The sequence below is a fragment of the Hymenobacter glacieicola genome, assembly GCF_014640315.1.
In the GTDB taxonomy this organism is placed as follows: domain Bacteria; phylum Bacteroidota; class Bacteroidia; order Cytophagales; family Hymenobacteraceae; genus Hymenobacter; species Hymenobacter glacieicola.
On the sequence record NZ_BMGS01000006.1, the window covers coordinates 168,465 to 283,807 of the forward strand.

Consider the following 115,343-nt stretch of genomic DNA (forward strand, 5'->3'; position numbering starts at 1 on the left):
CGTGCTGGGCCAGCGCATCCGGCCCTACGAGTTGACCGACAAGACACCTCCCGAGCTAACCCGCCCCGAGTATGAAGCTCTGTCGGGTCAGATTCGGGAACGGATGCAGACAGAACTGGACGCTGCCGTGCAGCAGTACGGGCAGCAGCCCTACCGTTGGGGTGAGTTGTGGCAGCGCATCAAGGAAAATTGGCGCTCTTTTCCGTTTTTCCTGCCCTGGGCCTGGCCGGCGCTGTTTCGGGAGTTTGAGCGCCAATACGTGCGCAATGGCCGCCGCGACTTTAACCTTGATTTGCAGAGCCCGGGCGCGTATTTGCGTATGCTGTGGCGCAACCCATTCACCCTCACCTTCTTTATTCCCGTATTAGGGTGGATTCCCATTGCTGTTCGCGGCTATAAAGGCCACCAGATTAAGAATTAGGAAGTGAGAAGTAACAATTAGTCGGGTGTAGACGTGAGCTAGTGGTAACTGACTGGCATTTATCAAGATAAGACTGTAATCAGTTAATAATCACATTACCACTTACTAATTGGCAATTACTAAGTAACTCAACATGCCCTCAGCGCAGCATTTGCTTTTAAAGCAGTTTTTAACTGCCGCCACGGGGCCGCTGGCCCGGCGCCGGCCTGGGCTGGCCGCCATGCGCCTAGCTCTGGAAGTGGCCTCGTTGGGTCAGCTTATGCCTTGGAACGTGTTTCTGGAGGATGCGGACGTGGACGGCATGGCGGCCGAATGGATTCAGCCGGCCGGCGCCACACCAGGACGGGTGCTACTGTACCTGCACGGCGGCGGTTACGTGCTGGGCTCCCTAAACACGCACCGGGCCCTGATTGGGGCTCTAGCCCGGCAGTGCGGAGTGAAAGCCTTGGCCATCAACTACCGTAAGGCCCCCGAATACCCATTCCCGGCAGCCCTCGACGATGCCCTGCTAGCCTACCGCTGGCTGCTGAAACAAGGCTACGCCGCTGCCGACATTATCGTGGCCGGCGACTCAGCCGGGGGCGGATTAACGCTGGCCTTGTTGCTGGCCTTGCGGACCAATGAGGAAGCCCTGCCGGCCGCCGCCGTCGGCCTGTCGCCTTGGACTGACCTAGTGCTACCGACTAGCGTGCTTCGGCGCGTTTGCCAGGAGGAAAGCCAAGTGTTAGAAGCGCTAGAAATCAGGGGGTGGGGGCCGCTCTACGCAGCCACCGAGTCCCTGGCGCATCCGTTGGTGTCGCCGGTGCGGGCCGAGCTGCACGGCTTACCCCCGCTGCTGATTCAGATTTCCGATGCGGAGGTGCTGGGCGACGACGTGCTCCGGTTTGTGCAAAAGGCGCGCGCTGCCGGTTCGCCCGTAACCTTACAAGTGTTTGAAGGGCTGGTGCATTGGTGGCATTTGTTCTGGCGCTTTCTGCCCGAGGCCCGTGTAGCCCTGCGCCGGGTAGCCGATTTCACGAATCAGGTATGGTCGGCACCCGAAGTGGCCAAGGCAGCGTAAAAACAACCTCAGGTGGTGACTCCTGCTGTAAGTCGGTCTTTTACTGGCTCTGCCGTTGCCTTTTGCATCGAGGTTAAGGCTAGCCGCTAGCTGAGCATTTCGATGCTCAGCAGCCTGTTTCGCGTATTTTCTTCATTCTCACCCTCATTTCCTAACCCCTTGTCCCATGGAAGATCTGTTTAAGAAGTTCATCAACGCTGGCGTGGGCCTAGTCTCGCTTACCAACGACCGGGTGCAGAGCACCATCGATAAGCTGGTGCAGGATAGCAAGCTCTCGGAGCAGGAGGGAGCCAAAATCATGGACGAGCTGAAGAAAAACACCGATACCAAGCGGCAGGAGCTGGAAAAGCAGTTCCAGGGACTCGCTTCCCGCCTGATGAAAACCGCCGGCATTGCCAGCAACGCCGATGTGGAAGAGCTGAAGCGCACGGTAAAAGGCGGCTCGAAATCCAAAATTACCGGTGCGTCTGACGAAGCTGAAGCTAGCTCGCCCGCGGCCGGTAAGGTTAGCTCTACCCCTGTAAAAGCCCACAGCTCAGCGGCTTCTACTGCTGCGGCCGTGAAGGTAGCCGGGGCCAAAAGCGGCAACACCACCGGTAAGCCCAAAAAGTCGAGCGCCCCGGAAAGCAAGGAAGAAAAGGCCAATAAAACGGCCGCTAAAAAAGCCATTTCGCCCAACGACAACACCTCAAGCAGCGGCAGCCAACTCTCCTAGCAGCATAGCTAAGTACTTACCTGAAAAACCCTGGCCATACTGCATGGCCAGGGTTTTTATCTTTCCTCGTCCCGGCCCGGCCATATCAACTCTCCGCCGTTAACCTAGTACTTTGGCGGTGGCAGCGGGCTGTGGTAGCTGCCGGGCTTGCTCACTCTGCGCTTCATGTTTAAAAACACCATTTCCAACCTCACGCGCATCCGGCAGGTAGCCGAGGTGCTGATTCGCTACGGTTTTGAGGATGTGGTAACCAGCACGGCCCTGCGGCGGCTAGTGCCGCCAAGTCGACGCCGCTCGTGGCAGGAAGGGGAGCAGGCCGTGTTTGAAACCACGCGCTGGCAGCGTATCCGCATGATTATCGAGGAGCTGGGGCCCACCTTCATCAAGCTGGCCCAGGCCCTGAGCAACCGCGCCGACTTGCTACCCCAGCCCCTTATCGATGAGTTTGAGAAACTGCAAAGCAACGTGCCGCCGTTTCCGGTAGCCCAGGCCCGCCGCATTATTGAGCAGGAGCTGGGCCGCCCCTTGGAGGAAGTGTTCACGGAGTTTGATGAGGTGCCGCTGGGCTCGGCCAGCATCGGGCAGGTGCACGGGGCCCGCTTGCTGTCCGGCGAGCGGGTAGTAGTGAAGGTGCAGCGCCCCGACGTGCAGGAAAAAGTACGCACTGATTTGAGTTTGCTCCACGAGTTGGTCCGTCTGACGGCCCCGTTTCTGCGCCGCCAGGGCTTGAATAACCCCCAGGACATCGTCGATGCCTTCGAGCGCAGCATGACCAAGGAGTTGGATTACACCTCCGAGGCCCGCAGTATGGAGCAGTTCCGCAAGCTCTACGAGGACTATGATACGTTCTACATCCCGCGCCCCTACCGGGAGCTAAGCACCAACCGCATCCTGGTAATTGAGTTCGTGAGCGGCTGCAAAATTACCGATAAGCCCCAACTGCTAGAGTGGGGCATGAGTCCGGAGAAAGTGGCCGAAACGGGTATGGACATCTACCTGACCCAGATTTTTGAATTTGGCGCTTTCCACGCCGATCCGCACCCCGGCAACGTACTGGTGCGCCCTGATGGTACGTTGGTACTCATCGACTTTGGCATGGTAGGCCGCCTGACCAAGCAGCAGAAATATGCTTTTGCGGGCGTGTTCATTGGCATGGCCCGCCAGGATCCGCGCAGCATGGCCCTAAACTTCCGCCGCTTAGCCCTGACTTCGGAAATACCCGACATGCGCGCCTTCGAGGCCGACCTAGCCCAGCTCATTGAGGACTTTGCTACCCTCGATGTCAAGGAAATGAGTATGTCGGACCTGGCTGACTCCCTGCAGGGCGTCATTTACCGCTACAAGCTGCAGGTACCGGGCGCTGTTTTCCTGATTCTGCGGGCCCTCGTGATTCTGGAAGGCATTGGTAAGGTGCTGCACCCGCGCTTTAACACTTTCGAGTTTGTGCGGCCCTACGGCACGCGCATCATCGCCGAACAGTACTCGGCCGAAAACATCCAGAACGAAGCCCTCTACACCGGTACGCAACTGCTGGCCCTGCTGCAAACCCTGCCGACCGATGTGCGCCAGATCATGCGCAAAATTTCCCGTGGCGACCTGCGGGTGCGCGTGGAGCTGAGCGGTTACCAACTGCTGCTGCGCAAAGCTGACCAGCTAGTAAGCCGGGGCATTCTGGCGGCCGTAGCCGTAGCCATGATTGTGTTTGCCGGCCTGAGTTTGCTGGGCCATTACCCTGCGTCCATGCCCTACCACCGCGGCCTGCCGGTGATTACCTGGTACAGCTTGGGGGTAGCGGCCTTCCTGCTGCTGATCCTATTTATCCTGGGCACCAAGAACGAGCGGCGTGGGGAGTAGGAGAGGAGGCAAGTTAGAATGCTAAGCCTATGTCAAAACGTAGCGCGGTGTACTGCGGGGTATAATACACATAATTACCATAGCGCATCCGGTCGTAGCGCACCTCTAGGCTTAGTTCGGGTAGGGAATTCCGCTTTATAACTGCGCCAACCCCAGCTGCTAAACCATAACCAGCATTTTGGGAAGTTACTATAGCCCTTCTTGTATTATTTGAAGGCATAGTCTTACTATCGTTGATTTCTACTGATCTATTCTTGAGATTCTTGCTGTAAAGGAAACCGCCGTTAACAAAAGGACGGATAACGCCATTTCCTGCTGTGTAACGCAGTAACAGTGGAATCTGGAGTTGGCTATAGTCTACCGACAAACTACGGGTGTTGCCGTAAAAGTCAGGCAGAGCGGTAGAGCGATACATGCTCTGCAAGGTTTGGTAGGTAGCCTCCAAAATTAATGAAGTCCTAGTTTTGTTGGATAGTTGCAAAAATATCCCGCCCTGATAGCCAACTGACTGCTCTTGCTTTTCAGGGTTGGGCTCAAACGAAAGAGAAAAGTCACCCGTATTCATGCCCGCTTTTATACCATAAGCCATCCGCAAACCCACAGCGCTTTTTACTAGACGACTGGGTTGCTCAGGTTTGGTACAGGCGTTGTAATCTAGAACTAGCTTTGTTAAGCCCTGATATTTAATGGGGTAGCGACGAATGGATTGGTTCGTGCCAAAAGCAATACTAGAGCAGCCTGAAAGCAACCTGTGAAAGGTAAGCTGAGCAGTTTGGGGAGGTATTTCCAACAAGTATGCAGTGTCAGGAACCTGAAGGAAAAAGCGTTTATCACCTTGAGCATTGACCCCTGAATACAAACTTACAGGGCCGGCCACTAGCGGGGTAACAAACTGTGGCTTGCCATGAGCACTAACTATTTGGCTCCGTCCAATTACCCCTTCCTTATCGCCGAAGCTACTAATTTCAGTTGGACCGAACGTACGGTTACTTCCGGCTTGGCGCAGTTTCACAGTTCTTTTGCTGGTAAGCAGCAAATTCCCACGTAGTGTGTCCCCGGCTGTTGTTACTACATAATCCTGAGGGTTATGCTGAGCTAAGACAGTGGTACTTGTAGCCAGTAAGGCTATTATCAAAGAGTAAAATTTCACGAAATAAGGAGCGGCTAAAGCTGAAGAAACTAGGAAATGTATATTGCTTAAAGAAGCTTGCTTTTGCGATTAGAATAAAAAATAGTTAGTAAAGCAGCAGATTGTCAGTGGCTTACTATTGATTCTGTGACAGCAAAAGATATAATCAAGAAGCAGAAATACGGGTTGCAAAAAGCCTGAGCTACATAACTCAGGCTTTTTGCACACAATACTACTTGAAGTCGAGCTTATTTCAGCTGCATATCATCAATAATGGCCTGGATTTTCTCGCCGGCGAGGCGGTTGGCCAGGTCAAAGTCGACGGCGGAGGCCAGGGGCTGGCGGACGCTGAAGTAGAACTTGATTTTGGGCTCGGTGCCGCTGGGGCGGGCCGAGATTTTGCTGCCGTCTTCCAGAATGAACTGGAGCACGTTGGAGCTTTCCAGGCCGGTTTCGGTTTCGAGGCCCGTGCGCAGGTCGCGGATGCGGCCGGTTTTGTAGTCGCGCAGCTCCACCACGGGCTGGCCGGCAATGGTGCGGGGCGGGTTGGCGCGCAGCCCGGCCATCATTTCCTGAATTTCCTCGGCTCCGCGCTGACCCTTCTTGGTCAGGGAAATCAGGTGCTCCTTGTAGAAGCCGTAGGTGACGTACATGTGCACCATCTCCTCATACAAGGTGTGGCCGTGGTCCTTGGCAACGGCAGCCATTTCCGCCAGCATAGCGCAGGCCGAAATAGCGTCCTTGTCGCGCACGAAGGAGCCAATCATGTAGCCGTAGCTTTCCTCGCCGCCCCCAATGTAGTTCTGCTGGCCTTCCAGGTCGCGGATGATGCCGGCAATGTACTTGAAGCCCGTCAGCGTCTGGTAGGCCTTCACGTTGTTGGCGCGGGCAATATCGCCCAGTACGTCGCTGGTCACAATGGTGTACACGATGAAGTCCTGCTCGGTCATCTTGCCGGCCTGTTTGCGGGCCGAGAGGAGGTAGTGCGTGAGCAGCGCGGCGGTTTGGTTGCCGTTCACCAGCACCCACTCGCCTTTGTTGTCCTTCACGGCAATGCCCACGCGGTCCGAGTCGGGGTCGGTAGCCAGCACGAGGTCGGCGTCGAGGGCTTTGGCCTGGTCCAGGGCCATCTGCATGGCTACTTTCTCTTCGGGGTTCGGCGACTGTACCGTGGGGAAGTTGCCGTCGGGCGTGGCCTGGGCCTCTACTACATGCACGTTGGTGAAGCCGAGCTGGGCCAAGCCCTTGGGCACCAGTGTGATACCCGTGCCGTGCAGGGGCGTGTATACAATCTTCAGATCATGCTGGCGCTGAATGGCGGCGGGGTTAATGCTCAGCTCCTTCACCTTGGCCAGGTAGGCGGCGTCTAGTTCGGCCCCAATCAGGTGAATGCGCGCGGGGTCGGGCTGGAAGCGCACCTCGCTTACCGACTGAATGGCTTCCACCTCCCGGATGATGTTCTTGTCGTGCGGGGCCACTACCTGGGCGCCGTCGTTCCAGTACACCTTGAAGCCGTTGTACTCCTTGGGATTGTGCGAGGCCGTCACCACGCAGCCGCTCTGGCAGCCCAACTGGCGGATGGCAAACGACAGCTCGGGGGTAGGGCGCAGGGCCTCGAACAGGTACACCGTAATGCCGTTGGCCGAGAAGATGTCGGCGGCAATGCGGGCAAACTCGGGGCTGTTGTTGCGCGAGTCGTGGGCAATGGCCACTTTAATTTCCTGGCCAGGGAAGCTCTGGAGCAGGTAGTTGCTCAGGCCCTGGGTCGCCATGCCCAGGGTGTAGCGGTTCATGCGGTTGGAGCCGGGCCCCATGATGCCGCGCAGGCCGCCGGTACCAAACTCCAGGTTGCGGTAGAACGCGTCGGAAAGGAAATCCTCCTGATTTTCCGCCAGCATCTGGCGAATGGCCGACTGGGTTTCGGTGTCGTAGCTACCCGTCAGCCAGGTATTGATTTTCTCGTGAATGTCAGGCGTCAGGGCCATACGCGGGGAGATTTGAACGGTAGGAAGTCGAATAACGGGAGTAAAGAAAACAGGTTTCCGGTGGTGTTGGGCATAGATAATCAAACTTCCCGCGGAAAGCACCCCGCAGCCAGTAGTTGGTTCCTGGCTAGAAATAGTTGAAAGCGAGCAAGTTAACAAACCAGGCTGCGCGCCGGCCCAGGGGTAGGAGCCCTAGCCGGAGCCTGCCACCAGCAGATTCCCTGCCCCTGCCGGAGGCGCCCGGCCCTCATCTTGCCCGGGAAAGCCGAAGAACTATCTTTGCCGCCGCTGCCCGTTTGGGAGTTGTTGCCGCATGATGCTAGCCGAGTTGCCTGGAAACCGCCCGTGTTGTCGCCCCCCCCGCGACTTGCTGACACCCCGTGCCCGCGGCTACCCGCCGCCCGTTTCCTTCCGCCTTCCTGCGCTGCTGCATGACTTCCTCTACTCTGGCTACCTCGCCCGCGGGCCTGGTGCGCGGCATTCGCCGCTGGGACTTTGTCGCCCTCATCATCAACATCACCATTGGGGCCGGCATTCTGGGGCTGCCCTCCAAGCTCTACGCCCTGGTAGGCGCCTACAGTTTGGTCGCCTACGGGGTGAGTGCGGCCATTGTCACGCTCATCATTCTGTGCTTTGCCGAGGTCAGCAGCCGGTTCAATGGCACGGGCGGGCCCTACCTCTACGCCCGCGAGGCCTTTGGGCCGCTCGTGGGGTTTGAGGTCGGGTGGCTGTTGTGGATTTCGCGGCTGGCCAGCTTTGCCTCCATTTGCAACCTGCTGGTGAGCTACGCGGCCTACTTCTGGCCGGCGGTGGGGGCGGGGCTACCTCGGTTTACCCTGATGGCCGGACTGATTGTAGGGCTTACCGCCATCAACTGGGTAGGCGTGCGCACGGCCTCGCTCGTGAACAACCTGTTTACCGTGAGCAAGCTGGTGGTGCTGGGCCTGTTTACGGGGGTAGGGCTATTCTTCGTCGATTGGCAGGCCTTCTCGTTTGCCGTGCCGCCTACCTACGTCAGCTTCTCCAGCGCGGCGCTGCTGCTCATCTTCACCTTTTCGGGGTTTGATGTGGCCGCCATTCCGGCCGGCGAGATTCAGCAGCCCCAGCGCACGGTGCCGTTTGCCTTGTTTACGGCCATTGCCACGGTCGCGGGCTTGTTTGGGCTGGTGCAGGTGGTGTGCATTGGTACGCTGCCGGGCCTGGCCTCCTCGGAGCGGCCCCTGGCCGATGCCAGCCAGCAGTTCCTCGGGCCGGCCGGCGGCGCTTTTATTGCGGTGGCTGCCCTGCTCACGGCCCTGGGCACCCTCAATGCCCTCATGCTGACGGGGCCGCGCCTCTTGTTTGCCTTGGCCGAGCAAGGGCAGATTCCGGCGGTGTTTGGCCGCCTGCACCCGCGCTACCACACGCCCTCCGTGGCCCTGCTGGTATCGGCGGCCCTGAAGCTGGTGCTGGCCGTGTCGGGCACGTTCATCTACGCCCTGACCTTGAGCACCATCATCCGCCTGGCCTATTTCGCCCTGACCTGCGCCGCCCTACCCGTGCTGCGCCGCCGAAACCCGGCGCAGCCCGCGCCCTTCCGGGTGTGGGGTGGGGTAGTGGTGGCCGGGCTCTGCGTGCTGCTCTGCCTCTGGCTGCTCTCCAACAGCGCCGCCACTGAAGCCCGCGACGTAGGCATTGCCGCGGTAGTCGGGCTGGGGTTATACTTTCTGTCCCGGAAAAGCAAAGCGTCGATTAGCTGATGGCACTGATAATCTTTGGTTTCAACAAAACCCGTTGTCATGCTTCATCTTGCGTCCGCGCAGCCGGAGGCGTAGTCGAAGCATCTCTACCTCTGGCTAATTAACCAGGGTAGCAACGACACTCGCTCCATAGCCCAGGGTTTAAACCCTGGGCTAGTGAACACGAAGCGGTAGAGATGCTTCGCAGGGCTCAGCATGACAACGAGTTTTACGGTTACTATCGGCTCCGCTTAACAACGGTTTATTATCCGACACCCCTCTTACACATCAGTCCTACCCACATAGAATGCCTCTTTCCCTTCCCATCACTACCGTACCCATCCGGACTCCGGAGCGAGTGGCGGAAATTTCCTGGTTTGATGACCTCTGCAGCGGCGACACCCAGTACCTGAGCGTACTTGATGGCGCTTACCGCAGCTCCTGGGCCCACTGCCGCGACATTGTGCTGAAATCGGAGCAGCTGGGTTACTCCAATATTCTGCTGCCTACCTCCTACACCGTGGGGCAGGATGTCATGACGTTTGCCGCGGGCATGGCGCCCCAAACCTCACGCATCAACCTGCTCACGGCCATCCGAACCGGCGAAATTCACCCGCCCATGCTGGCCCGGGCCCTGGCCTCCCTCGACCACATGCTGGAGGGCCGCCTGACCATCAACATCATCAACTCCGACCTGCCCGGCCTGCGCGAGGACCCGGCCCTGCGCTACCAGCGCTGCGCTGAAACCATCGAAATTCTGCGCCAGGCCTGGACCCAGGAGCGCATTGTGCACCGGGGCGAGCTGTACCAGTTCGATATGCCTTCCGACCCGGCCAAGCCCTACCAGCAAAACGGCGGCCCGCTGCTTTACTTCGGCGGCACCTCGGAGGGCGCCCGGGAGGTATGTGCCCAGTACTGCGACATGTTCCTGATGTGGCCCGAAACCGAGGAAATGCTCTATGAAACCATGCAGGATATGAGCGCCCGCGCCGCCCGCCACGGCCGCCAGATCGACTTTGGGTTGCGCATCCACGTCATCGTGCGCGAAACCGAGGATGAGGCCCGGGCTTACGCCAAAAAGCTCATGTCGAAGTTTGACCCGGTGAAAGGCGCCGAAATCAAGAGCCGCGCCCAGGATTCGTGGTCGTTGGGAGTGCACCGCCAAAACCAGCTGCGCGAGCACGCCGATATGGAAGGCTTCGTGGAGCCCCTGCTCTGGACCGACATCGGCAAGGCCCGCTCCGGGGCCGGCGGCGCCCTGGTCGGCAACCCCGACCAGATTGTAGAAAAGCTGCAGCGCTATATGGATATGGGCTTCCGGGCCTTCATCTTCTCCGGCTACCCCCTGCTGGATGAGGCCGACTACTTTGCCCGCTACGTGCTGCCGCGCCTGCCCAACATCAGCATGCCCGATTACCAGGGTCGCCGCCCCGCCACTACCCCCGTCACGCCCCTAACTACTGCGCCGCTGAAGTAGGGGTAGGAGGAAATGAAGATAAGAGAAAGGCCAGAATAAGGTAGAGACGCAAAATTTTGCGTCTCCCGTCAGCCCGATATCACCGGGTTAAACAACCTCAGCGAGCGACGAGACGCAAAATCTTGCGTCTCTACCCCCAACGTCAGCACGCGAGATGTCTCGACAAGCCCGACATGACGGCCTGGTACAAAGCAAAAGGCCCGACGCTGCTAGCAGCGTCGGGCCTTTTCTTTTACTCAAACCAGCGGGTTACAGGTTGCCGCGTAGGGCTTGTTCCCGCTCAATGGCTTCGAACAGAGCCTTGAAGTTGCCTTTGCCGAAGCTTTTAGCGCCTTTGCGCTGGATTATTTCGTAGAATACGGTGGGGCGGTCCTCCACGGGTTTGGTGAAGATTTGCAGCAGGTAGCCTTCCTCGTCGCGGTCCACGAGCAGGTTCAGGGCCTTGATGCTTTCCAGGTCTTCGTCGATGGCGCCGATACGGTCCAGCAGGTCCTCGTAGTAAGTAGCGGGCACGGTCAGGAACTCCACGCCGCGGCGGCGCAGCTCCGTAACGGTGGCCCGGATGTCGTTGGTGGCAATGGCAATGTGCTGGACCCCGGGCGAGTGGTAGTAGTCGAGGTACTCCTCAATCTGCGACTTTTTCTTGCCTTCGGCGGGCTCGTTGATGGGGAACTTCACGTAGCCGTTGCCATTGCTGACCACCTTGCTCATCAGGGCCGAATATTCCGTGCTGATGTCATCGTCGTCGAAGGTCAGCAGCAGCTTAAAGCCCATCACGTCCTCGTAGAACTTCACCCACTGGTTCATTTCGCCCCAGCCCACGTTGCCTACGCAGTGGTCCACGTGCAGCAAACCCACCGATTGGCCCTGCGGTACGGTGCCGGTTTTGGCCACGAAGCCGGGCATAAAGGCGCCGCGGTAGTTGCTGCGCTCCACGAAGGTGTGAATGGTTTCGCCGTAGGTGTAAATGCCCGCCAGCGTCACGGAGCCGTTTTCGTCCTCAATGGTATAGGGCTCGAAGGCGGGCTTGGCGCCGCGCTTGGTCGTTTCTTCGAAGGATTTGCGCGCATCATCTACCCACAGGGCCATGACCTTCACGCCGTCGCCGTGCTGGGCTACGTGGCGCGTGATGTCGGAGTCGGGCAGCAGGGAAGTAGTCAGCACGAAGCGGATTTTGTTTTGCTGCAGCACGTAGCTGGCCCGGTCGCGCACGCCGGTTTCGGGACCGGCGTAGGCCACCAGCTCAAAGCCAAACGCAGCCTGGTAGTAGTAGGCCGACTGCTTGGCATTGCCGACGTAGAACTCGACGTAATCGGTGCCGTTGAGGGGGAGGAAGTCCTGAGCGGGGTGGGCCTGAACGGCCGGGGAGGTCATCGTTTCCATGGGCGGAACGGATTGGGTAGCGGGTGGATGGGGTTACTTGGGTAAAAATACTGGTTTAGGTGAAATCATTCCCTTTCCGCCAAATACAGCGGGCAATGGCGCAGTAGGGGGCGCGGCGGCAAACGTTAAAACTCGGGTTTAGAGACGATGAGCTACATCCGGTTAGGACATTCTTCGTAGAATTGGGACGAAAGCCGGATTCCTTATACGAAACTGCCGAATCCTCTTCACCTTTGTAGCCTTAACCCATTGCTTTACCCTTATGAATTCGGAAGAGCTGAACCGCGCCCTCGTGGCCCTCATCGAGAAGAAAGCCGAGCTGCATAAGCTCACGTATGATGATGCCCGCTACGATGACGTAGAAGAAGAGCTGCATGATCTGGAAGACGACTTCAATGATGAATATGGCTCTTTCCTGGAAGCGGCCTTAGAAAAAGTACATACCGACCTAGGCTCCGACACCGATGTGCTGCTGCCTACCGCCTACCTGCCCGCCAACACCAGCGGCACGCCCTCGCCCAAGGAAGGCGTCTGGATTGACTCCGAGAAATACTCTGGTAAAGAAGCCCGCCTCACGCTGGTGCCGAACCCCACGCGCCTGGTTCTCACGGTAGGTAAAGCCGTGCAGCAGGAAGTCTGGAAAGCGTAATGGGCTCGAATTAAACACGAGGAATAAAAAATTGGCCGTTCTGTGCTCCCGTTAGGACTCTAGAACGGCCAATTTTTTATTCCTCATGTTTTAACTGATTACCCATGCTATACCGCATTGCCGAACCCGCCGATTGGCTGCAGGCCCAACAAACGGACTTTTTCGCCAGCCCTGACTTAGCAGCCGAAGGGTTTATCCATTGCTCAGAGCGCCACCAGATTCTGGCTACGGCCCGCCGCTACTACTCCGGCCGCACAGATGTATGGTTGCTGGAATGGGATGAGGCAGCCCTAGTGGCGGCAGGAGTACGCATAGAGCGAGAATGGGTAGCAAGCCGGCTGCAGCACTTCGCGCACGTGTTTGGGCCTGTGCCCCAAGCTGCACTGCGGCGGGTATGGGCGCTGCGGCCAGATGCGGCCGGCGCGTTTCAGCTCCCCCCGGAACTTCAGGAGTAAGAGTTGGAATTATTGTTGCTACTAGAAAATACTATATAGGAAGAAGGTGATTTTTGCTTTCGACTTTCCCTTATTCGCCTCCATGAGTCTACCTTTTTACTTCTATGCGTATTCCATCGTTATGTATCCGCTGCGGGCTACCCGCGCTGCTTAGCCTGCTACTCTTGGCCTGCGGCTCCACTTCCTTTCTGAGCGTAGCGCCCCGGCAGCCGAATGGCCCCTGGGTTAACGGGCATCCTACCAGCTTTATCCGCCACCCCGACAGCGTACAGGTGCGCACCGGCTTTATTCGCTCAGAGCCTACAGAGCTGGTATTTGAAACAGAAATTACCAATACTTCCGACCGGCCCGTGCTGGTCGCTCCCGAAACGTTTTACCTGCTGCTACTGCCCCCCGACTCAACGGCCGAGGCCGCTATGGCCAAAGGAATCTTTGCCAGCCGCGTGCCCGCTCTTGACCCCGAAGTGCAGCTGCAAGGGCTTCGGGCCAAGCTGGATAAAGAAGCTGATAAGGCTACGGGCGTCAGCTGGTTTGAAATTCTGACCAGCGCTACCCACATTGCCGAGGATGTAGCCAGCATCAACAAAAAGGAAACCGCCGAGCAGGCCGCCGAGCGCGACTACCGCCACCAGAGTGACGAGGCGTATTTTGATGAGCAGCGCGAGCACCACGCCCAGAAAGCCGACTACCTCTACAGCCAGCACGAAAACCTCTCGTCCGTGGTTCTGCGCAAAACCACCCTGGAGCCCGGACAGCGCGTGCGGGGCCACGTGTACTTCCCGCGTAAGGACTACGCCAAGCGGCTGCGGCTGGTCGTGTTCTTCGATGAGCGGCCCGTGCAGTTCGAGTACACCCAAACCATGCAGCAGCAGTAGTAAACATAGCTGAAGGTAGTGGCCCAGCGTGGCGGTAAGGGTGCCCGCAGCGGCTTGCCTGAGCAGGCAACCGGCGCGGCGTGCGGCTGGCGGCTGGTAACTACCTAAAAACAAACCGGACGGTAGCTCCTGTGGTTATGCTTGCCAAGAAGCGTCATTGCCAGAACATATTGCTGTTGAACTAACGTGCATTTCTTTTACCGCGTCACGGAAGCAGAGTGCTGGCTTGCTGCGCAGAAAACGGGTTTTTTTGTCAGCCCCGACCTTTTAGTTACCGGCTTTATTCATGCCTCACCCCAGCAGCAGGTGCTGACTACCGCGGGCCTGTACTTTGCCGCGGCGGCGGAGGTTCTGGCCCTGGAAATTGATATGGCGCTGCTACAGGCTGCTGCTGTTGAGGTAGCGCTTGTCTGGCGAGGGGAGCGGGAAGCGACGTTTGCGCACATTCACGGCCCTATTCCCGTCAGTGCCGTGCGGCGGGTACTTAAGTTGCAAAGCAATGCAACCGGGCAATTCAGTTTTTGCCCAGAGTCAGCGCCCTAAGCGTTGCGGCCCCGTTACCTCTCTCCGGCCCTAAAAACAAAGCCCCGCCTCTCGTTGAAGCGGGGCTTACGGGTTAACTGCTTACACGAACTCGGCTAGCTCCAGCCACCGCTCCCCTTTGCTGTCCAGGTCGGCGTCGGTGCGCTTGAGCTGGGCGGCCCAGTCGGCTAGCTCCTGGTGGGAGCCGGTGCCGGAGTTGAGCTTTTCAATGAGCTGCTGTTTAGTAACTTCCAGTTGCTCTAGCTCTTTTTCCAGCGTTTCGTATTCCTTTTTCTCGGCGAAGGTAGCCTTGCGCTTGGCGGCGGCCGGTGCCGCCACGGGCGCCGGCGGTGCGGCCACCGGTGCCGCCGACACCGTGCCTTTGGGCGGGCGGGCCGCCGTTTCGGCGTCCTGCTCTTTCTGCCATTCGCGGTAGTCGGTGTAGTTGCCAGGGAACTGCCGAATTTTTCCGCCCGGCTCCAGGGCAAACACCTGCTCCACCAGCGCATCCATGAAGTACCGGTCGTGCGAGACGATGATCAGGCAACCCTGGAAGTTGAGCAGAAAGTCTTCCAGAATGTTCAGGGTGATGATGTCTAGGTCGTTGGTCGGTTCGTCCAGAATCAGGAAGTTCGGATTCTTGATGAGCACGCGCAGCAGCTGCAAGCGGCGCTTTTCGCCCCCGCTGAGCTTGCTGACCAAGGTGTACTGCTGGGCCGGCGGAAACTGGAAGTGCTGCAGAAACTGCGAGGCCGTGACCTGGCTGCCGTCGGCCATTTCCACTACCTCGGCCACTTCCTTCACAATGTCAATGACCCGCTGCGAAGGGTCGAAGTCCAGCTCCGTTTGGGTGTAGTAGCCGAACACGGTCGTCTGGCCGGCATCGACTACCCCCGAGTCGGGCTGAAGCTGGCCGGTGAGCATGTTTAGCAAGGTTGACTTGCCGGCACCGTTGGGGCCTACCAAGCCAATCCGGTCCTTTTTCTTGAACACGTAGCTGAAATCATCCAGCACCACCTTGCCGCCGAACTGCTTGTGCAGGTGTTCCACCTCAATGATTTTGCCGCCCTGGCGGGTGGTTTTCACCGACAGCTCCATTTCCGGGCCTTTCACGCGGCCCTTGGCTTTTTCCTGAGTATCGTAGAAAGCGTCGATGCGGGCCTTTTGCTTGGTGCCGCGGGCCTGGGGTTGGCGGCGCATCCACTCCAGCTCCTTACGCAGCAGGTTGCGGGCCTTTTCCACCTCGGCGGTTTCCATCTGCTCCCGGTCGGCTTTTTTCTCCACGAAATAGGAGTAGTTGCCCTGGTAGCGGTGGGCGCGGCCCTGGTCCAGCTCCACAATTTCGTTGGCCACCTTGTCCAGGAAGTACCGGTCGTGAGTTACCATCAGCAGGGTGAGGGCAGGGGAGGCCAGCCGGTTTTCCAGCCACTCAATGGTCGCCAGGTCCAGGTGGTTGGTCGGCTCGTCGAGGATGAGCACATCGGGCTCCTCAATCAGTACGCGGGCCAGGGCCACGCGCTTGCGCTGCCCGCCCGAGAGCTTGCTGACGGGCCGCTCCAGCAAATCACCCAGGATGCCCAGGCGCCCCAGAATTTGCTTTACCTGCGCGTCGTAGTCCCAGGCGTTATACGTGTCCATCAGCTCCATAACCCGTTGCAGGTCGTTGGCGGAATGGTTGGGGTCGTTGACGACGTGCTCGTAGTCGCGGATGGCAGCCAGGGTATCGTTTTGGCTGGCAAAAATGGTTTGCTCCACGTTCAGCGACTCATCGAACACTGGCTGTTGCCCCAGAAAGGACACCCGAATGTCTTTGCGCACGCTCACCTCCCCCGTATCGGGAGGCTCCAGGCCGGCCAGAATACGCAGCAGGGTGGTTTTGCCCGAGCCATTGATGCCCACCAGCGCCACGCGTTGCCCCTGTTGCAACCCGAAGTTCAATTCCCGGAACAGCCACCGGTCGGCGTAATTTTTCGAAAGATTCTCAGCAGAAAGCAGATTCATAGCCGCAAAGGTACGACCGGTGAGGTGGTGAAATGGTGAAATTGTGAATTTGTAACTGAGTAAAGTCGTGTCATGGTGAGGAGCAGCCAAGGTCATCCGTCCTCTCCTTTGCTCGGAGCCTGATCAGGTGACAAGCCCTCAACGGATGGCAGGGTCCAGGGCTTGTCATACTTCAAAGGGCAGCACCGAGTAAAGGATGGACTCGATACGGGCATGATGCGCAACCTGTCCTCGCCACGACAACACGTCAACTCACGGCTTTACCGTATATATCTGGCAGCGAAAGTTGCATGCCTGTAATTGCGTGCGCATGGCGGGGGTAAACCCTTCGAACCCGTAGGCCGGCAGCGTTAGAAAGTGGGGCGCATCCAGCAGGCGGTAGTAGCTGGCCGGCACGGCCACGGGCTGGCAGCTGGAACTGAGCAGAGGATACAGGAAGGTGAAGTTGACAACGAGCAGCGTGTCAGGCCGGGTAGCAGGCGAGGGAGCAACGACCTGGGGGGGCACCTTATAGTTTAGCACTGGCCCAACGGCGCCTGCGTTGAGGTAGCGTAAGAAAGCAGTGGGCGGCAGGTGCTGAGCGGCCAGCACATCGCGCGGATAGGCCAGGGCCAAGTACGCCCGCCCAAAAAGCCCCAGGTTTACTAGGGTAGCTCCCACCAGCAGAACCATTGCCGCGTGGCGCAGCCAGTAGGGACGCAGCAAGTGCAGAGCAGTGCCGGCGTACAGCACCAGAAAGGGTAGGAAGAAATGAATGAGTCGGCCATAGAATACCAGCTGATGGGCAAAAAACACGAGGCCGGCGTGCCCTAGCCAGGCAGCCACTGGGGCCAGAGCCACCACCCGGGTAAGCGGGGTATTGTGCTTCGTGAGCAGGAGCCACAGGCCCGGTAGCACCGCCAGCAGCAGCAAGGCGCCCGTCAGCCCTTCTACCTGCCAGAGGTAGCGCGGCAGAAAGGAAAACCCTTCGCCAAAGTCGCCCTGATTCACCGTGGCGGGCAGGTGTTGTAGGGTGCGCAGGTAGGAAATGTGCCCTGCCCGAGTCAGAATTTCCAAGGGAATGACAACCAGCCCCGCGCCGGCCAGCCAGCCCAGCACCACTTGTTTGCATTGCGCCCGGGTAGTAGAAGCTAGTGCAAGAGCAGCCGGCAGCAGAGGGGCGAAATAATAGCCCGGGTACACGGCAAATGCCAGCAAGCCCAACGTGCCCGCCAGCAGGCCCTGGCGCCCTGGGCTGCGGGGCGCCGCCGCAGGGGAAGAAAGCAGCACCAACGCTAGCAGGACCAGGCCCAGAGACGTGTCATAAGGAAACAAGTGCCGCACGTAGAGCTGGCTGCTGGCCAGGGCTGCATACACCACCACAACCACGTCGGATGCGGAAACGGGCAGCCAGCGCCGGGCCAGCCGCCACAGCAGCACCATGTTCAGCGCCAGTACCAGCCAGCCGAAAAGCTGCGGCAGTACCAAGGAAGCCGGGGAGGTAGGCGGCAGGTGCCAGCAGTGCTGAAGCGCAACCTGCGCGGCGGCCACGGGCAGGCGCAGCAGGGCATCGGCGGGGCGACCCTGGGTGTTGGCCAGGTGCAGGCATGCCTGCTCAACATGGCCCGCCAGCAAGGCCTCTACCGCCTCCACTGATTTCAAATGCCGCTCCTCATCCGGGAATGCCAGCGCCCCACCGGCCGTCAGGGCCCAGAGCCGACCCGCTAATAGCAGCAGCAGGGGAAGCCCGGGCCAGAGCCACCGGCCCTTGGCTACCCGGCCCAGGGCAAATACGTTGGGCATAAGAACAGCATAGCGGCTGCCGGCAATAAGCAAAGCAGCCGCATCAGAAAAAATACGCCCGAAGCTAAAAGGTTCGCACGAAAGGCACGAGTCATTGGCTGGCCCAAGCAAGTAGGGGCCGGCTCGGGTAAGTGGCGCGGAGTTAAATCACCCGCACCCGGTCACGGTTGGTATCGTCGCGCAGGATTTCCAGGCCACGGTACGCCAGCGGGCGGCCCGTGTTGTGGGTGAGCGGACCGCCATCGGCGTGCAAATGCGCCACATCGAGCACCAGCTGAGTGTATTTTCGCTCCCCCAACTCAATGGCGACGGGGCGGCCTTGGCCGGAATCAAAGCCAGCCAGGGCTTGGTCAATTTCTTCCAGAACTTTACTCATAACTCAGGACGGCACGCGTGAAGGCAGGAAATATAGGAATTTGTCGGGATTGTGTGCTACATGCCCTGCATTGTCCTAAGCCAGCCGGCCTGCATGAACTCTCTTGCGGGTACCTACGCCGCCACCTCGCAACACCTCGTACCTTCGCCCAGCTATGGCATCACCTACCCCTGACTTAACTACGCGGCCCATCGGCGTTTTCGATAGTGGCATTGGCGGCCTCACGGTGGCCCGGGCCGTTAACCGCGTGCTACCCCACGAAAGACTCGTGTACTTCGGCGACACGGCCCACCTGCCCTACGGCGACAAAAGCACGGCGGCTATTCAGGCTTACTCCGTCAAAATCTGCGACTTACTGCTCAAGCAGCAGTGTAAAGTGATTCTGATTGCCTGCAACTCGGCTTCGGCCGCCGCCTACGAGCTGGTGCGCGAGTACGTGGGCTCCAAGGCGCGGGTGCTGAACGTAATCGACCCCATCGTGGCCCACGTGGGCCAACAGTACGCCGGCCGCACGGTTGGCCTCATTGGCACGAAGCAAACCGTGAACAGCAACGTGTACCGCAAAAAAATTGACGACCTGGATGCGGGCGTGCAGCTGCAGAGTTTGGCTACCCCGCTGCTGGTGCCCATGATTGAGGAAGGCTTTTTCGAGAATAATATCAGCGACAATATCATTCAGGCCTACCTAACCAACCCCGTGCTGGCGGGCATTGATGCCTTGGTGCTGGGCTGCACGCACTACCCCCTTATTAAGGAGCAGATTGCCGAGTTCTACCAGGGCCGGACGGAAGTGCTGGACGCCTCCGACGTGGTAGCAGCGCACGTGCAGCACTACCTGGCCGAAAATCACCTGGCGGCCCGCCCCGGCCCGGCAGCTCCCGCGCACCATTTCTACGTATCAGATTTTACCCGATCTTTCGAGGAAAGCACCCGTATCTTTTTCGGGCAGGAAGTACACCTGGAGCACTACCCGCTGTGGGAGTAACGCCCCTGGGTATTGCACTAGCCCGTTTTCTACCATTCTTCCTTTACCTTACCTCATATGAACAAGCCGTATTACCAACTCGGAGACTGGCGGCGGAACGTATTGCTGGTGGCCGCTGCCACTAGCCTGGGCCTGTTGCTACCTGCTTGTTCCGGCAACTCGTCTGATACGGAGCAAACCGCCCAGGGCAGCTGGGGCAATGAAAGCAACGGCAACGCTGACTCTTATTCCGAGGGCGTTATCACGGAGATGACTGAGGTGAAGCCCGGCGAGTGGAAAATTACCGCCGAGCGGCCCGCTGGCAAGGAGGAAGTAGCGGCCGTGCTTCATCATTTCGATGGCAAGGTTGATACCCTGCAGGGCCAGGCGCTGCAGCGGCAAATGCAGGAGTACACCCGCGTAAACCCCGAAAACCGCGTGGGCGGCACCAGCATGATGGACATTCTCATGTGGGGCGGCATCGGCTACATGGCCGGGCGCTTCCTCACGCCCAACGTGGGCGCCTACGCCAACCCCGGCCTGGTGCAGCAGAATAGCGGCTGGCGCGCCCGGGTAGCCAATGAGCGGGACCAGGGTCGGGGCTTCTTTGGCCGGGGCTTTTCCGGAAACCGCACGGCTACTTCTTCCGGCATTCGGCCCAGTTCCAGCGTTACGCGGAGTACGGGTTATGGGCGAAGCAGCATCCGCAGCAGCGCGCCTAGCTCCAGCCGCAGCTCCGGGTTTGGCAGCCGGGGCGGCAGCCGTGGGTTTGGGGGGTAGGAGTTCAATTGTCCTGGCTGCGCCGGGGCCTGCGTTGCTCTTTTCCTCTATGCTCTTTTGCCTTCCTTATGCCGAATACGATTCACTTATTAAGCTTAGCCGGTGACGTAGCGCCGGCCGTGCGGGCTCTGGGCTGGGAGTGGGCCGTGGAAGACGCCTGCCTGAACTACGTGGCCCGCGAGGCCGTGCAGCTGCCGGAAACCGCAGCCGATGACCTGCTCCAAGCCACGGATACGCTCTACGAGCTGCTCGTGCAAAGCATTCCGGATGAGCTGCCCGATACGTTTCTGCGGGAGCTGGCCATTCCCGAAAACCTTTGGGAAGCCGTGCGCCACTCCTGGCACGATGAGCGGCACTGGCACATCTACGGCCGCTTCGATCTGGCCCAAACGCCCGATGGTCCCAAGCTGCTGGAGTTCAACGCCGACACCGCCACCAGCCTGCCCGAAACCGCCGTAGTCCAGTGGGCCAGCCTTATGGCGGCCAACCTTGCCGAAGACGACCGCCAAGCCAACGGTCTTTTCGAAGGATTGCAGGCCCAGCTCGTCCACTGGCAGGAGCTGAACGCTGATCTGGAGCCTACCTTATTATTGCTGCACCTACCCGATAGCGCCGAAGATGCCACCAACTGCGCCATTGTAGCGGAGGCGGCGGCCGAAGCAGGCTTTACTCACGTGCATACCTGCTCCGTAGATAAAATGCAGGTAGCAGTGCACGGAGAGGAGCGGGGCGTGTGGGCCCAAACCGGCCCCGAGCAGTGGCAGCGCTTCGGCTTTGTGTTCAAGCTGGTGCCCTGGGAGCTGCTGGCTGCAGAGGAGCCCGACCTCACCCGCGACCTAACGGAGCTACTACGCAGCCGCGACGTAATCATTGCCAATCCGGCCTACTCGCTTCTGTTTCAGAGCAAGGGTATTCTGGCTTGGCTCTGGCAGTGTTTTCCGCACCATCCGCTTCTGTTGGAGGCGTCGCGCTCGGCCCTGAGTGGGCATCAGGTAAGCAAACCCGTGTTGGGCCGGGAGGGGCAAGACATTGCCGAGCTAGGCGCCGCCGCGGGCACCGCCAGTCCAGTAGCCGGCGACTACGCCGATCAGCCCGTTATCTACCAGCGCTTTGCAGAGTTGCCCGCCGATGCAAACGGCCGCTTGTACCAGGCGGGAGTCTTCTGGGCCGGGGGCGCGTGCGCCATTGGCTACCGCCGCGAGGTCGGCATTATCACAAACCTATCGGAGTTCGTGCCCCACGTACTGACGTAGATCTGCCGCTGAACTCCTAAAACAAGTGTGCCGCGCTCTTCGCCTGAAAAGGTGAGGAGCGCGGCACACTCGTTTCAGCACCAGGTGATATTATGCCAAGAATATATTTTACTAAATATAGTCAGTTACCACTTGCATTATTTTGTTAAATAATTACATTTATACCGTCGTGTTGGCGGCTACCGCCTGACCGGTTCCTTTCTCTTCTTTCCAGCTTCTCGCTTCGGGCTTGTTTTCTGGGGAGGCTACCCTGCTCACTTCTTACACTCTTGTGATGATGGCATCTGCATCGAAACCTAAGTCATCCAGTGTGGTTCCTGCTCCTATATTCTGGTGGCGGCCGTGGGTAATGGGGCTGAGCTGCTGGCTGCTATGCCTGCTTTCTGCCCAAACCCGGGCCCAGGCGCCGGCCAAGGCTGGCGCCAAACCCAAAGTCCCGAAAGAGTCGGAGGCTGCCCCGCTGTCGGCTAAGAAGTTGGAGGAAGCCCTGCAGTTGCTGCTCAAAGCCACCTCCGACTCGGCCCAGAACCGGCAGCGCCGCCAGTTCCGGCCCACGGAGATTGAAGGGCTAGTCATGGACCAGACCATTACCAAAGTTGGCCACGACTTCTACGACGAGTTCTTTACCAAGTGGGAAGCCCCCGCCGAAATCGGCGACTACACCATCGTCATTCGGGAAAAGCCAGCCCGGGGTACCAGCACCCTGATATCGGTTGAAGTAAACGACAACGAGCTGGTGGAGCTACCCCTGCAGCCCAAGGCCGAAGCCATCGAAGAAATGGCCGCCTACGCCCTGGAGGTCGCCGCCGGCTTTTTACAACAGACCCGCAACGAAAGCCGGCAGCTGGAGCGCGGCGGCCGCGCGGCGGTTGAAGTTTTTTAATCTGCTACCTCACCCACATTCTTTTCTATATGACTCAGTATCTACTACGAGTAGCTTTGGTAGTAACGCTGGCCCTGGGCGCCCACTGCGCCGTGGGCCAAGACCTGGTGTATGAGCCCAAAAACCCTTCCTTCGGGGGCGGCAACACGTTCAATTATGCCTGGCTGCTCAGCTCAGCGCAGGCCCAGAACACCATTGACGACCCGGCCGCTACCGTGAACAACCCTTTTCAGCAGGACCCGCTAAAGCAGTTTGAGCAAAACCTGAACCAACAGATACTAGGGCAGTTGGCCCAGCGCCTGATTGGCAACCAGTTCGGGAGCGGCAGCAACGGGCAGGGCCTGCAGGCCGGCAACTACACCGTGGGCTCCTACCAAATCAACGTGGTGCCCTCCAACGGGGGCTTCTCCATTCAGATTACCGATACGAGCACGGGTAATCAGACCACGGTAACTGTTCCTTACTTCTAAGCACCGCTTTCCGGTAGCCCTATGTTGCTCGTTGTATATCGTCGGTTGTTGGTTGTGTTGTTGCTATCCGGAGCCGTTACGGCTTGTGCTCCGTACTTTCATCAGCCCTTTAAAGTAGAGCAGGCCCGGCTCGGGGCCGAGGTGCAGGGTAGCCAACTGCTGCGGCAGCTGCCTGAGCCTAAAGAGCGGATTGTAGCCGCCGTGTACAAATTCCGGGACCAGACCGGGCAGTACAAGCCCAGCCAAAACGGAGCCAGCTTTTCTACGGCCATTACGCAAGGCAGCACCAGCATTCTGCTGCGGGCCCTGGAAGAGTCGCGGTGGTTTAACCCCATTGAGCGCGAAAACCTGGGCAACCTGCTGAATGAGCGGAAAATTATTCGCTCCAGCCGCGCCGAGTACCAGGAAATGACGGGTCAGCGCCAGCCAGCGCTGCCTTCCTTGCTGTTTGCCGGCATCATCCTCGAAGGCGGCATCATCTCCTACGATGCCAACGTCATTACCGGGGGCGCGGGCTTGCGCTACTTCGGGGCCGGGGCCTCGGGGCAGTATCGGCAGGACCGGGTGACGGTGTACCTGCGGGCCATCAGCACCAGCACGGGCGAGATTCTAAAGACGGTGTACACCTCCAAAACCATCCTGTCGCAGCAGGTAGACGCCAGCCTGTTTCGCTTCGTGAGCTTTAAGCGGCTACTGGAAACGGAAACTGGCTTTACGTATAATGAGCCCACGGAAATGGCCGTGAAGGAGGCCATTGAAAAGTCGGTGGAGGCGCTGGTGTACGAGGGAATTCAGGAGCAACTATGGGCCCCGCGTAATGAGGCCGACCGGAAGGGCCCGGCCCTGGCGGAATACCTGCAGGAAAAGCGGGAAAACGCCGACATCGACGTGCTGGGCCGCGTGCAGCGCGACCGGCGCGGCCGTATTGGCGTGGGCCTGAGCGGCGCTACCATCCGCTACAACGGCGACTTTAGCCGTCCGCAGGTGCGGGGCGGCGGCGAGCTGAACCTACGGTACCAGGCGGCTAACCCAAAATTCTCGGGGGGCATTAACATTGGCCGCTTCGAACTAGGTGCCGGCGACTTCTACCGGGAAACCTTCAACTACCTAGAGCTATGCGGGCAGTACCGCCTGTTTCCCCGCGACCGGTTCACTCCGTATCTAACTCTGGGGGGCGGCGTGACTACCCGCGCTGCCGGAGCCACTACCCAGGCCCCCCTAGGGCACATACTGGGCGGGGTGGGGCTGGAGGTACTACCGACTGACCGCCTGGGCATCAGCTTAAGCGTTGATAACCACTACTATCTAACTGATCAATTAGACCAATTGTCCCTCGGTAAATACAACGATTCTTACTGGGCCCTACGTGCCGGGCTTACGTTCTACTTAGGACGAAACAAGGGAAGAATCTCACCAGCTCCTTCCCGTTAGCCTTCACTACACATCAGATATATGAACTATTATATATTCATGAAAGTGTTATATAACTATATAAATAAAATTTGTAACAATATTTACTTATATATACTTGACTTTTAACTTTTATAATATAGATTTGTATCATTCCTCCGGAGGGAATAAAAAATAGTGATTTACTTCAAAATAAATTGCCTCCCATTCCCCAAACCTTCCCCACCATGAAAAAAATCTCGTTCCTCGCTGCATCCCTTCTAGTAGCCGGAGGTGCTTTCGCCCAGGGTAATACACAGTCTTCATCATCGACTGGCAATGACAACAGCGTTACTGTTACGCAAAGCGGAAGCTCTAGCTCAGCCGTTGGTACCCAAACAGGTAACAACAACGCCCTAACCCAGACCCAATCTGGTGGCTCCGGCAACTCAGCTACTTCTACCCAGCGTGGTGATTCTCAGCGCTCCTTCCAAACCCAAGTTGGCTCTTCAAACACGGCTACCATTGTACAGGGTGACGGTTTGCCCTTGGACAATGGCAATACGGCTACGCAGTCACAGATGGGCAACAACAACAGCGCTTTGGCTCGGCAGCTCAGCGGCGCGAACGTATCTACGCAAACGCAGTCGGGTACCGACCACGTAGCCGAAGTATTCCAGAGCGGCAGCGAAGGCAACACGGCTACCCAAACGCAGTCGGGTAGCTTCCAGAAAGGGTACATCACGCAGTTGGGTTCCGGCAATACGGCTACTCAAAACCAGCGTGGTTTCCAAGACCGGGCCACCATCACGCAGCTGGGATTGGGCAATACAGCCACCCAAGCACAGGGCGGCAACCCAACGGGCAGCTGGTACTCGGTTGCCTCCATTGAGCAGATTGGTAACAGCAACATTGCTTCCCAGACTCAGCAGCACGACTACCAAAACGCTACTATCGAGCAGTCCGGCAATGGTAGCACCGCCATTCAGAACCAAAGCGGCGTTGACTTTGTGGAGCCAGGCAACCGCGCCTACATCGACCAGGATGATATGGGTGGGCACTTCGCTCGGCAGACTCAGGTCGGTATCGGCAACCAAGCGGCTACTTACCAAGGCATGAGTGGCAACAGCAGCGACGTAATGCAGAGCGGCAACAACAACGTAAGTGTTGTAAAGCAGAACCACCCGTAGTCTCTACGCTTAAACGTCCTGCCTAACAGGTAGAAGTCAGGTAGCACCTCTTGGATCCACCGGTTGGTCCGGGGGTGCTACCTACACGTTTACGCTAATCTTTTAGGCTGGCTGGGTTAGCTCTTCCCTGTACATGTTCCGCTGGCCCTGCCACCTGGCACCTTACCCTAAAGCACCGTGCCTACCCTCCAGTGGCAGGGTGCTTTTAGTCTTTAGAAAGATTTTCACTATTTGTATTTTATTATTAAAAAATAAACCTATTTTTATAGCAGTCCTCTTTATCCCTTACTGGTTTACTTCTATAAAATCGGGTATCTACTTTCTTTTCATTGGTTTTCCCTTTTCACATATGAAACGTACTTCGGTGAAATATGTACCGCTGGCCTTACTGCTAAGCATTGGGGTCGCGCGGGCACAAGGCAACCGGGACCCGGACGGCGTAAGTACCGGGCAGCAACTTATTCAGGCGTTTGGCACAAGCCTGTTAGGCCCTGGCGAAGTGGCCGCTAGTGCTGTAGGCACCAACCAGGCTACGCTGGTTCAGCAGGGCAATGCCAACGTGAGCACCATTAACCAAACCCTACTTGGCGCCGGACAGGGTAACGTGGCGGCCGTGCTGCAAAATGGCAACAACAATGCTGCCGCCGCGCTGCAAAACGGTGTAAGCAACCGAACCATGATTACCCAAATCGGCAATAGCAACGTGGCTGTCAGTGAAATTACGGGTTACAACACTGAGTCTACTATTCTGCAGAACGGTAACCGTAACCAGGTGGAGCAGCAGCTTATCCGGGACGGTCAGCGCTATACCGTTGAGCAGCTGGGCAATAATAACAACTTGGTGCAGCGCGAAACCAGCGGCACTACCCCCGGCTACAACGTGACCATGAAGGGAAACGGAATTCAGATTATGATTGAACAGGGCCGGGTTTCGCGCTTACCCTAGCTCTGCGCGGAAGCAGGTCGGAGCTGCTCTCATGGCGCCGGCCTGCCTCCGCTGAGGCGTAGCAGCTTTGCCTTAAGCCCCCTCCTAGCGTTTCCATTGCCATGAAAAGATACCTACTTATTGCCGCTCTGCCCTTAACCACCTCTATGCTACAAGCTGTACCCTCCCAGCCAGGATCCGCGCCCTGCCAGGCCCGCTTAGCAATGCACCAAGAAGGCAATATGCTAACCTTAATAGGGGAGGGGCAGAACAATACGTCCCAGCCTATGCGCTTGCGCTATGAGCTTCTGACTAGCCGCCAGGGCAAGGCTGGTACGTCCCGTAATGCCCAGTCAGGTAACGTAACGCTGGCTCCCAATCAAAAAGCGGCTCTTTCCCAGACTTCAATTAACATCAGCCCCTCTGATCATTACCAGATTCATCTGCGCCTCTTTGATAGCCAGGACCATGTGGTAGCTCACGACTCCTTGCAGCAATAAGACTACCCCGCTTCCCCTGATTCTGGTACTCGCCGCCAGGATTGCGTCCCGTTCCGTCCTCCACCCATAGCCACTTTATGTTTTCGTTTTTACGCCTAGCAACCCGGCTGCTGCTGGTTCTGTTGCTTAGCCAAGGTTTGTTTGCTTGTGAAGATACTACCGTTGAGCCTGGGCAGAACGGTACGTTAGAAGGAGTTGTGCTGGATGGAGTCAACAATCAACCCGTTGCTAACGCCGCTATTACCACCAACCCCGCTACCTCCTCCTACACAACGGATGCCCAGGGTAGATTTTCTATTGCCAGCGTGCCGCTGGGTAAATATGCCCTAAGTATCCGCAAAACGGATTACAAGCAGGAAACAGTGAATGTGCAGGTAAATCAGAATACTCCCACAGAGGTAAAGATTATCCTGGAGCGTTCCACTGGCTCGAACAAGCGCCCAAATGTTCCTGCTTCCCCCACGCCCGCCGACCGGGCTACCAACCAGCCAACGTCGGTAACGCTCCGGTGGCGCTCCACTGACCCCGACGGTAAAAGTGACACACTCCGCAACGACGTAATTCTTTACGAAAGCGGCTCCACCGACCGTCGGCAGTTGCTCAGCAATTCCCGCGATACGACGGTAGTTGCCAACAACCTAAAATACAACACGACTTACTTCTGGCAGGTAACTGTGCGCGACAAGGCCGGTGAAACAGTAAAAGGAGACATTTGGAGCTTCCAAACCAGAGCCCAACCCGATAACCGCTTTCTGTTCGCCCGGGAGGAAAATGGGAATACCGACGTGTATTCTTCCGATGAGACAGGTGCGAATTTGCTACGACTCACCAGCTCGGCCTTTGTGGAAACCGCCCCGCAACTAAGTCCTAACCGCGACCGGGTGGCCTACACTTCCAACGCAACCGGGCAATTTCAGATTTACACCATGAATCGGGACGGCTCCGACGCGCGCCAGGTAACTCTGATACCAGTAGACGGCTACTTCAACCAAGGCATTGGTTACCGCTGGTCGCCAGATGGGGCCCAATTGCTGTACAGCAGTTACAACAAGCTTTACCGCATCAACCGCGACGGCACCGGCCTGACGCTGCTGGCCACCGCACCCCAGGACCGTCATTTCCGCGAATGCGACTGGACTGCGCAAGGGAACCGCATTATTGTGCAGACAGTAGGCGTAAGTGTATATGACTCCGAACTCTACCTGCTCAACGCGGATGGGTCCAACCGGACGCTACTTGTGAGCAACCTACCTGGCCGCCTCGACTCGCCTTCTTTTAGTATAGATGGGCGTCGGGTGCTGTATACTCGGGACCTGGATGGGTATGAAGATGCAACGGGCCGGCAACTGAACGCCCACATCTTCACCCAAAATCTGGATGGTAGCGGCCTAGTCGACGTATCGGCAGGCCCTGGCGGAACAACTACCACAAGCAAAGCCAATGGCTTTAATGATGTAGTGCCTCGTTACGCTCCTGATGGCTCAAAGATTATTTTCGCACAAGTCAACAACGTAAACCGATCTATTCCCGACATTTACACCGTGGACCTAGATGGCCGCAACCGCACCCGGTTGTTTCAAAATGCTACCCTCTCTGATTGGAAGTAACGAAGCGTAATATAAGAAGCAGGTTTAGGCGGAGTGAAGCGGGGAGCTTCACTCCGCTTTTTTGTGGGCGCTTTTCACAACAAAGTAACTGTATGATAGGGCCTGGTTTGAAGTAGTGGTAAAATCTCCTGAGCTAGGATAAGCGCTAGAATGGCTTGCTAATTATCTGCGTATGGCCCGTTGTGAACTATATATTATAATACAATTATCTATATAATAGATATTTAACCACCGTATTTTATTAGCCCTATATAAGTTACCTTTGCGCCGAGTCAATAAATTGTATGCAAGATTGCGCACAGAAACATGCATCTTTGCATTTAGCATAGAACCGAACAGAAGCTGAAGTACAGTTTAGATTTCCTCTCTACAAGAAAAGTCATATTTAAAGTAATAAGCTCCAAAATAGGATTACGTAAAGAGTTGATTGGCATGAATTATGATGTCTTGCGGCCGGAAAAATAGCAGAAGCGAAAATGTGAAATGTATTATATAACCCTAGAAAAATTCTAGTCTACGGATGGGCCTTCCGCGTATGTGAGCCTGAGTTGTCAACCCAAATTATGGGTAGGGTGACAGACAAAGCGTTTAATCCACAATACCCAGTTTTCTCTTGCAAACCTTCCCTTTCTATAACTCATGAAAAACAAGTACTTGAGTAACCACAAGCGAGGCCATTTAAGCCGCTTATGGGTCATTCTGGTAATGCTGCTGGCTCTGCCATTCATGGCGCAGGCACAGTCGCTTACCGTCAGCCCTACAACGTCAAGAACAGCTCCTGATGATTATGGGTCTGTAGCTATCGGCTCGTCTTCTACAAAGCAGTATCAAGTCACAGGTACTGATTTAGAGGGAGTTATTTCGGTTAATTTTAGTACTGCACCGTCCTTTGAAGGCAGTACCGACAACGTTACTTTCAGTAGCACTTCTGTCTCGTTGCCAGCAACTGGAGGAACGCTTTACGTCCGTTTCCGTCCTTCTGCAATAGGTACAACTTCTGTTAACGACCAGAATGGGCGCATTATTCTAACAGGCTCGGATGCGGACTTTAATAACTATTCCCGTAACATATTTGTCCGTGGCACTGGCACACCTGGTACTCCTACCATCAACGTCGATCCTACTGCTCTTGGTTTTGGTAACCAAGTAACCAACACTACCTCATCGCCGATGAGTGTAAACGTTACGGCTACTTCGTTAACGGATGGCATCACGGTTATGGCTCCCACTGGTTTCCAGGTGAGCACTACTGCCAATGGCACGTATTCGCAAACTCTGACGCTGCCCCAAACTGGTGGTGCTGTGAATGCAACGGTATATGTGGTTTTTACCCCAACTGCCGCTCAGAACTATGTTGACGTAGTAACCTTCGCTAGCGCTGGTGCTACGACTCGCAACGTAAGTGTTTCGGGCACAGGTGTTTTGCCTCCCGCTACTCTGGCGGTAAACCCGACTCAGCTATCCTTCGCTAGCACTCAGGCTGGGCAAGTTTCTGCTCCGCAAAACTTCACCGTTACGGGTTCTAACCTGACCAGCCCTGTTACGGTAACGGCCCCCACTGGCTTCCTGATTCGTCAGGGAACTTCGGGCAGCTTCGCTCAGACTGTAACGCTGACTCCCACTAATAACTCTGTTAATGCTACTCTGCAGGCCCAGTTTGCTCCTACGGCTGCTGGTACTTACAATGCTGCAATTACCGCTGCTACTACCGGCAACGGTGGAGCTACTGCTTCGGTAACGGTAACCGGAACGGCCACACCTGCGCCTACTGGCCCATTCATTGTTGTAGATCCTTCCTCGTTGGACTTTGGTACTGTAACCAGCAGCGGCTCATCTCAGACCCTGTCTTTCACCGTGAATGCTGGCAACCTGAGGTCCCCATTGGTACTGACGGCTTCTAATGCTAACATTGAATTCCGTGATGCTACCTCTGGTGGTGATTTCACGAAAGGCACTCTTTCCATTGCTCCAAGCAATAACACTGTATCTGCTCGTACTATTGAAGTAAGACTGGTTCAGACCATTGCTACTGGTCCTTTCACTGGTGACATCACCGCTTCAAGCACTGGTGCTACCTCACAGGTTGTGTCAATCACGGCAAACAACGTTACGGGCAGCAACTCCTCTATTAATACTTCCGGTACTCTTCAGCAATTCTCAACCGTACCGGGTGTGGCATCTGCTGTGCAATCTTACCGCGTATCGGGTACCAACTTGTTGCAAGATGTTCGGGTAGCTGCTCCAACTTACTTCCAAGTATCCTTGGACCCTACGTTTGCTGGTATCACGACCACCGGTAACTCTATCTCGATTGCTCGGGTAGGCAACGATGTTCCCGAAACCACGGTTTATGTTCGCTTCTTGCCGCCTGGCGCTTTGGCTACCACTTCGGTTATCCTCAACTCCAGCGAGCCAGCTATTACACAGGGTGTCTCAGTTGAAGGAACTAGCCGGCCATCTGTTGCGCTGAATAACGCCTTCCAGGAAGTTCGGAACATTGTAATCAATACTACTTCGCCTTCTCAGGCACTGGTTATCAATGCTCAGCGTGTACTTCAGCCAGTGATTATTAGCAAAGCACTGAGCAGCAACCCGTTGAACCCAAACAACATCGAGCAATTCGAGCTTTCGCTGGACAACGTAACCTTCACGAATTCATTGACGCTGACTCCTAACTCGTCAACGTATAGCATCAACCAGCCTATTTACGTGCGGTACAAGCCAACGTACTTGGGTAGCGGGCAGTCGACCCTCCAGTTCCAGAGCAACGACTTCGAAAATAAAGCAACTCAGTCTTTCGACCGTAACGCCTTGCTTTCTGGTCGCTCTATCGACGTGGAGCCTACCATGCGTACCGTTCCTTCAGTAGTGCGTGGTAGAACTACTGCAACAGTAACCTTCAATTTGCCCGCTGATTATATTGCTCAAGGCTATGGCGAAGGTCGTCTGATCGTAGCAAGCACTCAGTCGCAGTTCCCGGCGGATACGCGTCCAGCTGACGGCACTGGCTACCAGACTGGCAATCAGATCTATGGTGCTGGTGACCAAGTTGCTCCTGGCTTCTACGTAGTATATGCGGGTGCTAACCAGTCGGTAGTAGTAGAAGGGCTGGATGTAGGTACTACTTATTATTTCTACACGTTCGAGTTTAACAACATCAACCCGAACCCGGCCGTGCAGATTCAGGGTGCTGAAAACTATCTGTCTCCGCCAGTGCCGAACACCATTCCCGGTATCATTGCTCCTTCACCGCTGCCCGTTACGTTGGTTTCCTTCGACGCCAAAGTTCGGGGTAGCAAAGTGGCTCTGACCTGGGTTACTGCCTCGGAACTGAACAACAAAGGATTCGAAGTAGAGCGTAGCCGTGATGGCAAGACGTTTGAGTCGATTCTGTCGCGGGCAGGCAAAGGCACCACAAGCGCCAGCACTACATACACCGCCGCTGATGAGCAGCCGCTGAATGGTACCTCGTACTACCGTCTCAAGCAGATTGACTTCAACGGTACTACTAGCTTCAGCTCACCGGTAGTAGTTAACTTCCTCCGTTCGGCCGACATTACGATGTACCCGAACCCAGTAGAAGACCAACTCACCATCGAGTTGGGTGGAGCTACGGAAGGTGTAGTTGTTAGCATCACGGATGCCAGCGGCCGTATCGTTCGGACCCAGAAACTAGATGCTACTGGCAAGCTGAACATGAGCGACCTGAAAACCGGCACCTACTTGGTAACGGTAGGCGAAGGTGACGCGAAAGTGTCGCGTCGTATTGTGAAGAAGTAAGGCAACTAACTTCCTAGTAAATAACAAAGCGCCATCCTCGAGAGAGGATGGCGCTTTGTTATTTAACTCAAGTGTAAGACTTCAGGTTATCCTGACTTAGCGGCCTAGCCTATATAATGGTGGGTGGTCCGCAAGGTGCTCTTGTCGTTTTAGTAGCTCCTTGTAGTTCAAAAGCTAGATAGCTCTGCCAGTTAAAATTATATTGTACTGATTTCGGTCATTTCTTCTCAGAATCAGTATAAAGCCGAATAATCTCCCATCACCAAAACTTCACCTCCTATGAAAACTTCCCTGAAGTCACTTCTTGCTGTAGCAGCCTTCTTTGCCTTTGCTACCACCTCTTGCTCTGAGCAAACCCAGAAAAACGCGGAAGCCACCGCCGATAGCGCAGCTTCTGATGTTAGTAATGCTACGGATAAGGCCGCTGATGCAACAAGCAATGCTGCCGATAACGTGCAAGCCGATATGGCACCTGAAGCCGGTGATACGGCCGTGGTGCAGAATAAGGAAGCAGATAAACTAGTGGAAGAAGTGCCCGAAAAGCAATAGTTTGATTGTCGCTAAAGCGCAGCTACTAGTACTGCGTTTCTCTACATAGCACAATAAAAAAGCCCTGGCGCAAGCCAGGGCTTTTTTATTGTGCTATGTAGAGAGGAGCTATACAGAGAAACTTTCGCCACAACCGCAGGTACGGGAAGCGTTAGGGTTATCGAAAAAGAACCCTTTGCCATTAAGCCCATCTGAAAAGTCAAGTTGAGTACCAGCTAGGTACAGGAAACTTTTCATGTCGACCACTACCCGTACACCCTTGTCCTCAAATTCCTGGTCCATGGGCTTGACCTCATTGTCAAAATCAAGCTTGTAACTCAGGCCAGAGCAACCACCACCGGCCACGGATGCCCGCAGACGATAGGTAGCGTCTAACTCAGCATCTTGCATGAGTTTTTCAACTTTCTCCTTGGCTTTGTCAGAAACGGTAATCATGGGTAAAAAAGCTAATTCGGACCGCGGGCAGTGGAATCCAGGTGAATGTCAGATATAGAACACCAAAGATACGCTGCTTGTTCAGAAACATTCTAAGAACTAGGATTTAGAACTACGCTGAATACAGTAATTGTAGTAAGGTCGCGGCCGTAGTAAAGCTTATCCAAGGCTTCGTATACGTTGTGAGCCCGGAAGTAGGAGGTTTGCAACTCCTTGTCGCCGCGCGTACGCCACTGAATAGTGTAGGAGCTTTCCTCGTCGCGGTAGCGCTGTACATACGTCAGCATTTTGCGCAAGGCTTCTAACTTGTCAGAGCCCGTCTCATACCGGAACAGGAAGCTTTGGTGGTGACGCGGATTGACGGTAATCAAATCCAGGCGGGTTTGCCCATCCAACTGCCGAAACTCAAACAGCAGATTGCCTGCTCCCAGGCCCAAATAGTCTTCTATCTGGCGCTGAATCCGGGCACTTTTAATGTGTACGTCGGTAGGAGAAAAATCCATGGCGTAAAGGTGAGATACGAAAAAGGAGAGGTGAGAAGCAGACTCTTTGCAAGTCCTGCTTCCCACCTCTCACTTCTGGTCTTGGGTAAGACTTAGTGGTGCGACTTCGGCATCTCTAGCTCCGGCAGACCGTTCTTCACGCGGTAGTCGTTGATAGCCGACTTGATGGCGTCTTCGGCCAGAACGGAGCAGTGGATTTTTACCGGCGGCAGAGCCAGCTCTTCCACAATTTCCATGTTGTCGATGGCCAGCGCCTCGTCAACCGTTTTGCCTTTAAGCCACTCGGTAGCCAACGACGACGAGGCAATGGCCGAGCCACAGCCGAAGGTTTTGAATTTAGCGTCGGTGATGGTGTTAGTCGTTTCGTCTACCTCGATTTGCAGACGCATAACGTCGCCGCACTCAGGGGCGCCAACCAACCCAGTACCTACGTTCTTTTTGCTTTTATCCAGCGTACCTACGTTGCGTGGGTTGCTGTAATGGTCAATTACCTTATCGGAGTAAGCCATGGCTTTTGAAAAAATTAGATGTCAGATTTTAGAACTTAGAACCTAGACCAAGCACCAAGTCTGTGTTCTCAGTGCTCAGCTCTAAGCTCTAAAAATTAATGTTCTGCCCACTCAATGGAGTTGAGGTCAATACCTTCCTTGAACATCTCCCACAGGGGCGACATTTCGCGGAGCTTGGTAACGGCTTCTTTTACGTGGTTGATGGCGTAATCGACTTGCTCATCGGTCGTGAAACGGCTCAAGCCGAAGCGCAGAGAGCTGTGAGCCAAGTCGTCGCTGAGGCCCAGGGCTTTCAGCACGTAGGAAGGCTCCAGCGAAGCTGAAGTGCAGGCAGAGCCCGAAGACACGGCCAAGTCTTTCACGCCCATCATCAGGCCTTCGCCTTCCACGTATTTAAAGGAGATGTTGGCCACGTGGGGTAGGCGGTGCTCGCGCGAGCCGTTCACGTAGCTTTCTTCCAGGGTCAGCAGCTCCCGCTCCAACCGGTCGCGCATGGTCGAGAGGCGCTGGGTATCTGCCTCCATCTCCAGCTTGCACAGTTCACAGGCTTTGCCGAGGCCCACAATACCCGGTACGTTTAGGGTGCCCGAACGCATGCCGCGCTCGTGGCCGCCGCCGTCCATCTGGGCGGTTACCTTAACGCGCGGGTTTTTACGACGTACGTACAGAGCGCCTACACCTTTAGGGCCGTACATTTTGTGGGCCGAGAAAGCCATCAGGTCGATGCCGTCAGCAATAACATCCACCGGAATTTTACCTACAGCCTGGGTTCCGTCCGTCATGAACAGGGCACCGTGCTGGTGGGCGATTCGAGCAATTTCGCGGATGGGCTGGATAGTACCGGTTTCGTTGTTGCCGTACATGATGGTCACCAGAATGGTTTCTGGCGTCATGGCAGCCTCCAACTCTTCCAGGCTAATCAGGCCTTCAGCGTTAACGGGCAGGTAGGTCACGCGGCCACCCAGCTTTTCAATGTGCTTGCAGGTGTCGAGGACAGCTTTGTGTTCAGTAGTAGCGGTAATGATGTGGTTACCCTTCTGGGAATACATCTCAAAAACGCCCTTGATGCCGAGGTTATCGGATTCAGTGGCACCCGAAGTAAAGATGATTTCTTTGGGGTCACAGTTAATCAGGCTGGCAATTTGCTCGCGGGCATAGTCCACGGCCTCCTCGGCGGCCCAGCCGAAGGGGTGGTTGCGCGAGGCAGCGTTGCCGAATACCTCGGTCAGGTACGGCATCATCGCCTCCAGAACGCGGGGGTCCAGGGGCGTAGTAGCGTTGTTGTCGAGGTAAATAGGTAGCTTGAGCATGGCTCGGGGGTCTGGTTTCAGCGGAGAATCATTCGCAGGTAGAACACAAAAACCACAGAACAGGTTTTACTTTCTTCCCACATTTGCAGTGCAAAAGTAGAACAAATCCAAAGAAGCCGCGCTATGCGGCTACCCCGCATTTTCGACCAACCTATGCTCACCAACCTCGAACATCTCGGCCTTGCCGTTAAAAACCTGGAAGCGGCCACCGCCTTGTATACTGCTCTGTTAGGACAGGAGCCCTATAAGCGTGAGCATGTGCCCTCCGAAGCCGTAGATACCGTGTTTTTCCAAGTTGGGGGCTCCAAAATTGAGCTGCTAGCCGGCACCTCACCCGAGAGTGCCATCACGCGGTATCTGGAGAAGAAGCCGGAGGGAATTCACCATGTCGCTTTCGAGGTAGACGACATTCGGGCTGAGATGGCGCGGCTACGGGCCGAAGGATTTGTGTTGCTGAATGAGGAGCCCAAGCCCGGCGCCGATAACAAGCTGGTGTGTTTCGTGCATCCTAAATCGGCGGGCGGCGTGCTGGTAGAGCTGTGCCAAAGCATGTAACAAGGTCTCGGATAACGCTCCGACGTAGATAGCCGAATACCAGTCAAGAGACCATTCAAGCTTTCATCCCTCCAAAACTCCTATATGAGTACCAAATTCTTTCGTGAGGAAGTTGACGCCGCCGTGGATGCGCTGCTGATGCAACAGGTGATTCTCTACCCCACGGATACCGTGTGGGGCCTGGGCTGCGACGCCGAGTTGCCGCGCGCCGTGGACCAGATCTACAAGCTGAAGAACCGACCCGCGGAGAAGGCCTGCATCGTGCTGGTTGCGGATGCGGAAATGTTTGCCCGTTACGCCGCCGTAGTGCCCCCCAACCTGCCGGAGCTGCTGGCGGCCCAAGAGCGGCCCACTACCTACGTGGTGCCCGGCAGCCGCCATTTGGCCCCCAACCTGCTGGCTCCCGATGGCACTATCGGGCTTCGGGTTGTGCTGGCGGATGAGTTCTGTCAGAAAATAGTGCGGCGCCTGGGGCACGGGATTGTGTCAACCTCGGCCAACCGGAGTGGGGAGCCCACGCCGGCTGTGTTTGCCGAAATTGATCCGGCCCTGGTACGTCAGGTGGATTATGTAGCGCACTGGCGGCAGGATGACCAGAGCCGCGCCTCTCCCTCGCGGGTAGTTCGGGTAGGGCCCGAAGGCCAGTTGGAGGTGTTGCGAGATTAGGCTACTCCATCGTGTGCCTTGCAAAAGCCGAGACCGTACCTTTGCCCCTCAACGTACTCTTGCATGAACCAGCCGCACTTACCCGCTCTTCCGTTGTTTGAAACCATAGCCGAAGCTGCCGGCGAACTGGGCTACCCCGCCTACGTGATTGGGGGCTACGTCCGGGATTTGGCCTTGGGGCGGGAAAGCAAAGACGTGGACGTGGTGTGCGTGGGCGACGGAATTCAGTTGGCCCAGACCGTAGGGCGCAAGCTGCCAGGCCGCCCGCGCGTGACGGTGTTCAAGAATTTTGGGACGGCCATGCTGCCTACCCCCGAAATAGAGGTAGAGTTTGTGGGGGCCCGCAAGGAAAGCTACCGGGCCGACAGCCGGAAGCCCGACGTAGAAGCTGGTACCCTGGAGGAAGACCTGGCCCGCCGCGACTTCACCATCAATGCCCTGGGATTAAGTTTGAACCCCACCGACTTTGGGGCCCTGGTGGACCGCTACGACGGCATGGGCGACCTGCAACGCAAGCTGATCCGCACGCCCCTGGACCCCGATGTAACGTTTTCCGATGATCCGCTGCGGATGTTGCGCGCCATTCGGTTTGCCACCCAGCTGAACTTCGACATCGAGCCCGATACGTTTGACGCCCTGGCCCGCAACAAGGAGCGCATCAAGATTATTTCGCAGGAGCGCATTACCACGGAGCTCAACAAAATCATCATGGCCCCGAAGCCCAGCTACGGCTTCAAGCTGCTGTTCCAATGCGGGCTGCTGCACCTCATTTTTCCGAAAATGGCCCAGCTCTACGGCGTGGAGAAAGTAGGCCAGCACGCGCACAAAGACAACTTCTACCATACCCTGCAGGTGCTCGACAACGTGGTGGCGGCCGGCGGCGACCTGTGGCTGCGCTGGGCGGCCATCCTGCATGACATTGCCAAGCCGGCTACCAAACGCTACGACAAGCGCGTGGGCTGGACCTTTCACGGGCACGAGGACAAGGGCGCGCGCTGGGTGCCCGGCATCTTCACCGACTTAAAGCTGCCCCTGGGCGAAGAAATGCGCCAGGTGCAAAAGTTGGTGCGCCTGCATCTGCGGCCCATTGCTTTGGTAAAGGAGATTGTGACCGACTCGGCGGTGCGCCGGTTGCTGTTTGAAGCCGGCGACGACATCGACCGGCTGATGCTGCTCTGCCGGGCCGATATCACCAGCAAAGACCACCAGCGCGTGGCGCGCTACCTGCGCAACTTCGACGTGGTGGAGCAGAAGCTCAAGGAGGTGGAGGAGAAAGACCACCTGCGTAACTTCAAGCCCGTCATAACCGGCGAAATCATCATGGAAACCTTTAGCCTGCGGCCTTCCCGGGAGGTAGGCGAGTTGAAGGAAGCCGTGCTGGAAGCAATTCTCGACGGTAAAATCCGCAATGAGTACGAGGAAGCCTTCCCCTTTTTATTGGCACTAGGCCAGCAGAAAGGCCTTGAGGCAGTGAAGCCGTGAGGTGGTGAGTTTGCGAAGTTGTATGCTGGCGAGAAAGGCCCGACGAAGCCATTCTCGCGCTCTTTTGTGATAGGCCAGACAAGTACTAAGCCCTTGACGTATGGTAGCGTCAAGGGCTTAGTACTTGTCTGGGGTAGTTCGTTGACTAGGACGAGTGGCATGGTCGGGCCTTCTTGCCTGCGCCCAAATTCACTTCGTCACTGCTTTATTAAACGAGTGAAGGAAGCCGGACCTTCCTGTTGCAGCAGGGGGGTAGGTCACGGCTTCCTTCGGGTCTCACCTTTCACTCACTCAAGATAGACCCTTGTATGCGTCGCGCGGATAAGGCGATAGATGCAAGGAGTGGCCACATGGTTGCCTGAAACGGCTTCGGGCAAGAGCAGCAGTATATGTTTTTGAGGTATAAAACGGAGTAGGGTAAGGAGGGTTACAGCCAGTCAGCGAAACGGGCTGCACGCTTAACCAGGTCGTAATTAGCGGTATTAAGGCAGGAAAGCGGCTAGTCGATGGCTCGGATGGTAGCGGCCCCAATGGCTTCCCGGCGCACATTGCCGGGCTTGCCGCTATACTCAATAAGGCTGGCGCCAACGGCATTTGCCTCTAGCTCCTTCGTAACCTGCACCCGCACCTTGCTGGCCCCAATAGCGCTGATTTCGGCCCGCTGGGTGGTGAAATCGCCGGCGGCTACTTCACAGGCGCCAGTGCCTTCTACCTGCAAGCTGTTGGCGCTGCCTTCCAGGGCGGCCTGGCAACCGCCGGCCAGCTCCATGCGCAGCTCTTGCAAATTTCCTTGCAGGCGCAGCTGGCTGCCACCGGCCTGTTGCACGCGCAGGTTGCCGGAGTTGAAGCCGTTCACCTGGGCCCGGGTGCCGCCCACTAGGCTCAGCTCATTGAGCTCGGGCAGTTCAATGGTCAGCAGCACTTCCTCCGTGGAGCCGCGGCGCGAGTCGAACAAGTCGCGGTTGCGGGGGCTGATGGTCAGTTCCTGGCCGTCGCGCTCAACCTTGATGTCGCGCAGGGCGCGGCCGCCGCCAGCGGCCTGCACGCTGTAGCCGCTGCCCTGCCGCACCATAACCCGGTAAGGGCCCACAACGCTCACGTGGTCGAAATCCGTTTCGTTGAAGCGCTGCCGCTCCGAGCCGTAGGAGTTTTCATCCGTGCTGAAGGCTTCCACGCCGCCGAAGCTCAGGTTAAGGTCGGCGTCGTCGCGGCCTTCCTCGTAGTCGTCTTGGTTTTCGCCTTCCTCATCCTCGTTGGCATTGGCGTTTCCGCGCAGGTCGGCTTCGGTGCAGTTCACGCACTCCACCTTATTACCCTTCATCCGGAACAAGAACTTTTCGGGGTGGTAGGGTGCCTGCTCCTGCACATAATCCTCGTTGTTAAGCCAATTGGCAAATTCCTCGGTCATGCGGAACGTTCGGCCCTGGGGTACCAGCAGACGCAGGCGCATTTCCTGGTCGCGGTAGCGGGCGTTGGGCTGGTACGTGAAGTGGTCATCCACGCTCAGGGTAGAGTCGTTGAGCACCCGAAGCGTATGCAACGTGGAGGTGGCGGCCGTACGGCGGGCCAGCGAATCGGTAGCGCCTTTGGCTGAAATGATGCGCTCTAGTCGTAGCACCTGGCCGCTGTCGATGCCCACAATATCCAGGTCTACCCATTCGTCATTCTCGAGCTGGCGGCGTTCCAGCACCAGCGACGAGCGGGTCAGGCCGTTGAGCGGCACGGTTTGGGTGATTTCCTCCTGGCGCTGAAACTCACGGGCCAAGCGGGTACCCGCCACCGAGCTGCCCACCACGCCCAGCAGCCACAAACCCAGCAAGCTAAGCGAAGCAGTGCGGTTCAGAATGGTGCGCCGCAGCAGTAGCCCCAGGCCCGAAAGCAGCAGGGCCAGCGCCGGAATGGCCGTGAGCAGGTAGAAGCTCAGCACTGCCAGCGGCGAAATATCATTGAAAAGAACAAAAGGCTGGAACGGACCGAAGTCAAGGTTGTCAGAGGCCGAAATGATGCCCAGACCCACGCCCATCATGATGGTGCTGGCCAGCAGCCACCCAAAGCCCGTGAGCACCAGAATGCCCCCGGCTATTACCCGAATAATGGAACCCAGGGAGTTAATCAGCGGGCTGATGTTGGTAAAGAAGTTCTCCAGAAAAGTGCCCACGGGCCGGTTGTTCACGGGCGTGGTTCCTTCCTCAAAAGGGCTGTTGCGCAGGTTATTGTCCAGGGCCGACAGGGTTACGGCGTCGCCGCGCATGCGGAGCTTGTCGGAGGCGGTTTTCGCCTCCGGCAAGAGAATCCACAGAATAATATAGAGGGGTAGCGCAAAACCGCCGGCAAACAGCCCGACGATAAACAGAATCCGAATCAGCACCACATCCACCCGGAAGTAAGCGGCCAGCCCGGAGGATACCCCGCCAATTTTGCCCGTATCCGTGTCGCGGTACAGCTTTTTAAAGATGGGGTCCTCGTTGGTGGGCGTGCCATCGAAACGGGTAGGCAGCACCACCCATAGAATAAGGTAGGTCAGCAGGGATATTACCGGCAGCTTCTCGCCAAACTCCTCCATCGGCGTGTCGTCCAGCAGAATTGGAAACACGATGAGCAGCAGCAGGAAGGCCAGCCGAATCCAGAGCGGATTGATGACGAAGTACCGGGCCAGGCCGGCGGCTACCCCCGCAATCTTGCGGTTGGCCATGTCGCGGTAGAGGCGTTTGGTGCCTTCTTCCTCGGTGGCGGCGGCAGTGGCGGCCGTGCTGCCTGGGCCGGCCGAGTAGCCAGCGGCGGGGCGGGGGCCGGTATAGGTGCCCTGGGCCGAGCCCGTGGCCACGGCTTCGGCCAGGATTTCTTCGTCGTCCTCGGCCTCGTCGGCGGTCTGGAAGTCACTTACGCGGCCCATTTTGGCGGTCATGGCCTCCACGTCTTCCAGCGTAATGACCTGCTTGAGGCCCGAGAGGCGGGCGGCGAACAGCTCGGCAATGCGGCTTTCGATATCGGCCACGATTTCCTCGTGACCCCGGTAGCCGCTGAAGTGGGCTTTCACTTCCGCCAGGTAGCGGCTGAGCACGTCGTAGCCATCTTCCTCAATGTGGAAGATCATGCCCTGAAGGTTGATGCTGATATTCTTTTTCATCTCAGTGCTGCAACAATTCAAGAATAACTGGAAGGTGAGCGGGCGGGCTGGTTAACGCAGCGGTTCCGCAGGCAGGGCGCTGCCATTGGCGTGGGGCTTCTGGCGAATGATGCGGATAGAGTCCTGGACTTCTTCCCAGGTCAGGCGCAGCTGGTGCAGAAACTCCTGGCCGGCTTGGGTGAGGGTGTAATACTTGCGGGGAGGGCCACTGGTGGATTCTTTCCAGGTGTAGTCCAGCAGGCCCGCGTTTTTGAGGCGCGTCAGTAGCGGGTAGAGCGTGCCTTCCACCACAATCATGCGGGCGGAAGTAAGCTCTTCGAGCATGTCAGACGCATAAACCTCCCCGCGGGCAATGATTTCCAGGATGCAGAACTCCAGGATGCCCTTCCGCATCTGCACTTGGGTGTTCTCGACTTTCATGGGCTGAGGCAGATATCGGTGAAGAATGAGTCAAAGATATGTAAAGGTACTATGTAACACAAGGTACTAGGTAAAAATAATTTTAGTTGCCTTTCGACGGCGAAATCTGACCAGATAAAAAGGGGTTGACTACCCCGCGCAAGCAGCCGGCCGAGGTTGTTTTGTCCCGGTAAGGGTAGGGAAGGCGCCGCAATAGGCCCTTGGATAGGTCTGGAGGGATGCGGGCAGCAGGTTTACCTGCTGAAAATCAGTGTTAACCGAGAAGTACAATCCAGCTCGCACTATTAATGAGTATCTTGCGTTGCTGCCGCGTTACCCTTTTGTTCGATACTATCTGGTTTACTTCTCTATGCCGCACTTCTTCCGTTGTACTTCGCTGGTGCTGGGCATTGGGTTGAGCGTGGGGGCCTTGGCCCCGGCTCTGGCCCAAACCAAAACGCCCAAATACAGCAATGAATTTTTGAACATTGGGGTTGGAGGCCGGGCCCTGGGCATGGGCAAAGTGCAGGTCAGTCTGGCCGATGATGCCACGGCTGGTTACTGGAACCCCGCCGGGCTGGCCAGCCAGAAAACCAAGTACGATGCCGTGCTTATGCACTCCGAGCTGTTTTCGGGCATTGTAAAGAACGACTACGCTGCCTTTTCCATGGCCCTCGACGATAAAAGTGCCATTGGGGCCAGCTTTATCCGGTTGGGCGTGGATGACATTGCCGATACCCGGGCGCTGGTCAACGAATACGGCTACATCAACTACGACAACATCCGCTACTTTTCCGTGGCCGACTACGCCGTGCTGCTGTCGTACGCCCGCAAAATCGGGAGCGTGGAAGGTCTGCAGGTGGGGGCCAATGCCAAGGTAGTGTACCGCAACATCGGCAGCTTTGCCAACGCCATCGGGTTTGGCCTGGATGCCGGCGCCCAGTACCAGCGCAACAACTGGCGCCTGGCCCTCATGGCCCGCGACATTACTACTACCTACAATGCGTGGTCGATTAACTCGGAGGAGTACGAAGGCTACGCCGTTGAAACGGACGCCATTCCGAAAAACAGCACCGAAATTACCCTGCCCACGTTTGTGCTCGGCGTTGGGCGCACGGTAAAGCTACCAAGCGAGTTTACCGCCACGGCTGCCGTGGATCTGGAGCTGACCACGGATGGGCAGCGCAATACGCTCGTTTCGTCGAAAGTAGTGAGCCTGGATCCGCGGGCCGGCCTGGAGCTGGGCTACAAGCAACTGGTGTATCTGCGTGGCGGCGTGGGCAACATTCAACAGATCCAGTCCTTTACCGGTCAGGAAGAGTGGAAGATGCAGCCCAGCCTGGGCGTGGGACTGGCCCTGAGCGGCCTGCGCCTGGATATGGCCCTCTCGCGCCTGGCGGTCGAGAAGCTGGGGCAACAGTCGCAGCCTACCTCCATTATCGTTTCGCTGGGCTACGGCATTAAATAAGCAGTATTCCCGGCGGCGGTAGCCTGGCATATAGCCTCCCGGAAACCTATCTGATTACGTAGAAATACTAATTGTCTTGCATATGAAACAAGCTTACCAGCAACAATGGTGGCTCTTGTTCCTGCTTCTGGTGCTTAGCGCAGCGGGAGCCCGCGCCCAATCCGGGCCTTATGGCAACGAGTGGATTGTACCCGGCCAGCAGTACTACAAAGTGAAAGTAGCCCGCGACGGGCTGTACCGCCTCGATTACCAGTACCTGCAGCAGGCCGGCATTACGGGCGTAAGTCCGCAGCGCCTGCAGGTATGGCGCCGGGGTAGGGAGGTAGCAGTGCACGTGGGCGGCAACCAATCGGTGCTCGATCAGACCACGTTCATTGAGTTCTTCGGCCAGAAAAACGACGGCACCCTCGACCGGGGCATGTTCAAAAACGCCGACGACAACCCCCAGCCTTACTATAGCCTGTTCACCGACACCGCTGCTTACTTTATTACCTGGTCGAATACAGCCCAGGGCCGGCGCATGGCGCAAACCAACCCGGCTGCCACGGCCACGCCGCACGCCCGGCGGGTGCGGCAGCCTCTGCGCGTGTTCTCGAACTCCTACAACACCATCAACGACGAAACTAACGTCTACAACTCCTGGTCGGAGCGGGGGGAGAATTTCCTGAGCGACGAATTCGCCACTCAGCCCTTCGCCGTAACCTTCGACTCAGTGTGGGCCGTGGCCAGCAGTGGGCCCGTGCCGCGGGTAACGCTGCAGGTGGTGGGCAAAACCATGGGCCAGCATCGCACCCAGGTTAGCGTGGTAGGAGCCAACGGCACGGCCCGCGTACTGGGTACGCTTAACTACGCCAACTTTGATTACGCTCGGGCCTCGTACGAGTTGCTGGCCTCTGACCGCAGTGCCAACGGCCGGGTGCAGCTGCAGTTAACCCAATTGCTGGGCAACACGTCCAACAGCGTGCGCGGCGACCGGGCCCGGGTGGCCTACGCCCGCCTGACTTACGCCCAAAACAGCCGCTGGCCCCAGCGCCAGACCCAGCTGTTTTTTGCCAACGACTCTACCCTCACCGGCGGGCCGGCGTACTACCTGCTTGACTCCATTCCGGCCACCGTGCGCGGCTACGACGTAACCGACCCGTACTCCGTGCAGCGGGTAGAAGGTCAGGCGGGTGCTACTGCCAATCAGCGCGGCTTTGTATTCGCCGATGCTACCACCGCCCGGACCCGCCAACTCCTGCTGGCTGATGCCAGCCGGGCCCTAGTGCCCCGGCCCGCCCAGCGCGTGTACTTCCGCACGATTTCGCCGGCCGCGCACAACTTCCTGATTGTAACCAGCCGGGTACTCATGCACCAGGCCAGCACCACGGCGAACCCCGTGCGTGCCTACGCCAACTACCGGGCCAGCACCGGCTGGGATACCCTGGTGGTGACCTCGGAATTACTGTACGACCAGTTTCACTACGGCGAGCGGTCCTCGCTGGCTGTGCGGCAGTTTGCCCAGTGGATGCTGGCCGGCAGCTCCCGCGCCAAATCGTTGCTGCTGCTGGGCAAAGGCATTGGGGTAAGCGAGTTCTGTGGCGTTTCCTTCCGCCGGGACCCCGAAAACTACCGCGACTGCCTGGGCTTTACCGGCAGCTCCGCCGTGGTGCGTAACCTGGTTCCCGCCAGTACTCGCGGCATCTCGGATATCTTTTTCACGGCTGACTGGCAGAATGGCGACTACCGCCCACGCATGAGCACCGGGCGCATTGCCGCCCAGACGCCCCAGCATGTGCTCAATTACCTCAACAAGCTCAAGGAGCACGAGGCCCTGGGCTACGCCCCTTGGCGGCGCAACGTGCTGCACATGGTGGGTAGCACCAATGCTACCGAGGCCGTGGTCTTTGAAAACTACCTCAACAAGTACGGTACCTACGTGCGGCGCCCGCCGTTTGCCGGCAACGTGGTCAAAACCTACCGCCGGGCCGATTACCCGGGCAACATTCCCGGAGCCACCCCGCCCCTGAACTTGGCTGCCGACTTTAACGCGGGCCTGTCGTTTATCTCCTACTTCGGCCACGGGGGGCCGAACACCCTGGCCTGGCAAATTGCTAAGATCAACGATGCGGCCAATGGCTTTGCCAACCAGGGTAAGTACCCGGTGTGGTACATCAGCGGCTGCTCGGCGGGCAACGCCTTTACTTCCTACGGCTCTTTCGGTGAAGACTACATGTTGGCCGAGAACAAAGGAGTCGTCGGCTTTTTGAGTGAGTCGGACCTGGGCTTTGACCCGGACCTAGACGCCCTGCACACGGAAATTGTGAAGCTGCTCTTCTCGGACCCAGCGTGGTATGGCAAGCCCGTGGCGGAGGTGCAGCAAGAAACCGTGCGGCGCCTGCAAACCAACGGCAGCCCCTCCAGCATTGCCGGCCTGATGAATACCGTGTGGCAGGGCGATCCGGCCCTGAAGCTGTTCTCGCCCTTGAAGCCCGACTTCCAGACCGCCAACAGCCAGCTGCAGGTTTCGCCGAGCATCATCCCGATTACGGCGGCCCGCTTTGACTTGAAGGTGACGGTCAGTAACCCCGGCCGCAGCGCCATCGGTACGCTCGATATTCGGGTAACCCGGAGCTACGGCAACGGCCGGGCCAACGAGGTGCTGCTATTCGAGAACCTGCGCCAAGCCCGCCGCGACACCACCTACACGCTCAGCATCACCAACCCTACCGCGGGGAGCATTGCCGGGCTGAACACGTTCCTGGTAGAAATCGACCCCGCCAATAAAATTGATGAGTCGGATGAGACCAACAACCAGGGCACGCTTACCTATACTTTCCTGACGGGTGGTGTCACGACGCTGAGCCCACCCGAGTTTGGGATTGTAGGCAGCCGGTCGGTGCGACTGGTGGGCCAGAGCAGCGTACCAACCCTGACGAGCCGCGAGTACGACATGGAGCTGGATACGGTGCAGACGTTTAACAGCACTCAACTGAAAACTAAGCGCGTGGCGGCCGTGATGGTGCCCGAGTGGAGCGAAACGCTCCCCAGCTTCGCCGGCCGCGACAGTGTGGTGTGGTACTGGCGCCTGCGCCTGCACGCTCCCCAGGGCGACGAAAGCCCGGACTGGGTGGTGAGTTCCTTCCGCGTAATTAACGGCCGCAACGGCGGCTGGTCGCAGAGCCACCCCGGCCAGTTCCGCCGCGACGAGCGTAGTGGGATTGAGGTAGCCGTGCCCGGTGGGCAATGGAGTTTCAACGCCGGTACGCAGGAAGCCACCATTACTTCCACCCGCATAGGCCCGGCCCGGGAGTGGCAGTCCGTGTTCCACACCATCCGGACCAGTGCTGGCAGCAACTACACGCTCCGGCTGCTGGGCGTTGACTCGCTGGGAGCAGTAACGGTACTTAACCCCAACATTACCAGCCGCACGCTAGCCCTGACCGGCATTTCGGCCCAGAAGTATCCTTACCTACAGTTGCAAGCGGTATTGCGCCAAACTGGTACTGGTCCGGCTCCGCAGCTGGAGCAGTGGCTGGTAACGTACCAGGGAATTCCTGAGGGTGTAGTTCGGCGGGATGCCGTTCTGGCCTCCACGCCAACTGCCTACGATGCCGCTACGTTGGCCCAACAGGCTCGCACCGGCACGCTAACCATTCCGGTCAGCTTCCAGAACGTAGCCGACTTCGATTTCACCGATCCGCTGGTGGCTCATATTCTGGTGCGCGACAACGCCAACCACCTTGTGCAGAAAAACGTGGTGTTCCGGGGCAACCCGCTGCTGGCACACTCCCAGCGCACCTACGAAGTGAAGCTCAACATCGTGGGCCTGACGGGTACGCTCAGCGGGCAAGTGGTCCTGAACCCCCGTCGCCAGCCTGAGCAGTACTACTTTAACAACGAGCTGCCGCTGCCCACTTTCGAGGTAGAAAACCGGGACACGCCGCCGGTGCTGGATGTGGCCTTCGACGGCCGCCACCTGCTGAACGGCGACATCGTCTCGACCCAGCCCATCATCAGCATTCAGCTGCGCGACGCGGACCGGCTGCGCCCCATGAAGGACCGCTCGGCCTTTATCGTGACGCTGACCCGCCCCAACGCCACGGCCTCCGTGCCGGTAGACTTGAACGCGGCGGGCATCACCTTCGTGGCTGATTCGGCCCAGGGGACGGCTCGGCTGGAGTACCAGCCCGGTAAAACTACGCCCCTGCCCGATGGGGTATACACGCTGGAAGTGCAGGGCCGCGACGGCTCGGGCAACCTGGCTGCTTCGGAGCCCTACCGCATCACGTTTGAGGTAATCAGCAACACGAGCATCACCAACGTTTTCCCGTATCCGAACCCCGTAATCAGCAAAACGAAGTTTGTGTTCACGCTCACGGGTAGCGCCGTGCCGCGCAATATGAAGATTCAAATTGTAAGCCTGACGGGCCGGGTAGTCAAGGAAATCATGATGGCCGACCTGGGGCCGCTGCGCATTGGTAACAACGTATCGGAGTACGCCTGGGACGGCACCGACGACTACGGCGACCGACTGGCCAACGGCACCTACCTCTACCGGGTAGTCCTGGACGACCCCGAAGGCCAGTTCAAGCAGCGGCAAACCAGCGCCGACAAGGCCTTCAAGAAAGGCTGGGGCAAGCTGGTGCTGCTTCGTTAGCGGTGTGAAATGGAGAGATGGTGAAATAGTGAGTTGTTGTGCTTTCAAAGGCCGCAACTCCCCACGCAAAAAGCCCCGACAGGAATACTATCGGGGCTTTTTGTTGTCTCCGGTACCGGAAGAATTTGCGCCTGGTACCAGGCTGTCAAGCTCACTAAAACACCAAATCACTACCCGCTACCGGCGCCGCAGGGTCACGAAGCTAAAGGCGTAGGCGTGTTTGTCGTCGGGCTCATGCCGCTCCCGGGACTCCTCGCGCCAGTCCGCGGGGTTCAGTTCCGGGAAAGTCACGTCGCCCGCAAACGAATGATGCACTTCGGTCAAATACACTACGTCGGCTGCGGGTAAGGCCTGCCGGTATATTTCCCCGCCCCCAATAACGAACACTTCCTCATCCAGGGCGCGGGCCGCTTCCAGGGCTTGCAGCACGCCATACGCCGTTTGGCAGCCTTCCGCCTGCCAGTCAGTCTGGCGCGTTACTACTAGGTTGGTGCGGTTGGGCAGGGGGCGGCCGATGCTCTCAAACGTGCGCCGACCCATGACGATGGGGTGACCCTGGGTGAGCTGCTTGAAGTGCTTTAAGTCCAGGGGCAGGTGCCAAAGCAGCCGGTTTTCTCCCCCGATAACGCCGTTTTCGGCAACAGCTACCACGAGTGCAGTCATAAGAGTAGAGTAAAGGCCAGCAGGCTACCGAGGCGCACGCCGGCCTAAGTTGCTAAGTACATTGAGGTTGGGATAAGTTGCCTTATCGGCAATGGGAAGCCGCGGAAGGGCGAGGCGGTTAGGCTGCAAGCGCGGCCACATTGAAGCCCCGCAGAAATTCGGCCACGGGCATCCGCTTTTTGCCTTCCAGCTGCACGTCCAACAAATCCAGCAGGCCGTTGGCGGTTTGCACGCGCAAGTAGCTGCGGCCGTCGGTAAACCAGCGGCCGGGGGTGGAGGCGTCGGGGCCGCTGGCTTCCTCATCGTCGAGGGGCTGGGCCTTGAACACCTTGAGCGTGCGGCCATCCGGTAGTTGGGTAAAAGCCGTCGGAATGGGGGAAAGGCCCCGCACCAGGTTAGCCAGGGCCGGCGCCGACTGCTGAAAATCCAGGCGGCCAGTTTCCTTTTGGAGCTTGGGCGCCGGCTGCAACTCGGGCAGCTCGGGCTGCGGTATGCTAGGCGCCGTACCCGCCGCAATGGCCTGCACGGAGCGCAACGCCAACTGAGCGCCGGCAACCTTCAACTTTTCATACAAGGTGCCGAAATCATCTTCGGGGGCAATGTCCACGGCATCCTGGTATATCAGGTTACCAGTGTCGATTTCGTGGCGCAGAAAGAAGCTGGTCACGCCCGTGCGCGTATCGCCGTGTATGAGGGCCCAGTTGATGGGCGCGGCCCCGCGGTACTGGGGCAGCAAGGAGGCGTGGATGTTGATAGAGCCCAGCCGCGGCATGTTCCAGACGGCTTCGGGCAGCATGCGAAAGGCCACGACTACCTGCAAATCGGCGGCGTAACTCTGCAGTTCCTGCTGAAACTCGGGGGCCTTCAGGTTGGAAGGCTGCAGCACGGGCACTTGGTGGCGCGCAGCGGCCTGCTTTACGGCCGACTCCTGCAGCTGCCGTCCCCGGCCGGCGGGCTTGTCGGGGGCCGTTACCACGGCTACTACCTGGCCGCCGGACCAGGCCAGCAAGGCTTCCAGTGTAGGCACCGCAAATTCGGGCGTGCCCATAAAAATAAGGCGGAGGGGAGTTGATGCAGCCAGTAAAGTCATAGCGGCAAAGGTAGAAATCCTGGCATCCTGTACCTGAAAAAACCGCTTGCCCCTGCCGAAAGCCACCCGCGTATTGTGGGCCCGGCGTTTTTGGCAGGGGCAAATGGTTTTTCGATCTGATGGACTCAGTGGGTAACCGGCTTCCTATTTAAAATCAGGGTAGAGCAGATACTTTTTGCGCAGCACTTTATACTGGCCCAGCTTCGGCTCCCAGGACTGGCGAATTTCCTGCTCGGTTTTGCCGGCTATGATTTGCTGGCGCAGGGTAGCCGTGCCCGCCAAGCGCTCGAAGCCTTTGTTAAAAAAGTTAGCCTTATCAGTGCTCTGCTGGTAAAAATCGAGCACGTATTTCAGCGTGAAGCCTACGTCGTTGCCAGTTTGGCGTAAATCCAGGCCGTAGCAAAGCTTGCCGTTCTGGGGCGGGGAAGTGGAGCCGGGGTTGGGGGTAGGGGTGAAGCTAAATGGGCGGGTTTTGGGCTGGGTGGGGGCGCCAATGACCTCAAAGGGCGTAGCCGTGCCCCGGCCCACGCTTACGTCGGTTCCTTCAAACAGGCACAGGCTGGCGTAAAGCGCCACGGAGTGGGCAGTGGGCAGGTTGGGAGAGGGGCGCACCGGCAACTCGTAACGGGTGTCGTGGGTGTAGCCCTGCATGGGAACCACCGTCAGGCGGCACTGGCGTTTGCCCTCCAGCCACTTTTCTCCGTTAATCATTTGAGCTAGCTCCCCCACCGTTAGGCCGTGCACAATGGGAATGGGGTGCATGCCCACGAAGGTTTTAAACTCGGGCTCCAGCACGGGGCCATCCACGTACCAGCCGTTGGGGTTGGGGCGGTCCAGAATAATCACCTCTTTGTTTTGCTCCGCCGCCGCTTCCATTACGTAGTGCATGGTGCTTATAAACGTATAGAAGCGCGTGCCCACATCCTGAATGTCGAAAATCAGCACATCTATGTCGCGCAGCATTTCCGGGGTCGGCTTTTTGGTGGCCCCGTACAAGCTCCGGGCAGGCAAGCCGCTCCGGGCATCTTTGCCATCCTTGATGGTGGCGCCGTCGGCGGCCTCGCCCCGGAAGCCGTGCTCCGGCCCGAAAATCACCCGCACGTTTACGCCCTGGGCCAGCAGCGTATCCACTAAAAATGCCCCGCCTACCTTAGCCGACTGGTTTACGACCACGCCTACCCGCTTGCCCTTCAGCCGGGGCAAGTACCGGTTGAACTGCTCGGCTCCCGTGCGCAGGGGTTCAGCGGCCGGCAGTATCACCTGGGGCGGCGAGGCCAGCGTTTGCTGCAACGGGGCAGTGCTGGTATCAGGTGTCTGTGGCCCGGCGGCCGAGGCCGATTGGGGCGCGCGGGCACAGTCGGAGAGGAAAAGCGAAAGGCCTAGGAGGCTCGCAGACAGGATGGAAGGCATAGGCGGGGCGGGAAAGTGGAAAACTGCCGGGATTCGTCTAGCTTTACGCCGGTGAACGTCTCGCAGTATATATCTAATAAGATCGATGGGGCCGATGCAGGTTCATTTACCTCGTCGGTGACAAAGATAGCCATCATCAGCATTGCCATGGGCTTGGCCGTGATGGTGGTGTCGTTTGCTATTCTGGAGGGCTTCCGCAACGAAATCCAGAACAAGATCTTTTCCTTCGGCTCCCACTTGCAAATCAGCAAGTACGATACCAACAATTCCCTGGAGGTAGAGCCCATTGGGGGGCCGCGGCTGGTAAAGCAACTGCAGCATAACCCGCAGGTGTCATCCATTCAGCCCTTTGCCCGCAAAACGGCCATCATCAAAACCAAGGAGGAAGTGCTGGGCGTCGTGCTGAAAGGCATTGATGAGAAAAGTGGCCGCTCGCCCATGCGCCAGAACCTGGTGAGTGGTAAGTTCCTCACGTTCTCGGATACGGCCGCCAGCAACGACGTGCTGCTCTCGCGCAAAGTGGCCGACAAGCTCCGCCTCAAGCCCGGCGACAAGGCTCTGTTCTACTTCATCCAGAACCCGCCCCGGGTGCGCCAGTTCACGGTGCGCGGCATTTACCAGACTGGCCTTGATGAGTTCGACGAAGCCTACGTCATCGGGGATATTCAGCAGGTGCGCGACCTGACCAGCTGGCCCGACTCGCTGGTGGGCGGGCTGGAAATTACGCTCAAAGACTTTAACCGCCTGGACCCCGTAGCCGACAACCTCTACGAAAACCTGCGCTACGACCTGAAGCTGGACAAAATCACGGACCAGTACGCCCAGCTCTTTGACTGGCTGAAGCTGCTGAACCGCAACGTGGTTATCTTTCTGGTGCTGATTATTTTCGTGGCTACGTTCAACATGGTAGCCACCATTTTCATCATGATTCTGGAGCGCACCAACATGATTGGGGTGCTCAAGGCCATCGGCGCTACTGACAACCAAATCCGCAGCATGTTCTTTTTCCGGGGCCTGAGCCTGACGGTGCGGGGGATGTTCTACGGCAACCTGATCGGGCTGGGCTTCTGCGCCATTCAGTACTTCTTCCATCCCATTCCGCTGGACCCTGAGAACTACTACATGGACCGGGTGCCGATTCACTGGGACCCCTTCATGATTGTGGTGCTCAACGCCGCTACCTTCCTGACGTCCTTGCTGGCCGTCCTGATTCCGACTTACCTGATTTCGCGCATCAAGCCGGTAGTCGCCATCAAGTTCGACTAAGCCTTACCATATTTTTGCCGGAAAGGCAAGGGGGAAAGGCAGGGGTAGCAGCCTGAGAATCAGTAAAAACTAAAAAGCCCGTCATCCGGAGTTTAGCGTAGGACCTTACTACGCTAAACTCCGGATGACGGGCTTTTATTCTATAGGGCTTGGGTTAAGGTTTTTTACAAACCTTACCAGAGCAACCGATTACAGCCACTGGCTCTGCAAAATCAGGTTAGGATCGGGGCAGAGGGCAGCCCATTTCTCCCGTTCCTCCACTAATCCTACCCCTGGAAAGTCGCCGGAACGGCCTTCTAGGTCGGCAATGACTTGGAAGTGCAAGTGAGGCGGCCAGTCGCCATTTTCGGGGGCGGGGCCTACCTCCGTAAAGGTGTCGCCTTTTTCAATACGCATGCCGGGACGCAGGAGCAGGGTTTCGCGGCGGGTAAGGTGACCGTAGAGAGTGTAAAAGGTGGTGCTTTCGAGCTGGTGTTGCAGAATGACAGTGGGGCCGTAGTCGCCGAAGTTGTCGTTGTCCTGCACGCTGTGCACCACTGCATCCAGGGGGGCTAGCACGGGCGTACCGGCGCGCAACCACACATCTACGCCCAGATGCAGGGAGCGGGCGGGAACGGCCGGGTCGCCGAACAGACCGGGGCTGCGGCGGTAGATAACCCGGTTTTCCAGGTAGCCGCCTACCCCAATGTGCGCGTTTTGAGCCGCCAGCAGCCGTGCCACCAGTTCCTCAAACGCGGGCGTATCGCGCAGGTCGGCGTGCTGGAGCAGCGGATTGGCAGCCGTGAAATCGAGGCGGGCTACATCGGGGGCGCTCAGGTCTACGGGCAGAACCGGGCCGAATTCGTGCTGATGACGTTCGAGCAGGGAAGCAAGCATGGGAAAGAAAGTCAGAGAGTAGCACCCCGCCGGGCCGGGTGCCAAGGGAAAAATCAGGTGGAAGGACGACCAACAGCTGCGCGCTAAACTTTAGGCTGCCTGGGCGGGTAGTACGTGGTACGAAGCCGCTGCCCCAGGTAGCCGCAAGATTTTGTACGTAGCATCAACGCGGCGCAAGCTACGGCGTACGCCACATTATCCCGTATTTTCGCCCTTTATTCAGCCCAGACTTTCAGTCCCAAGTCCCCCTCCATGAGCAGTGCCTACCTAACGCTTACGGTTGTTGAGCTAACCCAGGAAACGCCCGATGCCGTTACCATTCACTTCGAACGTCCCGACCGTCAGGCAGTTGCCTGCCAGCCCGGCCAGTTTCTGACGTTGATTTTACCCTGTGGCCCCGGCGGCAAAAAGGAGCGCCGGGCTTATTCCCTGAGCAGTACCCCCGCGGAAGCGCCGCGCCTGGCCGTCACGGTGAAGCGCGTAGCCGGGGGCCTAGTCAGCAACTACCTGCTCGATACCGTGCGCGTGGGGCAGCAGCTGGAAGTAATGGCCCCGCTCGGCAACTTCACGCTGGTGCCCCAGCCTAAGTCGGCCCGCTCCATTGTGCTGGTAGGGGCTGGCTCGGGTATCACGCCCCTGATGAGCATGCTCAAGGCAGTGCTGCGCGAGGAACCCCAGAGCCACGTGCTGCTGGTATATGGCAACCGCAACGAAGAAGCGGTGATTTTTGCCAACCAACTGCGCCAGCTAGAGCAGCAGTACGCCAGCCGCTTCCAAGTGGAATACGTGTACAGCCAACCCAAAAACCCCACAAGCGGGCACCGGCACACCGGCCGCCTTAACCGCACCATGCTGCTGCGCATTCTGGAGCAGCGGCACCAGTTCCCGGCGGCCCAGGCCGAGTATTTCCTCTGCGGCCCCGATGGGCTGATGGTGGAGGCCCAGGCGGCGCTGGAGCTGCTCGGGGTGCCGGCCAGCCGCATCCGCCGCGAGAGTTTTGTGGCCGCGGCCGATGCTTCCGAAACGGCCGCCGCCCAGCCCAGCGGCCACGGCGACGTGTCGACGGCGCCCGATGACAAGCCCGGTTCGTATACTGTCACCATCAACTACGAAGGGTCGGAATACCAGTTCCCGGTGGCGCCCAGCCAAACTATTCTGGAGGCTGCCCTCGACCAGGACATTGATTTGCCTTATTCCTGCCAGGCGGGGCTGTGCACCGCCTGCCGGGGAAAGTGTCTCTCGGGCAAGGTGCACCTGGATGAGCGGGAAGGCTTATCGGATGCGGAAATAAAGCAGGGCTACGTGCTGACCTGCGTAGGCCATCCGCTCACCAGCGACGTAGTAATCGAAATTGACTAACCACTTGCTGCCAGTTGTGCGCTCGGGAAAAATAAATCTATATTCTCGAGCTTACCCCGGCGGCGCGTACCGCATAGGTTACCCGCTGAGCGCGGCCGCGCTGCGTGCCCGGGGCTAAGTAACTACCTAACAAACTGAAAGCGGTAGAACTGTTCTGTGAGCAAGCAACATTATGTTGCTACATTGTTCAAACTTGCGAAGCCCGTTTCTAGTAGTACCTTCTCCTGCTACTACTGCGGTCCGCTTCTTCTTTCTGATTCAATTATGACATACTCCGCTCCCGCGGCCGAGCTGGCAACTGAAACCCAGCGGCCGCCCCGGCATTATCTTCCTGAGTCGTTTACCGTTACGGATTGGGAAGCCATTGAACCCTTCTTCATTGAACTGCGCGACCGGGCCATTCCCTCGGCCCAGGAGCTGGAGCAGTGGCTGCTGAACCGCTCGGAGCTGGAAGCGGTACTGAGCGAGGATTTGGCCTGGCGCTACATCCGCATGACCTGCGACACCCAGGACCAGGCCCAGGCGGAAGCGTTCCAGTATTTCGTGAGCGAAATAGAACCCAACGTGGCGCCCTACGACCACGCCCTGAACGAGAAGATGATGGCCTCCCCGTTCCTGGACGAGCTGGACCCGGCCCGCTACCGGGTTTTTGTGCGCTCGGTGCGGCAGGCCCTGGAAATCTACCGGGCCGAGAACATTCCGCTCAAAACCGAAATCAGCACCAAGCAGCAGCAGTACGCGGCCATTGCCGGCGCCATGACGGTGACGCTGGATGGCGAAGAACTGACCCTGCCCCGGGCTGCTGACCGCCTTAAAAGCCCCGACCGCACCGTACGGGAGCAGGCTTGGCGCGCCATTCAGGAGCGCCGCCTGCAAGATGCGCAACCCCTGGACGTGCTCTATACCGAGCTTATTCAGCTACGCGACCAAGTAGCGCGCAACGCGGGCTTTCCCAACTTCCGCGACTACATGTTTGCGGCCCTGGGTCGTTTCGACTACACCCCCCAGGATACCTTTAACTTCCATCAGGCCATCCGCGAAACCGTGGTGCCCCTGATTGATGACCTGGACTTGGAGCGGCGCCAGGATTTGGCCCTGCCCGAGTTGCGCCCCTGGGACCTGGACGTGGACGTGTCGGGCAAGGCGCCGCTGCGGCCGTTTGAGACGGGGGAGGAATTGCTGGAGAAAACCGTCACGGTGTTCGACCGCCTTGACCTCTTCCTGGGTCAGTGCCTGCGCACCATGCGCGACATGGGCAACCTCGACCTGGAATCCCGCAAGGGCAAGGCCCCGGGCGGCTACAACTACCCCCTGGACGAAACCGGCGTGCCGTTCATTTTCATGAACGCCACCTCCTCCCTGCGCGACGTGGTAACTATGCTGCACGAGGGCGGCCACGCCGTGCATAGCTTCCTGACCCGCCGCCTACCCCTCGGAGCCGACAAACACCCACCATCCGAAGTGGCCGAGCTGGCTTCCATGAGCATGGAACTGATCAGCATGGACCACTGGAACGTGTTTTTCTCGGATGAGGATGAGCTGCGCCGGGCCAAGAAAACCCACCTCGAAAGCGTGCTGGAAACCTTCCCCTGGGTAGCCACCATTGATAAATTTCAGCACTGGGTATACGAAAACCCAAGCCACACGCTGGCCGAGCGCCACCAGCACTGGACGCGCATCTTCGATGAGTTCAACCAGCGGACCGTAAGCTGGCAGGGGCTGGAGCACGCCAAGCCCTACCTCTGGCAAAAGCAGCTGCACCTGTACGAGGTGCCGTTCTACTACATTGAGTACGCCATGGCTCAGCTTGGAGCCATTGCCGTATGGCGCAACTTCCGCCAGAATCCCGCGGCTGCTCTGCAGGGCTATCAGCGCGCTTTGGCCCTGGGCTACACCGCCCCTATTGGCGAAATCTACGCCGCGGCCGGTATCCGTTTTGATTTCAGCACGGAGTACCTGCGCACCCTCGCCGATTTCGTGCGCGACGAAATGGCCAAGCTCTAAGTAAGAGTCTGTACCTACGCAAACAGGGGCCGCCGAAACACTTCGGCGGCCCCTGTTTGCGTAGGCAGTCTACGCGCTTGCTTCCAGTTGTTACTACTGTACTCAGCACGCCACGCTTAGATTGCGCGGCGGTAGCTAAAAAATCGTAGGCTGCCGTATGTCATTCCGAGTGGAGCGAGGAATCTGGGTCGAGCTTCAAAGGCTAACCCAGGTTCCTCGCTCCACTCGGAATGACATACGGCGTGAGGTTCGCCGCTACCGTCTAGTTCTGCAAGGTGAACAGGGGTAGGGGCTTGAGCTTGAGATACTTGCCGCCTAGCTGCTCCAGCTCGGCCGTGTGTACCTGTAAGTAATTGTTGAAGCGGCTCGCGGCCTGGTCGTAGCGGACGCGGAAGCTCACCAAATCCGCATCGGCCGACTGAATCTGGTCGGTGAGGGTTTTGACGGGCGCGGCGGGCTCCCGGTCGGCGGGCAGGGCCACGGCGTACACCACCCGCAGCAGGGAGTCCTGGGCCGCGTCGTAGGCATCAATCCGCGCCGATTCGGCCATGGTCTGCTGGTCGTAGCGGCGGCGCACCAGCCGGTCGTTGGCGTACTGCAGTTGGGCCAGCTGCGTGCGGTCGACGCCGGGCTGGGTGCTTAGTTCCCGCAGCAACTGGCTGGTGTCGCGCAGCTTGGCGTCATCGGAGGCTACCATTTCGCTCCAACGCGAGTCCACGGAATCCTGCAGGATGTCGAGCTGCACTTTCACGGCCTGGGCCGAAGCGGGGTCAATGCTTTTGGGGGTGCGGTTGCAGCTAATGGTAGTGAGGGTGGCCAGGGCCAGAAATAAGGACGTAAGACGCTTCATAGAAGAACAAAAGGGACTAGCAGTAGGCCAACGAATATTTCCCAAAAAACGCTCACCAAGCAAGCACAACTGCCGGAAATTATAGCCAGTGCAGGCTCTGCCAGGCGCCAGCAGCAACCGCAAAAACGCCGCCAGGTCCTTACACCCGCGCGCCTCGCCACCCGGCGCGGCCGGCCCCAACACCGCATCGGGCGTGTTCGTACTACCATCCGGCGGCGTACCTTTGCGCCCAGCTGACGCCACCCCGCCGGGGTAGCCGCGTCAGGCTTCTCCTTGTCTACCCTTATTGCCTCTATGACGCCCCTCGATAAAGTTGGCGAGTTCGGTTTGATCCGCCGGATTCAGGAAAACATTCAGCTTACTCAGCCCAGCACCATCCTGGGCATCGGCGACGACGCCGCTATTCTGGCCCCGCCCGCCGGGCAAGAGGTCGTTGTCAGCACCGATTTGCTGGTCGAAGGCGTCCACTTCGACCTCACGTTCTGCCCGCTCAAGCACCTGGGCTACAAAGCCGTGGCCGTGAACGTGTCGGATATTGCCGCCATGAATGCCCTGCCAACGCAATTGGTAGTGGCGCTGAGCGTGCCCTCCCGCTTTTCGGTGGAAGCCATTGACGAACTGTACCAGGGCATGCGCCTGGCCTGCGAGGCCTACAACGTGGACCTGGTAGGCGGCGACACCACCGCCAGCCGCTCGGGCCTGACCATTGGTATCACGGCCCTGGGGCAGGTAGCGGCCGGCCAGGCCGTGCGCCGCAGCGGAGCCGGTCCCAACGACCTGATCTGCGTAACCGGCGACCTGGGTGGAGCTTTCCTGGGTTTGCAAGTGCTGGAGCGCGAAAAGCAGGCCTGGCAGGCCGACCCCGAAACCCAACCGGAGCTGGAAAAATACCCCTACGTGCTTCAGCGCCAGCTCCGCCCCGAGGCCCGCATGGACGTAATCCACGAGCTGCGCGACCTGGGCGTGACGCCCACCAGCATGATTGACGTATCGGACGGGCTGGCTTCCGAAGTGCTGCACCTGTGCCAGGCCAGCGGCACTGGGGCCCGCATCTTCACCGAGAACCTGCCCATTGCCAACCCTACCCTGGAGGTAGCCGAGGAGTTCAACCTCGACCCCATCATGTGCATGCTCAACGGCGGCGAGGACTACGAGCTGCTGTTCACCGTGCCGCTCTCGGCCCACGACAAGCTCAAAAACCACCCCGACATTACCATCATCGGCCACATGGTCGACAAGAGCGAAGGCACCAACCTTATTACCAAAGCCGGCCAGCCTGTTCCGCTCCGGGCCCAGGGCTTCCAGCACTTCGAGTAGAAAACGTGCTGTGACGAGCAGCGCGACGCCATCCGTCCTTCACGCAGTGCTACCCCCTGACAAGTAACAAGCCCTTGACGCTACCATGCGTCAAGGGCTTGTTACTTGTCAGGGGGTAGCACTGCGTGAAGGACGGATGGCGTCGGTGCCCTCGCCATGACAAAGGTTTCGATTAATCCTCGGGGTAGGGGATGTACACGAAGTTGGTGAACTCCTCATCCAGCACAAACAGGCAGCAGTACTCGTCGGCGTCGCGGTAGGTTTGCTGGAAGGCCTCAATGCCCTCTTGCCCCACAATACCCTGCTGCACGAACAGCTCCAGGTAGCTGGCGAAAACGTGCCACTCCAGGTTTGCTTCGTCGGCGTTGATGAGCAGGCCGCCCAGCGGTACCTCCTGGCGGGCAAACACGAAGATGGGATATTTGGAAATATCCCGCTTGCGGATCTGGGAGGAAGCCTCGCTCAGCGTATCAGCCACAGTAGCAAAGTCCTTGGTGATGGTACCGAGGTACTTGCCGTTCAGTTCGGGGTCGTTGGTGTAGTCCATGTGTCGTTATTCAGTTTGGGTAGGTTTCCACAGCAAGTGAAATGATATTCCAAAGGCAAACCCATTAATAGCAGACAGTATCATCAGTACCTGGGTAACTGTGGTAGCGGATACAGAAGCCTCTCTGAAAATAATAGAAGAGAAAGAGAGGGTGAACATTGCCAAGCCGTAAAGGCCCATCAAAAATCCAAATGAAATAGTGTTTATCCTCAAGGCTAATAGCTTGATGTATTTTCTTGGTAACTGGATGCAGATAACGTTGCAAGCTAAGCTGGTGAACCAAGTAACTGTAGCAAGTAATAATGCTCCTCGTGTATCCGAAAATAGGCTTGTCTGGCTATCGACGAGCATAAGTGCAAACGCAGTGAGTTGCATAGCTGCCCAGCCAACAACAAGAGCAGTAAACGAGGCAAGGCTATAGCTCTGCACAACCTCTGGATTGATTACCAAACAGCACTATTACCGCAACTCCAGCAGCACCACATTCTCCACATGGTGGGTGTGGGGGAACATATCCACGGGCTGCACTTTCACCACTTTGTAGGCTTCATCGAGCAGTTCTAGGTCGCGGGCCTGGGTGCCGGGGTTGCAGCTGACGTACACGATGCGGGGGGCGCGCATTTCCAGCAGGCGGGCCACTACGTCGGGGTGCATGCCGGCGCGGGGCGGGTCGGTGATGACGACGTCGGGGCGGCCGTGCTTGGCAATGAACTCGGCGTTGAGCACGTCCTTCATGTCGCCGGCGTAGAACTCGGTGTTAGTCGTGCCGTTGATTTCAGAGTTGAGGTAGGCGTCCTTCACCGCCGACTCCACGTACTCCACACCCACCACGTGCCGGGCCTGGCGGGCTACGAAGTTAGCAATGGTGCCGGCCCCGGTGTAAAGGTCGTACACCAGCTCCGAGCCGGTGAGCTGGGCAAACTCGCGGGTGATTTTGTAGAGGTTGTAGGCGCCTTCCGAGTTGGTCTGGTAGAAGGATTTCGGCCCCACCCGGAACCGCAACCCTTCCATTTCCTCGTGAATGAACGGTTCTCCCTTGTAGCACACCACCTCCAGGTCGTGGAAGGTTTCGTTGCCCTTGTCGTTGAGCACGTAGTTCAAGGACGTAATCTGCGGAAACCGGTCCTGAATGTAATCCAGGAGGGGCAGCAGCGCGTCGTGGGCGTAGTAGCACTGCAGAATCACCATCAGGTCGCCGCTGTTGGCCGTCCGGATAATAAGGTTGCGTAGGAAGCCTTCCTGCGTTACCAGGTTGTTGAAAGGCAGGTCGTGCTCCAGGGCGTAGTCGCGGATGGCCAGGCGAATCTGGTTGCTGGGGTCAGGCTGCAGCCAGCAGTGGTTCACGTCCAGAATCTTATCGAAGCGGGCCGGCGTGTGGAAGCCCAGCACGCGCCGCTCGTAGTCGTGGCCGCTGTTGATTTGCTCGTTGGTTAGCCAGCCGTTGTGGCTAAAGGTGTATTCCAGCTTGTTGCGGTAGTACGTCTGGTCGGGGGAGGGCTGAATGGGCAGGATTTCCGGCAGGGCTACCTTGCCAATGCGCTGCAAGGTATCGGCCACCTGCTGGTGCTTGAACTTGAGTTGGGTTTCGTAGGCCAGGTGCTGCCACTTGCAGCCCCCGCAGGTACCAAAATGCTCACAGAACGGCGTTACGCGCAGGTCGGAGTACTTGTGGAAGTGCGTGGGCACGGCTTCCAGAAAGTTCTTCTTGGCCTTGGTCACCCGCAGGTCTACCACGTCGCCGGGCGCTACCTGGGTTACAAAAATGACCAGATTCTCGCGGCGCACCAGGCACTTGCCCTCGGCTACCATGTCGGTGATTTCGACCTCGCGGAGCAGTTCCGCCGGAATGTTTTTTACTGATTTCCTCACAAGGGCAAAGGTAATCAGGGATTCAGACGGATGTTGAGGATTCCCCGGATTTCGTGGGTTCACCAGGCAGTCAACCCCAATTCGTAAGCCCATGAAAGGTCGCAGGCATGTGCTTTCGAACAAGAGTAGCCTGCTGATCTGCCGACGGATAATTGCTCCGGAATTCTCGCTTTGCTGGGCATGGCGGGTTGCTAAACGGGCTACTTCACGGCCTGGATGGGGAAGGAACGGGTATGGAAACTACCGGACCAAACTCGCAGTGAAGGTTCTGGCGCAGGCGTTGCCCCGTACCACTAGCAGCGGACTTAGGTAAACAGAACGTGGGACAGGGCCAGTAGCGCCAATAGCTACCGCAAGCCTATGGTTAGCAGGAAGATAGAGCCGTAGTCAGGGTAAAAAAAAGCGCCGTCCGGATTTTTCCGGACGGCGCTTTTCAGTAGGGTATGGCTGGTTAGCGAGCAATTTCAAACCAGCCCTTGTAGCTGGTACCATTGTCGAGCTTGAAGAGGTAGTAGTACACCCCGTTGCCGCAGCCTTCGCCCCCGAAGGTGTTGCGGTAGTTGCGGGTTTCGTACACCTGCTTACCGTAGCGGTTGTACACCGAAAACGTGTTGCTGGGGTAAAGCTGCACGTTGTCAATAACCAGCACGTCGTTTTTGCCGTCGGCGTTGGGCGTAATAATATTATAGAAGCCCAGCTTGTTTTCGAACGTGACGCAGGCATCATTGGAGCTGGCCGTGCGAGCTACGGCATCGGTGCTGATGGCCTGCACCCGGAAGCACTGGCTGAAGCCCGACCGGCTGGAAGGCAGCGCGTACGTGAGCGTGGCGCCGCTGACCACGGCTATCTGCTCGGCCGTGCCGTTATCGGCCACGCGGCTTATCCGGTACTCCTGCACCGTAAAGCCCTGGTAGGCCGTCCAGCTAACCTGCACCGTGCCCTGCTGGCGGGTATCGGTTGCTTCGGCGGCGGTGGCTTTGGTCAGGATGGTGGTGTGCTGGGAGCTGCTCAGCAGCGTTCCGCAGGCATTGGTCAGGTCTACCCGATACTCGTAGGCCTTGGCATCAGCATCGGCGGTTTTATCCGTGAAGGAGGTGGCCGTGTTGGCCGCCGTGCCCACGGCCGTGAAGGCGGCGGTGCTACCGGCGTCGCGGCGCATAATGCGCACTTGGTTTGTATTGCCGGTATTATTAGGAACGGCCAGCGCCAGGGTTACGCTGCGGTCCTGAGCCGCGGCATCCACGGAAGCCGTAGCCAGGCTTACCGTGGCGTTGTCGGGCCGGATGGTGAGGATGGCCGCGCAGCTCTGGCTGGTCGTTTCCGTAACGCTTAGCGTCACGTTGCCGCTGCCCGCTGGCACGTCAAGCCGCACCGCGCTGGTGCCCTGCCCGCTCACGAGGGTAGCTCCGGTAACCGTCCACTGGTATTGGCCGCCCGGGAAGCTGGCCACGGAATAGGCCAGCCCCGTGCGGGCCTCGGGGCAGTAGCTGGCCGGACCGGCAATAGCCAGCGGTGCCACTACTTCAAAGGCTTTGGTGTACACCTGCCCTACGCATCCGTTGGCGTTGGTTTCCCGAATGGTGAGCGTGTAAGGCGTGGCGCTGGCGGCCGGAGCAGGCAGCGAAACTGTGTTACCGGTGCCCGTCAGGGTAGTACCATTCAGCGTGAAAGCGTAGGTAGAGGTAGTAGCGCCCGGCAGCGTAAAGCTTAGCGAAGTGGTACCGGCGCACACCCGGCTCGGGCCAGTGATGGCGAGGTTGGTGGCCGGACCGGGCAGCACGTTCACGTAAAGCGTGTCGCTCACGCCCCGGCAAATGCCACCGGCCGGATTGCTGGATTCCGTCACGACCAGCTTGGCCAGGCCAGGCCGGGTGAAGTTCACTTGAATGCTGGCCTGCGAAGTCGATACCTGGGTGCCGCCCACAACCTGCCAGGCGTACACCGAGCCGTTGGTAAACTGCGTCTGATACGTGAAGGGCCCGCCCGTCTGGCAGACTTGCACCGGACCCGTGGGCCGGGCCGTGGCCAGCTGCTGGTTGACGCGCACGGGCAGCACCACCGTATCGGAGGAGCAGCCGAAGGCGTTGAGCTGGAAGGCCTGCACGCTGGCCGTGGAGGAGGCCGCGCCCCAGTTAACGGTAATGGCGCTGGTGCCCTGGCCACTGGCCACGGTCCCGCCCTGCACCCGCCACTGGTACGCCGTGCCGCGCGGATTCCGGATGCTGTAAGCCACGCCCTGCACCGTGGGGCACACCGAAACGCTGCCCTGAATGCTGTCGGCTGCCGGGCGCGGGTTGATGGTCACGCGCACGGTGGAGGTAGCGGTGCAGTTCTGAGCCGTGGTGGCCGTGAGGGTGTAGGTCAGGGTCAGGGGCGCGGCCGTGCGGTTTACCGCCGTCAGCACGGGCCGGGCCGTGGCGGCCCCGCTCAGGCCCGTAGCCGGGCTCCACTGGTAGGAGTAACCCGGCAGCGCCGCCGTGCCCAGCGTAACTTGCTGGCCATCGCAGAGGGTAGCATCGGGGCCGGCCGCCGCCACCGCCGCGGGGTTTACCGTTACCCGCACGGTGCTCGTAGCCACGCAGCCGTTGGCCGTGGTGGCCGTGAGGGTAAATGTGTAGAGCTGCGGGGCGGCCGTGGTGTTCGTCAGGCTGAAAACGGGCTGGGCGGCGGTGGCGCTGCTCAGGCCCGTAGCCGGGCTCCACTGATACGTAGTGCCCACTACGGCTGCGGCGCCCAGAGTCGTGGTTTCCCCGGAGCACAAGGCACGGTCGGGGCCAGCCGTAGCTACGGCGGCCGGGTTTACCGTTACCCGCACGGTGCTGGTGGCTACGCAGCCGTTAGCCGTGGTGGCGGTAAGCGTGAAAGTGTACTCTTGCGGGGTAGTGCCCGTATTGGCCAGGCTGAACACCGGCTGGGCGGCCGTGCTGCTATTCAGGCCCGTGGCCGGGCTCCATTGGTAGGTCGTCCCAACCACGGGCGCGCTGCCCAAGGTGGTCGGCTCGCTGGAGCACACGGCCCGGTCGGGGCCCGCATTGGCTACCGCCGCCGGATTCACTGTTACGCGCACCGTGCTGGTCGCCGTGCAGCCCTGAGCCGTGGTGGCCGTGAGCGTGTAAGTGTATACCTGAGGGGCTGAGCTGGTGTTGGGCAAGCTGAACGTGGGCTGAGCGGCCGTCGTGCTGCTCAGGCCCGTGGCCGGGCTCCACGCGTAGGTAGTGCCCGCTACGGGGGCGCCCCCAAGGGTAGTAGCTTCCGCCGAGCACACGGCCCGGTCGGGTCCGGCCTCAGCCACGGCGGCGGGGTTTACCGTCACCTGCACAGTGCTGGTGGCCGTGCAGCCGGCGGCCGTTGTTACCGTAACCAGGTAGGAAAGCGTCTGGGCGGCTCCGGTCGTGTTGGTTGGTGTAAGCACGGGCTGAGCCGCAGTAGCGCTGCTCAGGCCCGTAGCGGGACTCCACTGGTAGGTAGAGCCGGCCAGAGCGGCCGAACCCAGCGTAACCGGCACTCCCGAGCAGGTAGTGCGGTTGGGGCCGGCGTCAGCTACGGCCACCGGATTCACGACCACCTGCACCGTGCTGGTGGCAAAGCAGCCGTTGGCAGTAGTGGCCCGCAGCGTATATGTAAAGGTCTGCGCGGCTCCCGTCGTGTTGGACAGGGTGAGAGTGGGTTGGGCTACCGTGGCACTGCTTAGCCCGGTGGCGGGGCTCCACTCGTAGGTGTAGCCAGCCAGGGCCGCCGTGCCCAGCGTAACCGGCGCCCCGGAGCAGGTAGCTTGGTTGGACCCGGCGTTGGCCACGGCCGTGGCCGTCACCGTTATGGTCACTTGCCGTGAGAAGGTGCACGTGCCATCGGTGCTTTGCACGGTGTAGGTCGTCGTTTGAGTGGGGCTAACCGTGATGCTGGCGCCGGTATAGGTCTGTCCGCCCCCAGTCCAAGTATAGGTCTGGCCCCCGCTGGCCGTCAGGGTAGTCGAGCCACCCAGGCAAATGCTCACGTTGGGGCTGGCCGTCAGGTTGCCCGCGGCGCGCAAATCCACCGCCTTAAACGCCGAATCAGTAGGGCAGCTCAGCACCGACAGGCCCTGTACCCGTAGGGAGCCCGCCGCGGCCGTGCCCCACAGCACCTGAACGGTGCGGCCCGTCGCGGAGCCCTGAATGGTGCCGCCGCGCACTACCCAACGGTAGGCCCCGGTAACGGGGCCCTGAGCGGTGTACGTGCGGGCCTGGCCCCGGTCGCACACCACGGAGTCGCCGGCAATGCGGTTGGGGCCACTGGCGCGCGTCACGGTAATGCGGAAAATCTCGGCAATGCTCTTGCTGCTACAGCTGTTATCCGACACGGTTACGACCACGTCGTAGGGGGTAGCGCGGGCATCGCCGCAACGCGAGGCAAACCGGAAGGCGCCGGTTACGGGGCTGGTTCCGCTCACGGAGGCTCCCCCAATGGGGGTACCGCTGGGGAGCGTGCCCTGGTTGTTGTTGAGGCTGGCGTTGAAAGGCCCGTTGCCATCGAGTAGCACGCTGTTCACCCGCATCACCAACGATTGGTTTTCGGGATCCGAGGCTACAATGTTGAAGCTTACGGTCTGGCCCTCCTCAATGGTATAGTCGCGGATGGATACGGAGGGCGAACTAAACACGGGGGCCTGGTTGGGCTGGCACACCCTGGAAACCAGCTGAATATCGCGCCGGGTAGTGCCCACCAGTACTTCGCGCCCGTTTACGGTTCGGTACTCTTTTACGTCCACGGCCACCACAAACTTGCCCTGAATGCGGGTTGCGTACCGGCTCAGGCCGGTGCTGGCGTTCAGGGAGGCGAAACTACCCGCACCCGGACCAAACGGCTGGGTTTGGCTGTACCCCGAAGCGTAATCTACGGGTAGGGGTGGCGGGGTAAAGTTGCCGAAGGGCGGGCTACCCTGGTAGGGCGTCCCGAACGTGTACGTCAGCCGGTCGCCATCGGCGTCGTAGGCGTTGTTAAGAATAAGGCTGGTGTCGCCCTGGCAAATAACGGCCACTGCCGTATCGGAAAAAACCGGGGAAGTGTTGGGCAGCAGGGGTGGCGCAATGTCGGCGTAGAGCGTCATGTTCGTGCCCCCCGGGTTTAGCAGGTTGGTTACGTCCACGTTGCGCGAGGCATCGGTGTACACGGCATAATAGCCTTCAAACGAGTTCGGTAGGTTTACTACCGTCACGTATTTAGCCAGCGTGACGCGGGGCGGCCGGCTATTGGGCAGGGTACAGGTACCCGGCGAAGGCGGGGTAATCTCCACGAAGCTGGTGCGCGGCACAGTAACGGTCATGATGCGCGCCCCGTTCTGCGACTTATTGTAGAAGCTGATGTCGACGCTGAGGCGGCCGTCGGGCGCCACCGAGCCTGACTCCTTGTTCAAGTACACCAACACCGTAACCTGGTACCGGAAGGGGGCAGTAGTTGGTCCGTTAGCATCCAGATATTTATAGTTCATTTCGCCGCCCAGCAAGTGGGTAGCCGCGGCGGGCAGCGCCCCCACCGTAAGCCAGATTAACAGCAGGAAACAGGTGCGTAGTAAACGTGTTGGCATAGAATAAGGAAAGGAGACGAAAGAAAAGCAGGCAGGCTAGTGCCTTGGGGCTAAAACAAAGCGAAAAACGCAGGCCGGGCCCTTGGCACGGCAGTTCGTTGGGCGTGGCCCGCCAGGCATCGCACCACCGCGGTATCGGAGAAGGGAAGGAGAGGTCTGCGGCCGGTCCACCGCGCTGCGGTAGCAAACCCAGTAAGAGCGGGCGCGTGAGTAGAGCAGGCCGGAGAATAAGAGTAAGGGCGCCGCTGCCAGCAGAAGCAGCGGAAGCAGGTTGCACGAGTAGGCGTATTTACATAAGGCTATGGGCACATGAATGAATAGTAGTAATCTGCACTCTAACGACCGTTGCCCGGCCACTCACGATAGTACTTATCAGCTGGTTGGAAGCAAAAGTACCGCCTGCATCCCAATCCACCCAATGGTAAATTTCCGGCCGGCACAACCCATTCCTAGTAGACCGCCGCGCGTCGTTGTCACTTTGCCGGCAAGCTCGGCTGGCTGACTTCGCCAAAGAGTAATTTGGACAAGGGAAAGGAAGTAATTCGGCCCGCTGCGCTAGGTAGCCCCGGCCACAGCGGGTTTTTTCGCTCCGAACTACACGTAAAGGCTGGGGCATACGAAGCAAAATAAACACCGGCGAGACGTAGCTCGAAGATAGTGACAATAGCGTGATAAAATACAATTCGCGCGTCGGTTACGCCTCGTAACTCCTGCCGGGCACGCAGTGCGCTGGGGGTGGCCGGTGCTTGGTAGGAGCGCTACGCTGGCGGAAATACCCGTAGTTTTGCGGGCTTTCCAGCCGGAGAGCGTCTGGTTACTCCTTTTTCATGAAAGACAACGTAGTGCTTATTACGGGCGGAACCTCCGGCATTGGTCGGGCCACTGCTCTGGCATTTGGGCGGGCCGGCGCCCGCGTAGCCATTACCGGCCGCGACGAAGCCCGCTTGCAGGATACGGCCCGGGAGTTGGCCAGCCTCGGCGTTGCCCACCTGGCTATTCGGGCCGATGTCGGGGTAGAAGCCGATTCGGAGCGGGCCGTGCAGGAAACCGTGGCCACTTTCGGCCGCCTGGATGTGCTCATCAATAACGCGGGCATCAGCATGCGGGCCTTGTTTCGCGACGCCGACCTGGACGTTATCCGGCGCCTGATGCAAACCAACTTTTTCGGGACGGTGTACACCACCAAGTTTGCTTTGCCCCACATTACGCAGGCCAAAGGCTCCATTGTGGGCATCAGCAGCATTGCCGGCTACCGCGGCCTGCCGGGTCGGACGGGCTACTCCGCCTCGAAATTTGCCATGCACGGCTTTCTGGAGGCGCTGCGTACCGAACTGCTGCCCCAGGGCGTACACGTGCTGCTGGCCTGCCCCGGCTTCACGGCCTCCAACATCCGCAATGTGGCCCTGGCCGCCAACGGCTCGGCCCAGGGCGAGTCGCCGCGGAATGAGCAGCAGATGATGAGCAGCGAAGAAGTGGCCGAGCACCTGCTCCGCGCCGTGCAGCAGCGCCGCCGCGACCTGGTACTAACCAGCCAGGGCAAGCTCACGGTGTTTCTGAACAAGTGGCTGCCCGGCCTGGCCGATAAGCTGGTCTTAAATCATTTCCGCAAGGAAGAGCCCGACTTTACCCTCTAACTAGCTTGCACGCCACACGCTCCGCAGCCAGCCGTTTCCACCTGACAACGGCCGGCTTCAGCGTTATTACCTGCTAGAGCTACCTTATTCGACAATCAATAAATCGGGCCGGCGGATGTAGGCGTCGCGGCCCTGCCACTGCACACGGTACCAAATGTCCTGCTGGCCCTGCACCTCGAATCGGTCGCCGGCGGCGGCCGTCGTAAGCCAGGCGGAGCCCGCGCTAGGGCCGGCCATGAGCGGCGCCCTAGGCCGCGACACCAGCCCTACCCGTCCCGGACTCAGCAGATTCAGGAATAGGCCCAGCATCAGCAGATAGGTAGCGTACATGGCCCACCAGGCGCGGTCGGCCGTTCGGCGGCGCACCAGCAGCAGCGTGCCGCCGGCCACGGCCAATAGCAGCAGGACCTGCAACAGGCGGTAGTAGTAGCGCTGAATGGTAATGACCAGGTTTTGCCGCCAGGTATTGGGGTAGCCCGTCAGGCGGTGCTGCTGGGCCAAGTCCACCATTTTTTCCCAGGTAGCGTGCCGGGGCTGCCAGACCTGGGCTAGGCTCAGGTAGTAGAGTGCCGCCGGATAGTGCCCGAGGCCCTCCTGCGTATAGGCCATGCGCAACAGCTGCTGCGCCGACTGTACCCCGTCCTGTTCCCGTACGCGGCGATAGAGTGGGTAAGCCTGCTCTGGATGCCCTGTTTCAAACAGAGAATCAGCATGCAGAAGCCGCGGAGTAACTTTTTGGGCCTGAGCTGCTTGAAAAAGCAGGGCCCCAAAAAGGAAAAAAAGGAGGACTTTTTTTAGCAAAACAGTTGCACGGTTAACATCGGGCCTCTACTTTTGTGCCACAATCAGCGAAAAACGTTCGCCGGTTGCAAAGAAAAGAAATGATTCTGTAGCTCAGCTGGTAGAGCAATACACTTTTAATGTATGGGTCCTGGGTTCGAATCCCAGCGGGATCACCAACGCCCTGGTTGCAAGCTGCAGCCAGGGCGTTTTGTTTGCCAGAAATTAGGTCCGAATACTACTTGAGCAGCAGATGAGGTGTCTGGGCGCGTTGTTTAAACCCGGGCCGCTGGCTGTTAACTAGGAGTATGTTCTTTATAATCCTTCGAGCTATTCAGTAGCTGCTTGCTGGATGTAGTGCTGGGGCGCGCCTGCCACTTGGGTGCATCCATAACCAAGGTAACGAGCAAGGCATGAGGCACAGTCACGACGGAAGCCGCCAGAACCACCAGCCCCAACCAGGCATTCTGGGCAGGAAGCCAGTTGCTGCCCAACACGTACGCACCCGCTAGTAGCGCCAGACTGGCAGCCAGCATTGGCAACGCTCGTCGGGCAAAGAAAATCAGCCGTGTCCTCGCCCGGGCTGGCCCTGCCGCGTAGCCAAGTAAGGGGGCAAGGCGCAGAATGTGCTGCAAACTGTGCCAAAACACGAAATACACTCCCAGGGCCAACAAGGGGGGGCAGCTGCTAAACAAGCCCGCCAGCAACAGGGCCTCCCCCGCATCCCGGAGCCAGCGGGCAGGTAAGCGCTGCCAGGCAAAGTAGGCCCATAACCCCAGGTGCCCGGCCAGCACGCCTCCCAGCAGCCCCACCGTCAGCCCCGACCAGGCGCTGGGTAGGGTAGGCTGAGCGCCGGTAAGGAGCAGCAGGCCATTGACGTGCCGCACTGTTTCAGCGGGCCAGAAGTACGCAGGTAGCGCAAACAGCAGGGCCCCGCGAAGTAGGCTGTGTGCCAGCCAAGCGCCGCGCTGCGGGTGGGCCGGGGCATCGGCTGAGCCCCAGTGCCAGGCAGTTAGGGCAAAAAACAAGGCAGCCGCGACGCCCGGCCACTGCCACCACACCAGCCCAACGGCGCCGGCCAAGCCCAGGTAGCCGAGCCCAAACCGCACTTGGTAAGCCCAGCGCGGACCCCGAACCGGACGATACGCGGGCCACACCAACTGGTCGCAGGCGCCGTGGGCAATACCCAATCCGAGCAAGCCCAGCAGCAGCACCGGCCCTAGCACAGCGGTGGCATACACCGGAAACCGGACGAGCAGGCAGCAGGCAGCCACCAGCCCGTAGGAGCAAGCCTGCCCCAGGCTCAAGCCAGTAGAAACACCTTCTGCAGGCGGCGTGAGTATTGATACAAGATGCATAAATAAAGAAGCCGGCACCCCAGCCAGGAACTCACACCACACGGGCCACTAGTAACCTCGACCGGATAAGAACAGGAAATAACGAAGGAAAGCCAGGGCTACTCTTCCTGCAGCAAAAGCTGCATGCGGCGTATTCCCTCCTCGTTCAGAGGCTTGGTGAAAAATCCTTTTACCTCACTGTGATTCAGAATTTTATCTGAGTCGTCGGGATTGATCGAAGAAGTAAGGATAAAGATATTCATGGGGTGGGGCAGAGGGAGGGCGGCGCAAGCATCCAGAAACTCCCAGCCATCCATCAAGGGCATATCCAGATCCAGCAAAATCAGGTCGGGCAGCGGATCGCTTTGCTGCAGGGCCAGTTGCAGCTGATCAAACGCTTGCTGCCCGTTGCTGTAGGTCTGCACTTCGCTGCTCAGCAAGTTCTTTTTTACAATCAACTCTGAAATGACGGAGCTAATCCGGTCATTCTCAATAACGTACACTAGTTTAGGCGCTTTTGTCACGAATGAGTGAGACATGATGAGGATGGCGACAGATTCCGAAACAAGGGGGAGCATAAAGTTTCTATCGCCAATAAGATAGTGATCTGCCGATGCAGATCAAGAATTTATTGGAAAAAGATAACTGGACGGCCCAAGCTGGGAAAAATTCTCGATTTAGGATTAAAAATATGATAGTTCGCTATTTGTTTGAAAACAATGAGGTTATTTTGAGTTTACTATACAAAACAAAGAACTAACGCTGCTCCAGTACAGAGCCATAGGTTTCGTCCCGAAGGTAAAGCCGCCAACCTGCTACGCTACGTAGCTGCCTAAACTTATTTTTAAGCCTCTCACTCTGTAGCTCCTAACGCAATGCCCCCAAAACCATTTTTCGTCCAGTCTAACAAGCACGTATAAAACAATGAGTTATCTAGGAGAAGAGCTTCGTGCTTTACAGGCCTCGGACGAAACCGTTTTTGACTTTATTCAAGAATCTACGCTGGCTGGGCTGTGGTACTGGAATTTGGCAGGAGAAGAGGAGAAGTGGGCTACCCCCAAATTCTGGCGCACGCTGGGCTACGAGCCCGACGCGCAGTTCAACCAAGCCGCCGCCTGGCGCGCAGCCATCAGCCCTGATGAGGAAGTGGCCACGGCGGAGTACGTAGCAGCTTGCATTGCCGATCATTCGTACTCCTTCGACCAAGTAGTGCAGGCTACCTGTCACGATGGCTCGAAGGTGTGGCTGCACTGCTGGGGACTGGTGCTGCGCAACAGCTTGGGGCAGGCCTACCGCCTGCTGGGTGTATTAGTGGATATTACCCGGCAACGCAACGAGGAAATCAGTGCCCAGGAAGTTGCCAGCCATTATGGCGCCATCCTGGGCAACCAGTCGGTGTACATTATCCGGACTGATGCGCAGGGCAACTACACCTACGTGAACGATTTCTTTTACGAGCGTTTCGGGCTGGATAGCAAAATTATTGGCACCTCTTCCCTAATGAGCATCATTGAGGAGGACCGCCCTAAGTGCCTGGTAACGGTGGGGCTGTGCTTCACCGAGCCCAACGTGCCGCACCAAGTGATTTTGCGCAAGCCCTACCACGACCACTCAGTGAAATCCAACCACTGGGAGTTCAAGGGCATTCTGGATGGCAACGGGGAAGTTGTAGGAATCCAGTGCGTGGGCTACGATGTGACGCTGCTGGTTGATAACCTGGAGCGGTCCAAGCAGCTACTGGCCCTTACCAACCAGCAAAACGCCCGGCTGCAGAACTTTGCCTACATCATTTCCCACAACATTCGCTCGCACTCGGCCAACCTAACGGCGCTGGTGAAGTTTCTGCAAAATGCCACGGATGAAACCCAGGCCGCGATGTTTCTGGACATGCTCAAAACCAGCACCGACAAGCTGGCCGAGACCATCATTAACCTGAACGAAATTGTAACGGCCAACAGCATGGGCGTGCAGCCCAAGGAGATGCGCGGCCTACGCCAGGAGGTAAGCCGCACCCTGGAGGCCATGAACGTGCTGATTCACGAGAGCCAATTAACTGTTAACCTGAACATTCCGGAAGAAGTGACAGTACAGGTAGTACCCGCTTACCTGGACAGCATCCTGCTAAACCTGCTCAGTAACGCCATCAAGTACCGCTCGGCAAACGTTGCTCCGCAGCTCACGTTGGATAGCTACCGGGACGGCGACTACACTGTGCTGACCGTGGCAGATAACGGCCGGGGTATTGACATGGCACGCAACCAGAACAAGATTTTCGGGATGTACAAAACCTTCCACGACAATGAAGACGCGCGCGGACTGGGGCTCTTTATTATCAAGAACCAGATAGAGGCCATGAACGGCAAGATTGAAGTCGCCAGCGAAGTTGGCGTGGGCACTACCTTCAAAGTGTACTTTAGTGAAATTGTTTGATTTAGTGTATGTCATTGAGGACGACTTTATTACGTCCAAAATCACGGAGTTGTACCTGCAACAGCACGGGGCGTTCAAGCGGGTGCAGAAGTACAAAAATGGCCAGCCCGCCCTGGACGCGCTTCACCGCGCCTCCGACCAGCCTGCCAAGCTCCCTGATTTAATTTTGCTGGATTTGAACATGCCCGTAATGGACGGCTGGGAGTTTTTGGATGCGCTTTCGGCCGAGCATTTGGCCAAGCCAGTGCCCGTGTGCGTGCTCACCTCCTCTATTAACCCCGACGACATTAAAAGGGCCAACTCCTATAGCGCCGTGCAGGGCTATTTCATTAAGCCAATGGATGCCCACTTAGTTGATGAGATGGTGCAACTGCTAGCGTAATGGGCTCACTACCTTGTACGGCAGGACGCTAAATGCAAAACACCATGGAGTTCTGCAGCTCGTCGCCGTCGTAAATGGTGGCAATGCCAACTTTGGTGGGATGGGGGTCGAGCAAGGTTGCGTTGTGCTTGGGTGAATTCTGGTAAGCGCGCAGAATCTGGCCTTCTATGCTGCGGAGGTGGCCGGGCCGCATGCCCCGGAACCGGACGCAGTTCTCGTAGCCGTAGCTGACAAAGCCGCTGGCCTTCTCAAACTTGTGCCCGACGGCCGTCAGCCGCTCCCGGGGCGTGGGGTAGAGCGGGTGGTAGTGGCCGTGGGTGCGGTGGGTAAGGTTGTAAATAGCTTGCAAGCGGGCAGCCCGGCAGGCTGTTTCGCTGAGTACCAGGGGTGGTAAGCCGGCCCGTTGGCGGTAGGCATTGCACTGCCGGAGCAGTTCCCGGGTGGTATCTACGTCGGCCCATTTCTGAACGGGAACTGCAGCTTCCCGGCGCTCGGGCACAACAACGTTACTGAGCGACGTGAAGCACGTTAGCAGCAGTACACAAACGTAATTCATGAGGTACTAAGAAGGAAGATAAGAAGGAGAGCAGGCCCAGTTCAGCCTAAGGTGGCATAATCCTACCACGGCGCTTTGAGGCATCAGAATGCCATTGCAGCACCTGAACGGTTGTGGGGTTGCAAGTAGTATGCCAGGCCCCAGCCACCTAGTATAGCCGCGAGCAAAGGCCCCTCAGAACACGCAGAAAAAGCTGCTTTATCAGAAGGCAACTTGCACACCGAGGGTAGTCCAGCGGTGGGAACGGCCGCCCCGAAACTCGGGAGAAATCCATGTCAACGCACCTTCTATCCGTACGCCCGCGTACCCTAGGCCCACCGTGCTGGTGCTGCGCGCAAGGGCCCGACGAATGGCGGATGCGGGCAGTACGTACGGTGTGTGGCGGTTAAGTAGGCCCCCTTGTAGGGTAGCATTATAGCCCACCAGTCGGCCTTCAACCTGCGTCTGGGCGTAGGCCTGCAGCTGGCGCTGCCCGGCGCGATTGGCCCCCGTGACAACGCCCCACGACTCAAAAACCGAGGGCCGTTGCCCCAGCCGCAGGGTAGCGCCCGTTCCGGCGTAGGTTTGCAGCGTCCCCACCGACGCGCTGGCTTCCCCGTTAAAGTCCAGGAAGCGCCCCGCGGCCAGCAGTTGCTTTTCTACCCGGCCTTCATAGCCCAGCACCAAGTCGGTTTGCACTTGGTAGCCCCAGCCCCGCGGGGTGGGGGCCCCCAGCCATTTGTGCAGTTTAGTTTGAAAGCCCTTGGCTCCCGCTGCCGGTCCTATGAAGCCCACGTGCAGGGCGGTAGTTACCAGCAGGCGGCGGGCTGGGTGCCGGGCCACGCGCAGCAAGTCGGCGTAGATATAAGAAGCGTAGGGCCGGTCGCCAACCCGAATAAACGGGTCCTGAATGCGCAAGGGCGTAAACCCATCGTAGTGCAGCCGGATGCCGTGGTACAAGACGCTGCCGCGGGGTACGGGCCCCAGAATTCGGTTTACGGGCGAGTATCGTAGTGCCGGGCTTACCAGCAGCAGGGTCATGCCCTGGGTAAAGTAATAGTCTGTGCGTAAGAAAGCGTCGTTGGCAAAAGTGTAGGCCAGCAGCCGGTCGGGGCTGGTGCGGGTGCTGTCCGCGCGGCCCACCTGGGCATAGCCAGCGGAAGGGCCCGCCAGCAGCACTAATAAACCCAGCAAAAAACGCAGCATAGCAGAACAAGGATAGGAACGGGAAACCTACGCAGCCGCAACCAGGAGCGGGTTGCCCGCGTGAGCATTTACCGGATTTCCGGTTAAGGCTGCAGTACAATTGAATTAGGGCCGAGGAAATATCCGATATAACGAGTTGAGAATAGATAGTTTACCGTGGTGGGCCCAGCAGCTTTCTGGCCCTGGTTCGCGACGTGCATAGTGCGCCGGCTCAGGACTTGCAACAGCTGCCGGGAGCGGAAATTGTGGCCGGCAGCGCACGGGACCCAGCCCGGCCGCAAGGAGCCGCGCGTCCGTTGGTTAAGCGGTGGGTGTGGGTTGGCCTGTAATAGCTTAGGAAGTATTCGGGGAAGGAACCCCGCAGCAGGAGCAATGCTACCCCGGGAAACATCGTTGTATCTTGCGTTAGCTTGCGCTACCTCAACTTTCTCTTTTCAACTTCCGCGTCTCATGGCTGCTTCAGAATCCTCTGTGCCACCTGCCCGTCCTTCTGCTGCCCGTTTGGAAAAAGCTCGAAAGCGGGACCGGCTGAAAGAAGCATTTTTCCTGACCCAGAACGTTGTGCGCGGCAATTTGCTGCATAATACCGGGGGCGCCTTCCACGTCATGCGGCTGCTGTCCATCCATAAGATGCCCGCCGGCCTGCTGGCTGCCGATCATCCCTGGGTAACGGGGCTGCTACCTGGCTCCACTGAGCCCGTATGGCCGCACAACCTCGTATTTTGTACGCCGGTGGGTACGCATTGGGCTCAAGCCGACTACGTACCGGAGCCGGATGAGGCCATTGTTGGGAAAGTAGGACGCTTTCTGGCCGCCATGGTGCGTAAGTCGGTCGCTACGCCGGAAATCCCGCATGGACCCCAGCGCCGCATGCCCCACGCCATCAATTACCTGCACGGGGCAGTGCACTACAACGGCCTGTCCTTGCTCTTTAACACCTTCGCCGAGGCCATGCAGTACCTGGCCGATACCCGCTTCCGCCAGGAGCTGCGCCGGCTTATTCGCCAGGAAGGCCGGGAAGTCACGCTGGTGTTCCGCGAGCGGAACTATGACCCGCAAGAGTTTGCATACTTCTCGGCTTTCGTGATGTCACACCTGCCTTGGTTTGCCAACGTCAACGGGGCGGGGCGCAAAGTTATGTGGGGCAACCCATCCCCGTACCCGGCCGTGAACATCATCAACGGAGCCTGGGTCACCGACATCAGCCGCCTACGGCACGGAGACGTGCTGGGCATTGTGCGCCCGCCCGTGGTGGCTGGCCGCTACTTTCAGGGCGACTACGGCGTGCCCACCCGCGATTTTCACTCCCTAGAGCGCCTGCACGCCTACCTGATCAACCAGTGGGTGCGGCGCCGGGGCTTCCGGGGCGGACTGTACTTCGTGGATCGTCGGCGCATCGAGCCGGAGCGCTACCAGCAGTACGTGGCAACGGATGGGCAGCAGTGGACCGGCAATCAGCCCCTGCCCAACCCGCTTCGGCAGCGCTGGCTACGTTGGCGGGCTAAGCGCAAGCCAACCCAGCCCTAGGCTACCCCGGCGGGCCCCCAAACACCCGCCCGAAACCCAGCCGACTCGGTACCTAGCGGGCGCCCGAATTGGTTGGATTTTCTTGTTCACTAGGTGACGGTAGTAGTAAGCCCACGCATACGGCTGAAATATTACCGCAGCGCTACCTTTTCTCCGGTTCGGGCGGCCTTGTAAATAGCGTCGAGCTGGATCAGACCAGTATCACGCATAAGCGAAGGGTAGGCAAGCAAGCTACCAAGATATTGGTAGTAGCGGCCGAAGCGGTTGTTGTTACACGGCTGCTAGCCCTGCTTCCCGGCCCGGGGCAACGGCCCGCGCCACCCATCTGCTGCCGAGTATTCCGTGCGCTTAACCCTGGCTTCCGGGCCCGCCTGAAGAATCGGCTCGTAGCAAGGGCGCTACTCGCGTGCCCAGCAACTCAATGGCATTCAGCACGCTAGCGTGGGGCAGGGTGGCCACGTCCATCTGGAAGGTAACTCGCGAAATACCGCCCAGCGCCTCGCTGTGCCGCATAATTTTGGCGGCCACGTCCTCGGGGCTGCCAACCAGCAGGGCGCCCAACGGACCCGCCTGGGCCATAAACTGCGCCTGCGTGACGGGCGAGCCGCCCCGCTCCCGGGCCCGGCTGGTAAAGGTGCGGGTGTAGCCGGGGTAAAACTCTCGCAGGGCCTGCTCGGTAGTGGGCGCCACGTAACCCAGGGAGTGCAGGCCCACCTGCAGCTGTTCAGCCGCATGACCGGCCCGCCTGCCCGCTTCCCGGTACAAGTCAACGAGGGGGCGGAAGCGGTGCGTTTCGCCCCCAATAACGGCCACCATCAGGGGCAGGCCCAGCGTACCGGCCCGGACAAAGGATTGGGGCGTGCCTCCCACGCCCAGCCAAACCGGGAGCGGCTGTTGCAGGGGCCGCGGGTAAATGCCCTGCCCCGTCAGGGCGGGCCGGAACCGACCGGACCAGTGCACGCGCTCCTGCGCCCGAACGGCGAGCAGCAGGTCGAGCTTTTCGGTGAACAAGGCGTCGTAATCGTCCAGGTCAAAGCCAAACAGCGGAAATGCTTCGATGGACGAGCCCCGGCCCACCACCAGCTCGGCCCGCCCCTGGGAAATAAGGTCCAGGGTAGCAAATTGTTGAAACACCCGCACCGGATCTGCCGCGCTGAGGACCGTAACGGCGCTGGTCAGACGAATGCGCCGGGTGCGGGCGGCCGCGGCGGCCAGAATAACCGCCGTAGCCGAGTCGAGGTACTCCGGCCGGTGGTGCTCCCCGATGCCAAACACGTCCAGGCCCACCTGATCGGCCCGCTCAATTCGCTCAAGCAACTGCTCCATTGCCTCCGAGCTACTCAGGGTAGTGCCGGTACCGTTGTCCAGGAGGGCAGCCGCAAAACTATCGATTCCTACTTGCATAAAGCTTGTATTGAGAGTACTACGTAAGCTCCGCCGCAACGGGCGGCCGCAATGTTAAGGTAGGCCAGCGCCCCGATGACGCCCGGGCCCACTCTGCGAGAGGCCTTACCCTACCTCGCCGGAGGCTCGGGCAAGCCCTGGTCGCGGCCGGAGGCAACGTCACGCAGGCGCCGATTTTGCTCCCGAACTAGGCGCTGGTGCTTGGCCTGTCCTACCACCTGTGCCCCGTAAATGCCGGTGTGCCCCGAAAACAGATACGCTACCACGCAGGCCAGGCCCAGGTATATTCCCGCCTGCGAGCCAAAGAGCTCCAGCCCCATGAAGGTACAGGCCAGCGGCGTATTAGCGGCCCCCGCAAACACGGCCACGAAGCCCATAGCCGCCAGCAGGGCCACGGGCAGCGGCAGCACAACCGCCAGGGCCGAGCCCAGGGTTGCCCCAATGAAAAACAGCGGCGTAACCTCGCCACCCTTGAAGCCGCAGCCAAGAGTAAGGGCCGTCAAAGCTAACTTGAGCACAAAATCCTGGGGCGGCAGCGGGGCCTGAAACGCGCCCATAATCGTCGGGATGCCCAACCCACTGTACTTGGTGGTGCCAAGCGCGGCCACGGCCAGTGCTACCAGTAAGCCGCCAAGAGCCGGCCGCAATGGGGGGTAGGAAATGAGGGCAAACCAGCGGCTGATCTGATGCGTCAGGGCGGAAAAGCTACGGGCCATAAGGCCAAAGAGCACCCCGCACCCCACCGTCAGCAGGAGGGGTTGCAGGGTGATTGGCCCTCCGGTTTCTAGCTGGGGGTAGGCCGAGTGCCCCACGCCCCAGGCGCGCGTAACCAGGTCGGCAAGGATGGCCGCCAGAAAGCTCGGTCCGATGGCTTCGTACCGGATAGCGCCAATCAAAAATACCTCCAGCCCAAACAAGGCCCCCGCCAGCGGTGTGCCGAACACTGAGGCAAACCCGGCACTGATACCCGCAATCAGCAGGATTTTACGGTCGCGGGGGCGCCAGCCGAGTACGCGCGTGAGTTGATCGGCCAGAGTGCCGCCTAGCTGCACCGCCGTGCCTTCGCGCCCGGCCGAGCCGCCAAACAAGTGCGTGGCCAGCGTCCCGAACAGCACCAGGGGCGCCATGCGCAGCGGTACTACCCGCTGCGGACTGTGGATTTCTTCCAGGAGCAGGTTGTTGCCGCCTACCACTTGCTGCCCCCAGTAATGGTAGCTAGCTCCCACCACGAAGCCCCCGGCGGGAAGCAGCCAGATGACGGTGGGGTGAGCTTCCCGCCAAGCCGTCACATAATCGAGGGCCAGCAGAAAGAAGGCCGAAGCGGAACCCACCAGCAACCCCACGGCGGCACAAATCAGCCCCCAGCGGCCCAGAAAAAGCAGCTGCGGTAGCGGCTCCCAGGTCAGGGCGGACCTCACAAACGAGAAGCGGGACGGGAAAGGAGCCACGAACAAGTGAAAAAGGCTACCCGGCAGCTCAACGCCCGAAGTCGTCTTGGACGCGCACGATGTCGTTTTCGTCGGATGGCTGGCCGGCATCGGTGTGCTGCCAGATTTCGGCAAGGGTGCCCCAGCCATCAAGGCCCACGAGGCGGTGCCGCTCGCCCTGCTGCAGGGTGATTTGCTCGCCCGGGCCGTAGGTTTTCAGCTCGCCTTCTTCGTCCGTGGGGCTGGTGACGACGCCCACCGTGCCGCTTACTACGCGCCAGATTTCGGCGCGGCGGTGGTGGTATTGCCACGACAGGCGCTGGTGCGGGGCTACCAGCAGCACTTTCGGGCTGAGCTTGCCGGAAATCCGCAGCTCTTCTACCGACAGCCCCTCAAAATACGTGTCGGCGAACTGTTGGGCCTGGTCTTCCTGAATCACGAAGAACCCACCCCAGGGGCGCGACTGATCCTGCTGGGTTATGCCGAAGCCTTGCTCCCGGAGCCGGGCCTCCATCTGTTGAAATACCTGTGGTTTGGACAGTTCTGAACTCATGCGCGGAATGGAAAGGAGTGAGAAAGTGAAACACAAAAACAGGCCTGTAGGTGGTGGCGGTGCCTTAGCGTACCGGCTGTGGCTCCCGCGAACGGTGCAGGGAGGAGGTGCGAATGATGAGCTCGGGCTTAAGCACCAAGTGGGGCGGCTCGTAGGCCGGGCCGCGCTTGAGCAGCTGCAAGAACAGGCGCACAGCCGTTTCGCCCATTTGCTCGGCCCGTTGGTCAACTACCGTTAGGTGGGGCTGGGTCATGGTGGTGAAGGGCTCATTGCTGAAGCAGGCCAGGGCAATGTCCTGGGGTACGCGCAGGGGCTTTTCCCGCAGCACTTCCAGGGCCCCCACGGAGGGAATGGCGTAGGCGGCAAACACCCCATCCAGCTCCGGCACCAATGCCAGCAGGTGCTGCATGGCCAGGCGGCCGGCATCGTGGGTCAAGGCGGGCAAAGCATACACCTGCTGCTCCTCGAAGGGCAGACCGTGAGCTTCCAGCGCGGCTTTATAGCCCAAAAAGCGGTTACGGCTGGTGTTCAGGTGCTGCGGACCGGCCAAGTGGGCAATGCGGGTGCAGCCCTGCTCAATCAGGTGGCGCACAGCCTGGTAAGCACCCTGAAAGTCATCGAGCACCACGGCCATGCTGCGCGGTAGGTCCGGGGCCCGGTCGAAGAATACCAGCGGCGTGCCCTGCCGGCGAACTTGCTCAAAGTGCTCAACCTGGTCGAGGGTAGTAGCCGAAACCGACATCAGGATACCCTCTACCTGGGCGGCCAGCAGGGTTTCGATGTTGCGCTGTTCGCGCTGTACATCCTCGTTGGACTGGCACAGCAGCACGTTGAAGCCTTCCCGGGTGGCTACTTTCTCGATGCCATTCATGACGGCCGGAAAAAAGTAGCCCTTGATGTGGGGCACGATGACGCCGAGGGTTTTGCTATGGCCTTTGCGCAGGGCTGCGGCCAACTGGTTGGGCCGGTAATTCAGCTCCTGGGCTAGTTGCCGCACTCGCTCCTTGGTAGCTTCCCCAATGTCCCGGTGGTCTGCCAGGGCCCGCGACACGGTGGACGTGGACAGGTTCAGTTGCCGGGCCAAATCCCGGAGGGAAGTTTGCTGCTTTTTGACGGCCATAAGTTGGTGCGCTCAGCGAGAACAGGCGTTGCTCCCGCAGCAAGTAACAACGCAGACGGCAAGAGAGCCACAAAAAACTCGTGAACAAGAAAAAAGTCCGGGCGGCTGACCGTGTAGTTTTTCCGGCCCTGGCTCATCTGCCGCACACTCCGAAGCTAGGATGCCCAGAGGGGTAAGACCCGGCAAGGACAGCTTATGCAGCGGCGCGCTATTCGATGCTCAGGGCCTTGAGCACCCGTTCCTGGTCCGATAAATCACCTACCAGTTGTCGAACCAGGCCGGGCCGCTTTTTCACCAAGCACGGAATGCCCAGCAGGCCTTCTTGGCCGGCGCGCTCGGGGTGCACGTTCAGGTCAACAACATCCAGGGTGTGACGGCCGGAAAGATACTGCCCGCATATGCGCTGGATATTGGCCAGGGCGCGCAACGACTTGGCGGTGCTACCCACCACAAACAGGTGTAGCTCGTACTCCAATTCGATGAAGGGAAGGTCTTGTCCGGTAGAAGCAGAGAAAGGTACCATATACAAGACGCACGCTAACAAATACAGCCAAAGAGAGTAGGGGCCAGAGAAAGCCGGCCACGAAGAACTGCAAAAGGTGGCTTATTCCCTTGATCCTTCGTAACGATACAATACACGCCCTTTACGCACCTGCCCGCAACAAGGATAACCTCGTTGCGGGCAGGGCCTGGTTTTGGTCAGCAAAGTACAGCTGTCTGACTTGGTGCTCTTACAGTTTCCGTACCCAAATGTTGCGGTAGCTAATCGGCTCACTCTTGTCGCCGTGGGCCTGGAGCTTGATGGGCGTGGGGCCGTGGGCCTGCTGGTAACTAGGCTGACCGATGTACAGCGTCGGTCCGGACAAAGCCACGTTGTTCTGCACCACTACCCCGTTGAACAGTACTGTTACGCGAGCCGGCGCCTGTACCGAGCCATCGGCCTTGAAGACGGGGGCGGTCCAGAGTACGTCGTACGACTGCCACTCGCCGGGCTTGCGGGCGGGGTTAGCCAGGGGTACGTGCTGCTTATAGATGCTGCCGGCCATGCCGTTCACGTAGGTTTTATTCTGGTAGGAGTCCAGAATCTGTAGCTCGTAGCCCAGGTCGCCCTTGCCAAGAGAGGCCAGAAACACGCCGCTGTTGCCGCGCACCTGGCCGGTGCCTTCAATGGTAGCCGGAATGCGCCACTCCAGGTGCAGCTGGTAGTTGCTAAAGGCCTGTTTGGTTTCGATGTTGCCGTTGGCCTTGTCCACAGTCAGCAGCCCGCCCGCTACCTTCCACTTGGCCGGCGCGGCGCGGTTTTCCGTCGATACCCACTGGCTCAAGTCTTTGCCGTTGAAGAGGACTATAGCATCGGAGGGCGGGGGCAGGAAGCTGGGAGTAGCCGCTACGGTTTTCGGTACGGGCTCCCACACTTCGGTCGCCTCGGGTTTGCCGGTTTGTTGGGCCTGGGTCATGAAGGGAGTGCTCAGCAGAAAGGCGGAAACGAGTACGGCTAGCTTCATAGGGGCGAGGAAGAGGCACAGTAAAAGGTCAATTGAACGGGTCCTTTCGATGCAGGAGGAATCTGGGTCGAGCCATTAGAATTTGACCCACATTCCTCCTGCGTTGCAAGGACATTATACATCACACAGCTGAATGGCCTGGCGCAGGGAAGCCAGCTTGTCGGGGTGCTGGGGCATGAACTCCTGAGCTACGTACCCTTGGAAGCCGGTGGCTTTGATGGCGCGCATGATGGCCGGGTAGTTCAGCTCCTGGCTGTCCCCGATTTCGTGGCGACCCGGTACGCCGGCCGTGTGGTAGTGGGCAATGTAGGGGTGGTGTTCAGTGAGGGTGCGAATCACGTCGCCCTCGTTGATTTGCATGTGGTAGATGTCGTAGAGCAGCTTGAAGTTGTCGGAGCCCAGGCGCTTAGCCAGTTCCACGCCCCAAGTCGTTCGGTCGCACTGGTAGTCTTTGTGGTCGATTTTGCTATTGAGCAGCTCCATCACCAGCACTACCTTGTGCTGGGCGGCCAGCTTCAGCAGGGGCTGCAGGCCCCGCACGCAGTTTGTCCAGCCCGCTTCATCCGAGAGGCCCCGGCGGCTGCCGCTAAAGCAAATCAGGTTGGTGTAGCCGGCCTGGGCTACCCGCGGAATCATCTCGGCGTACTGCTTCTGCAGCTGGGCGTGAAACCGCGGGTCGTTGAAGCCGTCGGTAAGGTTGATTTCGGCCCCATTGCACATGGGCGAGTCGAGGCCGTATTTCTTCAGCGTCGGCCAGTCTTTCGGTCCCACCAAGTCAATCCCGCCGATGCCCATTTCCTTGGCGGCGGCGCAGAGCTGCTCCAGGGGCAGGCCCTGGAAGCACCAGCGGCAGACGGAGTGCTTCAGGTTGTTTTTGGGGGGCACGGCGGTTCCAGCTTGCTTTTCATCGGGGGTGCAGGCGCCGGCAATGCCCAGGGCACCCACGGCGGCCGTACTGGTAAGCAGGCCTTTCAGGGCCGCGCGGCGGTTCCAGGTGCTCATGGGGCTAGGTAGCTTGAGTTGCCAGGGAAGGAGCCGCTGCCGCGGAAGCCGGTTCGGTGGCCTGGGGCTGGGTGCGGTCCTTAAACAAAAGCAGGAACATCAAGACCACTACCCCCGCAATGGCGGCCGGAATCAGCCAGATCATGCGCCAGTCGTGGGTGCCGCCGGGCGCCTGGTAGCTGTCGAAGATGCGGCCCGAAAGCAGGGTGCCAATGAGCATGCCTACCCCGTAGGTGGCCAGGGTAATAAAGCCTTGGGCCGAGCTTTTGAACCGCTCCCCGGCCAGGTTATCGGTGTAAATCTGGCCCGTCACGAAGAAGAAATCGTAGCAGATGCCGTGCAGCACAATGCCCACAATCAGCATCCAATAGTTGCTTTCGGCGTTGCCATACGCAAAGAACACGTAGCGCAGTACCCAGGCCAGCATGCCAATGGCCAGCATTTTCTTGACGCCCAGGCGGCTGAAAAACACCGGAATCAGCAGCATAAACAGCAGCTCTGATACCTGCCCCAGGCTCTGCACTCCGGCGGCGGCTTTCATACCGACCTCGTTTAGGAAGGGGTTGGTAAAGCCGTAGTAAAAAGCCAGTGGAATGCAGATGGCAATGGAAGCCAGAAAGAAGATGAGGTAGGAGCGGTTTTTCAGCAGGCCAATGGCATCCAGGCCCAGCATATCGCCCAGGGAGCTGGCCTGGCCCCGCTTTACGGGCGGGGTAGCGGGCAGCGTAAAGCTGAACAGCCCCAACAGGGCCGAAGCGCCGGCCGCCATCAGGAAGGTAGCCTGCAGGCTGCCGCTTTGCTCCCAGTTCAGCCACCCAATCGTTAGGCCGGCCACAATCCAGCCCAGCGTACCCAGCACCCGAATGGTGGCAAACTCTTTCTGCGGGTTCTGCATCTGCCGAAACGCAATGGAGTTGACCAAGGCCAGCGTGGGCATGTACAGCACCATGTACGTCAGGATGTTAGGGTAGAAGGAGCCGAAGTCGGGAGCGGTGGAGGCGCGCCAGAGCAACAGGGCCCCGGCCAGGTGTAGCACCCCGAGAATCTTCTGGGCCGAGAAAAACCGGTCGGCAATGAGGCCGATGATAAACGGCGCCACAATGGCCCCAATCGACTGGGTCAGAAACGCTACCCCGACCTGCGTACCGGAGGCGCTCAGGTTGCGCAGCAAGTAAGTTCCCAGCGTCACGAACCACGCGCCCCAGATAAAAAACTCCAGGAACATCATGATGGACAGCTTAATCCGGGTGGTGGTATTCATAAGCGGAGGGAGTAGAGGTAGGGAAAGGCTGGCTATCTAGAACAGCAATGTCTGAGGAGCACGTTTGCGCTGTCATTGTGGGTAGGCCCAGGAATCCGGGGGTACTGCTTGTTTTTAGGCACTTCTTGATAGTAGGAGAGTTTTGCAAGCAAGGCGTGGCTTCTGGCTTACTGACATTCTCACCGGTCTTGTCCTGCGGAGCGGAGTCGAAGCATCTCTATTGCTTCGTTGCTAGCGTGGGCGCCTCACCCCCCGTCCCTCTCTCCAAAGGAGAAGAGGAGCCGAACGCCTAGTGGTTAGCCAGCGGTGTAGATGCTTCGACTCCGCCTCCGGCTGCGCTCAGCAGGACACGTTTTGCTTGCTTGATAGCCTTTTAGGCGTGGCAAACCTTTACGCGTGTACTTTGAAACTACTTGAGGCTGAGGATGTAGCGAACCATTTCCTCGGCGTCGGCTTTGGACAGGCCAGGGTGCGGGGTCATGGCGACGTCGCCCCAGTTGCCTTTGCCGCCGGTTATGACCTTGCCGGCCAGCATGCTGACGTTGGCGGCGGTGGCGGGGTACTTTTCGGCTACGGCCTTGTAGGCGGGCCCGAGCAGCTTCTCGTTTTCGCGGTGGCAGCCCGTGCAGTCGGCGCCCTCAATCAGCTTGGCACCCTTGGCCACGGCCCCCCCGGTAGGGGCCGTCCCGATTTTGGTGGTGTTGGTATCTATCTGGGGCTGATGGGCCACGGCCGTCACGTTGGAGCCGGTGGTGCTGTCAGTGTTCAGCGTTTCTTCGGTGTCGGCCAGGGTGTAGTCTTCTTTGGCAGCGGGCTTCTCGGAGCCGGAGCCGCAGGCAGCCAGGCTGGCGCAGAAGCTCAGGAGCAGGATGGCGTTTTTCATGGGAAGGAATCGGGGTAGTTAAAGGCCTAGCAGAAGTTTGTTGCGGGCTTCATCGGTGCCCGCCGCGGCGAAATCGTCAAATGCCTTATCCGTGACCCGGATAATGTGGTTCTGGATGAAGGCGGCACCTTCGCGGGCCCCGTCCTCGGGGTGCTTCAGGGCGCATTCCCACTCCAGCACGGCCCAGCCGGGAAAGTCGTAGGCGGCCATTTTGCTGAAAATGGCCTTGAAGTCGACCTGCCCGTCGCCGAGGGAGCGGAAGCGGCCGGCCCGGTCGAGCCAGCTCTGGTAGCCCCCGTACACGCCCTGGCGGCCCGTGGGGTTAAACTCGGCATCCTTGACGTGGAAGGCCCGGATCCGCTCGTGGTAAATGTCGAGGTACGCCAGGTAATCCAGGCACTGGAGCACAAAGTGGGAAGGGTCGTAGAGCAGGCAGGCGCGGGGGTGCTGCTGCACGTTGTCGAGGAACCGTTCGTAGCTGATGCCGTCGTGCAGGTCCTCGCCGGCGTGCACCTCGTAGCACACATCTACCCCGCACTCATCGAAGGTATTCAGGATGGGCAGCCAGCGCCGGGCCAGCTCCGTGAAGCCAGTTTCCACCATGCCGGCCGGGCGCTGGGGCCAGGGGTAGACCATAGGCCAGAGCAGGGCCCCGCTGAAGGTAGCGTGAGCCGTCAGTCCGAGGTTTTGGGAGGCTTTGGCGGCGTACTTGAGCTGCTGCACGGCCCACTCCTGGCGGGCCGCCGGGTTGCCGCGCACCGCCTCGGGCGCAAAGCCGTCGAACAGCTGGTCGTAGGCCGGGTTCACGGCCACCAGCTGGCCCTGCAAGTGGGTCGACAGCTCGGTGATTTCGAGGCCGGCGGCCTGCACTTTACCTTTCAGCTCGTCGGCGTAAGTTTGACTTTCGGCGGCCAGCTGGAGGTCGATAAAGCGTTTATCCAGGGTTGGGAGCTGTACGCCCTTGAAGCCCAGGGAGCTGGCCCACTGGCAGATTGACTCCAGGCTGTTAAACGGGGGCTCGTCGGAAATGAACTGCGCCAGAAAAATAGCAGGTCCCTTAATGGTTTTCATGCGCAGTTATACGGTAAACTCAGTCCACTTCTGCTCGGAGCGGCCCGAGGCAATGACGTTTTTAATAAAGGCCATGCCGCGCACTCCTTCCGCAATACTGGGGTAGTCCAGGGCTTCGGGCGGGGCGGCGGTGCCGGCCAGGTCGGCTTGCAAACTCAGGGCAAAGTTGCGGTAGAGGTTGGCAAAGGCCTCGAGGTAGCCCTCGGGGTGGCCGGCCGGGGTGCGGGTGTTGTGGCGGGCGTAGGAGCCGACGTAGCCCGTGCCCGCGCGCCGGATTTCCGTCGGGCGGTCCAGCCACTTCACTTGCAGGGTGTTAGCATCAACCTGCTGCCATTCCAGGCCGCCTTTCTCACCGTACACCCGCAGGCGCAGGTTGTTTTCCTCGCCGGCCGCCACCTGGGTAGCCACCAGCACCCCGCTGGCCCCTCCCGAGAAGCGCAGCAGCACGGCCCCATCATCATCGAGTTGGCGGCCAGGCACTACCGTGTTGATATCGGCGCAGAGCTGGCTGACTTGCAGGCCGGTAACGTACTCCAGCAGGTTGAAGGCGTGGGTGCCGATGTCGCCCATGGCTCCGGCCACGCCGCTGCGGGCGGGGTCGGTGCGCCAGGCGGCCTGCTTGTTACTGCCGCCTTCCTCAAAGGTGCTGAGCCAGCCCTGGGGGTACTCCACGTAGGCCTTGCGGATGGTGCCCAGCTCGCCGGAGGCCACCAGCTGCCGGGCTTCTTTTACCATGGGGTAGCCGGTGTAGGTATGCGTCAGGCAGAAGCGGCAGTTGCTGGCTTCGGCTATCTGCTCCAGCTCCTTGGCTTCGGCCAGGGAAAACGTCATGGGCTTATCCAGGATGACGTGGAAGCCATTTTCCAGCGCCAGCTTGGCGGGGGCAAAGTGCAAATGGTTGGGCGTCACGATGGACAGCACCTGCACTCGCTCGGCCTCGGGCCGTTGCTTTTCCCCGTGAATCAACTCCTCAAACGAGCCATACACGCGTTCCGGCGCCAGCCCCAGCAGCTGCCCGCTGGCCCGGGAGGTTTCGGGGTTGCTGCTGAAAGCCCCGGCCACTAGTTCGTACAGCCCATCCAGGGCAGCGGCATGACGATGAACCGCGCCAATAAAAGCGCCCTGTCCGCCGCCAATCATGCCTAATCGTAGTTTCATGCCATCCAAGTACGCAGATTATTTCTCATATCTGCTGATTACAGAGCGGCCTGCGGGCCGCTCCATTAGTGCGGAGAGTGTTGTTCTGTCATCCCGAGCATGTGGCGCATCAAGCCAGTGACGAGGAATCTGGGGTAGCTTCTTGAGTTTACCCCAGATTCCTCACTGTGCTCGGAATGACAAGTAGTGAGGGCCGGGACACTACTACTACCCGGCCCCACCCAACCTTAGGTTGTCGCCCAGGCCCGGTCGCCTTTTTTGTAGGGCACGCAGCCGTCGTACTTGCCGGGCACGGGGAGGTAGCGCAGGGCTTTGGTGCTGCCTGTTTCGGAGGTAAAGTAGCCCAGCAAGGTCAGCTCCTTGAACATGCGGAAGTAGTGGTTGGGCGCTTCCCGGGTTTTAGTTTGGCTGTACTGCTTCTGCTCCGCGTCCAGGGCCGTGAGCAGGGCCGTGCGCTGGGCCGGGTCCAGCTCCAGGAAGCCCTTGCCGTTTTTCTTCTGGCTGGCCTGCTCTAGCTGGGTCAGGCCTTTCAGGAAAATCTGCTGGTCTTCGGGCTTGTAACAGTCTTTCACCATCACGGCCATAAAGGAGCCCACGTCGGCGGCTTTAGCGCCGGGCGTTTTGGTGGTGGGCAGAATGGTTTCGCCCACTTCGTTGAGGTAGGCAACCTGGTCTTGGCTGAGGAAGGGCTTTTCCTGCTTTTTCACCGTGGCCTTTTTCTCCTTCTCGGCCTCGGGCGAGGAGCAGCTGGTCAGGAAATAGTCGCCCCCGATGAGGGTGCCGCCCATGATGAGGGCCACCCGGGCTACTGCGTCTCTTCTGTTCATAACAGGCTGAATTAGACGTTTTGCTTTTTCAACTCGCCCACCGCGTGGTCGACGGCCCGGGCCGTGAGGGCCATGTAGGTCAGGGAGGGGTTCTGGCAGGCCGCGGAGGTCATGCAGGCGCCGTCCGTCACGTACACGTTGGGCGCATCCCAGACCTGGTTGTGCTGGTTGAGCACCGAGGTTTTCGGGTCGCGGCCCATGCGGGCGGTGCCCATCTCGTGAATGCCGCCGCCCATGTTGTAGCCGTTGTTGTAGGTTTTTACGTTTTTGAGCCCGGCCTTTTCCAGCATTTCCTGGGCATCCTGCATCATGTCGATGCGCATTTTCTGCTCGTTGTCGCGGATGGTCGCGTCCATGGCCAGCACCGGCAGGCCCCACTTGTCTTTCTTGGTTTTATCCAGGAAGATACGGTTGTCGTGGTAGGGTAGGGTTTCGCCGAAGCCGCCGAGGCCCATGGTCCACTGGCCGGGTTCGGTGAGGGCATCCTTAAAGTCGCCGCCGAGGCTCATCTCGGCAATTTCCCGGCTCCAGCCCTCGCGGCCGGCCCCGCCCTGGTAGCCAAAGCCCCGGATGTAGTCGCGCTTATCCCCAAACAGGTTGCGGAAGCGCGGCACGTAAATACCGTTGGCCCGCCGCCCGTACACGTATTTGTCCTCATAGCCGGGCATCTCGCCGTGGGCGCCCACGCGGAAGTGGTGGTCCATTACGTTGTGGCCTAGCTCACCGCTGCTGCTACCCAGGCCCCCGGGCCACACATCGGTGGCGGAGTTCATCAGCACCCAGGCCGAGTTCAGGGCCGAGGCGTTCAGAAAGACGATTTTGGCGAAGTACTCGTAGGTCTGGTTGGTTTCCGCGTCGAGCACTTCCACGCCCTTGGCCCGCTTGGTATCCTTGTCGTAGAGAATGCGCGTGACGATGGAGTGGGGCCGCAACGTGAGGTTGCCCGTGGCCACCGCCGCCGGCAAGCTCGCCGACTGGGTGCTGAAGTAGGCCCCGAACGGGCAGCCCAGCCAGCACTTGTTGCGGTACTGGCAGTTGGTGCGGTTGTTATGGGGCTTGGTGATGTTGGCCGTGCGCCCAATCACCATGTGGCGGTCCTTGTAGTTTTTCTTGATGCGGGCGGCTACGTCCTTTTCCACGCAGTTCATTTCCATGGGCGGCATAAAGTCGCCGTCGGGCAGCTGGGGTAGGCCGTCCCGGTTGCCGCTGATGCCCGCAAACTTCTCGGCGTGGCTGTACCAGGGCGCCAGGTCTTTGTAGCGAATGGGCCAGTCAACGGCCACGCCATCCTTGGCGTTGGCCTCGAAGTCGTAGTCGCTCCAGCGGTACGACTGGCGCCCCCACATCAGGGAGCGGCCGCCCACCTGGTAGCCCCGGAACCAGTCGAAGGGCTTAACCTCCACGTAGGGGCTTTCCTTCTCATCTACCCAGAAATCAAGGTTGCTCTCGTTCAGGGTATAGTCGCGCCCTAGCACGGGGTAGTCCTTAATCATCTGCTGGGTTTTGCCCCCGCGGTGGGGCAGCTCCCAGGGCGCCTTGTTGGCATTAACGTAGTCTTTGATGTGCTCTACGTTGCGGCCCCGCTCCAGCAGGATGGTTTTCAGGCCCTTCTCCGTCAGCTCCTTGGCGGCCATGCCGCCCGAAATGCCGGAGCCGATGACAATTGCATCGTACGTGTTATTTGCCATGTACTTGTGGGAGTTAAGGTAGAGCAGTTGGTGGCGGTTGCTGATTGCTAGGTGCTCGTTGTTGCTATATTCTAATCAACAACGAGCACCCAGCACCCACCTTACACCAAGGTGCGCTTGATGTGGCTGATGCTTTTCTTGATGCTGTCGAAGGGAGAGCCGGGCGTTTGGTCCTGCTCCACGAAGAAGTACTTCATGCCCGATTTGCCGGCCTGGGCGAAGATGCGCTTGAAGTCAATAACCCCGCTGCCTACCTCCGTGAAGTCGCGCTTGGGCGTCTTGTCCATGTCCTTCACGTGCCAGAGCGGGAAGCGGCCGGGGTGCTGCTGAAACAGGGCCACGGGGTCTTTGCCGGCTTTGGTGGCCCAGTACAGGTCCAGCTCCATCTTCACCAAATCCTTGTCGGTAGCGCGCAGCAGCACGTCGTAGGGCACCTGGCCTTCCAGGGCCATAAACTCGAAGTCGTGGTTGTGGTAGCACATCTGAAGGCCGGCCTTCTTGCACCGTTCCCCGGCCTTGTTCAGGCGGTCAGCCAGCAGCTTGTAGTGGTCGAGGTTGCCGCGTTCCGCCTCCGAGAGGTAGGCGCACACCATGTACTTCACCCCGGCCTGGGCCGCGTCGTCCACGGCTTTATCCCAGCCGTAAAGCATGGTGCCTTGTACGGGCTGGTTCTGGTACTGCTCCTCGCCGAGGCGGTAGTGGCTGCTGGGCATAATCAGGCCCGCTTGCTTGAGCTGCTTGGCAAAGGTGGCCGGCGTCATGCCGTAGAAGTTCTGGCTGCCCGTGTAGGTAGCACCCTCCACGGAGGTGTAGCCCAGCTGCGCCACCTGGGCCAGTGTACCGGCCGGGTCTTTCTGCATGGCGTCGCGGACAGTGTAGAGCTGCAGGCCGATGTAGGATTTGGGGGCAGAGCTGGCCGCAGTCAGCAGGGAAGGAGCCAGGAAAGCACCTGCCGAAAGCAGGCCGGCAGACTTGACAAAAGCACGGCGGGATGTACTCATAGAAGAAAGGAATAAGGAGGCGCGAAACGAAGAACGTGGCAGAACAAGAAGCCCGAATATTAGGTGAAAAATGCCATCCTACTGGGGTTCTGCATGCCTAGCTACCGCCAATGTATTATTCCTTCTGCCGAGAATCCAAGCATTATTAACCCCCAACGGAGGCGAATAAAGAAGTAAGGCACACGGCCTATACACTTAGTGCACACGCAAGCGTCACTTATGCTCTCGTGGTAGCCTGTAGCGCTATTTGTTTGCACACGAGCCTACACTTACGGCACACCTGTAATGTTAACCCGCTGATTCGCTTTTTATTAACGCATCGGCTGTCCTTGGGCTACTTTGAGTTGGAATCCGAGGGGTGAGTGTACGCTTACTCATTAGGTTGACATAGACAAAGTGTGCTGCGTGTAGTAACTAGGGTATTGCTCTTGACTTGCTATTTCGGGCACGCAAAAGCCCCTTGATGAATGGCAACTAGTACCATGCATCAAGGGGCTCACTGTGGGGAAGTGGTGCTCTACTGTTGAGCCTGGCGCTTCTTCAGTTCCTCGTACGTTTTCTGCGACTGAGCGTACTGGCGCTCTACGTCCTGGCGCAGGGAGCCGGTCAGGGTCTGGCTGCTCAAAGCATCTTCGTAGGCTTTCAGTGCCCACTCTTCGCCGTAAATGTTAGCCCCGAGAATGGCTTTTTCATCGGCGCCGGTGAGGGCGGCTTTGGCATCCATCCAGCGGCGATAGAGCTTACCCTTGAGGGTGGTGCTGGTTTCGCGGCCACCACCTAGTTCGCGCAGGTGGTCGTTCAGTTGGTTGGCAAAGCGCTGGCTCTGGCTTACGAGCTGCTTGTAGTAGCCACGCTGCTGGGCATCCTGGCTTTCGTCCACTGCGCGCTGGTAGCCCTCAATCCGGTCGTTCACGAAGTAGAGCAATTCGCGCAGGGTGCTGGCTTCGTCGGCCTCGCTGGAAGCACCTTTCTTGCTGCGGTTGGTCAGAACAGCGGCACCAATTAGAATCAAAGCGCCACCCACTACTTTTTGGGTAGTGCTGAGCTTGCCAATGCTGGAGCCGGCTTTTTTCAGGGAAGGGCCCAACTGGTTGAGCAGGCCGCCCAGGTTGTCTTTGCCAATGAGTTGCTGGGCCTGGTCCAGCAGGGAGCCATTCGAATTCGTATCGGAGCCGGCTGCGGAGTTTGTTTGCGGTTGGTTCATACAGGTAGTAGCTAAGGTTGATCAGCTACCCCTTACGATTATTGCCAGCAGTTCGTTAACCTGTTTTTCAACTTGCTAAGTTTTAGCCGGCCCCTAGCTCATCCTTCCTGGCCGTCATAAGCCGCAATATTTCTCGTGAACTGCCCCGCAACCTGCCGCCCGGGCTACTACAAAAAACAAGCGGCCTTTTTTAAAAAGGCCGCTTGCTGCAACTTAAATCAACTTGTCCGGGGTAATCGGCAACTCCCGAATCCGCTTGCCGGTGGCGTTGAACACGGCGTTAGCAATGGCCGGCGCCACACCGATAATGGCAATTTCGCCGATGCCTTTCGTGCCCAGGGCATTCACGTGCGGGTCGGGCTGATTGACGAAGGCTACCTCCACGGCGGGCGAATCGGCGTGCACGGGTACGTGGTAGTCGGCGAAGTCCTTGGTGACGTAGCGACCAAACCGGTCGTCGATGCGGGCGTGCTCCATCAGGGCCATGCCAATGCCGCCCACGGCGCCGCCTTTCATCTGGTTGCCAGCGGTTTTCTCGTTTACAATGGTACCGGCATCGGCGCAGGAAACCAGCTTGCTCACCCGCACTTCGCCGGTGAGCTGGTGCACCCGCACCTCCGCAAAGTGCACCGAAAACGAGTACATGGAGTATTTCTGACCTTCCCCGCCGGGCTTGGCTTCTACGGTTGCCGATACGTTTTGCTGTCCATTTTGCCGTAGAATGTCGCTGTAGGATACTTTAACGCTAGGGTTGTTGCGGAGACCAATCTGCAAGGGCAGCTTGCCATTGGCATCATTGCGCATCACCGTTTGGCCGCCTTCGAACGTAATATCTTCTGCTTTGGCAGTGCTGAAAGCAGCTCCAGCCAGGGTGCGCAGCTTGTCTTTCAGGGCCAAGCAGGCTTCCTGGGTAGCTGGGCCCACGCTGTTCACCGTGGAGGAACCACCCTGGGTAACCGCTTTGGGGAAGGACGAGTTGCCCAACTCAAACTTGATTTTATCGGGTGAAATGCCCAACGTATCGGCAGCAATCTGGGTCATAGCGGTGCCGGTACCGGGGCCGATGTCGGTGGTGGCGCATTGGAGCAACACGGTGCCGTTGGGCAGCAGCTGGGCGCCGACCGTGGCCGCGCCGCGGTGCGCCCCGAAGGTTCCTACCCCCATGCCGTAGCCAATCAGCCAGTCCCCGTCACGCAGGGAGCCGGGCTTGAGCTGGCGCTTGCTCCAGCCAATACGGTCGGCGCCGAGCTTATAGCACTCCTTCAGAAACTTGGTGCTCCAAGGCTTGTTCTTTTCCGGGTCCTCGTCGGTGTAGTTGCGTAGGCGGAACTCCAGCGGATCCAGGTTTAGCAAGTAAGCCATTTCATCCATGGCCGACTCCAGGGCAAACGCGCCGGTCGCCTCGCCAGGGCCGCGCATCCAGATGGGCGAGCCGATATCCAAGGCCGCCAGGCGGTAGCGCGTAGTCACGTTCGGCGACTGGTACATCATGCGCGTCTGGGCCAGAGTGGCTTCGGTAAACTCCTCGTAGGTAGAAGTTTGGCCGATGGACTCGTGGGTGATGCCGGTAATCTTGCCATCAGGTGTGGCGCTCATGCCCAGCTTCTGCCAGGTGTAGGGCCGGTAGCCTACCATCGTGAACATCTGCTCCCGGGTTAGCATCAATTTCACGGGCCGGTTCACCACCTTGGCCGCCAGAATAGCTGCCGACTCGTGGGGCCAGCTGTGCAGGGCGTTGCCGAAAGCGCCCCCCACGTAGGTGGCAATGACTTTTACGTTTTCCTCGGGCAGGTTCCATTGCTTGGCAAAGTCGCGGCGGGTAGCCAGGGTGCCCTGGGTTTTGTCGTAGAGCGTGAGCCGGTCGGGTGCTTCCCAGTGCGCCGTAATGGCTTGCAGCTCCATAGGGTGGTGCACTTCGGTGGGAATCACGTACTCACTTTCCAGCTTCACCGCGCCCGTTTTGTAGGCGTCCACCTGGCCCCGCTGGTAGTCGTTCATCGGGTGCTTGGGGTTCTTCTTGGCCGCGGTGGGTAGGAAGGCTTTGTCGGCGTTGGCCTCCAAGTTGGTTTGGTGCGCTTCTTTGGCGTACTGTGCCTGCACGAGCCCGGCGGCGTAGCGGGCCCGCTCCCAGGAGTCGGCCACCACCACGGCAATGGGCTGGTCGTTGAAGCGGATCTTGTCGTCGTTAAACACCTGCAGGGGGTTGCCCTGGGTCTGCGGCTGCGAGGGGTCTTTGCCCTCGGGCTTGGGGCTTGGCGGCTTCGGCGCGTTCAGGTGGGTAATGACGGCCAGCACACCCGGCGCGCGCTCGGCGGCCTTGGTGTCGATGCCGGTAAGGCGGCCTTTGGTCACGGTGCTCCCCACCAGCACGGCGTAGGTCATGTTGGGCAGTTGGTACTCGGCTGAGTAGGTAGCTGCGCCCGTCACTTTCTGGCGGGCATCCACCCGGTTCATCGGCGCCCCGATCTGCTTTTTCGGCTTGGGTTGTTCGTTCATGAGTTCTGGGCGTTAGGCGGCGCTAGCGGCGGTTTTCAACGCCTGAATAATGGTATTGGGGCCCAGCTGGAGCTTGTAGGCGTTGTGCTTGAAAGCTTTGGCGCCCTGCATCGCCACGGTAGCTGCCTGCCGGAAGGTTTCCTCGGTGGCGGGCTTGCCCACCAAAGCCTGCTCGGCGGCCGTGAGGCGCCAGGGCTTGTGGGCCACCCCGCCCATGGCCAGGCGGGCCGCTTTGATGATGTTGTTGCTGTCCAAGTCCAGAGCCGCCGCTACCGAAAGCAGGGCGAAGGCGTAGGAGGCCCGCTCGCGCACTTTCTGGTAGTGCACATGTTTGGTGAAGGGGCCATCCGGAACATCCACGGCGGTAATTAGCTCGCCGGGCTCCAGGGTAGTATCCTTCTGGGGCATGTCGCCGGGGAGGCGGTGCAGCTCGGCGAACGGGATGCTGCGGTTGCCTTTGGGGCCGCTCACCTGCACCGTGGCGTCGAGGGCCACCAGGGCCACGCTCATGTCGGAGGGGTGCACGGCAATGCACTTATCGGAAAAGCCGAAGATGGCGTGCATGCGGTTGATGCCCTCCAGAGCCCCGCAGCCCGTGCCCGGCTCCCGCTTGTTGCAGGGCATGGTTGTGTCGTAGAAGTAGGAGCAACGGGTGCGCTGGAGCATGTTGCCGCCCACAGTGGCCATGTTGCGCAGCTGGGCCGAGGCGCCGGCGTTCAGGGCCAGGGCCAGGAGCGGTTGGCGAGCGCGCACCTGCTTGTCGTCGGCTACCGTCGAGTTCAGGGCCAGGGCCCCGATGCGCAGCTTGCCGGGGTCGGCGTCGATGCGGGTCAGGGGCAGGCGGTTGATGTCGACCAGCTTTTGGGGCGTCATCACCCCGCGCTTCATCAAGTCAACGAGGTTGGTGCCGCCGGCAATGAAGGTAGCCGTAGCATCCTTGGCCACCGCCTCAATGGCGGCCTGCTGCTTGGTGGGGCGGACGTATTGGAACTGATTCATACCGAGTCGTTATACTTTTTGTCCGCCGCCTTTGACCTCCTGAATGGCGGCCACAATGTTGGAGTAAGCCCCGCAGCGGCAGATGTTGCCGCTCATGTACTCCCGGATTTCGCCCTCCGAGTCGGCCTTGCCTTCCCGGATGCAGGCCACGGCCGACATAATCTGGCCGGGGGTGCAATAGCCGCACTGGAAGCCGTCGTGCTTGATGAAGGCTTCCTGCATGGGGTGGAGCTTGTCGCCATCGGCCAGGCCCTCGATGGTCGTAATTTTCTTGCCCTCGTGCATCACGGCAAAGCTCAGGCAGGAGTTTACCCGCTGCCCATCCACGTGCACGGTGCAGGCCCCGCACTGCCCGTAGTCGCAGCCTTTTTTGGTGCCCGTGAGGTTCAGGTTTTCGCGCAGTAAATCCAGCAGCGTGGTGCGCGGCTCCACGGAAAGCTTGTGCTTAATGCCGTTAACTTCCAGCTTGAGCGGAATCTTCTCGAAGACGGCGGCTACTTTTTCGTCCAGCTCGGCAGAGGCGGCCTGCACCAGCGGCCCCGGCACCAGGGCCATGGCCGTCAGCAGCGACGATTGTTTCAGGAAGCTCCGGCGGGCCTCGTCGTGGGCGCTACCGGGCGTATCGTGTTCAGGGTTCATAGCTCTGGAAAAAAGGTCAGGGAAAAGAGCCCGGACGCGAGTAAGGACGCAGCTTGGCGGCCGCAGTTGCCGCAGGGCTGCGTCAGTAACCGGGGTTCTGGACTTAAGTTAAGCAGCGTTTCAAGAAATTCATCCTAAAAATCCCCGAAAAAAGACTGTCCTGGTTAAGCAAACAGAACCGTGTTATCAAGCTGCCCACCTATCCTAGAGCAAGCAAGCAGAACAGCTACCGGAACTTACGGGGCTGTGGTCAAGGCCGCTACCCCGCGGCTAGCTGCCGGCATTCGGCGTGGCGGGGGCAGGTAGTAAGGTGGTCGTTGACAAGGCCGGCGGTTTGCATAAGGTTGTAACACGCCACCGGCCCGGTCATCACGAATCCGCGCCGTTTCAGGTCCTGACTCAGGGCCAGGCTGGCCGGCGTAGAAGCCGGCGGCGGGTTGTCGGGGCTGCGCTGAGCATCGAGCGGCCGGCCGCCCACAAAGGCGTAGAAGAAGGGCAGGAGCTGGTCCGGGCCGCCCACCTCTTGGCGGAGCTGCAACCAGGCCCGGGCGTTCTGGATGGTAGCCTCCAGCTTGCGCCGGTTGCGGATGATGCGCGGGTTGAGCAGCAATTCTTCCACTTCTTCTTCTCCAAACCGAGCTAGCCGCTCCGGGTCGAAGCCGGCCAGCAGCTCCCGGAACGCCTCGCGCCGCCGTAGCACCACCGGAAAGTCGAAGCCCAGCTGGAAGGTGTGGAGCACCAGGTACTCGAACAGAATGTCGGGGTCAGAAACCGGTTCGCCCCACTCGTGGTCGTGGAAGCTTTGCAGCAGCGCGTTCTGCTGCATCCAGTGGCAGGGCGGGGGAGGGTTCATGGCGAAACAGAGGGTAGGGAACCGACAGGGTAACGCAGAACCGGTTGCAGGGGATGCCAAGGGGGCAGCCGTAGCCTATCGTCCAGCAAAAAGGGGGGTAGGAACAACGTGTTCCTACCCCCCCTTTTTGTTGCGAGCCTGCGGTATTTCGGTTGTTGTCATTCCGAGCGGCGCGAGGAATCTGGGTTACTTTCTGGAGGCTGACCCAGATTCCTCGCTCCGCGCGGAATGACAATGAACGACTACTTACCCACCGTTACCTCTTTCGGCTGGCGCGAAATCAGGTCTACGTCGGTGAGCTGCTGGGGAAACCAGACGACCATTTCGCCTTTCCCGCGGTTGGCCCAGGCGTAGTACGGAATGGCCGTCAGGGTCTGGCGGGTGGTGCTGATGGAGTGGTTGGCGGCATCCACCTGCACGGCGGGCACAGTGGCCTGGAGTTGCATAATGCCATTGAGGACCTGGGGCTGGTAGCTGGTGGTAAAGCGGGTAGCGGCCGGCACGATGAGGTTGCTGGTTTTGCCGTTGTTGTCCCTCCATTCGGCGCAGTACACCACGGGGCCGCGCTGCAGGGCCACCCGGCCCAGGTTGTCCTGCACCTTGGGGTTGGCTACCACCTGGCGCACTTCCAGGGGCAATTTCACTTCCACTACGTCGCCGCGGCGCCACTGGCGCGGGAGTACGGCGTAGCCTTGGCGGGTGGTGTACGGCACGGGCTTGCCGTTCACCGTGATGCTGATTTTCTCTGTCGAGGGAGTAGCAAAGCGGTACAAATCGGAGGGCACGGCCTCGCCCTGGGCCCAGCCGGGCAAGCGCACCAACAGGTTGAAATCCGTTGTAGCGGCGGGGCTGATGGTGAACTTCAGGTCGCCCTGCCAGGGGTAGTTGTGTTGCTGGGTGATGCGCACGGCCTTGGTGCCCACTTTCAGGTCGGTAGTGCCGCTGATAAATAGGTTGGCGTACACGTCCTGGCCTTTCTGGGCGTACACGTAGCCGGGCAAGGAAGGCATCAAGCGGGCCATGTTGGTAGGGCAGCAGGAGCAGTCAAACCAGCCGGCGCGCTGGGGCTCGGTCTGCGGAAAGCTCGTGCTGTTCTTGATCTGCATGGCATTGGAGTAGAAGAAGGATTTACCGTCCAGCCCGACCCCGGAAATCAGCCCGTTATACAGCACTTTCTCCAGCACGTCCACGTACTTTGAGTCGCCGTGGAGCTGGAACATGCGCTGGTTCCAGTACACGTTGGCCACGGCGGCGCAGGTTTCGTTGTAGGCCGTGGTGTTGGGCAGCTCGTAGTTGCCCCCAAACCGCTCCCCGCCCGGCACGGCGCCGGTGCCGCCCGTCACGTAGAGCTTCTTGCTGACCATGTTCAGCCAGATGCTGTCCACGGCGGCCAGTATTCTCTGGTCGCCGGTGAGGGCGGCCACGTCGGCCATGGCCGAGTACAGGTATTCGGCCCGCACGGCGTGGCCCACGGCTTCCTTCTGGTCCACTACGGGCTTATGGTCCTGCCAGTAGGAGCCATTTTTCCACGCATCGGGGCTCTTCGGGTCGTAGCCTTGGTACTTGCCCCGCTCCTCCAGAAAAAACTTGGCCGAGCTCAGGTACTCGGGCTTGCCCGTGACGCGGTAGAGCTTCACTAGGCCCATTTCCACAATCTCGTGGCCGGGCGCCACGCCCCGCTTGCCCGGCCCGAACACGGAGCACACCAGGTCGGCATTCTTGAGGGCAATGCTGAGCAGGGTTTTCTTGCCGGTGGCCTCGTAGTGCGCCACGGCTGCCTCGTACAAGTGGCCCGAGTTGTACAGCTCGTGGCTCAGCTCCCGCTCTTTCACCCAGCGCTCCGGCCCGGCCCACTCGTGGGGGTGGGCCGGATCAATGGTGCGGGCCGTGTAGAGGTAGCCATCGGGCTCCTGGGCGGCGGCCACCTTTTTAATCAGCGCGTCCATGTACTCGTCCAGCTTTTCGTCGGGGTAGAGCTTAAGCGAGTACGAGGCCCCTTCGATGGTCTTGTAGATGTCCGTGTCGTCGAAGGGAAAGATGGTGGCAAACTTGCCCGACTTGGCCGCCGCCATTTCAAAGTTCTTAACCCGGTTGGTGGCCTCGCAGCGCTGAAACGAGGCCGGAATAGTTACCTCCGTGTTGGTCTTGAGGCGGGGTAGCCAAAAGTTATCGGCTAGCTTCACCTTGGTAAAAGAAACCGCCTGAATAGGATAGTCAGACTTCTTTATCGATTGGGCAGTTCCCGGTAGGCTACACAGGCCGAGCAGGGCCAGGGAAGGAAGGAGTCGTTTCATACGGAAGGTGGGATGTAGAGGTAGAAAGCTAGAGCTAGTCGGCTAGTTCCCCTGCTTGGCAAGGAAGGGCAGGGGAACTAGCCGACTAGCTCTATTTCTTAGCGACTGAAATTCGGTACAGCTTCGCCCCGTGGCGGCGCACGTAGGGCGCAAATTCACCCGAAACACCGCGGGTAGTCTTGCCCGTCCACAGGTCCCGTACCGTACACGGACCCATCAGGCCAAGCTGTGTCAGGGCCACCGGGATGCGCACGGAGTCGGCGGGCATGGGGCGGAAGGGGTTTTGGGTAAAGACCAGAAACTGCACCGTGCCGCCGGTATTCTGGGCAGCGCCGGCGTTATCGAGGCCGGCCGTAGCCTGCAAGCGGGTAAAGCCAGCGGGCAGCTCATAGGCAATCATGGAGTTCGAGTGGGTGCCGATGCCCTGCTCGTACTTGCGCCCCGCCACCAGCAAGTCGGCGCCCGACACGCTCTTGTTGGCCGTAACGTTGCCCCAGCCCGCCGAAGCCGATTTCCACGGCATACTGCTCAGAGAAACAGTTTTGCTGCCATTGCTCAGCACCGGGCTAAGCCAATCGGCATGGTCCCAGGCAATGTCGTCGCCCCCGTCGCGCACGTTTAGGTAGAGCGTGCGCGCGCCGGTAATGTCCACGTCCACGGGTTGGCTGTGGCCGGGCGTCTGGCGGGTAATGACGGCGCTGGCCCAGGCGGCTTCGCTGGCCGGAGCCAGCTCCTGGTCCTGGGCATTGAAGAGGGCCAGAAACTTGTCGCCGGTTTTGGGGTCGTCGGCGGTCCAGGCAATCAGGTTGTCCTGGCGAAACAACTGGCGGTTGTTGATGCTGGAGCTGTGCATGGCCAGCACCTCCTTGTTGGTGAGCAAGGACAAGGTGAAAGCGTCGTTGCTAGGCAAGTCGCCACCAAACATAAGCGGGGAACGGAAGATGCTCCACAGGCTCATCAAGGTGTACTGCTCATCAGGGGTGAAGCGCGACATCCGGTCGTCGCCCCGCTCGGCCCGGATGCCGATGCGGCCCAGGGGTAGCATGTCGGCGTCGGGGTAGGCACCGGGCTGAATGTGGGGCGACCAGCGGTTACACACCTCAAAGTGCTCTTTCAGCTGCTCCCAGGAGTCCCAGAAGTCGCCGACGGTGCGCCACATATTAGCGTGGGCGGCTACGTGCTTGGCCTCGGCAATCGGCGTTTCGCCGGGCGAGGTGCTCAGCACGATTTTGCGGCCCGAGCGGTCAATGGCCCGCCGAATCATCTCGACCTCCGGCTTGTGGTAGGGCGAGGACAGGTCATCAACCTTCACAAAATCAACGCCCCAACTGGCGTAAAGCTGAAACAACGAGTTATAGTACTCCTGCGCGCCCGGCTGGCCGGCCACCACTGTGTACATGTCACGTAGCCAGCCAGCTTGGCCTTCCTTGGAATAAATGTCGGCGGCGGTAGCCTTGCTGCCGAGGATGGGCAACTTGCGCTGCACCGCTACCACCGGCACGCCGCGCATAATATGGATGCCGAACTTCAGCCCTTTAGCGTGCAGGTAGTCGGCCAGGGGCTTGAAGCCTTTGCCGCCCGCCGCCGAAGGAAACCGATTTGGGGCGGGCACAAAGCGGCCGTACGCATCGAGGTTCCAGTCGGGGTTCTTCTCATTGTAGCCGTGGGCCGTGTCGTTGCCCACGTACCAGCGAATATCCACTACCACGTACTCCCAGCCGCTGCTTTTCAGGTTCGCGGCCATGTAGTCGGCGTTGGCTTTTACCTCCGCTTCCGTAACCGTGGGGCCGTAGCAGTCCCAGCTGTTCCAGCCCATGGGCGGGGTAGGGGCCCACTGGTGGAAGTCGGTTTTGGCGGCAGCCTTCTGCGCTGCCGCGGGGGTAGCGGCAATTGCGCTGGTTAACAAAAAACCGGCTGTAAGCTGCGTCAGGGTGCGTACTCTCATCAGGGGTTGAGTTTGCCAGCGGGCCCCCAGCTCTTTTCCTGGGAAAGCCGAGGGGCCGCTGTTTATTGCACAACTATTTTCTGAGTATAGGTGCCTTGCCCCCCACTCACGTGCAGTAGGTAGAGCCCGGCCTGTAGGTTGGGCTCCATTACCACCGATGGCTGGCCGGTGCTGGTGCGGGCGTACACCTGACGGCCGTGCACGTCGGCAAGCGTGATGGTAACGTCAGAACCAGCCAACTCCTGCCCGAGCGCCACTGTGAAGCGGCCCCGTTCGGCGGGGTTGGGGTACACGCTGAACGGGGTGGTGTTGGTATTTTGGATTGCCAACACCCGGGCACTGGTGGCCGGGGCAATGGCCCATTTCTGACAGTTGTTGCCGAGGTAGTCATAGAGGGCCAGCTGCACGCCGGCGGTGCTGGAGCAGGCCGGCACTTCCACAGCGCGTCCTCCGTTCACCGACGACAGCACATATTGGCCGGTGCTGGCCCGCTCCATCTTAAAGCGCTGATTGGCAGCCCCACTGTATGGATACAGCTGGAGCTTGGCACCGTTGTTAGGGTCATTGTTCAGAACATCGGCGGCCAAGCCTGCCCCTACGGCCGAGGTGATTTTATACTCCCCGTTGCCGTCGGGCGTGAGGTTCCACTGCTGGCAGGCCAAGCCAGGGGTGCTGGTGCCCTGGGCAATGGCCTGACCCTGCGCGCCGGTGCAGCCCCAGGCATCCCACACCAGCCTGCTGTTTGCGTTGGTAAGAGTATAGCGGCCGGCCGCCAGCCAGTCGCGGGTGATGAAGGGCCAGGCGGCGGCATCCCAGCCCATGTTGCCCACGCTCAGGCGGGCGCGGCCGTTCTGGTTGCTGTCGTAGTAGTGGTGGGTGAGGTAGTTGGCGCCGTTTTCCTGGAACAAGCCCACATGGCCCGGCCCCACGTAGTTGCCCTTGGTGGCAATGAGGGTAGTGCCGCCATTCTTGTTCAGATCCACCCCGTTTTTATCCAGGTAAGGCCCCGTGATGCTGGTGGAGCGGCCGACCTGAATGTAGTAGGTGCTGCTGGAGCCCTGGCAGCAGGCTCCTTTGTTGATGAACAGGTAGTAGTAGCTGCCGTTGCGCACAATGTAGGGCGCCTCGCTGCCGCTGTTGTTGCGCGTTACACCGTCGGCGGCTACGTTGCCAGCCAGCCAGCTGAAGCTGGTGCCCGAGCGTTTGCCGGTCACCCCATCAAGCTTAATCAGGCCAATGCCTTTGAAAAACGAGCCGTAACTCATCCACAACCCGCCGCTGGCGTCGGTCACCACGGCCGGGTCGATGGCGTTGGAGGCGCTGCTACTCGTGGTCGAAATAACCTCGCCCTGGTCTATCCATTGGTAGTTGGGGTTAGCCGGGTCCAGGGTTACGTTGGTGGCCAGCCCGATGGTAGAGGTGTTGGAGCCGAACGTAGAAACCGAGTAGTACAAGTAAAACTTGCCGTTGCGGTACACGCACTCTGGGGCCCAAAAGTCGCCGGTAAAGCCGGGCACTTTGCTTTGAATCCAACTAGGGTAGGAGCTGGCCGCAAACACCGGCCGGGGCCCCGACTGCCAGCTTACCAGGTCAGTAGAGTACATGGCATAGATGCCCGTGCCAGTCGTGAAAATCCAGTACTTATTGCCATCCTTCACAATGGAGGAGGGGTCGTGGCAGTTGTCGTTGCCTTGGAGGGCCGAGGCCCGGAAGCTAAGCCCGGCCGTGAGGGCCAGCAGCAAGGCCAGCACGCGCAGGGCCCGCCAAGTAAGGTGGCGACCAGCCCGCACGCGAGCCAGGAGTAGAGTAGACGTGGTGTTCATGGTAGTGGGATTTGGATTGGAAGAACATAGAGCGAGTTTGCAGAAAGCACAACGGGGGCATGAACACACTATTCACGCCCCCGTTGTGGTGGTACTAGCGGCCCTTAGCAAAAGCCGCGTGGTAAAGGCTACCTAGTAGCCGCTACCAGAACTTGACGTAAAGCGCCGTGAGCATGAGCATGGTAATGACGATGAGCGACATGGTTTGGGTACTCACGCGGAACATGCTGGGGTTGAGTTCAATGGCCCGCGGGTTTACTACCGGGCCGGCCAAACTCACGCCTACCATCAGCACGAAGGTGAAGGCAAACGAAAGGCCCATGCAGATCAGGAAGGGAATTTCGTAGGCCCCGCGCCCGTTCGGGAAGGCCGTATACAGAATGGTTTCCGGGCCCAGCACCGTGGGGGCGTAGTTGTTAAAGAACACCGACAACGCAAAACCGGCCAGAATGCCCACAATGCCAGCCGTAGCCGTGGTACGCTTCCAGAACATGCCCAGCAGGAACACGGCCAGAATACCAGGCGAGATAAAGCCCGTGTACTTCTGAATAAACTGGAAACCACCCTCGCCGCCAATGCCCAGCAAATCCTGCCAGGTCATGGCCACGCTCAGCACCACGGCCGCCAGAATGGTCAGGCGGCCTACCCACACTTGCTTTTTCTCCGTAGCGTCCTTGTTCAGGTAGCGCTTGTAGATGTCGAGGGTGAAAATGGTGGAAATGGAGTTGACCTTGCCGGCCAAGGAGGCCACAATGGCCGCGGTGAGGGCCGCCATACTCAAGCCTTTCAGGCCGTTGGGCAGGAAGGTAAGGATGGCCGAGTAAGCGTTGTCGGAGTTAAAGGAGCCGGTAGAAGACATTTCGGCCTGCAAACCGCCGTTCTGGTAGAGCACGTAGGCGGCAATGCCGGGCAGCATCACAATCACGGGCATCATCAGCTTCAGAATCCCGGCAAACAGAATGCCGGTGCGGGCCGTGTGCAGGTCGGCGCCCAGGGCGCGCTGCGTAATGTACTGGTTGCAGCCCCAGTAGTTCAGGTTCACAATCCACTGGCCCGCGAAGTACATGGCAATGCCGGGCAGGGCCAGGTACTTGTCAATTTCCACCTGCGGGGTAGCCTGAGTCGGCTTGTCGAAGATCATGCGGAAGTGGTCGGGGGCCCGGTCCATCAGGGCCGTGAAGCCGGAAATGGCTCCGCCGCCCAGGTTAAACTGGTTGCTGACCAGCGTCAGGGCAATGTAGGTGGTCACCAGGCCGCCTACCACCAGCACCACCACCTGAATCACGTCGGTGTAGCCCACTACCTTCATGCCCCCAATGGAGATGAGCAGCGAGAACAAGGCCAGCAGCACAATGATGACATGAAAACTGTCGCCCCCGATCAGGTTGCTCAAGGCCAGGGCCCCGAGGTAGAGAATGGAAGTCAGGTTAACGAGCACGTAGAGAAAAAGCCAGAAGATGCTCATAATCAGGCTCAGGGTGGAGTTGTAGCGCTGCTCCAGAAACTGCGGCATCGTGAAGATCTTGTTCTTCAGATAGACCGGCATAAAAAACACGGCCACAATAATGAGCACCACGGCAGCCACCCACTCATAGGCCGCCACCGCTACCCCTACTTTAAAGCCCGAGCCCGACATGCCGATGAACTGCTCGGCCGAAATGTTGGAGGCAATCATGGAGGCCCCAATGGCCCACCAGGTTAGGGAGCCTTCGGCCAGGAAGTAGTCTTTGGTGCTTTGCTCGGCTTTCTGCTTGCTTTTGTAGATGTAGAACCCGTAGGCCGAAACCCCAATCAGGTACACAAAGAAGACGAGCAGGTCAAGCGTAGTAAGGTTATTACGCATGGAGAAAGGGGTGGGAATGCAGAACAGGTACTAAGCCCGTACGTGCTTGTGTAATGGTGGGAAGGGGCATGGTTCAGCTCCTGCGCTCCGTAGCGCGTCATTCCGAGCGCAGCCGAGGAATCTCGCGTGCTGATGTTGGAAGAGTAAGCAGATTACCCTTGCACGCGAGATTTCTCAGCTGCGCTCGGAATGACATTCATTTACTACTTGGTAGCATGACGAGCTACGTGGTTACCGCTGGCTGAAGGCCACGTCATTGTAGCGCAACTCGTTTTTGAAGGTGCGCAGCTTGGTTTCCTCGTCGATGATGACGTACTCAATGCCGGCCATTTCGGCGAAGTCTTCGAGGTACTCGGCCGTGAGGTTCTGGCTGTAGCCGGTGTGGTGGGCACCGCCGGCGTAAATCCAAGCGGCTGCGCCTACACTCAGGCTGGGCTTTACTTTCCAGAGTACACGGGCCACGGGCAGCTTGGGCAAGTCCTGCTCCGGCGCCACGGCTTCCACCTCGTTTACTACCAACCGGAAACGGTGGCCCAAATCCACGATGGTCGCATTCAGGGCCGGGCCGGCGGGGCAGTTGAACACCAGACGGGCCGGATCGGCCTTGCCGCCAATGCCCAGCGGATGCACCTCTACTTTGGCTTTGCCTTCGGCAATAGTGGGGCAAATTTCCAGCATGTGGGAGCCGAGCACCTGCTCGTTGCCGGGCTGGAAGTGGTAGGTATAGTCTTCCATAAAGGAGTTGCCCCCGGGCAGGCCGGCGCCCATCACCTTCATGGCCCGCACCAGGGCCGAGGTTTTCCAGTCGCCTTCGCCGCCGAAGCCGTAGCCCTCGGCCATCAGGCGCTGGGTAGCAATGCCGGGCAGCTGGGCCATGCCGTGCAAATCCTCGAAGGTGTCGGTGAAGCCGATGGCCTTGGTGTCCTGCAGGAACTGGCGCATGCCCACTTCAATCCGGGCCGCTTCGCGCAGACTCTCGCGCTGCTCGCCGCCTTCGCGCAGGCTTTCCCCCAACTCGTATTCCTGCTCGTAGGTAGCCAGCAACTGGTTTACCTGCTCGTCGGTGACCTGGTTGATAACCGCTACCAGGTCGCCGATGCCGTAGGTGTTCACCGAGTAGCCAAACTTCAGCTCGGCCTCTACCTTGTCGCCCTCAGTTACGGCCACGTAGCGCATGTTGTCGCCGAAGCGCACGATGCGGGCGCCCTGCCAGTCGGCCCAGGCGCAGGCCGCGCGGGCCCAGATGCTCAGGCGCTCGTGCACGTCCGGGCTCTGCCAGTGGCCGACTACCACTTTGCGCTTCAGCTTTAAGCGAGCCCCGATGAAACCAAACTCCCGGTCGCCGTGCGCCGATTGGTTGGTGTTCATGAAGTCCATGTCAATGTCCTGCCAGGGAATGTCGCGGTTGAACTGGGTGTGCAGGTGGGCCAGGGGCTTCTGCAGAATCTTCAGGCCGTTGATCCACATTTTGGCTGGCGAGAAGGTGTGCATCCAGGCAATCAGGCCCACGCAGTTCTGGGTGGTGTTGGCCTCCTGCACCAGCTGAAAAATCTCATCGGGGCCCGTCAGCACCGGCTTGTACACGATTTTGATGGGCAGGGCGGTGCCCAGGGCTTCGGCAATCTGCTGGGAGTGCCGGGCTACCTGCTCCAGGGTTTCGGGGCCGTAGAGGTGCTGGCTGCCGGTGATAAACCAGGCTTCGTAGTGAGAGATGTCAATCATATACTTGAGGTGGAGATGTCAGAGGGAATTGTCATGCAGAGGCAAAGCCGAAGCAGCTCGCGTGCTGACGTTGTGATACTATTTACTAGTGTCATGCTGAGCGCAGTCGAAGCATCTCTCCCGCTTCGTTAGGTAGTATGAATTAGCCAGCGGGAGAGATGCTTCGACAAGCTCAGCATGACGCATTCTTATGGTAAGCAGTGTCCTTACGACTGCCCGTAGTAGGAATGCGCGCCGTGCTTGCGCTCGTAGTGCTTGGTAATCAAGGAGTCCTTGAGGCGGGGCACGTCGGGGCGGAGGGTGCAGCTGAGGTAGGCCATGCGGGCCACTTCTTCCAGCACGGCGCTGTGGTAGACGGCTTTCTCCACCGTTTTGCCCCAGGTGAAGGGGGCGTGGTTGCTCAGCAGCACCATTTCCACCTCTTCGGGCGAGAGGCCGCGGCGCTGAAACTCGTTGATGATCTGCCAGCCGGTCTGGTGTTCGTAGTCGCCGGCAATCATCTGGTCGTTCATGGGCGGGGCGCAGGGAATGTCGGCCGTAAGATGGTCGGCGTGGGTAGTGCCCAGAATGGGGATGTCGAGTTGGGCCTGGGCCCAGGCCGTGGCGTAGGTAGAGTGCGTGTGCACAATGCCCCCGATATGCTCCCAGTGGCTGTAGAGCACCGCGTGGGTTTTGGTATCGGAAGAAGGGCGCTTGGTGCCTTCCACAATCTCGTTGGCAAAGCTCACGATGACGATGTCTTCGGGCCGGAGCGTGGCGTAGGGCACGCCGCTGGGCTTGATGGCAAACACGCGGTTTTCACGGTCGACTACGCTGGCATTGCCAAAGGTGAAGAGCACCAGCCCGAGCTGGGGCAGCTGCATGTTGGCCTCGTAGCAGGCCTGCTTTAGGTCTTGATACTGGCTCATGCCTGATTGACTAGTTCTGTTTCGGCAACCTCGCCGGCCTGCAGCTGGGTAGCTTGCTCTATGTATTGCCCGAAGGCCTGGTACTGCTCGTAGCGGCGCTGGTAGTCGGCCACGCGGGCGGGGTTGGGCGTGTAGGTTTCGGCAAACCCGTTGCCCATGGCTTTCTGGGCTGTTACCACATCGGGGTGGATGCCGGCCGCTACGGCCGCGTACATGGCCGAGCCCAGGGCGGGGGCCTGGTCCGATTCGGCTACCTTAATCGGGCGGTTGAGTACGTCGGCCAGGGTCTGCATCATAAAGCCCGACTTCTTGGCCACGCCGCCCAGGCCAATCACCTGCTTAATCGGAATGCCTTCCTGCTCGAAGCGCTCCACGATTTGCTTGGAGCCGTAGCAGATGGACTCGACCAGGGCCCGGAAAATCTGGGGGGCCGAGGTGCCCATCGTAAGGTTCATGAGGGCGCCTTTCAGGGCCTGGTTGGCGTCGGGCGTGCGGCGGCCGTTCACCCAGTCCAGGGCCAGCACCTGAGATTCATCGGGGTTGACGGCCGCGGCGGCTTTGTTCAGTTCGGCCATCATCTTGTCGCTCAACTCCTCGCGCAGGGCTTCCTGCTGCTCCGGGGTTAAAGCTGAGGATTGGGGTAGGAGCGCGCGCAACGGCCACTCAATCACCTGGCGGAACCAGGCCAACAGGTCGCCTACCGCCGATTGCCCGGCCTCCAGCCCCAGCATGCCCGGAATCACGGAGCCATCGACCTGCCCGCAGATGCCGGGTACCAGCTTGCTACCTACTTCCTCCATGGGAGCCACCACAATGTCGCAGGTGGAAGTGCCCATTACTTTCACCATGGAGTACGCCTCGATTTCACCCGCCACGGCGCCGGCGTGAGCGTCAAATGAACCTACCGCTACCACCGTGTTGGTGGTCAGGCCTAGGCGCTGGGCCCACTCTTCTGATAAGTTACCGGCTACTTCGTCGGCGGTGTAGGTTTGCTCGAACAGTCGCTCGCGCAGGCCGCCCAATTTGGGCTCCAGCAGGGTTAGGAAGTCTTCAGAGGGTAGGCCGCCCCAGCTCTCGTGCCACATGGCTTTGTGGCCGGCAGCGCAGCGGCTGCGCTTAAAGGTTTTCAACTCCCCGCCGGTCAGCAGCAGCGTCAGCCAGTCGCAATGCTCCATCCAGGAGTAGGCGGCTTGGGCCACGGCCTCGTCTTCGCGCACGACGTGGGCAATTTTGGCCCAAAACCACTCCGAAGAGTAGATGCCGCCCTCATACTGCGTGTAGTCTTCGCCGCCCCAGGTGCGGGCTTTCTGGTTGATTTCGGCGGCTTCGGGTAGGGCCGTGTGGTCTTTCCAGAGCACGAACATGGCATTCGGGTTTTCCTCGAAGCCGGGCTTGAGCGCCAGAGCCACGCCGTGCTCATCCACCGGACCCGGCGTGGAGCCGGTGGTGTCAATGGCTAGGCCGACAATCTGCTCGGCGGGTACGTGCTTTGCTACTTGGCGCACAGTGGCTTCCAGGCCCTCAATGTGGTCGAGGGGGTGCTGGCGGAACTGGTTTTTGGTGGCATTGCAGTAGCGCTGCTCCTTCCAGCGGGCGTACAGATGCACGGCCTGGGCAATTTCCTGGCCCGTATGGGCATTTACCAGCACGGCCCGCACGGAATCGGAGCCGTAGTCGATGCCGATAACATAGGCTTCCGACTGGGAAGATGCTGAATGGGTGGTTTCCACGGGAAAGTGAGTTAGTGATGCAGTGTATTACTGATGCAGTGAACTGGTGGTGTAGCAACTCAGTGGGTTTCGTACTGACACTACAGTGTCAAACTCACTAAATCACCACTTCACTGAGTCACCTATTGTCGCACGCCAAAGGTGTAGATGGTCGTTGACTGCAGAGTCTGGCCCGGCTTTAAGAGGGTAGTCGGGAACTTGGGCTGGTTGGGCGAGTCGGGGAAATGCTGGGTTTCCATGCAGAAGCCCGCGTGCTTGCCGTAGACAGTGCCGCCTTTGCCCTTCAGGGTCCCATCGAGGAAGTTACCCGTGTAAAACTGCAGGCCGGGCTCGGTGGTTTGCACCGTCATGGTGCGGCCCGAAGTTGGCTCGTACACCGCAGCGGCCGTATGCAGGCCGCTGGTCTGGCTCAGGGCCCAGTTGTGGTCGTAGCCGCCGGGCACCTGCCCGATTCTCTCCCCAATGGTGTGGGGGGTAGTAAAGTCGAAGGGCGTGCCTTTGACGGGGCGCAGCTCACCGGTCGGGATAAGGCCGGCGTCCACCACGTTGTAGCGGTCGGCGGCAATAGTCACCTCGTGGCCCAGGATGTCCTTGGTCTGGCCCAGGCCCAGGTTGAAGTAGGCGTGGTTGGTGAGGTTAACGGGCGTGGCCTTGTCGGTGGTAGCCGAGTAGTCAATCTTCAGGGCGTCGTCGGAGGTGAGGGTGTAGACGACCTTCACGGTGAGGTTGCCGGGGTAGCCTTCCTCGCCGTCCTTGCTCAGATACGTCAGCGTCAGCGTCTGGCCGTCGGCCGAGGAACCAGGCTGGGCCTGCCACACTACTTTGTCAAAACCCTTTTTTCCTCCGTGCAAGGTGTTTTCGCCGTTGTTTTTGGCCAGGGTGTACTCTTTGCCATCGAGGGTGAACTTGCCCTTGGCTATGCGGTTGCCGTAGCGCCCGATGAGCGCCCCGAAGTACGGCCCCGACTTAAGAAACTCCGGACTCTGATAGCCGCTCACGTTGTCGAAGCCCAGCACCACGTCACCGAGCTTACCGGCCTTGTCGGGCACTAGCAGACTGGTAATTGTGCCCCCGTAATTGGTGATGTTCACCTTTAGACCGTGGGCGTTCGTGAGCGAGTAGAGCTGCACCTCAGTACCATCCGAGGTTTTGCCGAATGAGGCGGAGGTAGGCGCTGATGCCGTTCCGGTCGTGGCAGTTTGGGTAGAATCAGTCATGGTTGGGGAGGTACCGGCGGCCGAGGTTTCACTTGGGGCTGACTGATTGCAGCTAGCCATGAGCAGGAGCCCAGCCATACTGGTAGTTAATGTACCGACGCGGTTACGTTTTGTCATGAGCGGAGGAAGTGGGAATTTCTACGAGGTCAAGTAAGTAGGTAGGAGGAATACGGTGTCCGTCAGTTTTGATCAACACAAAAACAATGGATTGTGTAAGTGATTTTGCTAATTAACTGTATGTAAATCAAGATGTTGTATTGAAATACGTTTGTTGTATATCGTTTTTGTTGCCAGAAAATGAGCGAATATGTGTGTAAAGTAGAAAAACCTTTTGGTTCTACACAATCGTTTGTGTTTGTAAAAGAAAAAAAGCCGGTGAAGAAGTCGGTAATACGGCCTCTCCACCGGCTAAACTCAGTTTATAGAACGGTTATCTTTTGTGTTAAAGAGCCGCTGGAGCGGCGTACATGCACCAGATAAACCCCTGGCTGCAGGCCTGCGGCAACCGGCAGGGTAGTCAGCTGCTTACCAAAGGTATGCTGATACAGGACCGCTCCCAGCAGGTTGCGGATCTCCACCTGGGTAACCTCCCGAGCCGACTGGCTGCCTAGTTCAATGGTGAAGCCCTGCTGCCCCGCCGGAACCGGATATACGCTGATGCCCTGGAGCTGCGCGCCCTTTGTTGCCAGGGGCGTATTGGTGGGCGTAAGCGACCAGCGTTGGCAACTACAGCCATTGTAGTCCCACAGCCCCAGCTGCTGCCCGGCGGCAGTTGAGGCGTTGGGCACTTCCACTACCCGGTTGCCATTAGCCGACGCCAGAACTAAAGTCCCATCATTGGCGCGGTCGATGCGAAAGCGCTGGCAGGGTAAGCCGTTGTAGGCAAACAACTGCAGCTTAGACCCCGCATCTGGGGAACAACCTGAAACGTCGGCGGCTAACCCGCCCAAAGCGTTGGTGATTTTATATTCACCGTTGCCTAAGGCGGTGAAGTCCCAGCGCTGACAGTCCAAGCCAGCCGCGGTACCCTGGGCAATCATCTGCCCCGAAACGCCCGTGCAGCCCCAGGCATCCCAAATCAGGTTGCTGTTCTGGTTTTTGATTTCGTACCGGCCTGCCGTCACCCAGTCTCGGCTTACTACGGGCCATCCGGCCGTGCTCCACGTGAGTTTAGCTAACCCCAACTTAGGGTCGCCCCGGTCCTCGTTGTCATAATAGTGGTGCGAGAAGTAGTTCACGCCCCCTTCTTGGAAGATGCCTGCGTGGCCAGGCCCCGTGTAGCGCCCCCCGCTGTTGAGTACCATCGTGCCTCCGCCGTTGTTTAGGTCAGTGCCCGCCTGATCAAGGAAGGGACCCGTAGGCGAACTAGAGCGACCTACCAGGATGTGATAGGTGCTGCTGCTGCCTTGGCAGCAGTTGCCGCGGTTAATGAAGAGGTAGTAATACGCGTCGTGCTTAGTTAGGAAGGCCGCTTCCACTACGCTGCCCGCGTTGTTTGCTACGGCTACTTGTGGGGTATTAGTGCCATTGAGAAATTTGCCCGTGCTGGCATTGAGTTGGACCACGCGCAGCCCCCCGAAAAAGGAGCCGTAGGTAAACCATACGTCATTATTGGTGTCGCGGAAAACGGCCGGATCAATGGCGTTAACGGCGCTGCTGGCCGTGGTAGATACTACCTCGCCCTGATCTTCCCACTTATAGTTAGGGCTGGCGGGGTCAAGCGTGACGTTGGTAGCCAAGCCAATGGCTGATACCTTGGAGCCGAAGGAGGAACAAGAATAGTACAAGTAGTACTTGCCATTCATGAAAATGCACTCCGGGGCCCAGAAGTTGCCCGTAAAGCCAGGTACCTTGGTATTGATCCAGCTGGGGTAGGCATTGTTAACAAATACCGCGCGCGGCCCTGGCGTCCAGTTCACCAGATCGGTGGAGTACATGCTGTAAATGCCCTGACCAGTGGCAAATATCCAGTACTTGTTGCCCTCCTTTACGATAGTAGACGGGTCATGCACGCCGGTAAAACCCTGCAGAGCATAAGCCGGCCGGCCAAGACCGAGCAGGAGTAGCGTTAGGCCTACCAGCACCGGCAGACGACGGTAGACGCTCCGTAATGTATGCCGCAGGCTACCACGCTGGGACAAGAGAAGAAGTAGGTTCATAGTGGTGGGAAGTAAGAAGAACAGAATGGATAACTGCCAGCCGTTATTCGCCGCTGGGGCGGGGCAGAAGGGTGTTGATGGCCACGGGCACGCCAAAGTTGGGAGTGCCGTCGGGGTTCCAGGTAAACCTCTGCATGCGCGGGTTACGCTTTTCCACGCAGCCTTCGTTGGGGTTGGAGTTGGCGTGGTACAGAATCCAGTCTTCCGTGCCGTCCTTCGACTGAAAAAAGGAGTTGTGGCCCGTGGCGTAGGCCCGGCCGGCAGGATTTTGGGAGAATACCGGCCGCGCCGATTTGGTCCAGGAGGTAGGCAGCGTCGGGTCGGCTGTGGCACTGGTTGTGAGCAGGCCCAGCGCGTACTGGTCGGTGCCGCAAAAGCTAGCCGAGTACACCAAGAAGGTGTTGGTGCCGTGCTTCAGAATTTCCGGTCCTTCGTTTACTCCGAAGCCATTGGCTTCCCAGTTAAACTCGGGGTGAGAAAGCTCCACTCGCGGCCCCGTCAGCGTCCACGGATTGCTCATCAGAGAAATATAGAGTCGCTGTACGGCGTCCGTACCGTTGTGCCCCGACCAGATAAAATAGCGCTTGTTGTTTTGCTCCAGTACCGTGCCGTCAATGGCCCAGAAATCGGCGCCCGGGCTTGCAATCTGGCCTTTGTCTACCCACGTGCCAGTGGTTGGGTCAGCGGCCGAATTTTCCAGTACCCAGGTTCGCTGCCGGCCCAGGTCCGTGCCAGCCGGCCCCGCTGAATAGTAGATGTACCACTTGCCATCCAGGAAGTATAACTCCGGCGCCCACAAGTTGCCCGAAGCTGGCCCCGCGGGCGGAGGCGTCCAAGCCACCACACTGGAAGTTGAGCCTAACTCCGACATGTTGGCCGTTTTCCAAATGCGCAGGTTCGTGTTAGTGGTGTGCAGGTAGTAATACATCCCATCTTTATAATACACCCACGGGTCGGGGCCCGAGGGCAGGAGCGGGTTAGAGAAGGAGGTGCCAAGACCTGGCGTAACTACCGGCGGCGAGGTTGTGGTGTTTGCTTCCTTCTCACAGCTCAGTAGGCCTAGTATCACCAGCAGGACTGGCAATCGGTGACGCAGCAATACGCCAAAAGATAGATTCATTGTAGTATCAGCAGAGCGTAAGCAGGTAGGGTTACTAGAAGTAAACAGCCGCTCCAAGCAGGGCCCAGAGCGGCTGTTTAAGTGTATTTAGTTACTGATAGTGGCTTAATAGCCAGGGTTTTGCTTCAGGTTTGGGTCGATGGCAAGATCCCGGCGCGGAATGGGCAGCAGCTTGGATACGCCTAACCGGAAGTTTGTGAAGTCAGCGTCGCGGGACCGTAGCTCACTAATACCAGCGGCATCATCCATTAGACCATAGCGCAGGATATCAAACCAGCGGGTGCCTTCCCCAGCCAGCTCCTTAGCGCGTTCCAGACGGATGAGCTGGCGCAGCTGGGTTTGGGAAGCATTCGTTAAAGGAGCCAGGTTTACGCGGGCACGCACTTGGTTGATCAGGGGTAGCGCAGCGCCGGTTTGTCCAAGTTCGGTAAGCGCTTCGGCCTGCATAAGTAGCACGTCGGCGTAGCGAATAACCCGGAAGTTGTACCCCGAAGAGAAGTTCTCCAGCGGGTCATCCGGGCGGGCAGGGTTGTAGGATACCTCCCGGTCGCTGAGGTACTTGCGCCAGTAAAGTTGGTCAGTCCGCCAGGAAAACTTGCGAATCTGAGTGGCCTCGGCGAAAGTCACTCCATAAAACCGGTCTGGGTTGCCCGCGTGAATGATGTTCATGTCGCGGCGGGGGTCAATCAGGTGACGGGTCCGGCTGCCGGGGGCAAAGGTAGTGGTGGAGTCCGTGTAGGCATCCAGAAGCCACCGACGAGGCTGTACGTCGGCGAAGGTGGCGCCGGGAGGGCCAAAGAAGTTAGGCCGGTCGTGAGTTTCCGAGGAGGAAGCATTGTCCTGTCCTTGCCCTACCTCAAGCCGCGTATTATTTTCGTTGGTGAACTGCACCTCGAATACCGACTCGCGGTTGTTCTCGTTGCTTTGCGTGAAGTTATCCACGTAGTTGGGTACCAGCGAGTATTGCCCGGAGCTTATAATCTGGGCGAATATACCGGAGGCCTCTGTCCACTTGCGCTGCTGCATGTACACCTTGGCCAGCAGGGCCTGAGCCGAGCCCT

91 protein-coding genes and 1 tRNA gene (2 of these 92 cut by a window edge) are annotated in these 115,343 nt (G+C 59.1%); 36 read left to right on the plus strand and 56 right to left on the minus strand.

The window, feature by feature from the left end; all coding sequences use genetic code 11:
• The 4 genes from IEW18_RS12780 to IEW18_RS12795 form a co-directional block, all read left to right on the plus strand.
• Nucleotides 1-421, plus strand: the 3' end of a protein-coding gene (locus IEW18_RS12780) for a lysophospholipid acyltransferase family protein (RefSeq protein ID WP_188558251.1). It extends 734 nt beyond the left edge of the window; only the last 421 of its 1,155 coding nucleotides appear in the window; its start codon lies beyond the left edge, outside the window; it ends in the stop codon at nucleotides 419-421.
• Between the two features lie 133 nt (nucleotides 422-554).
• Nucleotides 555-1,481, plus strand: coding sequence for an alpha/beta hydrolase (locus tag IEW18_RS12785; protein ID WP_188558252.1), 927 nt, complete (start codon nucleotides 555-557; stop codon nucleotides 1,479-1,481).
• A gap of 166 nt (nucleotides 1,482-1,647) precedes the next feature.
• Complete coding sequence (locus IEW18_RS12790; RefSeq protein ID WP_188558253.1) at nucleotides 1,648-2,196, plus strand: phasin family protein; 549 nt, start codon at nucleotides 1,648-1,650, stop codon at nucleotides 2,194-2,196.
• Between the two features lie 165 nt (nucleotides 2,197-2,361).
• Nucleotides 2,362-4,050: an ABC1 kinase family protein gene (locus IEW18_RS12795; RefSeq protein ID WP_188558254.1), complete on the plus strand. Its 1,689-nt coding sequence runs from the start codon at nucleotides 2,362-2,364 to the stop codon at nucleotides 4,048-4,050.
• 13 nt (nucleotides 4,051-4,063) lie between these two features.
• Here IEW18_RS12795 and IEW18_RS12800 read toward each other — a convergent pair whose 3' ends face one another.
• Entirely contained in the window at nucleotides 4,064-5,062 is a 999-nt protein-coding gene (locus IEW18_RS12800; RefSeq protein WP_188558255.1) for a porin family protein, read from the minus strand.
• Between the two features lie 365 nt (nucleotides 5,063-5,427).
• Nucleotides 5,428-7,164, minus strand: coding sequence for a phospho-sugar mutase (locus IEW18_RS12805; protein ID WP_188558256.1), 1,737 nt, complete (start codon nucleotides 7,162-7,164; stop codon nucleotides 5,428-5,430).
• 431 nt (nucleotides 7,165-7,595) lie between these two features.
• Here IEW18_RS12805 and IEW18_RS12810 point away from each other — a divergent pair, with 431 nt between their 5' ends.
• Both IEW18_RS12810 and IEW18_RS12815 read left to right on the plus strand, forming a co-directional pair.
• The gene (locus tag IEW18_RS12810; protein WP_188558257.1) at nucleotides 7,596-8,903 is read left to right on the plus strand and encodes an APC family permease; all 1,308 of its coding nucleotides are present in this window, start codon (nucleotides 7,596-7,598) and stop codon (nucleotides 8,901-8,903) included.
• 286 nt (nucleotides 8,904-9,189) lie between these two features.
• Nucleotides 9,190-10,359 (plus strand): LLM class flavin-dependent oxidoreductase, encoded by a 1,170-nt coding sequence (locus IEW18_RS12815; protein ID WP_188558258.1) that lies wholly within the window; start codon nucleotides 9,190-9,192, stop codon nucleotides 10,357-10,359.
• A gap of 249 nt (nucleotides 10,360-10,608) precedes the next feature.
• On the opposite strand, the gene hppD is transcribed toward IEW18_RS12815, so the two are convergent.
• A complete protein-coding gene (hppD, locus tag IEW18_RS12820; RefSeq protein ID WP_188558259.1) occupies nucleotides 10,609-11,742 on the minus strand; it encodes a 4-hydroxyphenylpyruvate dioxygenase in 1,134 nt (377 codons plus the stop codon).
• Between the two features lie 262 nt (nucleotides 11,743-12,004).
• On the opposite strand from hppD, the gene IEW18_RS12825 reads away from it, so the two are divergent.
• From IEW18_RS12825 to IEW18_RS12840, 4 genes are all read left to right on the plus strand, one after another.
• A complete protein-coding gene (locus IEW18_RS12825; RefSeq protein ID WP_188558260.1) occupies nucleotides 12,005-12,391 on the plus strand; it encodes a hypothetical protein in 387 nt (128 codons plus the stop codon).
• 104 nt (nucleotides 12,392-12,495) lie between these two features.
• A complete protein-coding gene (locus IEW18_RS12830; RefSeq protein ID WP_188558261.1) occupies nucleotides 12,496-12,846 on the plus strand; it encodes a DUF952 domain-containing protein in 351 nt (116 codons plus the stop codon).
• A 104-nt stretch (nucleotides 12,847-12,950) separates the two neighbouring features.
• Entirely contained in the window at nucleotides 12,951-13,721 is a 771-nt protein-coding gene (locus tag IEW18_RS12835) for a hypothetical protein (protein ID WP_188558262.1), read from the plus strand.
• Nucleotides 13,722-13,907: 186 nt separating this feature from the next.
• Complete coding sequence (locus IEW18_RS12840; RefSeq protein WP_188558263.1) at nucleotides 13,908-14,264, plus strand: DUF952 domain-containing protein; 357 nt, start codon at nucleotides 13,908-13,910, stop codon at nucleotides 14,262-14,264.
• An 81-nt stretch (nucleotides 14,265-14,345) separates the two neighbouring features.
• Here IEW18_RS12840 and IEW18_RS12845 read toward each other — a convergent pair whose 3' ends face one another.
• The 3 genes from IEW18_RS12845 to IEW18_RS12855 all read right to left on the minus strand — a co-directional run bounded on the left by IEW18_RS12845 (nucleotide 14,346) and on the right by IEW18_RS12855 (nucleotide 18,402).
• Complete coding sequence (locus IEW18_RS12845; RefSeq protein WP_188558264.1) at nucleotides 14,346-16,244, minus strand: ABC-F family ATP-binding cassette domain-containing protein; 1,899 nt, start codon at nucleotides 16,242-16,244, stop codon at nucleotides 14,346-14,348.
• 252 nt (nucleotides 16,245-16,496) lie between these two features.
• Entirely contained in the window at nucleotides 16,497-18,026 is a 1,530-nt protein-coding gene (locus IEW18_RS12850; protein ID WP_188558265.1) for a hypothetical protein, read from the minus strand.
• A 142-nt stretch (nucleotides 18,027-18,168) separates the two neighbouring features.
• Nucleotides 18,169-18,402, minus strand: coding sequence for a hypothetical protein (locus IEW18_RS12855; protein WP_188558266.1), 234 nt, complete (start codon nucleotides 18,400-18,402; stop codon nucleotides 18,169-18,171).
• Between the two features lie 154 nt (nucleotides 18,403-18,556).
• Between IEW18_RS12855 and murI the strand changes: the two genes are divergently transcribed.
• The 12 genes from murI (at nucleotide 18,557) to IEW18_RS12915 (ending at nucleotide 32,692) form a co-directional block, all read left to right on the plus strand.
• Nucleotides 18,557-19,387 (plus strand): glutamate racemase, encoded by an 831-nt coding sequence (murI, locus tag IEW18_RS12860; protein ID WP_188558267.1) that lies wholly within the window; start codon nucleotides 18,557-18,559, stop codon nucleotides 19,385-19,387.
• A gap of 57 nt (nucleotides 19,388-19,444) precedes the next feature.
• On the plus strand, nucleotides 19,445-20,146 hold the full coding sequence (locus IEW18_RS12865) for a Cj0371 family chemotaxis-regulating polar lipoprotein (protein ID WP_188558268.1): 702 nt from the start codon (nucleotides 19,445-19,447) through the stop codon (nucleotides 20,144-20,146).
• A 68-nt stretch (nucleotides 20,147-20,214) separates the two neighbouring features.
• Nucleotides 20,215-21,399 carry a glutathionylspermidine synthase family protein gene (locus tag IEW18_RS12870; protein WP_188558269.1) on the plus strand — a complete coding sequence of 395 codons (1,185 nt, stop codon included), beginning with the start codon at nucleotides 20,215-20,217 and terminating at the stop codon, nucleotides 21,397-21,399.
• Nucleotides 21,400-21,709: 310 nt separating this feature from the next.
• The gene (locus tag IEW18_RS12875; RefSeq protein ID WP_188558270.1) at nucleotides 21,710-22,282 is read left to right on the plus strand and encodes a CsgE family curli-type amyloid fiber assembly protein; all 573 of its coding nucleotides are present in this window, start codon (nucleotides 21,710-21,712) and stop codon (nucleotides 22,280-22,282) included.
• A 29-nt stretch (nucleotides 22,283-22,311) separates the two neighbouring features.
• A complete protein-coding gene (locus tag IEW18_RS12880; protein WP_188558271.1) occupies nucleotides 22,312-22,752 on the plus strand; it encodes a curli production assembly/transport component CsgF in 441 nt (146 codons plus the stop codon).
• A gap of 21 nt (nucleotides 22,753-22,773) precedes the next feature.
• The gene (locus IEW18_RS12885; protein ID WP_188558272.1) at nucleotides 22,774-24,183 is read left to right on the plus strand and encodes a CsgG/HfaB family protein; all 1,410 of its coding nucleotides are present in this window, start codon (nucleotides 22,774-22,776) and stop codon (nucleotides 24,181-24,183) included.
• Nucleotides 24,184-24,389: 206 nt separating this feature from the next.
• Nucleotides 24,390-25,331: a hypothetical protein gene (locus IEW18_RS12890; RefSeq protein WP_188558273.1), complete on the plus strand. Its 942-nt coding sequence runs from the start codon at nucleotides 24,390-24,392 to the stop codon at nucleotides 25,329-25,331.
• 349 nt (nucleotides 25,332-25,680) lie between these two features.
• Nucleotides 25,681-26,277, plus strand: a complete 597-nt coding sequence (locus IEW18_RS12895; protein WP_188558274.1) for a hypothetical protein — start codon at nucleotides 25,681-25,683, stop codon at nucleotides 26,275-26,277.
• Between the two features lie 146 nt (nucleotides 26,278-26,423).
• A complete protein-coding gene (gene csgH / locus IEW18_RS12900; protein WP_262891893.1) occupies nucleotides 26,424-26,756 on the plus strand; it encodes a curli-like amyloid fiber formation chaperone CsgH in 333 nt (110 codons plus the stop codon).
• Between the two features lie 77 nt (nucleotides 26,757-26,833).
• A complete protein-coding gene (locus IEW18_RS12905; protein ID WP_188558276.1) occupies nucleotides 26,834-28,363 on the plus strand; it encodes a carboxypeptidase regulatory-like domain-containing protein in 1,530 nt (509 codons plus the stop codon).
• A 639-nt stretch (nucleotides 28,364-29,002) separates the two neighbouring features.
• Nucleotides 29,003-32,143, plus strand: a complete 3,141-nt coding sequence (locus IEW18_RS12910) for a T9SS type A sorting domain-containing protein (protein WP_188558277.1) — start codon at nucleotides 29,003-29,005, stop codon at nucleotides 32,141-32,143.
• A gap of 279 nt (nucleotides 32,144-32,422) precedes the next feature.
• On the plus strand, nucleotides 32,423-32,692 hold the full coding sequence (locus tag IEW18_RS12915; protein ID WP_188558278.1) for a hypothetical protein: 270 nt from the start codon (nucleotides 32,423-32,425) through the stop codon (nucleotides 32,690-32,692).
• A 108-nt stretch (nucleotides 32,693-32,800) separates the two neighbouring features.
• Here IEW18_RS12915 and IEW18_RS12920 read toward each other — a convergent pair whose 3' ends face one another.
• From IEW18_RS12920 to IEW18_RS12935, 4 genes are all read right to left on the minus strand, one after another.
• A complete protein-coding gene (locus IEW18_RS12920; protein WP_110978003.1) occupies nucleotides 32,801-33,127 on the minus strand; it encodes a HesB/IscA family protein in 327 nt (108 codons plus the stop codon).
• Between the two features lie 92 nt (nucleotides 33,128-33,219).
• The gene (locus IEW18_RS12925; protein ID WP_188558279.1) at nucleotides 33,220-33,630 is read right to left on the minus strand and encodes a hypothetical protein; all 411 of its coding nucleotides are present in this window, start codon (nucleotides 33,628-33,630) and stop codon (nucleotides 33,220-33,222) included.
• A gap of 92 nt (nucleotides 33,631-33,722) precedes the next feature.
• A complete protein-coding gene (gene iscU, locus IEW18_RS12930) occupies nucleotides 33,723-34,139 on the minus strand; it encodes a Fe-S cluster assembly scaffold IscU (protein WP_188558280.1) in 417 nt (138 codons plus the stop codon).
• Nucleotides 34,140-34,234: 95 nt separating this feature from the next.
• Nucleotides 34,235-35,449 carry an IscS subfamily cysteine desulfurase gene (locus tag IEW18_RS12935; RefSeq protein WP_188558281.1) on the minus strand — a complete coding sequence of 405 codons (1,215 nt, stop codon included), beginning with the start codon at nucleotides 35,447-35,449 and terminating at the stop codon, nucleotides 34,235-34,237.
• A gap of 153 nt (nucleotides 35,450-35,602) precedes the next feature.
• On the opposite strand from IEW18_RS12935, the gene mce reads away from it, so the two are divergent.
• The 3 genes from mce (at nucleotide 35,603) to IEW18_RS12950 (ending at nucleotide 38,152) form a co-directional block, all read left to right on the plus strand.
• A complete protein-coding gene (gene mce / locus IEW18_RS12940; protein WP_188558386.1) occupies nucleotides 35,603-36,004 on the plus strand; it encodes a methylmalonyl-CoA epimerase in 402 nt (133 codons plus the stop codon).
• Nucleotides 36,005-36,088: 84 nt separating this feature from the next.
• The gene (locus tag IEW18_RS12945; protein WP_188558282.1) at nucleotides 36,089-36,670 is read left to right on the plus strand and encodes an L-threonylcarbamoyladenylate synthase; all 582 of its coding nucleotides are present in this window, start codon (nucleotides 36,089-36,091) and stop codon (nucleotides 36,668-36,670) included.
• 63 nt (nucleotides 36,671-36,733) lie between these two features.
• Nucleotides 36,734-38,152: a CCA tRNA nucleotidyltransferase gene (locus tag IEW18_RS12950; RefSeq protein ID WP_188558283.1), complete on the plus strand. Its 1,419-nt coding sequence runs from the start codon at nucleotides 36,734-36,736 to the stop codon at nucleotides 38,150-38,152.
• 499 nt (nucleotides 38,153-38,651) lie between these two features.
• Here IEW18_RS12950 and IEW18_RS12955 read toward each other — a convergent pair whose 3' ends face one another.
• Nucleotides 38,652-41,279 (minus strand): PspC domain-containing protein, encoded by a 2,628-nt coding sequence (locus tag IEW18_RS12955; protein ID WP_188558284.1) that lies wholly within the window; start codon nucleotides 41,277-41,279, stop codon nucleotides 38,652-38,654.
• Nucleotides 41,280-41,330: 51 nt separating this feature from the next.
• A complete protein-coding gene (locus tag IEW18_RS12960; protein WP_188558285.1) occupies nucleotides 41,331-41,699 on the minus strand; it encodes a PadR family transcriptional regulator in 369 nt (122 codons plus the stop codon).
• Between the two features lie 349 nt (nucleotides 41,700-42,048).
• Here IEW18_RS12960 and IEW18_RS12965 point away from each other — a divergent pair, with 349 nt between their 5' ends.
• Together IEW18_RS12965 and porU2 are read left to right on the plus strand one after the other, a co-directional pair.
• Entirely contained in the window at nucleotides 42,049-43,146 is a 1,098-nt protein-coding gene (locus tag IEW18_RS12965) for a putative type IX sorting system protein PorV2 (RefSeq protein ID WP_188558286.1), read from the plus strand.
• An 82-nt stretch (nucleotides 43,147-43,228) separates the two neighbouring features.
• On the plus strand, nucleotides 43,229-47,785 hold the full coding sequence (gene porU2 / locus IEW18_RS12970) for a putative type IX secretion system sortase PorU2 (RefSeq protein ID WP_188558287.1): 4,557 nt from the start codon (nucleotides 43,229-43,231) through the stop codon (nucleotides 47,783-47,785).
• Between the two features lie 177 nt (nucleotides 47,786-47,962).
• On the opposite strand, the gene IEW18_RS12975 is transcribed toward porU2, so the two are convergent.
• The 3 genes from IEW18_RS12975 to IEW18_RS12985 form a co-directional block, all read right to left on the minus strand.
• The gene (locus tag IEW18_RS12975) at nucleotides 47,963-48,448 is read right to left on the minus strand and encodes a dihydrofolate reductase (RefSeq protein WP_188558288.1); all 486 of its coding nucleotides are present in this window, start codon (nucleotides 48,446-48,448) and stop codon (nucleotides 47,963-47,965) included.
• A 118-nt stretch (nucleotides 48,449-48,566) separates the two neighbouring features.
• Nucleotides 48,567-49,538, minus strand: a complete 972-nt coding sequence (gene fmt / locus IEW18_RS12980) for a methionyl-tRNA formyltransferase (protein ID WP_188558289.1) — start codon at nucleotides 49,536-49,538, stop codon at nucleotides 48,567-48,569.
• Nucleotides 49,539-49,682: 144 nt separating this feature from the next.
• Entirely contained in the window at nucleotides 49,683-50,948 is a 1,266-nt protein-coding gene (locus tag IEW18_RS12985; protein WP_188558290.1) for an exo-beta-N-acetylmuramidase NamZ family protein, read from the minus strand.
• Nucleotides 50,949-51,065: 117 nt separating this feature from the next.
• Between IEW18_RS12985 and IEW18_RS12990 the strand changes: the two genes are divergently transcribed.
• Entirely contained in the window at nucleotides 51,066-52,214 is a 1,149-nt protein-coding gene (locus IEW18_RS12990; protein ID WP_229728726.1) for an ABC transporter permease, read from the plus strand.
• 189 nt (nucleotides 52,215-52,403) lie between these two features.
• Here the strand turns inward: IEW18_RS12990 and IEW18_RS12995 are convergent, their stop codons facing one another.
• Nucleotides 52,404-53,090 (minus strand): peptidoglycan DD-metalloendopeptidase family protein, encoded by a 687-nt coding sequence (locus IEW18_RS12995; RefSeq protein WP_188558292.1) that lies wholly within the window; start codon nucleotides 53,088-53,090, stop codon nucleotides 52,404-52,406.
• Nucleotides 53,091-53,342: 252 nt separating this feature from the next.
• Between IEW18_RS12995 and IEW18_RS13000 the strand changes: the two genes are divergently transcribed.
• Together IEW18_RS13000 and IEW18_RS13005 are read left to right on the plus strand one after the other, a co-directional pair.
• On the plus strand, nucleotides 53,343-54,449 hold the full coding sequence (locus IEW18_RS13000; RefSeq protein ID WP_188558293.1) for a ferredoxin--NADP reductase: 1,107 nt from the start codon (nucleotides 53,343-53,345) through the stop codon (nucleotides 54,447-54,449).
• A 264-nt stretch (nucleotides 54,450-54,713) separates the two neighbouring features.
• Nucleotides 54,714-56,453 carry a M3 family oligoendopeptidase gene (locus IEW18_RS13005; protein WP_188558294.1) on the plus strand — a complete coding sequence of 580 codons (1,740 nt, stop codon included), beginning with the start codon at nucleotides 54,714-54,716 and terminating at the stop codon, nucleotides 56,451-56,453.
• A gap of 262 nt (nucleotides 56,454-56,715) precedes the next feature.
• Here IEW18_RS13005 and IEW18_RS13010 read toward each other — a convergent pair whose 3' ends face one another.
• Entirely contained in the window at nucleotides 56,716-57,303 is a 588-nt protein-coding gene (locus IEW18_RS13010) for a hypothetical protein (protein WP_188558295.1), read from the minus strand.
• Between the two features lie 294 nt (nucleotides 57,304-57,597).
• Here IEW18_RS13010 and thiL point away from each other — a divergent pair, with 294 nt between their 5' ends.
• Nucleotides 57,598-58,620 (plus strand): thiamine-phosphate kinase, encoded by a 1,023-nt coding sequence (gene thiL, locus IEW18_RS13015; RefSeq protein ID WP_188558296.1) that lies wholly within the window; start codon nucleotides 57,598-57,600, stop codon nucleotides 58,618-58,620.
• A 172-nt stretch (nucleotides 58,621-58,792) separates the two neighbouring features.
• Here the strand turns inward: thiL and IEW18_RS13020 are convergent, their stop codons facing one another.
• The 4 genes from IEW18_RS13020 to IEW18_RS13035 all read right to left on the minus strand — a co-directional run bounded on the left by IEW18_RS13020 (nucleotide 58,793) and on the right by IEW18_RS13035 (nucleotide 66,599).
• On the minus strand, nucleotides 58,793-59,167 hold the full coding sequence (locus IEW18_RS13020; RefSeq protein WP_188558297.1) for a hypothetical protein: 375 nt from the start codon (nucleotides 59,165-59,167) through the stop codon (nucleotides 58,793-58,795).
• A gap of 6 nt (nucleotides 59,168-59,173) precedes the next feature.
• Nucleotides 59,174-59,596 (minus strand): hypothetical protein, encoded by a 423-nt coding sequence (locus IEW18_RS13025; RefSeq protein ID WP_229728728.1) that lies wholly within the window; start codon nucleotides 59,594-59,596, stop codon nucleotides 59,174-59,176.
• 30 nt (nucleotides 59,597-59,626) lie between these two features.
• Nucleotides 59,627-61,036, minus strand: coding sequence for a 23S rRNA (uracil(1939)-C(5))-methyltransferase RlmD (gene rlmD / locus IEW18_RS13030; RefSeq protein WP_188558299.1), 1,410 nt, complete (start codon nucleotides 61,034-61,036; stop codon nucleotides 59,627-59,629).
• A 451-nt stretch (nucleotides 61,037-61,487) separates the two neighbouring features.
• Nucleotides 61,488-66,599, minus strand: a complete 5,112-nt coding sequence (locus IEW18_RS13035; protein WP_188558300.1) for a PKD-like domain-containing protein — start codon at nucleotides 66,597-66,599, stop codon at nucleotides 61,488-61,490.
• 827 nt (nucleotides 66,600-67,426) lie between these two features.
• On the opposite strand from IEW18_RS13035, the gene IEW18_RS13040 reads away from it, so the two are divergent.
• The gene (locus IEW18_RS13040) at nucleotides 67,427-68,233 is read left to right on the plus strand and encodes an SDR family oxidoreductase (protein ID WP_188558301.1); all 807 of its coding nucleotides are present in this window, start codon (nucleotides 67,427-67,429) and stop codon (nucleotides 68,231-68,233) included.
• Nucleotides 68,234-68,317: 84 nt separating this feature from the next.
• Here IEW18_RS13040 and IEW18_RS13045 read toward each other — a convergent pair whose 3' ends face one another.
• Nucleotides 68,318-68,842 (minus strand): SH3 domain-containing protein, encoded by a 525-nt coding sequence (locus IEW18_RS13045; RefSeq protein WP_188558302.1) that lies wholly within the window; start codon nucleotides 68,840-68,842, stop codon nucleotides 68,318-68,320.
• A 274-nt stretch (nucleotides 68,843-69,116) separates the two neighbouring features.
• Here IEW18_RS13045 and IEW18_RS13050 point away from each other — a divergent pair.
• Nucleotides 69,117-69,192, plus strand: a tRNA-Lys gene (locus IEW18_RS13050).
• A gap of 117 nt (nucleotides 69,193-69,309) precedes the next feature.
• Here the strand turns inward: IEW18_RS13050 and IEW18_RS13055 are convergent.
• Together IEW18_RS13055 and IEW18_RS13060 are read right to left on the minus strand one after the other, a co-directional pair.
• Nucleotides 69,310-70,371: a Brp/Blh family beta-carotene 15,15'-dioxygenase gene (locus IEW18_RS13055; RefSeq protein WP_188558303.1), complete on the minus strand. Its 1,062-nt coding sequence runs from the start codon at nucleotides 70,369-70,371 to the stop codon at nucleotides 69,310-69,312.
• A gap of 98 nt (nucleotides 70,372-70,469) precedes the next feature.
• On the minus strand, nucleotides 70,470-70,889 hold the full coding sequence (locus IEW18_RS13060) for a response regulator (RefSeq protein WP_188558304.1): 420 nt from the start codon (nucleotides 70,887-70,889) through the stop codon (nucleotides 70,470-70,472).
• A gap of 385 nt (nucleotides 70,890-71,274) precedes the next feature.
• On the opposite strand from IEW18_RS13060, the gene IEW18_RS13065 reads away from it, so the two are divergent.
• Nucleotides 71,275-72,780: a sensor histidine kinase gene (locus tag IEW18_RS13065; RefSeq protein ID WP_188558305.1), complete on the plus strand. Its 1,506-nt coding sequence runs from the start codon at nucleotides 71,275-71,277 to the stop codon at nucleotides 72,778-72,780.
• On the plus strand, nucleotides 72,767-73,162 hold the full coding sequence (locus IEW18_RS13070) for a response regulator (RefSeq protein WP_188558306.1): 396 nt from the start codon (nucleotides 72,767-72,769) through the stop codon (nucleotides 73,160-73,162). Before IEW18_RS13065 ends, IEW18_RS13070 begins: the two co-directional genes overlap by 14 nt.
• A 28-nt stretch (nucleotides 73,163-73,190) precedes the next feature.
• Here the strand turns inward: IEW18_RS13070 and IEW18_RS13075 are convergent, their stop codons facing one another.
• Together IEW18_RS13075 and IEW18_RS13080 are read right to left on the minus strand one after the other, a co-directional pair.
• Nucleotides 73,191-73,718, minus strand: coding sequence for a CAP domain-containing protein (locus IEW18_RS13075; protein WP_188558307.1), 528 nt, complete (start codon nucleotides 73,716-73,718; stop codon nucleotides 73,191-73,193).
• Nucleotides 73,719-73,919: 201 nt separating this feature from the next.
• A complete protein-coding gene (locus tag IEW18_RS13080; protein ID WP_188558308.1) occupies nucleotides 73,920-74,903 on the minus strand; it encodes a lipid A deacylase LpxR family protein in 984 nt (327 codons plus the stop codon).
• A 501-nt stretch (nucleotides 74,904-75,404) separates the two neighbouring features.
• On the opposite strand from IEW18_RS13080, the gene IEW18_RS13085 reads away from it, so the two are divergent.
• Nucleotides 75,405-76,430 (plus strand): hypothetical protein, encoded by a 1,026-nt coding sequence (locus IEW18_RS13085; RefSeq protein WP_188558309.1) that lies wholly within the window; start codon nucleotides 75,405-75,407, stop codon nucleotides 76,428-76,430.
• Nucleotides 76,431-76,778: 348 nt separating this feature from the next.
• Here the strand turns inward: IEW18_RS13085 and IEW18_RS13090 are convergent, their stop codons facing one another.
• From IEW18_RS13090 to IEW18_RS13235, 30 genes are all read right to left on the minus strand, one after another.
• Complete coding sequence (locus IEW18_RS13090; RefSeq protein ID WP_188558310.1) at nucleotides 76,779-77,834, minus strand: Atu2307/SP_0267 family LLM class monooxygenase; 1,056 nt, start codon at nucleotides 77,832-77,834, stop codon at nucleotides 76,779-76,781.
• A gap of 110 nt (nucleotides 77,835-77,944) precedes the next feature.
• Nucleotides 77,945-79,282 (minus strand): voltage-gated chloride channel family protein, encoded by a 1,338-nt coding sequence (locus IEW18_RS13095; protein ID WP_229728729.1) that lies wholly within the window; start codon nucleotides 79,280-79,282, stop codon nucleotides 77,945-77,947.
• A 28-nt stretch (nucleotides 79,283-79,310) separates the two neighbouring features.
• Complete coding sequence (locus IEW18_RS13100; protein WP_188558312.1) at nucleotides 79,311-79,814, minus strand: cupin domain-containing protein; 504 nt, start codon at nucleotides 79,812-79,814, stop codon at nucleotides 79,311-79,313.
• A gap of 64 nt (nucleotides 79,815-79,878) precedes the next feature.
• Complete coding sequence (locus tag IEW18_RS13105; protein WP_188558313.1) at nucleotides 79,879-80,934, minus strand: LacI family DNA-binding transcriptional regulator; 1,056 nt, start codon at nucleotides 80,932-80,934, stop codon at nucleotides 79,879-79,881.
• Between the two features lie 208 nt (nucleotides 80,935-81,142).
• Entirely contained in the window at nucleotides 81,143-81,457 is a 315-nt protein-coding gene (locus IEW18_RS13110) for a circadian clock KaiB family protein (RefSeq protein WP_188558314.1), read from the minus strand.
• Between the two features lie 208 nt (nucleotides 81,458-81,665).
• Nucleotides 81,666-82,439, minus strand: coding sequence for a 3-keto-disaccharide hydrolase (locus IEW18_RS13115; RefSeq protein WP_188558315.1), 774 nt, complete (start codon nucleotides 82,437-82,439; stop codon nucleotides 81,666-81,668).
• Between the two features lie 114 nt (nucleotides 82,440-82,553).
• Nucleotides 82,554-83,441, minus strand: a complete 888-nt coding sequence (locus IEW18_RS13120; protein ID WP_188558316.1) for a hydroxypyruvate isomerase family protein — start codon at nucleotides 83,439-83,441, stop codon at nucleotides 82,554-82,556.
• A gap of 4 nt (nucleotides 83,442-83,445) precedes the next feature.
• On the minus strand, nucleotides 83,446-84,702 hold the full coding sequence (locus IEW18_RS13125) for a nucleoside permease (RefSeq protein WP_188558317.1): 1,257 nt from the start codon (nucleotides 84,700-84,702) through the stop codon (nucleotides 83,446-83,448).
• Nucleotides 84,703-85,111: 409 nt separating this feature from the next.
• On the minus strand, nucleotides 85,112-85,585 hold the full coding sequence (locus tag IEW18_RS13130; RefSeq protein WP_188558318.1) for a c-type cytochrome: 474 nt from the start codon (nucleotides 85,583-85,585) through the stop codon (nucleotides 85,112-85,114).
• 18 nt (nucleotides 85,586-85,603) lie between these two features.
• Nucleotides 85,604-86,656, minus strand: a complete 1,053-nt coding sequence (locus IEW18_RS13135) for a sugar phosphate isomerase/epimerase family protein (RefSeq protein WP_188558319.1) — start codon at nucleotides 86,654-86,656, stop codon at nucleotides 85,604-85,606.
• A gap of 6 nt (nucleotides 86,657-86,662) precedes the next feature.
• Nucleotides 86,663-87,814, minus strand: coding sequence for a Gfo/Idh/MocA family protein (locus IEW18_RS13140; protein ID WP_229728730.1), 1,152 nt, complete (start codon nucleotides 87,812-87,814; stop codon nucleotides 86,663-86,665).
• 227 nt (nucleotides 87,815-88,041) lie between these two features.
• Nucleotides 88,042-88,641 (minus strand): gluconate 2-dehydrogenase subunit 3 family protein, encoded by a 600-nt coding sequence (locus tag IEW18_RS13145; protein WP_188558320.1) that lies wholly within the window; start codon nucleotides 88,639-88,641, stop codon nucleotides 88,042-88,044.
• Nucleotides 88,642-88,652: 11 nt separating this feature from the next.
• Nucleotides 88,653-90,329 carry a GMC oxidoreductase gene (locus IEW18_RS13150; protein ID WP_188558321.1) on the minus strand — a complete coding sequence of 559 codons (1,677 nt, stop codon included), beginning with the start codon at nucleotides 90,327-90,329 and terminating at the stop codon, nucleotides 88,653-88,655.
• 101 nt (nucleotides 90,330-90,430) lie between these two features.
• Nucleotides 90,431-91,330, minus strand: coding sequence for a sugar phosphate isomerase/epimerase family protein (locus IEW18_RS13155; RefSeq protein ID WP_188558322.1), 900 nt, complete (start codon nucleotides 91,328-91,330; stop codon nucleotides 90,431-90,433).
• Nucleotides 91,331-91,847: 517 nt separating this feature from the next.
• On the minus strand, nucleotides 91,848-92,534 hold the full coding sequence (locus IEW18_RS13160) for a ferritin-like domain-containing protein (protein WP_188558323.1): 687 nt from the start codon (nucleotides 92,532-92,534) through the stop codon (nucleotides 91,848-91,850).
• A 213-nt stretch (nucleotides 92,535-92,747) separates the two neighbouring features.
• On the minus strand, nucleotides 92,748-95,030 hold the full coding sequence (locus IEW18_RS13165) for a xanthine dehydrogenase family protein molybdopterin-binding subunit (protein WP_188558324.1): 2,283 nt from the start codon (nucleotides 95,028-95,030) through the stop codon (nucleotides 92,748-92,750).
• A gap of 12 nt (nucleotides 95,031-95,042) precedes the next feature.
• Nucleotides 95,043-96,029: an FAD binding domain-containing protein gene (locus tag IEW18_RS13170; protein ID WP_188558325.1), complete on the minus strand. Its 987-nt coding sequence runs from the start codon at nucleotides 96,027-96,029 to the stop codon at nucleotides 95,043-95,045.
• A 9-nt stretch (nucleotides 96,030-96,038) separates the two neighbouring features.
• On the minus strand, nucleotides 96,039-96,668 hold the full coding sequence (locus IEW18_RS13175) for a (2Fe-2S)-binding protein (RefSeq protein ID WP_188558326.1): 630 nt from the start codon (nucleotides 96,666-96,668) through the stop codon (nucleotides 96,039-96,041).
• A gap of 259 nt (nucleotides 96,669-96,927) precedes the next feature.
• Entirely contained in the window at nucleotides 96,928-97,521 is a 594-nt protein-coding gene (locus IEW18_RS13180; RefSeq protein WP_229728731.1) for a DNA-3-methyladenine glycosylase I, read from the minus strand.
• Nucleotides 97,522-97,763: 242 nt separating this feature from the next.
• A complete protein-coding gene (locus IEW18_RS13185) occupies nucleotides 97,764-99,815 on the minus strand; it encodes a glycoside hydrolase family 127 protein (protein ID WP_188558327.1) in 2,052 nt (683 codons plus the stop codon).
• 91 nt (nucleotides 99,816-99,906) lie between these two features.
• The gene (locus tag IEW18_RS13190; protein WP_188558328.1) at nucleotides 99,907-101,760 is read right to left on the minus strand and encodes an NPCBM/NEW2 domain-containing protein; all 1,854 of its coding nucleotides are present in this window, start codon (nucleotides 101,758-101,760) and stop codon (nucleotides 99,907-99,909) included.
• Between the two features lie 62 nt (nucleotides 101,761-101,822).
• Nucleotides 101,823-103,583 carry a family 43 glycosylhydrolase gene (locus tag IEW18_RS13195; RefSeq protein ID WP_188558329.1) on the minus strand — a complete coding sequence of 587 codons (1,761 nt, stop codon included), beginning with the start codon at nucleotides 103,581-103,583 and terminating at the stop codon, nucleotides 101,823-101,825.
• A 142-nt stretch (nucleotides 103,584-103,725) separates the two neighbouring features.
• The gene (locus IEW18_RS13200) at nucleotides 103,726-105,426 is read right to left on the minus strand and encodes a sodium:solute symporter family transporter (RefSeq protein ID WP_188558330.1); all 1,701 of its coding nucleotides are present in this window, start codon (nucleotides 105,424-105,426) and stop codon (nucleotides 103,726-103,728) included.
• A gap of 231 nt (nucleotides 105,427-105,657) precedes the next feature.
• Entirely contained in the window at nucleotides 105,658-107,148 is a 1,491-nt protein-coding gene (gene araA, locus IEW18_RS13205; protein ID WP_188558331.1) for an L-arabinose isomerase, read from the minus strand.
• 206 nt (nucleotides 107,149-107,354) lie between these two features.
• Nucleotides 107,355-108,056, minus strand: a complete 702-nt coding sequence (locus IEW18_RS13210) for an L-ribulose-5-phosphate 4-epimerase (RefSeq protein ID WP_188558332.1) — start codon at nucleotides 108,054-108,056, stop codon at nucleotides 107,355-107,357.
• Nucleotides 108,053-109,786: a ribulokinase gene (locus tag IEW18_RS13215; protein WP_188558333.1), complete on the minus strand. Its 1,734-nt coding sequence runs from the start codon at nucleotides 109,784-109,786 to the stop codon at nucleotides 108,053-108,055. The genes IEW18_RS13210 and IEW18_RS13215 overlap by 4 nt, the downstream gene beginning before the upstream one ends.
• 122 nt (nucleotides 109,787-109,908) lie before the next feature.
• Nucleotides 109,909-111,003 carry an aldose epimerase family protein gene (locus IEW18_RS13220; RefSeq protein ID WP_229728732.1) on the minus strand — a complete coding sequence of 365 codons (1,095 nt, stop codon included), beginning with the start codon at nucleotides 111,001-111,003 and terminating at the stop codon, nucleotides 109,909-109,911.
• 419 nt (nucleotides 111,004-111,422) lie between these two features.
• On the minus strand, nucleotides 111,423-113,162 hold the full coding sequence (locus IEW18_RS13225) for a family 43 glycosylhydrolase (RefSeq protein WP_188558334.1): 1,740 nt from the start codon (nucleotides 113,160-113,162) through the stop codon (nucleotides 111,423-111,425).
• 43 nt (nucleotides 113,163-113,205) lie between these two features.
• Complete coding sequence (locus IEW18_RS13230) at nucleotides 113,206-114,282, minus strand: glycoside hydrolase family 43 protein (RefSeq protein WP_188558335.1); 1,077 nt, start codon at nucleotides 114,280-114,282, stop codon at nucleotides 113,206-113,208.
• 105 nt (nucleotides 114,283-114,387) lie between these two features.
• Nucleotides 114,388-115,343: the 3' portion of a RagB/SusD family nutrient uptake outer membrane protein gene (locus IEW18_RS13235; protein WP_188558336.1), read on the minus strand. The gene runs 622 nt beyond the window's last position; only the last 956 of its 1,578 coding nucleotides appear in the window; the start codon falls outside the window, past its right edge — the gene reads right to left on this strand; it ends in the stop codon at nucleotides 114,388-114,390.

Coding starts and splice junctions, on each gene's coding strand:
- IEW18_RS12975 (WP_188558288.1), bottom strand. CDS start 48,448: ATGACTGCACTCGTGGTAGCTGTTGCCGAAAACGGCGTTATCGGGGGA.
- IEW18_RS12835 (WP_188558262.1), top strand. CDS start 12,951: ATGCGTATTCCATCGTTATGTATCCGCTGCGGGCTACCCGCGCTGCTT.
- IEW18_RS13170 (WP_188558325.1), bottom strand. CDS start 96,029: ATGAATCAGTTCCAATACGTCCGCCCCACCAAGCAGCAGGCCGCCATT.
- IEW18_RS12985 (WP_188558290.1), bottom strand. CDS start 50,948: ATGCCTTCCATCCTGTCTGCGAGCCTCCTAGGCCTTTCGCTTTTCCTC.
- IEW18_RS13045 (WP_188558302.1), bottom strand. CDS start 68,842: ATGGCCTATACGCAGGAGGGCCTCGGGCACTATCCGGCGGCACTCTAC.
- IEW18_RS12995 (WP_188558292.1), bottom strand. CDS start 53,090: ATGCTTGCTTCCCTGCTCGAACGTCATCAGCACGAATTCGGCCCGGTT.
- IEW18_RS12905 (WP_188558276.1), top strand. CDS start 26,834: ATGTTTTCGTTTTTACGCCTAGCAACCCGGCTGCTGCTGGTTCTGTTG.
- IEW18_RS12825 (WP_188558260.1), top strand. CDS start 12,005: ATGAATTCGGAAGAGCTGAACCGCGCCCTCGTGGCCCTCATCGAGAAG.
- iscU (WP_188558280.1), bottom strand. CDS start 34,139: ATGGCTTACTCCGATAAGGTAATTGACCATTACAGCAACCCACGCAAC.
- mce (WP_188558386.1), top strand. CDS start 35,603: ATGCTCACCAACCTCGAACATCTCGGCCTTGCCGTTAAAAACCTGGAA.
- IEW18_RS12830 (WP_188558261.1), top strand. CDS start 12,496: ATGCTATACCGCATTGCCGAACCCGCCGATTGGCTGCAGGCCCAACAA.
- IEW18_RS13105 (WP_188558313.1), bottom strand. CDS start 80,934: ATGGCCGTCAAAAAGCAGCAAACTTCCCTCCGGGATTTGGCCCGGCAA.
- IEW18_RS13155 (WP_188558322.1), bottom strand. CDS start 91,330: ATGAGTACATCCCGCCGTGCTTTTGTCAAGTCTGCCGGCCTGCTTTCG.
- IEW18_RS13195 (WP_188558329.1), bottom strand. CDS start 103,583: ATGAACACCACGTCTACTCTACTCCTGGCTCGCGTGCGGGCTGGTCGC.
- IEW18_RS13130 (WP_188558318.1), bottom strand. CDS start 85,585: ATGAAAAACGCCATCCTGCTCCTGAGCTTCTGCGCCAGCCTGGCTGCC.
- csgH (WP_262891893.1), top strand. CDS start 26,424: ATGCTACAAGCTGTACCCTCCCAGCCAGGATCCGCGCCCTGCCAGGCC.
- IEW18_RS12950 (WP_188558283.1), top strand. CDS start 36,734: ATGAACCAGCCGCACTTACCCGCTCTTCCGTTGTTTGAAACCATAGCC.
- IEW18_RS13150 (WP_188558321.1), bottom strand. CDS start 90,329: ATGGCAAATAACACGTACGATGCAATTGTCATCGGCTCCGGCATTTCG.
- IEW18_RS13020 (WP_188558297.1), bottom strand. CDS start 59,167: ATGGACTACACCAACGACCCCGAACTGAACGGCAAGTACCTCGGTACC.
- IEW18_RS12790 (WP_188558253.1), top strand. CDS start 1,648: ATGGAAGATCTGTTTAAGAAGTTCATCAACGCTGGCGTGGGCCTAGTC.
- IEW18_RS13080 (WP_188558308.1), bottom strand. CDS start 74,903: ATGCTGCGTTTTTTGCTGGGTTTATTAGTGCTGCTGGCGGGCCCTTCC.
- IEW18_RS13230 (WP_188558335.1), bottom strand. CDS start 114,282: ATGAATCTATCTTTTGGCGTATTGCTGCGTCACCGATTGCCAGTCCTG.
- fmt (WP_188558289.1), bottom strand. CDS start 49,538: ATGACTTTACTGGCTGCATCAACTCCCCTCCGCCTTATTTTTATGGGC.
- murI (WP_188558267.1), top strand. CDS start 18,557: ATGGCATCACCTACCCCTGACTTAACTACGCGGCCCATCGGCGTTTTC.
- IEW18_RS13135 (WP_188558319.1), bottom strand. CDS start 86,656: ATGAAAACCATTAAGGGACCTGCTATTTTTCTGGCGCAGTTCATTTCC.
- IEW18_RS12885 (WP_188558272.1), top strand. CDS start 22,774: ATGTTGCTCGTTGTATATCGTCGGTTGTTGGTTGTGTTGTTGCTATCC.
- IEW18_RS12935 (WP_188558281.1), bottom strand. CDS start 35,449: ATGCTCAAGCTACCTATTTACCTCGACAACAACGCTACTACGCCCCTG.
- IEW18_RS12925 (WP_188558279.1), bottom strand. CDS start 33,630: ATGGATTTTTCTCCTACCGACGTACACATTAAAAGTGCCCGGATTCAG.
- IEW18_RS12855 (WP_188558266.1), bottom strand. CDS start 18,402: ATGAGTAAAGTTCTGGAAGAAATTGACCAAGCCCTGGCTGGCTTTGAT.
- IEW18_RS13145 (WP_188558320.1), bottom strand. CDS start 88,641: ATGAACAGAAGAGACGCAGTAGCCCGGGTGGCCCTCATCATGGGCGGC.
- IEW18_RS12945 (WP_188558282.1), top strand. CDS start 36,089: ATGAGTACCAAATTCTTTCGTGAGGAAGTTGACGCCGCCGTGGATGCG.
- IEW18_RS13110 (WP_188558314.1), bottom strand. CDS start 81,457: ATGGTACCTTTCTCTGCTTCTACCGGACAAGACCTTCCCTTCATCGAA.
- IEW18_RS13180 (WP_229728731.1), bottom strand. CDS start 97,521: ATGAACCCTCCCCCGCCCTGCCACTGGATGCAGCAGAACGCGCTGCTG.
- IEW18_RS12910 (WP_188558277.1), top strand. CDS start 29,003: ATGAAAAACAAGTACTTGAGTAACCACAAGCGAGGCCATTTAAGCCGC.
- IEW18_RS13185 (WP_188558327.1), bottom strand. CDS start 99,815: ATGAAACGACTCCTTCCTTCCCTGGCCCTGCTCGGCCTGTGTAGCCTA.
- IEW18_RS13165 (WP_188558324.1), bottom strand. CDS start 95,030: ATGAACGAACAACCCAAGCCGAAAAAGCAGATCGGGGCGCCGATGAAC.
- IEW18_RS13100 (WP_188558312.1), bottom strand. CDS start 79,814: ATGAGTTCAGAACTGTCCAAACCACAGGTATTTCAACAGATGGAGGCC.
- IEW18_RS13035 (WP_188558300.1), bottom strand. CDS start 66,599: ATGCCAACACGTTTACTACGCACCTGTTTCCTGCTGTTAATCTGGCTT.
- IEW18_RS12810 (WP_188558257.1), top strand. CDS start 7,596: ATGACTTCCTCTACTCTGGCTACCTCGCCCGCGGGCCTGGTGCGCGGC.
- IEW18_RS12785 (WP_188558252.1), top strand. CDS start 555: ATGCCCTCAGCGCAGCATTTGCTTTTAAAGCAGTTTTTAACTGCCGCC.
- hppD (WP_188558259.1), bottom strand. CDS start 11,742: ATGGAAACGATGACCTCCCCGGCCGTTCAGGCCCACCCCGCTCAGGAC.
- IEW18_RS13175 (WP_188558326.1), bottom strand. CDS start 96,668: ATGAACCCTGAACACGATACGCCCGGTAGCGCCCACGACGAGGCCCGC.
- IEW18_RS13040 (WP_188558301.1), top strand. CDS start 67,427: ATGAAAGACAACGTAGTGCTTATTACGGGCGGAACCTCCGGCATTGGT.
- IEW18_RS13000 (WP_188558293.1), top strand. CDS start 53,343: ATGAGCAGTGCCTACCTAACGCTTACGGTTGTTGAGCTAACCCAGGAA.
- IEW18_RS13005 (WP_188558294.1), top strand. CDS start 54,714: ATGACATACTCCGCTCCCGCGGCCGAGCTGGCAACTGAAACCCAGCGG.
- IEW18_RS12865 (WP_188558268.1), top strand. CDS start 19,445: ATGAACAAGCCGTATTACCAACTCGGAGACTGGCGGCGGAACGTATTG.
- IEW18_RS13075 (WP_188558307.1), bottom strand. CDS start 73,718: ATGAATTACGTTTGTGTACTGCTGCTAACGTGCTTCACGTCGCTCAGT.
- IEW18_RS13115 (WP_188558315.1), bottom strand. CDS start 82,439: ATGAAGCTAGCCGTACTCGTTTCCGCCTTTCTGCTGAGCACTCCCTTC.
- thiL (WP_188558296.1), top strand. CDS start 57,598: ATGACGCCCCTCGATAAAGTTGGCGAGTTCGGTTTGATCCGCCGGATT.
- IEW18_RS12920 (WP_110978003.1), bottom strand. CDS start 33,127: ATGATTACCGTTTCTGACAAAGCCAAGGAGAAAGTTGAAAAACTCATG.
- IEW18_RS12915 (WP_188558278.1), top strand. CDS start 32,423: ATGAAAACTTCCCTGAAGTCACTTCTTGCTGTAGCAGCCTTCTTTGCC.
- IEW18_RS12965 (WP_188558286.1), top strand. CDS start 42,049: ATGCCGCACTTCTTCCGTTGTACTTCGCTGGTGCTGGGCATTGGGTTG.
- IEW18_RS12890 (WP_188558273.1), top strand. CDS start 24,390: ATGAAAAAAATCTCGTTCCTCGCTGCATCCCTTCTAGTAGCCGGAGGT.
- IEW18_RS13190 (WP_188558328.1), bottom strand. CDS start 101,760: ATGAGAGTACGCACCCTGACGCAGCTTACAGCCGGTTTTTTGTTAACC.
- IEW18_RS13220 (WP_229728732.1), bottom strand. CDS start 111,003: ATGACTGATTCTACCCAAACTGCCACGACCGGAACGGCATCAGCGCCT.
- IEW18_RS12895 (WP_188558274.1), top strand. CDS start 25,681: ATGAAACGTACTTCGGTGAAATATGTACCGCTGGCCTTACTGCTAAGC.
- IEW18_RS12805 (WP_188558256.1), bottom strand. CDS start 7,164: ATGGCCCTGACGCCTGACATTCACGAGAAAATCAATACCTGGCTGACG.
- IEW18_RS12795 (WP_188558254.1), top strand. CDS start 2,362: ATGTTTAAAAACACCATTTCCAACCTCACGCGCATCCGGCAGGTAGCC.
- IEW18_RS12870 (WP_188558269.1), top strand. CDS start 20,215: ATGCCGAATACGATTCACTTATTAAGCTTAGCCGGTGACGTAGCGCCG.
- IEW18_RS13065 (WP_188558305.1), top strand. CDS start 71,275: ATGAGTTATCTAGGAGAAGAGCTTCGTGCTTTACAGGCCTCGGACGAA.
- IEW18_RS13055 (WP_188558303.1), bottom strand. CDS start 70,371: ATGCATCTTGTATCAATACTCACGCCGCCTGCAGAAGGTGTTTCTACT.
- IEW18_RS13160 (WP_188558323.1), bottom strand. CDS start 92,534: ATGAACCAACCGCAAACAAACTCCGCAGCCGGCTCCGATACGAATTCG.
- IEW18_RS13225 (WP_188558334.1), bottom strand. CDS start 113,162: ATGAACCTACTTCTTCTCTTGTCCCAGCGTGGTAGCCTGCGGCATACA.
- IEW18_RS12880 (WP_188558271.1), top strand. CDS start 22,312: ATGACTCAGTATCTACTACGAGTAGCTTTGGTAGTAACGCTGGCCCTG.
- IEW18_RS13125 (WP_188558317.1), bottom strand. CDS start 84,702: ATGAATACCACCACCCGGATTAAGCTGTCCATCATGATGTTCCTGGAG.
- IEW18_RS12815 (WP_188558258.1), top strand. CDS start 9,190: ATGCCTCTTTCCCTTCCCATCACTACCGTACCCATCCGGACTCCGGAG.
- IEW18_RS12960 (WP_188558285.1), bottom strand. CDS start 41,699: ATGAAAGTCGAGAACACCCAAGTGCAGATGCGGAAGGGCATCCTGGAG.
- porU2 (WP_188558287.1), top strand. CDS start 43,229: ATGAAACAAGCTTACCAGCAACAATGGTGGCTCTTGTTCCTGCTTCTG.
- IEW18_RS12845 (WP_188558264.1), bottom strand. CDS start 16,244: ATGAATCTGCTTTCTGCTGAGAATCTTTCGAAAAATTACGCCGACCGG.
- IEW18_RS13010 (WP_188558295.1), bottom strand. CDS start 57,303: ATGAAGCGTCTTACGTCCTTATTTCTGGCCCTGGCCACCCTCACTACC.
- IEW18_RS13090 (WP_188558310.1), bottom strand. CDS start 77,834: ATGCAAGTAGGAATCGATAGTTTTGCGGCTGCCCTCCTGGACAACGGT.
- IEW18_RS13120 (WP_188558316.1), bottom strand. CDS start 83,441: ATGAGCACCTGGAACCGCCGCGCGGCCCTGAAAGGCCTGCTTACCAGT.
- IEW18_RS13060 (WP_188558304.1), bottom strand. CDS start 70,889: ATGTCTCACTCATTCGTGACAAAAGCGCCTAAACTAGTGTACGTTATT.
- IEW18_RS13200 (WP_188558330.1), bottom strand. CDS start 105,426: ATGCGTAATAACCTTACTACGCTTGACCTGCTCGTCTTCTTTGTGTAC.
- IEW18_RS12955 (WP_188558284.1), bottom strand. CDS start 41,279: ATGAAAAAGAATATCAGCATCAACCTTCAGGGCATGATCTTCCACATT.
- IEW18_RS13140 (WP_229728730.1), bottom strand. CDS start 87,814: ATGAAACTACGATTAGGCATGATTGGCGGCGGACAGGGCGCTTTTATT.
- IEW18_RS12850 (WP_188558265.1), bottom strand. CDS start 18,026: ATGCCCAACGTATTTGCCCTGGGCCGGGTAGCCAAGGGCCGGTGGCTC.
- IEW18_RS13210 (WP_188558332.1), bottom strand. CDS start 108,056: ATGAGCCAGTATCAAGACCTAAAGCAGGCCTGCTACGAGGCCAACATG.
- araA (WP_188558331.1), bottom strand. CDS start 107,148: ATGATTGACATCTCTCACTACGAAGCCTGGTTTATCACCGGCAGCCAG.